The sequence below is a fragment of the Nocardia sp. CDC153 genome, assembly GCF_035818515.1.
Classification (GTDB): domain Bacteria; phylum Actinomycetota; class Actinomycetes; order Mycobacteriales; family Mycobacteriaceae; genus Nocardia.
This window is the reverse complement of sequence record NZ_JAYKYU010000003.1, coordinates 573,977-689,319: the sequence shown is the minus strand read 5'-3', so window position 1 is coordinate 689,319 and position 115,343 is coordinate 573,977. Positions and strand designations below refer to the sequence as shown.

Here is a 115,343-nt window from a genome sequence, read left to right as displayed (position 1 = left end):
CCCTGGCCTTCTCCGGGCTGCTGCTCGCCATGGGGCACCTCGGCGACCGGTACGGGCGACGGCGGTTCATGATCATCGGATTGAGCGGCGTGGCGGTCATGTCGGCGGCGGGCGCGCTGTCGAGCGGACTCGGCCAGGTCATCGCGGCACGGGCGGGCATGGGCGTGTTCGCGGCCGTGGTCTTCCCGGCCACGCTGGCGCTCATCACCAATATCTTCACCGCCAAACGCGAACGGGCTGCGGCCATCGCGCTGTGGACGGCCATGGCGGGCGTCGCGGTCGCCATCGGGCCGACCGTGGGCGGCTGGCTGCTGAAGTACTTTTCCTGGCATTCGGTGTTCTGGATCAATGTCCCGGTGGCGCTGGTGGCCATCGCGGCGGCGCTGCTGACGCTGCCGGAATCCCGTGCGGACCATGTGGATCGGCTCGACCGCGTCGGTGTCGTGCTCTCGTTGGCCGCGGTCACCGCGCTGGTCTGGTCCATCATCGAGGCGCCCAAGCACGGCTGGTTCGCCACCGAAAGCCTGGTGGGATACCTGGTTTCGATCATCCTGCTGGCCGCGTTCGTGGCCTGGGAACTGCGCACGCCCACCCCCGTGCTGAACATGCGGCTGTTCCGCAATCGCCGCTTCGCGCTGCCGTCGCTGGCGATCACGGTGTCCTACTTCTCCGCGTTCGGCTTCCTGTTCCTGATCACCCAGTACTTCCAGGGCGTGAAGGAGCTCTCGCCGCTCGAATTCGGCATCCACTCACTGCCTTTCGCGGTGGCGGTCGGCCTCGGCGCGCCCATCGCGACCCTGCTGGCGCAGCGGCTGGGTACCACGGCCATGGTGGTGTCCGGGCTGCTGATCCTGGCGGTGGCCATGTACATCGCGGGCCAGACCCGGGTCGAAACCCCTTATCTGGGACCGGTTGTGGTGTCCATGATCCTGATGGGCCTGGGATTCGCGGTGGTTCAGGGTCCGGCGACCGAATCCATCATGGGCGCGGTGCCTTTGGCGGAGGCGGGCGCGGGATCCGCGGTCAACGACACCACGCGTGAGGTGGGTGGCGCACTCGGCGTGGCACTGCTGGGCTCGGTCATGACCTCGGTCTACAGCACCAATATCGCGGGCAGGATCACCGCGATTCCGGATCAGATCATGAACCCGCATCAGAAGGAGCTGGCGAGCAATACGCCGATCAGTGTGCTGGAGATCGTGAAGGCCCCGGTGAATCCGCTACTGGCGCAGGCGAAGACGAACCTCATCGAGGCCATGAAGGTCGCGGCCATGCAGGGGGCCGAGGCCGCGTCCTATATCGCGGTCGGCACCCTGGTCGTATGCGCGGTCATCGTGGCCGCGACGCTTCCGTGGCGGGTGGAGCAGGGGAGTTCGGTGCTGATGGGCTGGCGCGAGTCCGACGAGGACTGACACGCGGTGAAACGAAGGGGTTTCCGGGCCTGCCGGAAACCCCTTCGGTCTCAGATGCTCTCTTTTTCCGAGTCCGGGTCCGGCGGCAGCACGCCGGTGACCAGGAACACGACCCGGCGGCCGATCTCCACGGCGTGGTCGGCGAACCGCTCGTAGTAGCGGCCCAGCAGCGCCACGTCGACGGCCGAGGCCACGCCGAACTGCCAGTCGCGGTCCATGATCAGCGTGAACAGGTGCTTGCGCAGATCGTCCATCGCCTCGTCGTCGTCGGTGAGCTTGGCGGCCCGCTCGGGATCGCGGGTCTCGAGCACCTCCTTGGCGGTGGCGCCCATCTTCACCGCGACCCGACCCATCTCGGCGAAGTAGCTGTTCACCGCTTCCGGCACGGCGTGGGCCGGGAAGCGGCGGCGCGTCATCTTGGCGACGTGCAGCGAGAGCACGCCCATGCGGTTCACATCGGCGACGATCTGGATCGCGCTGACGACCTGCCGCAAATCACCGGCGACCGGCGCCTGCAGGGCAAGCAGAGCGAAGGCCTTCTCCTCGGCCAGCTGAATCATCTCGGCAATGCGGTCGTACTCGCTGATCACCTGCTCCGCGAGCTCGAGATCGGCATTGAGCAGGGACTGGGTGGCCCGCTCCATCGCCGATCCGGCGAGCCCGGCCATGCCGCCGAGCAGATCGGCGAGCTCGGCCATTTGTTCGTTGTAGATGACACGCATAGGTCAAGACATTAGTGCGCACCGCTGACCAAGTCACCAACTGCGGGTTAACCGTGGGTGCCGGTCGGTCCCAGCAAAGTCACCGCAGTTCCGGTGAGTGGGACTGCCCCTTACTTGCAGAGGTCGTCGGCGGCGTTCACATGCTCCAGATCCGACGGAAGTGTGACCGGGGCCGCACTCGGGCCGCCGGCATCGCTCGGCGTGTCGGGCAGGGGCTGGCCGAATGCGGTCGGGGCCTTCACCGTGCCGGTGAAGTCGGAGCCGACCACCACCTCGACAATGCTGCCCAGTCCGCTCGCCGGCTCCAGGACCGCGCCCGGGATGGCGCTGGCCACGGTCCCGGCCTCGGCCTCGTGCCCGCCGGAGTAGCGGACCTTGGTCTTGGCGGAGACGCCGTCGGCGTAGTTGCCGGTGCTGTAGATCTGGAAGCCCTGATTGGCGAGCTTGGTCGCGGTGGTGCCCGCGATGCCCGCCTGGCCCGAACCATTGGACACCTGCAGCGAGACGGTGCTCGGATCCACCGCCGACAGTTTGGGTTTCGGGGCCGGGGCGGCGCTGGTGCTGGCCGGGGCGTCGGTCTTCTTCTCGCCGGGCAGCGGCTGATCGTCGATGACGGCTCGGAAGATCGCCTTGATATCGGATTCGCGCGGAATCTCGTTGCCGTAGGAGGTGGTGCCCGCGGTCGGCACGGTCAGGAAGGTGATGTTCCCGGCCTGCATCTTCTGCAGCGAACGGCCCAGTGTCAGCAGGTCTTTGGTGCTGACATTGTCCATGAAGGAGTGCTGGGCGAAGGCGTTGATGAACCCGTTGAGCTTGCCCGGATCGAAGAGCACCTTGCTCGACAGCGCGCTGCGCAGCAGCGAGGACAGGAAGCGCTGTTGCCGGTTGATGCGGTCGTAGTCGCTGCGCTCCTCACCGTAGACGTGGCGGGCGCGCACGTAATCCAGTGCGGTGGAACCGTTTACGATCTGCTTGCCCGGGGTGGTGAGCACGGTGCCGAGGATGTCGTCGACCAGCGGCTTGGTGGTGCACACCTCGACGCCGCCGACCACGTCGACCATGGATTCGAAGCCGGAGAAGTCGATGCCGACGAAGTGGTTGATCTTCAAGCCGGACAGTTTGGTGATCACCTTGGTCAGGCATTTGGGCCCGCCGAGGGCGTAGGTGGCGTTGAGCTTGTCGCCCGCCGCGCCCGGGAACTTCTGCCCCGTGTAGGCGGCCTTGCCGTTGTCCCAGCCCTCACAGTCGGGGCGGGTGACATCCAGGTCGCGCGGGAAGGACACGGCCACCACGCGGGCGCGGCTGGCGGGGATGTTGACCAGCATGACGGTGTCGGAGCGCGCGCCCTCGGCATCGTCCTCGGTACCCGCGCCGAGTTGGCCGTTCGCGCCCGCGCGGGTGTCGGTGCCGACGATGAGGAAGTTCTCGTCACCGGTCTGTCCGTCGGCGTCGACCACGTCGGGGGAGTTGTCGTCGAGCGCGGAAACCTGTTGGAAGTTGTTGTCTTTGGCCCGCAGATAGCTCCAGCCGCCACCGGTGACGATGAGCGCGATGACCGCGACAATGGCGAGGGTGACACGACCGGCCAGGGCCATGCGCCGGTTGCGGCGTCGACGGGCCGGCGAAACGCGTTTGGCCGGTTCGGTTCCCACCGCCGCGGGCAGGGCGGTGGTCGGATAGTCGGCGGGCGAGAAGATCTTTCGCGAGAGCAGCGCCTTGGCGCGCTCGGCGGGCGGGACCGGGGGCGGCGTGGCCGTCTGGACCGGGGGTAGTTCCTCGGTGACCGGATCCGCGACCGGATCGGCCGGACGCGGTACCGCCCGATTGCCGCCGGTGCCGGGCGCGTCGACCACGCGGCGCAGGTGACTGGTGTCGCGCACGGTCCGCTGCGCGCCGGTGGTCGGCGCGGACCCGTCGGCGGGCACGGACCCGTTGGCGGTCACCGGGTTCGGCGGACGCACAGGAGTCGAATCGGCGGGCTCGTTCGCCTCGGCGCGGCGGCGGGTCTGGCGCTCGCTGTCCACGCGATCCACGAGGTCCTGGACCGAGAGCGATCCGGAGGCGGCATCGGATTCGTCGGTGTGCCGGGAGCGACGGCCCGGGCGCGTCGACTCGTCGGCGTCCGCCGGGTAGCGCTCCCAGGGGGCGCGACCTCCGGGCCGTGGCGTACGCCCGTACCGATCGTCACCCACCAACGAACCTCATTTCGCTCTTGATACCGAGGGCCATGATAACGATTTCGCCACGGTGGGCCATTCGAACGCACGTCCACCGAGGTAGGTCCGATTTGGTGGCGCGTCAGGAAAGTGTGCCAGGGTGTCGGCGCTACACCCGGGAGCTGCGCCGGGTGTAATTCGATCGAGCCGAACTGGTGGCCGGTCAGCCGCCGGAGTGCATGACGTCGGCGGCGGTCGGGACGGTGGCGTCCTCCGGATCGTCGAGCCAGCCGTCGGGGAGGGCGACCTTCGCCTGCGGGGAACCCTGGCGGCCGCGCGGGCCCAGCGCGTCGTCCGGGAACGGCACGTCCGGGTCGAGCTGGGCGACCAGGTCGCCGATCTGGGCGAGGCTGGTGACGGTGGCGAACTTGCGGCGCAGGGCCGAGCCGACCGGGAAGCCCATCAGGTACCAGGCCATGTGCTTGCGAATATCGCGCATGGCCTTGTCCTCGCCGTCGTGCTCGGTGAGCAGCGCGGCGTGGCGGTAGAGGATCTCGCCGACCTTGCCGAGGGTGGGGCCCGCGGGAATCGGCTCACCGCGCAGGGCGGCGCTGAGTTCGGCGAACAGCCACGGGCGGCCCAGGCAGCCGCGGCCGACAACCACACCGTCGCAACCGGTTTCGGCCATCATGCGCAGGGCGTCGTCGGCGGTGAAGATATCGCCGTTGCCGAGCACCGGGATGGTGGTGACGGTTTCCTTGAGCCGCGCGATGTGGCTCCAGTCCGCCTCGCCGGAGTAGAGCTGGGCGGCGGTGCGGGCGTGCAGCGAAACCGCCGCCGCGCCTTCGGCTTCCGCGATGCGCCCGGTGTCGAGGTAGGTGTGGTGCTCGTCGTCGATGCCGATGCGGAACTTGAAGGTGACCGGCACATCGCCTGCGGCGGCGACCATTTCGCGCACGATCTCGCGGAACAGGCGGCGCTTGTAGGGCAGTGCGGACCCGCCGCCGAGGCGGGTCACCTTGCGCACCGGGCAGCCGAGGTTCATGTCGATGTGGTCGGCCCAGCCCTCGCCGACCACGATGCGCACGGCCTCGCCGAGGGTCTTGGGGTCCACGCCGTAGAGCTGCATGGAGCGCGGCGATTCGTCCGGCCCGAAGGCCATCATGTTCAGCGTCTTCTCATTGCGCTCGACAATGGCGCGCGCGGTGATCATCTCGCACACGTACAGCGAAGTGGCGCTGCCGAATTCCCGGCACAGGGTGCGGAACGCGACATTGGTGATGCCCGCCATCGGAGCCAGCACCACCGGCGGGTCGAGCGGGTAGGGCCCGATCCGCAACGCGGTCCCGGTGGCCCCGACCGGATCGGTCTCGGGGGCGGCTAGCGAGGCAGTCACGCCCTCCAGTCTCTCATCCGCGCCGACCGGGCCAGAGCCGCGTACCCCGCGCAGTGCCGCCGATCACAGCGGATCACCACACGCGCAGACCGCGGCGGCGCACCACGGCGCCCGCGAGCGCGGTGCCCAGCAGCCAGACCGCGAGCCCGACGCCGAGGTGGATCGCGCCGCGCAGCTCGCCCGGCATGGACCGGCCCAGATGGAAGCCGAGGATGGCGCGCTGCTCGCCGTCGATCGGCGCGACGAAGTAGTAGAGGCCGTAGGGCAGCACCAGGTGGGTCAGCCAGGGCAGGGTGCTGCGCCAGTCGCGGCGCTGCGCCCACCGCCGTCCGAGTGCGCGGGGCCGCACCGCGAGCAGCGCGGACACCAGATTTCCGATCCCGAGCCAGGCCAGGATCGGCAGGGCCACATCGGCCACCGAGACCCCGGTCCGCTGCACCGAGTGATGCGTGCTCGTCGTGGCGGCGAGTACGGCCGTGGCCAGCAGCGTCGGCGCGCCCACGATGACCAGCAGCGCGAGATTCTTGACCAGCAGAATTCGATGCACCCCCAGCCCGGCGGCCAGGCTCAGCCGGGTCCGGTCGGCGTCCACGCCGAGCACATTGGTGGTGGTGACGTCGGCGAGCACGAAGGTCGCGAAGTAGACGCCGACCAGCACCACCCAGCCGTGCCGGTGCAGGGTCAAGGGGGAGACGAGTAGGTACAGCCCGGACAGCACGACATTGGCGGCGACGCCCTCGAGCCACAGCGCGGGCGGGGTGAACGACCAGCGCACCTCATTGGCGGTCTGCCGCCACAGCGGCTGGCCGGGGGCGATCGGGCGCGGCGCGGGATGGCGGCGGTCGGTGTGGAACTGGGTCAGCGCGCGTTCGCGGACGGCGCTCAGGGGGCCGCGCATCGGTTCAGTCCAACGAGTCGACAAAGGCGCCTATCCGGGCGGCCACGACGCCGGGCAGCCGTCGCGGGAGATGGTGGCCACCCCCGCGGATCAGTTCGATTCGGGCACAGGGCAACTGCTCGCCCAGGGCGCGGGAGGTGGAGATCGGCACGACCCTATCGGCGGGGTCGGCGAGGATCAAGGCCGGAATCCGGATGTCCGCGAGTCGCGCGTTCCACCGGTCCAGTGTGTCGAGCAGCTCGCGCTGTTCGGTCAGGAAGCTGCGCCAGACCTGGCCGTGCCGGTGGTGCACCCCGGCCAGCAGGTGCAGGGCGCGCGGCGCGCCGGTGCGAGAAGGATTGTGGTCCAGGCCCTTCCGCGCCAGCCACGGCAGCACCGACCAGGCCGTCAGCGAGAGCGCCGGCCCGGCGAGCGGTGCGGCGAGCAACCCGTCCCACGCGGTGAGGCAGCCCGGCCCGACACTGGCGACCAGCACCAGCCCGCGCACCCGTTCCGGGGCCAGCGTCGCCGCCGCCAGCGCGACGGCCCCGCCGTACGAATGTCCGGTCAGCACGGCGCTTTCCAGCCCGGCTCGATCCAATTCCCCGAGCAGCCAGCGCGCGTTGTCCTCGATGGACCCGGCCGGATCCGGATTGTCCCCGTATCCCGGCCGATCCAGCGCCACGGCCGCGACCGATCCGGGCAGCCGGTCGATCACCGCGTCCCAATCGGTTCGGTCGCCCGGTTGCCCGTGCAGCAGCACCACTTTCGCGGCGCCGACCCGGGTCTCGAGACTCATGAACCTATGATCGGCCCGCCGTCCAGGCCCGGACTGGGGATTCTCCGGGAGGTTCCTGTGAGTCGTGCCCGCAGCCGAGTCGGCCCCCTCCGAACCGAGTCCGGAGGGGGCCGTGGGCAGTGGGAGGGCCGTCAGCTACCGGTGGCGGCCAATTCCTTCTCGCGCTTGGCGGCCTCGCGGGCCAGCATGCGGTCGCGCTGCTCCTCGAACTTCACCACGTCCTTGGACAGCTTCTCGAGGAAGTTGCCCAGGCGCTCGCGGGTCTCCTCGCCGCGGGCGGTGAAGTCGTTGCGCTCGAAGATCTTCCACTTCTTGAGCACCGGGTTCACCACCTCCTCGAGGTGCTGGCGCAGGTCGTAGATGCCGTGCTTGGCCATGAGCACGCCATTGCGGCGGAAGTTGGGCATCCCCGCGCCGGGCATCTGGAAGTTCTCCAGGATGAGGGTGATGGCCTCGAGGGTCTGGTCCGGCGAGAGGTCCAGGGCCGCACCGCACATGTTGCGGTAGAAGATCATGTGCAGGTTCTCGTCGGCCGCGATGCGCTGCAGCATGCGGTCGGCGATGGGATCGTCGCAGACCTTGCCGGTATTGCGGTGGCTGACGCGGGTGGCCAGTTCCTGGAAGGTCACGTACGCCACCGAGAACAGGAATCCGGCGCTGCCCGGGATCTTCTCGAGTTCCTCGGTGGGAGAGGCGAACCCGTTGGTCATGTGGACCATGCGGGCCTGCTCGAGGGCGACCGGGTCGACACCGCGGGTGACGACGAGGTAGTCGCGCATGACGATGCCGTGGCGGTTCTCCTCGGCGGTCCAGCGACCGACCCAGGTGCCCCAGGCGCCGTCCTGCGAGAAGTTCTCGGCGATCTCGCGGTGGTAGGAGGGCAGGTTGTCCTCGGTCAGCAGGTTGGTGATCATGGCCGCCTTGGCGACCTCGTTCAGCTTCGACTGCTCGGGATCCCAGTCCACACCACCCATGGCAGCGAAGTTGCGGCCTTCATCCCACGGCACGTAGTCGTGCGGGTGCCATTCCTTGGCCAGGGAGAGGTGGCGATTGACGTTCTCCGCGGCAACCGGCTCCAACTCCGTCAGCAGCTCGAGTTGAGTCAGATCCTTTGCCATACATGTGCCCTTCGTGTTCGTGCGTCGTGCTGTCGTACCCTCGCCGGCCTGCCGCCGCGCCCATACCTTACGTGACCGTAGGGTGATGTGAAACTCACATGCGCAGCATTGCGGTGCGGGTGAGGGATGTCATAAGACAACGGCCCACAGCGACGGGTGTATCGCCGTGGGCCGCAGTTCGTTAGCCGCGCATCGCCTTCCGATGCATCGTCACTTCTTGCCCAGCAAACCGCCCAGCACATTGCCGAGGACGTTGCCCGCGTTCTGACCCATGGCCTTGCCCAGGATGTCGCCCAGGCCGCCGCTGGAGTTACCTCCGGTCGCCCCACCCAGCAGGCTACCGAGGATGTCGCCGATACCGCCGCCGCCGGACTGCGCGGCCGCGCCGCCACCACCGCCGCCGAGGGCCTTCTTGCCCAGGTAGGCCAGCACGATCGGCGCGAGCATCGGCAGCAGCTTGCCCATCAGATCCTGGCTGATCGCACTGCCGCCGACATTGCCGAGCGCACTGATGACGGTGTTCTTCTCGGCTCCGAAGGTCTGATCGACGATCTGGTTGCCGTTGTTCACATCCACCTGATCGATGTCGACACCGCCGTCGAGTAGTGCGTGCGGCTGGTTGGCGACTTCGTTCTCCAGATTCAGACCGGACTCGGGATTGCCAGCCTGTGCCTGGAATCCCCCGAGGAGTACGGGGACGGCCGCGGTGATCGCGGTCTTCGCGGTGGCCTCGTCGACGCCGAGCTTCTCGGCGATCTGTGCGACGGGGACATTGGAGAGCAGGTCATCGAAGGAAGTCATGAACTCCGCCTGAGGTGATGGTGCCCGGGAAAAGCTCTGCTCACGTCACCGTAGGTGAAATCCGGACAGATTGCCACAGATTCGCGGATGTGGCGAGGGGCCCGGCGGTACGATTCCGGGCCCCTCCACATACCTGTGCCCCCACCAGGGCTCGAACCTGGGACCTGCGGATTAAAAGTCCGTAGCTCTACCAACTGAGCTATAGGGGCGTGCGGGACGTCAGTTTAATGGGCCGTCCCCGTAAGTGTTAAACGAGTATCCGATTGTGGTCTGGCAGATGGTGTTTGCGCAGGTCATGTTGGTTTCGTCGGGGCCCGCGGGGCGGAGTGCCGCGGTACCGGCGGGGTGGGGTGGTGCGCGGCGGTGGGGCGTGATGCGGGTGGGGTAGGGGATGACGCGATGTGCCTTTGGGGTGACCGGTCGTGCCGATCGAACGGGCTCGCTATCGAGAGGGGGCGCGTTGGGGGGACGATGTGGCTCTGTGAGGGTGCGGACCGGTCGGTGCGGCACCGCGAGACAGCGTCTGATTGCGCAGACGTGGACCCGGGGGTCTGGAGGGGTCGGCGCGGAGTGTGGGTGGGGCGGAGTGATGGTGCGGCCGAGCCGTGCCCGAATTCCGGTGGGTTTCCACGAGCCGATGGTGTCGGACTCTCGCGGTAAGCGCGCGCTGGCCATTGCCGCCCAGGCGTCCGGCAATCACCTTGCCACTCAATTTGTTTCGTGGCGCCGGAGTGTGAATATCATCCAATGGTGATGCGTGGCAAGCAATTTGGAGCAGGGGGTGGGGATCGGTCGGAGCGGCCGCGGGGATGTGGGCGGCGGCTCGGCGGCGATGCGGCGTCGGCGGGGACGGCGCGCGCCGGGGTGATCGGTGTGCCCAACAACGGTGGTATATGGGCGAATTCGTCGATTCGGACCAATCGTCCATACGATTGCTGGGAAATTGCGGCTTTCGATAGGGGGTGTGCTGGCTAACTGACTTTCCGGTACACCTCACGCTGGGTGCGCTTTCCGGGTACGGTGACCGACTGGTGAATTCCCGAAGAACCGGGATTGCCCCGGCGGCACGGGATTCGGCTTATCGTTGAAGTGCCCGAACGTGTCGCGACCGGTCTGGCCGATCGCGGCTCCAACAGATGAAGCTGCGGGGAGGCGGACCGAAACGACGTGATCGCCCGGGTGCGCACCCCTTGCGGTGCACCCGGGCGGGAAAAACTATACCAGTTGGTGTGTTTCAAGTTTTTCGCGCTTTTTCGTACCAAAGGTTTGGTAATTCGGGGCGAAGCCCCATTTGAAGTATTTGAAAGACACGTAACTTTGCGTCGGGGCCGGGTATCCGGTCGGCGACGGTTAGCTAGCTTCGGAGGCGTTTCGAGCATGGCACGGCAGCAAGAGCGGGCCCGCCGGACACGCGCGGCGATCATCAGGTCCGCCGCCGTTGAGTTCGGGAAGAGCGGCTATGCCGCTGCATCGCTCAACCGCATATTGGAAGGCTCCCGGGCGACCAAGGGGGCCATGTACTTTCACTTCGACTCCAAGGAGGATCTGGCACGCGCGGTGCTGGAGGCCGCGGTCGACCGCTATCGCGTATCGACCGAAAGGTGGCTTGCCAGAACCGATCTCGGTCCGCTCGACGTGCTGCACGGCATGATCGACGAGATCGCCTTACGGCTGGAGAACGACATCATCATCCAGGCCGAGTTCCGGCTCATCATCGAGCCGGAGTTCTATCGCGACATCCAGGCCGGCGGGGCCCGGATCCTCGGGCGTGCCATTCGGCAGCTCGCGGTGAAGGCCGCCGAGCACAAGCAGTTGCGACCGGACTCCGATCCGGACCGCTTCACCCGCACCTTGGCGGCGGCGCTGGCCGGTCAGCGCTACATCTCCGATGTGCTCTCGGGTCCGGTGGATCTGCGGGCGCGCTTCGCCGAGGCGCTCGAGGTGATCGTGGACGCCACCGCGACACCGGAGTGGACCGAGGAGTTCCGCCGCACCGGCTGGCGGGTGTCCGCAAAGCTCGAAGATCTCAACTTGGGACTCTGACCAGCTGATTTGGGAATAACGCGGAGCGTGTCATAAGCTATCTCCGCTCCCAACGGAAGCCGTTGAGCAAACGGTCCGGAGAGATCCGGCGGGCCCCCTTCGTCTAGCGGCCTAGGACGCCGCCCTTTCAAGGCGGTAGCGCGGGTTCGAATCCCGTAGGGGGTACAACCATGGAAACATGGTTGTCGGAGCAAGTAGCAAGGCCCTGTGGCGCAGTTGGTTAGCGCGCCGCCCTGTCACGGCGGAGGTCGCGGGTTCGAGTCCCGTCAGGGTCGCAAGACAACTAAAGCTCGGCATTCGAATCGGGTGCCTACGGCCAGGTAGCTCAGTTGGTACGAGCGTCCGCCTGAAAAGCGGAAGGTCGCCGGTTCGATCCCGGCCTTGGCCACTTCGATCGCAGGGAGCCCCTGCTCGCGGAAAACGCGAGCCGGGGCTCTCTTCGTATAACTTGTGGGGGCCAAGCCCCCACACCCCAGCCGGCGGGCTCCGCCCCCGGACCCCCGCTCCCGGCGTGATCAGTGCGAATCGTGTTCCTGGGCGTGTTTTCCTGCGTGCGGGTCTGATCTTGGTGCCATGCTGGGTTCATGGCTGACGATCAGTGGTATTACTGCCTAAAGCATCATCGGGCCGAGCAAGGTAAGCAGCATTGGTTCGCGGAGCGGATGGGTCCGTACCCGGACAAGGCGACAGCCGAGCGCGCGTTGGATATTGTGCGAGAACGGAATCGGCGGTCCGATCAAGAGGACGACTGACGCCGGAGTGATGGGGGTGGACGTACTGGTTGGTGCGCTCACGAGGCACTCAGGTGGACCAGGTACGGTTTCGTAGCCAGAAAACGACCCAAGCGGAGGGGCATACCTTGAAGGTCACCGTGGTGGTGCCGACCTACAACGAGCGGGAGAACCTGCCGGTGGCGGTGGAGCGGCTGACCGCGCTACCGGTGGCCGACCTGCACGTGCTGGTGGTGGACGACAACTCCCCCGACGGCACGGGCGAGGTGGCCGACAAGCTCGCCGCCGACCTGCCGAACGTGGTGAGCGTGCTGCACCGCACGGAGAAGGACGGCCTGGGCCGCGCGTACATCGCCGGTATCACCAAGGCGCTGGACGAGGGCGCGGACGTCGTCATCCAGATGGACGCCGACCTGTCGCATCCGGCCGAGGTCATTCCGGCCATGCTGGAGAAGCTGGAGTCCACCGACGCGGGCGTGGTGCTCGGGTCCCGTTATGTCCCCGGCGGTTCCACCGCGGCGGAGTGGAAGTGGTACCGCAAGGCGCTCTCGGCCTGGGCCAACTTCTACGTGAACACGATTCTGCGCCTGGGCGTCAAGGACGCCACCGCCGGTTTCAAGGCGTGGAAGGCGAGCACGCTGCGCGCCATCGACGTGGCCTCGATCAAGTCCAACGGCTACTCGTTCCAGGTGGAGATGAACTACCGGACGGTCAAGCAGGGCATCAGCATCGCCGAGGTGCCGATCCGCTTCGAGGAGCGCACCAAGGGCGCCTCCAAGATGAGCCTGAAGGTGCAGTTGGAGTCCGCGGCCATGCCGTGGAAGCTGCTTTTCGGGCGGGCCGTCTAGCTTTTGGGCCAGTGGAGCAGCGTGTCCACGAACAGCTGACGCACCTGCTCCACCTCGGTATCCATCTCGGCCGGATCCCAGCCGCCGACCTCGATCGGCGGTAGGACGGCCACGTCGACGACGCCTTTGCGCACGACGGCCGAATTGCGCCAGGCGATTTCGCCGGCATTGCGGATCACCACCGGAATGATCGGGACGCCCGCCTGCCGGGCGATGTGGAACGCGCCCTTCTTGAACGGGCCGACGCGCGGGGTGTGCGAGCGGGTGCCCTCGGGCGCGATCACCACCGACAGTCCGCCGCGCAGGGTTTCGACCACGGGTTCCAGGGCGGCCTTGGCGGCCACCGTGTTCGCGCGGTCGATGAAGGTCACCTCCACGAATCGCATGAGGGGTCCGAAGACCGGGTTCTTGGTGATCTCCTTCTTCGCGATGCCGGTGAAGCCGGTGCCGAGCACCTCCGCGAGCACCACGATGTCGAACTGGCTCTGGTGGTTGAAGATGAACACCGCCGGGCGCGGGGCACGCGTGTACTCCGCGCCGACCACCCGGACCTTCACGCCGGTGCCGCGCAGGGTCGAGTCCGCGGCGTGGGTCATCATCGAATCCGCCATCTGGCGGCGTTGTTTGGTGTGCGCCTTGGCGGCGATGCCGAACAGCGCGCCGCCCAGCAGCCCGGTGAATCCGGTGAGGGTACGCAGGTAGTCGGTGGCCCGGGGGGACCGCCGGGGCCGGAAATGCAGCACCGGCCAATCCTTTTCGGCCGCCTCCAGCACCACCCGCGGATCCGGGTTGACGGCCACCGGATGCCCCGCGGTCTGCAGCAGCGGCAGATCGGCCGCGCTGTCGGCGTAGGCGTAGCTGCGGGTCAGGTCGATGTCATGGGCGATGGCGAAGCGCCGGACGGCGTCGGCTTTGCCATTGCGCCACAGCGGTTTTCCCTCCACGTGCCCGGTGAGCACGCCGTCCTGCACGGCCATGGTGGTGGTCAGTACATTCTGTATCGAGAGCTCCTCGGCGACCGGTTCGACCTGGTAGCGGGTCACCGAGCTGACCAGGACCAACGTGTGCCCGGCCGCTTCGTGTTCGCGCACCAGCCGCCACGCCTCGGGGTAGATGTGCCCGTACACGCTGCGCGCGAAGAGCTGTCGGCCCAACTGCTCCAGTTCCGATTCTTCGACACCGGACCAGCCGTACATGGCCGATTGCAGGAACCGCTCGTATTCGCCTTCGCTGCGCGCGCCGCGAATATTGCCGAGCAGGTCGGCGCTGAGCGCGGCCTGGGTACTGCTGCGCCGGAACAGTCGTCGGGTCAGCGGCGGTGGATCGAAGCCACCCACCACGGTGCCGCCGAAATCGAAGATGGCGGCGACGCCGGGACCCTGCGGTCCGGTGCGCACGGCCTCGAGCGCCTCGTCGAGTTCCATTGCGCCGATGGGCCGTTGGGTGACGCCGACGCCGGGCCGCAGCGGCAGGGCGGACCGTCCCACCCGGACGCGGTGCGTCATAGTGCTTCCGCCCGATTGGACGGGTCGAGGGTGGCGGCGCGGGAGATGCGGCCGCCAATGGCGCGCAGTTCCCCGGCGAAGCGGACGCGACGGGCGGCCAGGTCGGCCGGATCCTCGGACACCGTGAGCAGGCCGTGATTGTCGGCGAGTTTGAGTGCGCTGCCGAACAATTCGGACGACACCGATTCGGGGCTGTGCAGCCGCTGTTGCAGCAGCATCTGCTTGCCCACGTGCAGGCATTCGTCGACGAAGGCCTTGCGGTCGACCGGCAGCAGCGGGTCGCGGGCGGCCAGCCGTTCGGCCACCACCAGTTGGGCGTCGAAGAAGGAGCGCAGCACGCGGTGCGCCATCATGAATCCGGATTCGGCAAGCCGCGCGAGGATTTCGGAGCCGACGGTGCCCGCGGCGGTGCGGCGGTGCCATTCCGGATCCACCAGCAGCATCTCCGCGGTGAGCTGACTGGTGAATTCGGCCCGCTCGGGGAAGAAGAACTCGAACTTGAGCAGATCCCGCAGCCGGTAGGCGGCCTCCCAACCGACCCGCAACTGATCGCCCTCGGGCGCTTCCACGGCGGTGAGGATGGCCAGTTCGAGAATGGCGCGATTGACGAACCAGTGCACCGCGCTGTTGCGATAGAACGCCGCCTCCAGATGCGCCCCGGCCTGAATCGAGTACACCGGTTCCAGCCCACCGCGATACACCGTCACCACCTTGGCGACGGCCAACTGCTCGAGCACCACGGCCAGGCCGTGATCGTCTCGGAGCGTGGCGAGTTCGCCGCCCGGTAGTCCCCGCTTCTCGACATAGCCGAGCACGGGCGCGATGGCGGCGCGCAGTTCGTGCCGGGTCAGGGCGCGCTCGTGCACGCCCAACAGCACCAGTGTGGTGAGGGCGTTGACGGTGATGGGCGTGACGTCGTTGATGCCGACCGCGACCTCGAAGGCCAGCCGCTGCACCGCCCGGTGCTCGAGTTCGAGGACCTCGTCGGGGGCCGGATTCGGGTGTGCCGCCAGCGGATCGCCGTGCACCGCCAGCCGGTCGCGCGCCGAGAGCGGCGTCCCGAAGCGGACGTACACGTGCCCGGCGGAGTGCTGTTGATTGCGCACGTAACGGGCCAGCCAGGCCAGGCCCTCGGCCTGCTTGCGGCCGCCGGTCTGCTCGTCGGCGATGGCCCCGATCTCGTTGAGCCGCTCGTAGGTGATCGAGACCGGCACCAGCATGACGTCGTCGATGCGTTTCGAACGCAGCGCCGCCGCAAGGTAATTCAGCAGACCGTAGCGGGGCGGGCGGAGCTTGCCGGTGCGGGTGCGCCCGCCCTCGAAGTACCACTCCAGATTGAAGCGCTTGGCCAGCAGGTAGGCGAAGTACTCCTCGACGACCGCCTTGTACACCTCGTCGTCGCCGAAACTGCGGCGGATGAACACGGTTCCGGTGCGCCGCGCGATCGGCCCGATCGGCCAGAACTTGAGATTGGCCCCGCCGACCACGTGATTGGGTGGAAAGTCGTTGCGCGCCAGGATGTCTCCGAGCACGAAGGCGTCCACGTAGGAGCGGTGCGAGGGCAGGAACACCAGCGGGTAGCGCCGGTTCAGGGCGCGCAGCCGATCCAGCCCGGACTCGTCGGAGTCGACCTTCCAGGTGGAGGCGTGCACGGGCCGCATGGCCTGGGTGAACAGGTCCGACACCAGCCGCGATTGCGCGGCCACGAGTTCGCGCAGCCCCTTCTCGGCCCGCCGGTACACCTCGCGCGCGGGCGCGCCGGACTCCTCGGCGATGGCGTCGAGCCGCCGCAGGAACTCCGGTGAGTCGAGGATCTCCTCGACCACCAGCCGCGGCACCTTGTACCGGTCGCCGATGACGGCGCGTTCCGCGCGTTCCAGCGCGACAATGCCCGCGCGCACGATGGCGCGCCCGAAAGCGTCGGGGACACCGGCGGTTCCAGGATTGTTGGCACGCAGCTCGCTGAGCCGGGCGGGCGCTCCGGTCAGCACCAGATGCCGGTCGGGGGCCTTGCTCAGCAGTCGCCGCTGCATGAGCCGGTGCGGTTTGCGCGGATTCGACAGGGTGATCAGATCGCTGAAGGTGGTGCGCCGCACGCCGTCTCGCTCCGGCGGCAGCCACAGCACGCGCACCGGCACCACCAGCGGATCGTCGCTGCGTCCGACCAGTCGATCGGTGACCGCGGCGGGATCGAGGTCCAATTGGGTGACGGGCGCGGCGGTGCCGAACTCCTGGGTGATGCCGCCCTCGGCGAGCCAGTGCCCGACGAGTTCGCGTTCCACCGGGGAGGCGGCATCGACCAGGGCGACCACGGAATGCGGGGCGGTGAGCGCGGCCTCGGGGAGCCGACTGTCGTGATCGAGCATCGTTGTTCCCTCCGCATGAGCCGCTGCGATCCATTGAAGCCCAATCGGGCGCGGCGGGTTGGAAGGTCGCGCAATTATCACCGTGACCGAGGTCGCGATCGAGCCCTCCCCGCTCTGGGGAAGGTAATGCTAACCTCAGCCGCAAAGTTAGGTAAGCATAACCTTGGAGGTCTGGTGTCGGTCGCTGACGAACGGGTACGGGTCGCGGGGGAGCAGCGGTGGGGCGAACACGTCACCGATCCGGTCGCGGCGGTCTCCGCGCTCGCGGCGGCGGATCGCTTCGGTGAGTACGTGGTCTACGAGCGACCCGGCGCGTGGGTGTTCGCCGCCGACCCGCTCGGCGGGGTCGAACTGGACGCGAACGAACTGCGGGTGAGCTGGGACGGGCACACCACCGCGGGCCCGTGGACGGGCAGTCCGGCGCAAGCCGTGGACCGCGCGCTGGCCGGGCTGCCGCTCGCGGGGCGCAATGCCTACGGTTGGATCGGATTCGAGTTCTGCGCCTGGTCGCTGGACGCCACCGAGCACGTGCACCCGCGGGCGACGCTGGCGCACTTGATGATTCCGCGCATCGAGGTGCGCATCGACGCGGGCGGGGTGCGGGTCTCCGGCGCGACGCCCGCCGAGACCGGGGACATTCACGAACTCATCGCGGACGCCCAGCACTCCGCCCCGCCGCGGGCTCATCCGGTCGACGTCACCGCGGATCCGACGGGCTACCGGGATCGGGTGGCGACCGGCGTCGCCGAGATCGGGGCGGGCAAGTACCAGAAGGTGATTCTGTCGCGGAAGGTGGAACTGCCCTTCGCGGTGAACATTCCGGCCACCTATCGGCTCGGTCGGCTGCACAACACGCCCGCGCGCTCGTTCCTGCTGCGGCTGGGCGGGCTGGAGGCGGCGGGCTTCAGCCCCGAACTGGTGGCGTCGGTGGACCGCGACCGGGTGGTCACCACCGAGCCGCTGGCCGGCACCCGGGCCTTCGGGCGCGGTGACGATATCGATCTCGCGGCCCGCGCCGAACTGGTGCGCGACCCCAAAGAGATTGTCGAGCACGCGATCTCGGTGCAGACCTCGTTCGCCGAGATCGCCGCCGTGGCCGAGCCCGACACCACGGCGGTCAGCGACTTCATGGCCGTGCGCGAACGCGGCAGCGTGCAGCATCTGGCCTCCACCGTGCGCGGGCGACTGGCCGCCGACCGCAGTCCGTGGGACGCCCTGGAGACGCTGTTCCCCTCCGTCACCGCGTCGGGCATCCCCAAGGCCGCGGGCGTGGACGCGGTCTTCCGCCTCGATCACGACCCACGCGGACTGTATTCCGGTGCGGTGGTGACGGTTTCGCCCGACGGCGAGCTGGAGGCCACCCTGGTGCTGCGTGCGGTCTACCAGACCGGCGCGGGCGCGTGGCTGCGCGCGGGCGCGGGTGTGGTCGGCCAGTCCCGGCCGGAGCGCGAGTTCGAGGAGACCTGCGAAAAGCTCGGCAGCGTCGCGCCCTACGTCGTGCGGGCGTGAAACCTGGGCAGGGCCTCCGACCGCATTACGGGAGTGCCCTCGGCATATCTCCGGAGTCTCCGCATATCGCAGACCCATTCGTCATTCCCGCGTGCATTCGGCCGGGATTCACCGCCGGAGTGAGTGCCTGCAAAGCGAGCCGGGATGACGAGGGGCGAATGCCGGGATGACGGGCATCCGGGGATATTGGGTGAGATCTCCGGCGTCGGGTCAGACGCGGAACTCGACGCCGGTCAACCGCTCGGACAGCTCCCAGAGTTGCCGGGCGGTTTTCTCGTCGTGGGAGGCCGCGTTGGAGCTCACCTTGGTCGGGTGGCCGCGCCAGTTGAACCAGTCGGGGCCGTAGTAGCCGCCGGGTTCGACTTCGGCGGTGGCGGCGTACAGGGTTGGCAGCGCGCCCATTTCGGCGCTCTGCGCCACCAGGCGGTTGCCGAGGCCGACGATCTGTTCGAGGAGGTTCTGGGTCTCGGAGCTGATCTCGGTGGCCGCGTAGCCGGGATGCGCGGCCACCGACAGCTTGGCGGAGCCGGTGAGCGTGAGCCGCCGCTGGAGTTCGTAGGTGAACAGCAGCAATGCCAGTTTGGATTGCGCGTACGCACCGAAGCGCGAGTAGGCGCGCCGCTCCCAGTTCAGGTCCTCCAGATCGATGCGGCCGATGAAATGGGTGATGCTGGAGGTGTTCACCACCCGCTCCGAAATCCGGTCCAGCAGTAGGCCGGTCAGGGCGAAGTGGCCGAGATAGTTGGTGCCGATCTGCAATTCGAAGCCGTTGGCGGTCGTGCGCTTGGGCACCGCCATCACGCCCGCGTTGTTGATGAGCACGTCGGCCCGCTCGACCGAATCGGCGAAGGCGCGCACCGAGGCCAGATCGGCCAGATCCAGCGGGCGGATCTGTACGTCCCCGGGCATGGTGTGGGCCACCGCCTGCGCCTTGATCTCATTGCGCACCGCCAGGATCACCCGCGCGCCGGCGGCGGCCAGGGCGCGGGCGGTGGCCTCGCCCAGGCCGCTGGTGGCGCCGGTGACGATGATGATTCGACCGGTCTGATCAGGAATATTCGAGGTGTTCCACGCGCCGCCCATAGATGAACTCTATGGCGGGTGGGTCAAATGTGCGCGGCGAGGGCCTTCTTGTCGATCTTGCCGACGGCGGTGATGGGCAGGGAATCGGTCTGCCGCAACACATCCGGGAGTTTGTAGGTGGCCAGGCCGCGGGCGGTGAGGAAGGTCTTGAGATCGCCGAGGGTGGGCGGCTCGGCGTCGGTGACGAGGACGACGCAGACCTTCTCGCCCAGGGCCGGATCGGGCAGGCCGACGGCGGCGGCGTGGCGGACGCCCGGATAGGCGAGCAGATGCTCCTCGAGCTCATCGCAGGAAATGTTCTCGCCGCCGCGGTTGATGACGTCCTTGATGCGGCCGGAGACGATGAGGTGGCCGGAGGGCAGCCGCCGGACCAGGTCACCGCTGCGGTAGAAGCCGTCGGGGGTGAAGGCGCGCGAATTGTGTTCGGGGGCACGGTAATAACCGCGTAGGGTGTAGGGGCCGCGGGTGAGGAGTTCGCCCTCCTCGCCGTCGGGGACGTCGCGGCCGTGCTCGTCCACCACGCGCACCTCGTCGGCGGGGGACAGGGGGCGGCCCTGGGTGGTGCAGACCAGATCGTCGGAGTCCTCGGCGCGGGTGTAGTTGAGCAGGCCCTCGGCCATGCCGAACACCTGCTGCAGCCGCACATTCAGGGCGGGCGCGACAGCGCGGGCGTTCACCTCGGCCAGTCGCGCGCCGCCGACCTGGAGCAGGCGCAGCGACGACAGGTCGGCGTCCTCCCATTCGACCGCGGCACACCACAGTTGGGCGAGCGGCGGGACCACGGCGGTGACGGTGACGCCGTGGCGTTCGATGGCGGCGAAGGCGCTCTCCGGGCTGGGGTCGGTCACGAAGGCCATGGCACCGCCGGTGGCGACGGTGCCCAGCACGCCCGGGCAGGCCAGCGGGAAGTTGTGGGCGACCGGGAGGGTCGCGAGATAGACGTCGTCCGGGCCGAGTCCGCAGACCTCGGCGCTGGCCCGCGCGTTGTAGGCGTAGTCGTCGTGGGTGCGGGCGATGAGCTTGGGCAGGCCGGTGGTGCCGCCCGAGACCAGCATGAGGGCGATATCGGAGGCGTCGACCTCGGGGAGGGAATCGCCGTCGGCGGGAACCGAATTCAGGTCGGTGAAGGGGCCGGGGTCGCCGAGCACCAGCACGTGGCGCAGGGTCGGCACGGCCGCGCTCACCTCGGCGGCGAGGGCGCGGTAGTCGAAGTCGCCGTGCCGGTCGGCCGTGAGGTAGGCGACCGCGCCGGAAAGCCTTGTCAGGTGCTCGATTTCGGCGCGGCGGTGGGCGGGCAGGGTGAGCACCGGGATGATTCCGGCGCGCAGGCATCCGAACAGGACCGGGAGGAATTCCGGAACATTGGGCAGCTGCAGCACGACCCGATCTCTCGGGCGGATGCCCATGGCCAAGAGGCCGTGCGCCATCCGATCCGCCGCGCGGTCGAGCTCCGCGTAGGCGGTGGTGTCCTCGCCCAGGATCGCGGGCCGCTCGGGCCACCGCCGGGCCGCGTCGCGCAGCAGTTCACCCAGGGGTTTGCCCTGCCAGTAGCCGGCCTGCCGGTATCGCTCGGCGAGGTCGGCGGGGAAGGGGACGAAGCCGTCGCGGTGGTCCGTGGGGGATGCGGTTGATGTCTCCGCTGATGCGGTCGATGTCACAGCTCTGACCTCTGGCTAGTTAGGGTGGCCTTGCATAAGTTAGGCAACCCTATCTCAATGAGTTACGCTGCTGTCGAACCACATCCGAATCGCCGGATCGGCAGCGCCCACCACCTCCCCTCGAACAAGGAGTACCAGCGGAAATGGAGTCATCACAGGGGTCGGCGAGCATCGCCCGGGACGAAATCCGCACCGCCATCGCCGACCACCTCGGCCTCGCCCCGTCCGCCATCGGCGACCACGACGACCTCATCCAGCTCGGCCTCGACTCCATCCGCACCATGAAACTCGCGGGCGCTTGGCGTAAACGCGGCCTGCCCGTGAACTTCGCCCAACTCGCCGCCGAACCCACCCTCGCCGCCTGGCACCGACTCCTCGGCGGCGAGGCACCCGGCCATGCGACCGAATCCGACGCTGCCGCTGTCGCCCCGGCGGCCGACTTGCCCGGCACCGGGATGGCCGATGACGGGAGTCCGTTCCGGCTCGCGCCGATGCAGCATGCGTACTGGGTGGGGCGGTCCGAGGGGCAGGAGCTGGGGGCGGTCGCGGCGCATCTCTATGTCGAATTCGACGGCGCGGGAGTCGATCCCGGGCGGTTGCGGGCGGCGGTCGAGGCGCTGGTGCGGCGGCATCCGATGCTGCGGACGCGGTTCCTGCCGGACGGGACGCAGCAGACCATGGTGCGGCCGGGGCGCGATGTCTGGAGTGTCACCGACCTTCGCACCACCGATGCGGCAACCGCCGAGGCCGAGCTGGAGAGGTTGCGGGAGCGGCGAACTCATCAACTGCTGGCGGTGGCGGACGGCCAGGTCATCGATATCGCGCTGACGCTGCTGCCGGAGGGTCGAACGCGGCTGCACGTGGATGTGGACATGCTCGCGGCCGATGCCATGAGCTATCGGATCCTGATGGCCGATCTGGCGCGGCTGTATCACGGTGCAGAGCTACCCCCGCAGACCTACACCTTCCGGGAGTACCTGGCCGAACACGCCGGTCCCGCACCGGAACACGCGGCCGATCGCGAGTGGTGGCACCGGCGACTCGCCGAATTGCCGGGTGCCCCCGAACTGCCGCGCGCCTCTGAACTGGGCGGTGACGGGCAGGGGGCGCGGACCGTGCGGTTGCATCGCTGGCTGTCGCCGGAGGCCAAGGGGCGCGTGTTCGCGGCGGCGCACGCTCGCGGAATCACCCCGGCCATGGCGTTGGCGTCGGTGTTCGCGGAGACCATTGGCGGGTGGTCGGCGCAGCGGCGGTTTCTGTTGAATCTGCCGCTGTTCCATCGGGAGCCGGTGCATCCGCAGGTCGACGGGGTGGTCGGGGACTTCACCTCCTCGGTGTTGCTGGAGGTGGATGTCACCGAGCCCGCTACCGTCACCGACCGCGCCCGCGCCCTGCAGCGCGAATTGCATGCTGCCGGAGCGCATTCCGCCTATACCGGCCTCGAGGTGCTGCGTGACCTGGGCCGCCTGCGCGGTGAGCCGGTACTGGCCCCGATCGTCTACACCAGCGCCATCAACCTCGGCGAACTCTTCGCCGATCAGGTGACCGAGACCTTCGGCGACCCGGTCTGGATCATTTCCCAAGGCCCCCAGGTTCTCCTGGACGCCCAGGTCACCGAGGTGCGCGGCGGCCTGCTCCTGAACTGGGACATTCGCGGCGACGCCTTCCCGCCGGATTTGGTCGAGACGATGTTCGCCCGCTACATCGACGCCGTCCTGCGCCTGGCGGGCAGCGAGGAGCCCGGCGGTGAGGTCGGAGTCGGGTGGGATGCGGAGGCCGCGGTGCGAATTCCGCTGGAGCAGGCGGTGGTTCGCGCTCGGGTGAATGCCACCGATGGGCCGGTGAGCGGGCGCGTGCTGCACAGTGGGCTGTTCGCCTTCGCCGCCGCGAATCCCGATGCGCCCGCGGTGATCTGGGAGACGGACGGTGCGGCCGTCGCCGACCGGGCGGGCGATGCCGGAGCGCAGGGGGCCGCGCAGACCCGAGTGCTCAGCTATCGCGAACTGGCCGACGCGGCGCTCGCCGTGGCGGGTGCGCTGCGGGCCGCGGGCGTCCGGCCCGGTGACGCGGTCGCGGTGCAGTTGCCGAAGGGGCCGGATCAGATCGTGGCTACCGTCGGTGTGCTCGCGGCGGGTGGCGTGTACGTGCCGATCGGGTTCGACCAGCCCGCGGCGCGGCGGGCCGAGATGCTGCGGACGGGTGGCGTCGTCGCCGCGCTCACGGCCGGTGCCGAGGTGCCCGAGGTGCGGACCCTGGTGCTGAGCGAGGCGCGGTCGTATCCGGAACCGTTGGTGGAGGCCGTTTTTCCGGATCCGGAGGCGATCGCCTATGTGCTGTTCACGTCGGGGTCGACGGGTAAGCCGAAGGGGGTGGAGGTGCCGCATCGGGCGGCCATGAACACCATCGACGATCTCGACGAGCGGTTCGGGATCGGTGCGGGTGATCGGGCGCTCGCCCTGTCGGCGTTGGAATTCGATCTATCGGTCTACGACATCTTCGGGCTGTTCGGTGCCGGGGGCGCGGTCGTCGCGCTGGATGAGGGACAGCGCGGCGAACCTCGCCGCTGGGTCGAAATGATTCGGCGGCACGGGATTTCGGTGCTGAACTGTGTGCCGAGTCTGCTGGACATGCTGTTGGAGGCCGCCGCCGGGCAGCCCGTGGACAGCTTGCGCACGGTGATTCTCGGTGGCGACTGGGTCGATGTGGCCTTGCCGGGTCGGCTCGCGGCGGTCGCCCCGGGGTGCCGGTTCGCGGGCCTGGGCGGCGCGACCGAGACGGCCATCCACTCCACGATCTGCGAGGTCGTGAATGCCGAAGTGCCGCAGGCGTGGTCGGCGGTTCCGTACGGGACGCCGCTGCGCAATGTGCGCTGCCGGGTGGTCGGCCCGTCGGGGCAGGACTGCCCGGACTGGGTGAGCGGCGAGCTGTGGATCGGCGGCGCGGGCGTGGCCGCCGGATACCGGGGCGACGCCGAGCGCACCGCGGACCGGTTCGTCACCCACGAGGGCCTGCGCTGGTACCGCACCGGTGACCTGGCGCGGTACCTGCCCGACGGCTGCCTCGAATTCCTGGGACGCGCCGACCACCAGGTCAAGATCCGCGGCTACCGCGTGGAGCTCGGCGAGGTCGAGAGCGCGCTGCGGGCCCTGCCGGGGGTCCGCCACGCCATCGCCGCCGTGATCGGTTCGGCCGCACCGAAACTCGCGGCCGTCGTGGTCGGTGCGGAAGGCGCCGTGCTCGAGGTTCCGGAACTGCTCGCGGCCGCCGCGCAGCTGCTGCCCGCCTACATGATTCCGAGCCGTGTCGAACTACTCGCCGAACTGCCCTTCACCTCGAACGGCAAACCCGATCGCAAGGCCATCCTCGCGCTGTTGGCCGAAGGCGAGTCGGACGGCGAAATCATCGCGCCCCGCACCGATGTCGAGCGCGCGGTGGCCGATATCGTGGCCACGGTGCTGGGCCGGGAGACGGTCGGCGTGACCGACGACTTCTTCGCGCTCGGAGGCGATTCCGTGCTCGCCACCGCCGTGGTCGCGCGCGTGCGGGAGTGGCTGGACGCCCCGGACACCGTCGTGGCCGACTTCTTCGCCGCCCGCACCGTGGAGGGGCTGAGTCGCCGATTGCTCGAACGCGAGCGACTGGCGGGAGACGTCGGTCGCCTCGACGCGGTGGCGCGCCTCTACCTGGAGGTCACGGCCATGACCGACGAGGAGATCCTCGCCCTGTCCTGAAGGCGCGATCCCCTGAAAAACACGATCCCCGTGCCCTTTTCACAGGGCACGGGGATCGGCGAACGCTTCTCAGTGCGAAGGCGGGAGCACGCAACCGCCGTCCAGGATGCCCAGATCGTGCAGCAGCTTGTAGCACGACGGGTCGTCCGGCAGCACCCAGTGGAAGCCCTCCAGGAAGAACGTCGCCACCAGGTTGATGACGATGACCAACGCCAGGAATCCGATCGCCAGCATGCCGATCGTGCGGTGCGGCCCGGTCGTCGGAATGGTCTCCGCCGCCGTCTCGTACGAAAACGCCAGCACCACACCGATGGTCGTGATGGCGGCCACGAACAGGATCCACGCCCACACGTACAGGTGCAGACCGAGCACCGCGCCGCCGTAACCCTTGTCGCCCGGCAGGATGTGCAGCATGGTCTGGCGCCAGCCGGTGAAACCGCCGCCGAAGCAGGCCACGATGGCCAGCCCCCAGCCGACCATGTAGTCGCGCCGCGCGATCTTTCCGGTCATGGCCTTGCGCACGATGTACGCGCCGCCGAGCGCGGTCAGCATCATGAAGTACCGCTGCAGCATGCACAGCGGGCACGGGTACTCCCAGTTGCCGAACTGGATGCCCAGGCCGCCGCAGACCACACCGGTCCAGCCGACGATGAAGATGACCGCCAGCCAGTACTGGATCTGCCCGACAAACCCACCGCCGCCGCCGGTTCCGGTGGTCTCGGCCTCGGTGGCGCTCACCATGTCAGCCCCAACCCGAGGCCGCTGGTGATGTGGTACTTCAGCAGGCCCGCGCACACCAGGGCCACCACCCACCAGGCCGCCAGGATGCGCGTGCGGGGCCCCTGTTTCCAGATCAGGAACACAATGCCCAGCAAACCCGCGAGTATCAGTGTGTCCATGGTCGCGGACGCTACCTGCTGCGCAGGTCAAAGGCGTTGAAGGCGAGTCGGACACGCCGCGCGCGGTCGCTGCGCCCGGCGACCGGCAAATGCCGCGATCGGAACCGGTTCCGGCCGAGACCAGACGGGGCCGCCTCCGCGCCCCTAGACTCGACCCCGTGAGCGAGCGAAGCGAGCGAGCCAGAGACACAGCGCGCTCCGCGCACGCCGGAGCCGAGCGCAGCGAGGTGGAGGCGTGAGCGGTTGGGACATCTCCGACATCCCCGATCAAGCGGGCCGTACCGTCATCGTGACCGGAGCCAATAGCGGGCTGGGGGCGGTCACCGCCCGAGCGCTCGCGGGCGCCGGGGCGCGCGTGATCATGGCGTGCCGCAATGAACTGAAGGCGCGGTCGGTGGCCGACGAGATCGGGCCCAATGCCGTGGTGCGGCGGCTGGATCTGGCCGACCTGTCCTCGATTCGCGAATTCGCCGATGCCATCGACGGTGTCGACGTGCTGATCAACAATGCGGGCGTGATGGCGGTGCCGCTCGCCCGCACCGCCGACGGCTTCGAAACGCAGGTCGGCACAAACCATCTCGGGCATTTCGCGCTGACCGGGTTGCTGCTGGACAAGATTCGCGATCGGGTGGTCACGCTGTCGAGCGGCATGCACGCCATCGGCCGCATCGATCTCGAGGATCTGAACTGGGAGCGGCGCTCGTATCAGCGCTGGGCCGCCTACGGACAGTCCAAGCTGGCCAACCTCATGTTCGCGCGAGAACTGCAGCGCCGCTTGAGCGCCGCCGGATCGGCCAAGCTCTCGGTGGCCGCCCATCCCGGCTACGCCGCGACCGGTCTGCAGGGCCATACCGAGTCCCTCTACGACACGCTCCTGTCGATCGGCAACAAGATCTTCGCGCAGAGCGCCGAAATGGGCGCGCTGCCAAGCCTTTTCGCGGCGACCGCGGAGGTGGAGCCGGGCGGGTTCTACGGGCCGACCGGGCTGCGCGGCATGCGCGGCTATCCCGGCCCGAGCACCTCGACCGCCGCCTCCAAGGACGAGGTGACGGCGCGGCGGCTGTGGGAGCTGTCCGAACAGCTCACCAAGATCAACTATCCGTTCGTTCGCAAATAACCGGGAGCCGGGAGACATGAGCATTCCATTCGACCGGCGCGATCAGTTCGACAAGATCCAGCAGGGTCTGCTCCCCGGGGAACAGATCCTGGCCGTCTATGACGCCATCGGGGTGGGCACCGGATTCCTCGGGCTGACCGACCGGCGGGTCGTCATCCAGGACAACTCGTTCGTCGGGAAGAAGATCGCCATCACGAGCATCCCGTACTCGCGGATCTCGAGCGTCAGCATCCTGACCAACAAGTCCTTCGCCGGTCAGTTCTTCTCCTCCGGGCACATCGCCATCAGCACCGGGCACCACACCTACGAGGTGGAGTTCCGCGGCGACGAGAAGACGCGCCACGTGCACGACGTGATCCTGCATTACATCCTGCGCTGACCGCGCGGAATCTCGCACGCTGACCGGGGTGCTCCCAGATAGTGGGAAGCCCATCCCATCCATGGTGTCCTACGCCACACGCACGATTCGCGATCTCTGGTACAGTGCCGGGCATGCAGCGTGTGTATTTCTGGTTTAGCCAGCCGGCCCCGGGTGGGTCGCGCGGCGTGAACCTGCGCTGACATCCTCCACCCCGAGCCGGACGAATTCAGACCGGCTCGAAGGGGTTTCGAACAACTCTCCGTGGGTCGGCCTGGGACAAGGAAACCCACAATGACTACCGCCGATCTCGACCGGCACGCCGATCTCGACGACCAGCGCACGCTCAGCGTGAGCCCGCTGAGCTCCCCGCGCGAGGTGCGTGCCGCCCATCCGATCGACGACACCCTCGCCGACACCGTGCGCGCCGGCCGCAAGGCCACCGTCGATGTCCTCAATGGCGATGACGACCGCCTCATGGTGATCGTCGGCCCGTGCTCGGTGCACGATCCCGAGGCCGCCATGGACTACGCGCGTCGGCTCGCCGCCAAGGCCGCCGAGGTCTCCGACCGGCTGCACGTGGTGATGCGCGTGTACTTCGAGAAGCCGCGCACCACGCTGGGCTGGAAGGGTCTGATCAACGACCCGCACCTGGACGGCACCTTCGACATCAATACCGGTCTGGACCTGGGCCGCCGCCTGCTGGTCGACATCACCGCGCTCGGGCTGCCGGTGGCGTGCGAGTTCCTCGACCCGATCACCCCGCAGTACATCGCCGACCTGGTCGCCTACGGCGCGATCGGCGCGCGCACCGCGGCCAGCCAGGTGCACCGGCAGCTGTCCTCGGCGCTGTCCATGCCGGTCGGCATCAAGAACGGCACCGACGGCGACGTGCAGGTCGCGGTCGACGGCGTGCGCGCCGCGGCCGCCTCGCACGTGTTCCCCGGCACCGATCTGGACGGGCGCTCGGCGCTCATCCGCACCGCGGGCAACCCGGACTGCCACGTCATCCTGCGCGGCGGCAGCAATGGCACCAACTACGACGCCGCCTCCTGCGCGGAAGCCCTGCTGCGCCTGGAGAAGTCGTCGCTGGCGCAGCGGCTGGTGGTGGACGCCTCGCACGGCAACTCCAACAAGGACCACAACCGCCAGGTCGATGTCGTCACCGATATCGCCGAGCGCATCGCGGGCGGCGAGGACACCGTGGTCGGGCTCATGATGGAGTCGTTCATCGTGGCGGGCCGCCAGGACCTCACCCTGGGCCACCCGGAGGACCTCACCTACGGGCAGTCCATCACCGACGCGTGCATCGACTGGGACACCACCGCCGCCCAGCTCGACCGGCTCGCCGACGCCGTCACCCGGCGTCGCGCGGCCCGCGCCTGACCGGCGCCTCCCGACCCGCACCCGCTCGGAGCGAGTTCGCCTCGCGTAGAACGAGATCGGCGTGCACACTGAGTTCGGCCCACACCCAGTCCGGCGGGTGTGGGCCGAACTTCTTTTCGGCTCAGACGCCCGCGGGCCAGTTGTGGCTCGGGGTGGGCGGATCGGTGCGCAGGCGACCCGCGACCCAGATGTCGCGGCGGGTGCCGCGCTGCAGGCCGCCGCCGCGCAGCAGGCCCTCGTAGTGGTAGCCATTGCGGCGGACCACGGCGGCGGAGGGGTGGTTGCCGACGAAGGCGCGCCATTCCAGGCGCTCGAAATTCAGCGTCGTGGGATCGAGGCCGACGCCGGAGACCAGGGCGGCGGCGCGGGTCATGAGGCCCTGCCCGCGGGCGGCGGGGGAGAGCCAGTAGCCGATCTCGGCGGTGTCGTCATCGCGGCGGGGATAGAGCGGGCTCAGCCCGATCATGCCCACGACCGGGCCGTTCTCGAACCGGCGCAGGGCCCAGGTGGGGCTGCGCCCGGCCCAGCCGGGGCCGACGATGTCGTAGACGAACTTCTCGGCGTCGGCGCGCTGATAGGGGACCGGCATGGTGGTCCACGCGCCGATGGACGGTTCCTGGCACAGGGCGGTGATGGCGTCGATATCGGAGACGGCGGGCGGCGACAGCCAGATCGTGCCGTCGGTGAGGAATTCCGCGTCCATGCGGTCATGCTGTCACGGAAACGGGCGCGGGCGCATGGTGTTTCCGGCCGGGTGCGGGCGCGTTCGCGGCCGGGTGCGGGTGCCGCGGGGTCGCCGGGTCGGGGCGGTGCGGGGTGTGTCGGATACCGACCGTAGGATCGATCCGGTGGTTGCCGCTCTTCTCGCCGACTTGTTCGAAACACATCGGCCGCATCTGCTCTCGGTGGCCTACCGGCTCACCGGCAGTGTCAGCGATGCCGAGGACGCGGTGCAGGAGAGCTGGCTGCGGCTCTCGGTGGCCCGTCAATCCGAGATCGAGGATCTGCGCGCCTGGCTCACCACCGTGGTCGGCCACATCTGCCTGGACCGGCTGCGCAGCGCGGCGGTGCGGCGGGAAAAGTATGTGGGGCAATGGCTCCCGGAGCCCGTGGTCACCGCGGTGACACCCTCCAGCACGCTCGATCCGCTCGCGGCGGTGGTGCGCAAACAGGAGTTCCGCTTCGCCGCCCTGGTGGTGTTGGACACCCTCACCCCGCCGCAGCGCGTGGCTTTCGTTCTGCACGACGGCTTCTCGATGCCGTTCAGTGAAATCGCCGACATCCTCGATGTTTCCGTGGACTCGGCGCGGCAGCTCGCCGCGCGAGCGCGCAAGGCGGTGGCGGCGGGCCCGGCGGCGGTCAGTGACGACGAACACAACGCGGCCGTGCAGCAGTTGCTGAAGGCGCTGTCCAGCGGAGACGTGGATGCCGTTGTGGCGGTGCTGCATCCGGAGGTGCGCACCGTGGGCGACGGCGGCGGGCAGGTGTCCACCGCCATCAATGTGGTTGCGGGCGTGGATCGCAATGTCAAGCTGTGGACGGGGCTGTTCCGCCGGTTCGGGCTCTTCGACCTCGACCGCATCGGGCCCGATCGCGAACTGGAGCCGGTGCTGGTCAACGGGCAGTTCGGGATTCTCGCCCACGAGCGCGCCCCGCACGACGGCATTCCGGGCAGCCCGCCGCGGGTGTACGCCTTCACCGTGCGCGACGGCAAGGTGTGGGGCGTCTACGACGTGGTCAACCCGGCCAAGCTCGGCGGCGTCCGGGTGCCGCACTAGGCTCCGATCATGCCGTCGCGTATTCCGACCGTCACCCGTCTGCAGCCGTTCGCCTCGACGATCTTCGCCGAGATGACCGAGCTGGCCGTGCGCCATGGCGCGGTCAACCTCGGCCAGGGCTTCCCGGACAGCGATGGACCGGCCGGAATGCTCGAGGTGGCGCGGCAGGCCATCGCCGACGGGTTCAACCAGTACCCGCCCGGGCGCGGTGTGCCGGCGCTGCGGCAGGCCATCGCCGCCGACCGGGCCCGGCGCTACGGCACCCACTACGACCCGGACAGCCAGGTGCTGGTCACCGTCGGGGCCACCGAGGCCATCGCGGCGACCGTGCTCGGGCTGGTCGAGCCCGGCGATGACGTGGTGCTCATCGAGCCCTACTACGACTCCTACGCCGCGGCCATCGCGCTGGCGGGCGCGAATCGGCGCACCGCGCGGCTGGTGCCCGACGGGGACGGCTTCGCGCTCGACCTGGACAGCCTGCGCGCCGCCATCACCCCGAAAACCCGCTTGCTGCTGGTGAATTCGCCGCACAACCCGACCGGGACGGTGCTGTCGCGCGCCGATCTCGCCGCCATCGCCGAGCTCGCCATCGAGCACGACCTCTACGTCATGGCCGACGAGGCGTACGAGCACCTGACCTTCGACGGGCACGAGCACATCAGCCTGGCCACCCTGCCCGGCATGTTCGAGCGCACCGTCGTGATCTCCAGTGCCGCCAAGACTTTCAGCGTCACCGGCTGGAAGATCGGCTGGGCCTGCGCGCCCGCGCCGCTGCTGGACGCGGTGCTGGCGGCCAAGCAGTTCCTCACCTTCGTCGGCGGCGGCCCCTTCCAGCCCGCCGTCGCCCACGCCCTCGAGCACGAGCAGCAGTGGGTCTCCGCGCTGCGAGACACCCTCTCGGAGAAGCGACTCCGCCTCTCCGCCGCCCTCGCCGACGCCGGCTTCGGCGTGAAGCGCAGCGACGGAACCTATTTCGTCTGCGCCGACATCACCCCCCTGGGCGCGACCGACGCCTACGCCTTCTGCCGCGAACTGCCCGAACGCCTCGGCGTCGCCGCGGTTCCGGTGAGCGCCTTCGCCGACGACAAGTCCGCCTGGAACCACCTGGTGCGCTTCACCTTCTGCAAGAAGGAGGAAACCATCGCCGAGGGCGTCCGCCGCCTGCGTGCGGGCCACTCCGCCGAGGCGGTCCGGTAGCGAATCGCCCCGGTGGCTCTTCGACGGCGGTCCAGCCGTTGGGAAGTGGACCGCGACATCGCGCGGTGTGGGGCGCGAGTATTGGTCGTGTGATTGAGACGACGGCGGTACTGGGAGTGGCTGCGGCGGCGTTGGGGCTGGTGCTGACGCCGGGGCCGAACATGATGTATCTGGTGTCACGGACCGTGTCGCAGGGGCGACGGGCCGGGCTGGTGTCGCTGGCCGGTGTCGCGGTGGGGTTCGGGGTGTACCTCGCGGCCGCGACGGCGGGGATCACGGCCGTGTTCGCCATGGTGCCCGCGCTGTATCTGAGCTTGAAGGTGGCGGGGGCGGTGTATCTGCTCTATCTGGCGTGGAAGACGTTGCGGCCGGGTGGGACCGGGCTGTTCACGCCGACCGAGCTGCCCGCGGATCCGGCGCGGCGGTTGTTCACGATGGGGCTGGTCACCAATCTGTTGAACCCGAAGATCGCCATCCTGTACATGGCGCTCATTCCGCAGTTCGTGGTGCCCGCGCACGGTGAGGTGTGGTTGCAGAGTCTGTGCCTGGGCGCGGTGCAGATCGCCATCGCCATCACGGTGAACGGGTTGATCGTGCTCAGCGCCGGGGCGATCTCGACCTTCCTGGCCGGGCGGCCGCTCTGGCTGCGCGCGCAGCGTTTCGTCACCGGCACGGTGCTCGGCGCCATGGCCGCCCTCGTTCTCAACGACCGGACCCGACCGCTCCCGGCCTGACCGGTATGCCCGCCGCGAACGACCGTGGCGGGCAACGCCTCACGGGCGCAGCGAACCCGGGTAGAGGAACTCGTCGGCGGGCCGGTCGGTGCGATCCAGCCACGCGGCGAAGAACCCGGACAGGTCGCGGCCCGTGCGGGACTGCATGAACTGGCGGAACTCCGGCATCGAGGCATTGCCGTACTTGTGGCCCATGACGAAATCGCGCACCGCGGGGAAGTAGGCGTCATCGCCCATGGTCCGCCGCAGGGCGTGCAGGAACAGCGGGCCGCGGTAGTAGACCGAGGTGAATTCGTCGCCCTTGCCGGGGTTCTGGAGCGCGATCTGCCAGAACTTCGGATCGTCATGGTATTTCGCGACGGTCTCGCGGTACATCGCGTCGACGTCCTTGCCGTCCTTGCGTTCCGGCCACAGGTAGTCGGCGGTGTAGCTGGCGAAGCACTCGTTCAGGCAGATATCGGACCACTGCCGCACCGACATGGAGTCGCCCCACCACTGATGGGTGATCTCGTGCACCACGGTGTCCAGATCGGTCCAGGGCGCGTAGATGGGCCGCGACTGGGTCTCCAACGAGAACTGCAGATCGGTGTCGACGTAGATGCCGCCCGCGGTGTCGAACGGGTAGGGGCCGTAGAGCTGCTCCTGGAAGTCCAGGATCTCCGGCAGCCGCGACTCCACCTCCTTGGCCTTCAACGCGTCCGGCGCGAACCCGCTCAGCAGCGGAGTTCCATTGGCGCGCCGCTGTTCCAGGAATTCGAACTTGTCGATGGCGATGGTGGTCAGATACCCCACGACCGGCTGGCGCATCTCCCAGGAGACGGTGCGGTTCGCGCCCGACACGGTGTCGGAGACCTTGTCGCCATTGGACATCACCTCCCACTCCTGCGGGACGGTGGCATGCAGCGTGAAAGTCGCCTTGTCCAAAGGCGTGTCGTTGAGCGGGTACCAGCTGCTGGCCGAATGCGGTTCGCCCGCAACGAAAGCCCCGCCGCTGGGCGAGAACACCCAGCCCTCGCCGTCGGTGCCGGTGACCGGGCCCGCGTATTCGACCTGCACGGTGAACGGCAGGCCCGGCAGCAGCGGGATCATGGGCGTGACGACGAGTTCGTGCTCATCGGTGCGATCGAACCAGGCGGGCAGATTGTCGACCGTCACCTTGGAGATCTGCGGGCCGCTGTAATCCAGGTCGAACGTCCGCAGCGCCTGGGTGGCCACCGCGTCGATGCGGGTGTTCCCCGTGAGCTGATGCGACGGCGGATCGTAGGAGACCGTGACGTCGTAATGGCTCGCGTGGTAGCCGCCATTGCCGTCCATCGGGTAGTACGGATCGCCGAGCCCGGGCGCACCCGTGAAGGGGTCACCCGAATCCGCCTGTGCTGGAGCGGCGTTCGCGCCCGCCAGCAGTACCGCCCCCACCGCCATGTACCGCCAGTTCCGTCTCATGCGCTCCCGCCGCCCCTTTCACGCCCGCTACCCCGACCAGCCCGATGCTAATCGGCGTCGATCTCAGTTGCCGCCGCCCGACACGGCTCAGTTGGACGTGCCGGACACGGCCACGCTGGCACCCAGCCCGATGATCATGACACCGCCCGCGCCGCCGACCGCCTCCAATCGCTTGGGCGAGCGCGCGAACCACTCCCGAGCGGTCCCGGCCAGCAGCGCGTACACCGAGTCGGAGAGCAGCGCGACCAGCAGGAAGATCGTGCCCAGAATGAGCATCTGCAGCGGCACCGCGCCCGCTTTGGGCGCCACGAACTGCGGGAGCACCGCGGAGAAGAAGATCAGGGCCTTCGGGTTGGTCAGCCCGACCAGCACCGCCTGGCGCAGCGCGCGCCCCTGGGCCACCGGTTCGGCCTTGGCCTCGAACGCCTCCCGCAGCGAGCGCCGCTGTCGGATGGCCTGGACGCCCAGGAAAATCAGGTACAGCGCACCGGCGAACTTCACGATCGTGAGCGCGATGGCCGAGGCGGCGACAATGGTGCCCAGCCCGGCGGCCACCAGGCCTAGGATCACCAGCACGCCGATGGAATGGCCCAGCACCGAGATCAGTGCGGCGCGACGGCCGTAGGACAGCGCCCGGCCGATCACGAAAAGCACACCGGGACCTGGAATTATGATGATGACAATGGATGCGACGAGGAACGCCAGCAGGTTTGCGGCGGGAATCATCGGATCATTCTATTTTCCGCCGTGTGTCGTGTCGCGTCGATTTCGCGACCGCGGCACGCGGGTTTTTATCGCCGCAGTTCCTCGGGCAGCTGCTGCGGGTCCAGCAGCAGCCGTTTGGCGTCCGCCCCGCGCACCTTGGCCGCCAGGTCCAGATTGTCGGTGAGCAGCTTCCACTCCACCTCGTGAATGGCCCCGCAGGCGCGCTCGATGGTGTTCGGGTCCCGGGTGCCCCAGGCGATCGGCATGGCGCTCACCGACTGCCAGAGGTCGCCGACCGAATTGGGCGCGGTGCCGGTGCGCACGGTCACCGCGGGGACGCGCTCCCCGGTCTGGGTCCGGTGGCCCGGTAGCGAGCGCACCGTGCGGGTGACCAACGCGTAGCGCGGGCCGTCGGTATCGGGCTTGGCCAGGTCGACCAGGGCCAGCAGGGTCGCGCCGTGGCGAGTGGTCTCCGAGACCACCGCGGGCACCAGTTCGCCCGCGGCGTACAGCTTGTCGACCCGGCCGCGATGCGGCTGCCAGTACCCGATGAACAGCGCGGTGACCGCGGCCAGCAGGAACGCCACCGCCAGCAGCCACGACCACGGATGGTTCACCCACACCAGGAACGCGACGCCCAGCCCGAGCACGACGGCCGCGGTGTACGACCAGATCCGGAGCCGGCGCAGGTACGCGACGACCTCATTGACCGCCCGGGCATGGTCGCGGTCCACCGCGAATTCGAAGCGCCGCACGTGCGTCCCTCCCGCCTTATGGAGGCTTCTCCTCCACTTATCCTATCGTCGGCCCCAGTAGGTCGTCTGCATCGGTGATGCGATAGGCATACCCCTGTTCGGCCAGGAAACGCTGCCGGTGCGCGGCATACTCGGCATCCAGCGTGTCACGTGCGACCACGGAATAGAAGTGAGCCTGGCCGCCATCGTGTTTGGGCCGCAGCAGCCGCCCGAGCCGCTGCGCCTCCTCCTGGCGGGAGCCGAAGGTGCCCGAAACCTGCACGGCCACAGACGCTTCGGGTAGATCGATGGAGAAGTTGGCCACCTTCGACACCACCAGCACCGGGATCTCGCCGCGGCGGAAGGCGTCGAAGAGCTCCTCGCGCTCCTTGGTGCGGGTGGAACCCTGGATGACCGGCGCGTTCAAATGCTCGCCCAGTTCGTCGAGCTGGTCCAGGTAGGCCCCGATCACCAGGCTCGGCGCGTCCTTGTGCCTGGCCAGAATCGATTCCACCACCGGCAGTTTCGTGCGCGCGGTGGAGCACAGCTTGTAGCGCTCCTCCGGCTCGGCGGTGGCGTAGGCCATGCGCTCGGCATCGGTCAGCGTCACCCGCACCTCGACGCAGTCGGCGGGCGCGATCCAACCCTGCGACTCGATGTCCTTCCAGGGCGCGTCGTAGCGCTTGGGGCCGATGAGGGAGAACACATCGCCCTCGCGGCCGTCCTCGCGCACCAGGGTCGCGGTCAGCCCGAGGCGGCGGCGCGACTGCAGATCCGCGGTCATGCGGAAGACCGGCGCGGGCAGCAGGTGCACCTCGTCGTAGATCACCAGGCCCCAGTCGCGACTGTCGAACAGCTCCAGATGCCGGTACTCGCCCTTGGTCTTTCGCGTGATCACCTGGTAGGTGGCGATGGTGACCGGCCGGATCTCCTTGCGCTCACCGGAGTATTCGCCGATCTCGTCCTCGGTGAGCGAGGTGCGGGCCAGCAGCTCGCGCCGCCACTGCCGACCGGCGACGGTATTGGTGACCAGGATCAGCGTGGTCGCCTTGGCCTTCGCCATGGCCGCCGCGCCCACCATGGTCTTGCCCGCGCCACAGGGCAGCACCACCACGCCCGAGCCGCCCGCCCAGAACGAGTCCGCCGCCAGCTCCTGATAGTCGCGCAGATGCCAGTCGCTGGACTCGTAGTCCAGATCGATCTGGTGCGCCTCGCCGTCCACGTAACCGGCGAGATCCTCGGCGGGCCAACCGATCTTGAGCAGCATCTGCTTGATGCGGCCGCGCTCGGAGGGGTGCACCACGACCGTGTCGTCATCGATGCGCGCGCCCAGCATGGGCTGAATCTTCTTGTGCCGCAGCACTTCCTCTAGTACAGCGCGATCGAGGCTGTTCAGGACCAGCCCGTGCGCCGGATGCTTCATCAGCTGCAGGCGTCCGTAGCGGGCCATGGTGTCGACGATGTCGACCAGCAGCGGCTGCGGCACCGCGTACCGGCTGAAGCTGACCAGCGCGTCCACCACCTGCTCGGCGTCGTGCCCGGCGGCCCGTGCGTTCCACAGGGCCAGGGGCGTCACCCGGTAGGTGTGCACGTGTTCGGGCGCGCGTTCCAGCTCCGCGAACGGCGCGATCGCCTGCCGCGCCGCATCGGCCGACTCATGATCGACCTCCAGCAGTAGCGTCTTGTCGCTCTGCACGATGAGTGGGCCGTCGCTCACGAACACCTCCTGGCTTGTCCCGGCTCGAATGAGCCTCGTCCATTCTCCAGGAAGCCACCGACAAGGCCACGTGACCTGCGTCCCCACTTTGCCGAAGGCGGGAACACCGTGCTGAGAGCGCAGGTCGTGAGCCCGTTGGGGCCGGGGCGACGGGCGGTGGATTCGGCGAAAACGGTCAAGACCAGAGTTTCTGTGGCTACGATCACTCGAAACTTGGACGCTTGTCCATTTGGACGTTAGACCTGATTTAACTGAACAGGGGTGCGGATGCGCGGCAGAACGGCTCGAAGACGGTGGCGGCGGGCACGGGGATGGATGGCGCGGGCCGCCCTCGCGGCCCTGGCGGGCGCGCTGCTCGTGCCCGCGGTGACCGCGTCCGGTGCGCCGGACCCGACGGTGACCGCCCGGATCCATGCCGACGGCCCGCGCTTCGTGGACGACAGCGGGCGAGTGGTCCTGCTGCACGGTGTCAACAATGTGGACAAGGAGCCGCCCTATATCGAACCCGGCGACGGGTTCACCCTCACCGCCGACGATGCGGCCTTGCTCGCGCGGCACGGATTCAACACGGTCCGGCTCGGGGTTTCGTTCGACGGACTCATGCCGACCCGCGGCGTGCTCGATACCGCGTACCTCGATCGGATCGCCGGGGTGGTGGACACGTTGGCGCGGTACGGGATTCACACCGTGCTCGACAATCACCAGGACGGGCTGTCGAAGGTGTGGGGCGGCAATGGATTTCCCGAGTGGGCGATTCACGCGCGGCCCGGGGCGGGCGAGCCGAATGTCGGCTTCCCGCTGTACTACCTGATGCCGAGCATGAATCAGGGCTGGGACGAGGTGTGGGACAACACCTATGGCGTCCTGGACTACCTGGGCGAGGCGCTCGGGGCGCTCGCGGCGCGGGTGAGCGGCCACCCGGGTGCGCTGGGCATCGAGCTGTTGAACGAGCCGTGGCCCGGATCGGCGTTCCTGTCCTGCTATCCCAACGGCTGCCCGGGCTTCGACGTGAAATACCAGGCGGCCATGCAGAAGCTGACCGATGCCGTGCGGGCACGCAATGGCGATCTCATGGTGCTGTGGGAACCGAACGTCACCTGGAACGAGACCATGCCCACCAACCTGGGCAAGAATCCGCCCATCGGCGCGCCCGATATCGCCTTCGCGCCGCACGACTACTGCATACCCAGCCAGTTGGCCATCTATATGGGACTGCCCGCGTTCCTGCGCGGCCTGTGCCCGGCGCAGCAGAACAAGACCTGGAGCAATATCGACTCCTTCACCGCCAGAACCGGACTGCCCACGCTGGTCACCGAATTCGGCGACGGTGACGCGAGCGTGCTGCGCAATACCCTCGTCAATGCCGACAATCGATTCGTGAGCTGGCAGTACTGGCACTACAGCTCGAGCTTCGGCCCCTCCGGCCCCAAGCCCGACCCCTTCGCCGGGGATGTCGGCAAGCAACTGGTGCGCACCTATCCGCAGGCCACCGCGGGAACGCCCGGCCGGATGACCTTCGATCCGGACTCCGGTGACTTCGCCTACCGCTACACCCCGCGGGCGGGCACCACCGAGATCTACGTGTCGGATGTGCACTACCCGTCCGGGTACGCGGTGCGGGTCGAGGGTGGGCATGTCACCTCGGCGACCGGGGCGCGGGTGGTGACGGTCGAGGCCGACGCGTCCACCCCGGTGACCGTCTATATCAACCGGCCCGGATCGAAGGGCGCGACCGTGCCCAGCGGTCCCGTCGGGACGGGCTCGGCGGACAGCGGTTCCGGGACCGGGTCGGCGCGGTGAGCGCGAAAGCCGTTGACGGGCTGGTGTAACGACGCCAGCGTGGGGAGCGACACAGAGCCCGGGGGTCACGTTGGACAACTGTTCAGATAGTTCCGATCGAGAGGCACGACCATGAACGCCCTGAGCCTGCAGTTCCTCAGCACGCTTCCCACGCTCCTCATCAATCTGTCGCTGCTGGGCATGCGCGGCATGATGGCCCTGCCGGTGCTGCGCTGACGGGTTCATACGCGATCGGCATAACCCGCACGTCGGATGCGGCTTCGGCCGCCGCACGGGTATTCTCACCGCGTTCACAGCCGTGAACTGTTCGGTGAGAAAGGTTTTCGCTAGTGAAGCTCGCAGGAACGAGGACGCTGGTGCGCCTCGTGCTCGCCCTCGTGGCGGTGGCCGTGGCCGTGCTGGCCGTATCCGGCTGTTCGATGCTGAAGGACGCCAGTAAGTCCGATACCGCCAAGTCCAAGGTGGGTGACTGCATCAACGTCATCGAGGGCTCCGCCACCGACTCCAAGACCGCGCCCGTCGCGTGCACGGATGAGAAGGCGGTCTACAAGGTGGCCGCGGTCTACGACAAGAAGACCGACTGCAAGGAGGAGCAGACCTCCTACGAGGAAACCCTCAATGGCGGCACCACCGCGTTCCTGTGCCTGAGCCCGAACTTCAAGGAAGGGGCCTGCTACAACGAGAGCAAGTCCACCGGCTACAAGTTCGTGGCGTGCACGGCTCCCGAGGCGTCGTTCAAGGTGCTCAAGCGTATCGACGGGCAGGCCGACGAATTCGCCTGCGACGCCAACACCGCGATCGGCTTCCGGATCGTGCCGGACCCCAAGACCACCTTCTGCCTAGGAAACCCCAAGGGATAAGCCAACTCTCGGCTATTCGACGAGGGCGACCGAGGCGATGCGGTGCAGGGTGAAGTGGCGGACCGCGCCGGTGACGGGGTCGAGGGCGTCGAGTTGTCCGCCACCGACCTTGAGCGGCTCCACCACTCGCTGCGTGGCGACACCCTGCGCGTCCACGTAACCGATGTGCACGGGCCGGCGGGTGCGGGCGGCGAGCTGGAGCAGGTTGAGGGTGGCGGCGGTGCTGGTGCGCGAGCCGTCCGCGCGAACCGCCTCGCCGGAACGGGCGTTGGCGGCCCGCTCGCCCGCGCGTAGTTCGGAGACCAGGGATCGCAGCTGTTCGGTGCTCGGCGGGTTGGGCCGCCAGGCCGACCGGTTCTGCTGACGCGCGGCCAGGCGGGCGCCGCGCGGACGCAGGTCGACGATAGCCCCGGAGGAGTCCTCGCCCGCCGGGCTGAAACCCGCCGCGCGCAACCGTTCCAGCACCTCGCCCAGGGAGGCCTGGGAGATCGCGACGGTCGGCGCGACCGCGCGCAAGGCCAGTTCCCCGGCGACGGGCGCGGCGAGCACCTCGGCCAACAGCGTCGGATCCTCGCTGCGCACGAAGCTCTGCGCCATGCCTGCGCGCAGGCGGCCGTGGCGGCGCGCCACATCGTCGATGAGGTAGGTCAGCGACTGCGGGACCGGCGTGCGGGAATGCGTGGTGAACAGGTTGTGCAGTTCCGCCGCCGTCGCGCCCGCGTCCAGGGCGCGGCGCACCGAGGTGTCGCTGAGTCGGTAAACCGTTGCGGCACCGGCCGATTCGACATCGGCGACCATGGCGATTCGGTTCTGCAGCTCGGGGGTGAGCGGTCCGGGCGCGATGATCGTCAGGTCGGCCTGCACCAGCACGTGGTCCACCGGCTCCGGCAGCGCGGTCGCCATCTCGGATTCGGCGTCCTCGGGGCTGCCGTGCAGCAGGGCCCGGCCCGCCGAGGTCACCGCGCCGCGCGCCACCAGACCCAGCGATTGTGCTTCCGCCAGTGTGCTTTCCACCGCTTCGAGGCGATAGTGCCGCCGCCGTCGCGGCTGCCGCCAGGCCAGGATGCGGCCCAGATCGGCGGCCGAAACCTCGGTGCCGGGCGGGAATTCGGCCAGCAGATCCAGGATGGCGCGGCGGTCGCGCAGCGCGTGCACGTTGCGCAGCTCCGCCGAAAGCGCCGCCAGCGGTTTGTCATTGGCGTCGCGCAGGCCGATCATCCACGGGAAGCGATCCAGCTCCAGCCAGGCCTGCGCCAGCACCACCCAGCGGCGCGGCGGCACCACCGCGAGCCAGGCGTCGGAGGTGGTGGTGGGCGTCCAGTAGTCCTCGGTGCCGTCGCCCTCGGGCGCGGGTTCGGGGGTGCCCTTGTCGAGCAGCCGTGCCGCGGTGAGGATTTCGACCAGCAGGCCGAGGCGGGTCTCGTCGACGCCGGTCTGCTTGGCGACCCGGCGCAGCTCGCGCACCCCGAGACCGCCGGACCGCAGCACCGGTGCGGGGGCCTGGCCCAGCACGTCGAGCACGGCGGCGCAGTGCCGCAACAGCTCTCCCACCTCGCCCGCGGCCACCGCGTTGATGTCGGCGGGGGCGTGCTTGGTGAGGTCCGGATGCGGGGCGGTGAGCGCGTGCGGATCGGTGACCGGTTCCCCGCGCAGCACCTGGCCGACCGCGATCGGCAGTTCGACGGTCTCCTCGTCGATCCAGTTCAGCAGTCGCTTCGACAGCAGCCGCTGCACCGGGCGGTCGCCGGCGGTGCCGGGCGCGGCATCGCGGGTGCGCCCGCGCGGTCCGGTGGTGGCCAGCTTGTCGAGCAGCGCGCGATCCTGCGGCGTGGATTCGGCCAGGGCCGCGACGATCTCGGGTTCGGTGAGCGCGTCCGGCAGTTCGGTGGTGCTGCCCAGCGGCCACGGCAGCGCGTCCTGCGCCGACGGCGTGAGCCGCAGCCCGGTGTCCGGACCCCAGACCAGGGCGCGGGCGCGCAGCTTCGCGACCGCGGCATTGACCGGCGCGGCCGGAACCCGATCCGAGAGCAGCTTGCGCAGCGTCTTGGCGGGCAGGGGTGCGCCGTGTCGCCCGTCCGCGGCCCCTTGCACGACAAGGGTTTCGATGATCGCGAAGTCGAGGGTGTCCAGCTCCTCGCCCGCGCGCAGCACCGAGGCGCGCTGCTCGGTGCGGGCGGCCAGGACCGCCATCGAGGCGGGCAGCGGGACGGCCAGATCCGGGCGCAGTTCCAGCAGCGTCACGAGTTCGTCGTCGGAGCGCTTGGAAAGCCATTCGGCCAGAGTCACATCCGCCCGCGCGGCGGCGGTGCGGGACTTCTTGGCGGGAGCGCCGGACGCGGCGGCGGGGGGCTCGCCGGGGACGGCGGCGTCAGCCCCGGTGCCGGTCGCGGCGGGGGAGGGCGTTTCGGTCACTTCACCCGATCCATCGGGCTGTCGACGAATCCGGCACGGCGCGGGCGACACTCGTGCGGGCGCGGGTCAGCGGCCGCCGCGGAGACCAGGCGGTGGGAGGGGCCTGGAGTCGTCTGCGCGGCGGCCGCTCGGGAACGAGCGCCGTCAACCGCATGAATGTCGGTCGTGCGTCGGATCAGCGGTTGACGATGGTGTGCGGGTGCACGTAGGGCAGCTGATCGACCGGGAGCGGGAACTCGGTGTCCTCGCCGTACGGGGACAGTCCGCCGGAGCGGGTCGACGAGAGTTCGGTGACCGCGTGATCGCCGTTGGCCAGGTCCGGCCAGCCATTGTCGACATAGGGCTTCTTCGATTTGTTCACCACGCCGCTCATTCTGGCATGAGCCTTACAAGACCGCCCCCTCCGGCACCCGGAAGTTTGCCCCCGGCACGGCGTCTCGCCAGCTATCGAGAACAACTCTCGTAACTCTCAGGGGTCGACACCCCTGAAACCCCAGCGGGAATGCGGTTCCGAACGCACGAATGCCCCCGTCATCGTTGACGGGGGCATTCGGGGGAGGGAGTTACTGGGGCAGCAGGCCCTTGTTCGCCTCGAAGAAGTTCACGACGTTCGGGTCCAGCTTGGTGCCGCTGGCCTTGGTGGCGTTGAGGAAGTCCAGGGCGGGCTGGGGGATGTTGATGCCCTGGGACTGCGCGACGGCGATCGCGCGGTCGACGGCCTGGAAGACTTCCTGGGTGCCGTCGGAGCCGGAGCCGGGGCCGGGCTGGGCCGGGTTCCACTGCGGGGTGTCCACGGCGGGCGCGGGGGAGGTGCGGGGGGTGGGGGCGCTGTGCAGGCCGAGGCTCGCGGAGCAGGAGGGCCAGGCGCTCCAGCCCTGGGTGGCGAGCACCTTCTCGGCGACCGCGATCTGCTGCTCACGGGTGGCCTGGTTGGCGGTGGGGGCGTATTCGCCGCCGCCGTGGGCGGTCCAGGTGCCGGGGGAGAACTGCAGCCCGCCCTGGAAACCGTTGCCGGTGTTGATACCCCAGTTACCGCCTGCCTCGCACTGGGCGAGACGGTCCCAGTCGGAGTCGGGTGCCGCGCTGGCGTTACCTGCCATGGCCACTCCCGCGCCGCCGAGCGCGATGCCCGTCAGGGCAACCTTGGCGACAGTGCGGCCGGTGTTGGTCGGCTTGCGATGGCGTCCACTCATTTTCGGGTCTTTCCTCTCGTACGCGCCTGCGAGGCCGACTACCGGGGTCGAACTGAGAGGTCGTCCGGCCCGGCGCACAAATCGTGCGCTGTTCCTCGTCTTCGCCCCTGATTCCAGTTGGGGGTCCGTACCCGCGGGGCGAAGTTCGGTGCGGCGGGCCGGTGGCGCCGGGCTGACCCGGCTGGTGGAGAACATTACGACGACCGCCGCGAAAAGTCTCCTTTTGGTAACCGTCGTGTCTGTCCGGGTCACTAACCGGCGCAAGGGGTTCCGCTTGGCTTCTGCGCAGGTGGTCACGGCGAGTCTCCGCCGATAGGGGTCTGTCACCGCTCCGTGACCTTCTCGTTATGTGACGAAGATCACAGGCATGCTCGGGTAACGAAAGGGGCAATCTCCGTGTCGCAGCGCGGGTCGCGTCGGGAGTCGCGGTGCGCGTCGCGTCAGCGCGATCGGCGACCCGACCAGAGCGCGAACACGAGCGCGAGCAGGAACCCCAACGGCGCGCACATGGCGAGCAGATACAGCCACAGCCCCGGCTCGGCATCGCTCAGTAGATGGACGCCGAAGATTGCGAAAACCGCCAGCAATCCAATCGTGAACAGGCCCAAGGCGATATAGAGCAGCACGCTCGACGAACCGCGGGGCGCCTGCTTGGAAGAGGTGTCGGACACCTCTCGACCGTAAAACTGATGTGCTCGCGCTATTCACACCGGGGTAGACTCGGTGTCTATCGCGTCCTGCATAGCTGTGTGGGGCGCGTTCTTTTCGCAAACGGAAAGGTTGCGGGAGCGCGAGCCCCCGTGACCGTGAGTGTGCCCGGCGCTGCCCGGGCTTTAGTGACGAACGGGTGAGCGCAGTGCCTACCGGCAAGGTGAAGTGGTACGACGTCGAAAAGGGCTTCGGCTTCCTTTCCCAGGATGAGGGTGAGGACGTCTATGTCCGCTCGTCGGCGCTGCCCGATGGGGTCGAGGCGCTCAAGCCGGGACAGCGTGTGGAATTCGGGATGGCCGCGGGTCGCCGTGGCCCGCAGGCGCTTTCGCTGAAGCTGCTGGAGACCCCCAATCTGCGCGAGGAGCGCGGCGGCCGCGGTGAGCGCGGCGACCGGCGCGGTGGCGGCCGGGGCGACGCCCCCGTCAACCGCAAGGAGCCCGACGAGCTGCACGGTCTGATCGAGGACATGATCACGCTGTTGGAGACCAAGGTGCAGCCGGATCTGCGGCGCGGCAAGTACCCGGATCGCAAGACCGCCCAGCGCATTGCCGAAGTGGTGCGCGGCGTGGCGCGCGAGCTCGACCACTAGGTCGCCGACCAGACCGGCTCGAGTCGGTCCCGAGAAGCCAACGGGCCCCGGTGATTCGATCACCGGGGCCCGTTTCGCGTCGGGGGCCTGCCTACCTCAGCTGAAGAGCGCGGGGTCGAAGGCGGGGGTCTGGATGGACCAGATGCCGCGCGAGATGACGCCCTCGTTGCCCGACTCGTCGCGGGCCGGAATGGGCAGGTGCAGCTCCATGATCGCCAGGCGCACATGCTCATTGGCGGGGGTCTTGATGGTGATGGCCAGCGGCTTGTCCGGGTAGTCCTGCGAGGTGATCAACACCGGCTCGGCGGTGTCGCCCTTGGGACCGGGGATGCGGTAGCCGAGCAGGATCTCCCACGGCGCGTCGGCGATCTCCTTGGGCAGCGACAGCTGCAGCGCGGAGCCCGGCGGGACGTCCAGGTCCGAGATGGCCTTGGCGGAGTCGCATTTGCCCACGGCCAGGCGCTCCTTGGAGACCTGCAGATCGCAGTACAGGTACGGGTTCACCGAGACGGCCTTGCCGTGCGAGTACGCGGTGATCTCCGGGTTCGGCTTGTCGGTATGGCGTACCGCGATCGTGACCACGGCGGCCACCGCCGCCACGAAAACCAGCAGCGCCGCTCCGGCCAGGGCGACGATCGTGCGGGTTTTGGATTGGCTCACGGGGTTGTCCTGTCCGTCATGGAGTGGGTTCCCCCGCGCCGTGCGCACCGGGGACCTCCTGCTTGGCGTGCTGAGGTCGGTTACCGCCCAAACCGGGCAGTAGCGAATGACCACGGTAGCTGACCACGGTTTGGATCAAGCCCAGCGCCATCACCGACGAGATCACAGTGAAGCCGATCCACCACTTCGTGGGCAGCAGCACGCCCAGCGCGCCGCCGAAGACCCACGCCAGCTGCAGCACGGTCTCCGAGCGGCCGAAACCGGAGGCGATGGACTCGATGGGCAGGTCGTCCTGGATCGATGCGTCCAGCGAGACCTTGGCCAGCGCGCTCGCGCCCGCGGCCACCAGGGTGGCGATCGCCGCGCCCAGCAGATTGCCCGTGACCGCCGCGACGACCGCGACGGCCACGCAGGCGATGGTGCAACTGAGCACGATCAACTGCGGGCGACCGAGTTTCATGCGCGCGCCGGTCGCGTTGCCCGCGAAATTGCCGATCGCCGCGGCCACCGCGATCACCGCCAGCATGGCGATCTGCTGGACCGGTCGGTGTTCGGTGCCCTTGGCGACGAAGGCGGGGTAGAAGAACAGGAAACCGGTCAGCAGCCGGACGGTGCCGTTGCCCCACAGGCCCGTCACCACCGAACGGCCCAGCGGCTGGCGGCGTTTGGACGGCTGCACCTCGTCGGCCCGGCTCGGGTCCAGAACCTCGGTGCGCGCGTCATCGCCGTGATAGCCGATGGTCGCCGGAACCTCACCCTCGGTGACCTCCACCCAGGACGGGATGCGCAGGCTCAGCACCGTGCCCGCGGCCGCCAGCGCCGCCGCCACCAGCAGCGCGCCGGTGGATCCCGCGATCTTGGCGGCCAGCGCCGCCACCCCGCCCGCGACCATGGTGCCGCCGACCAGGCCGAACACGGTGAGCCGGGAGTTGGTGCGCACCAGGTCGATTCCGGGTGGCAGCACGCGCGGCGTGACCGCGGATTTCAGCACCGAGAACGACTTGCTGAGGATCAGCATGCACAGGGCCAGGGGGTACAGCGCCCAGTTGTCGATATTGAAGATGAGCAGGCCCGCGATCAGCACGCGCAGCGCGAAAGAGCCTGCCAGCGCGACCCTTCGACCGCGTTGCAGTCGATCGAGCATGGGGCCGATGACCGGCGCGATCACCGCGAACGGCGCGATGGTGATCAAGAGGTACAGCGCCACTTTGGTTTTGGATTCCGCCGTGGCGCTGGCGAAGAACAGGGTGTTGGCCAGCGCCACCGCGATGGCCGCGTCGGTCGCGAAATTCGCCATGGTGGCGTAGATCAGCGCGGTGAGACCCGATTCCTCCGCGCCGTCGGCCTTGGCCGCGCGCTGGAAGGTCGCGAACCCGCTTTGCGTCAGTTCGATGCTGCGGCGCGCCGCGACCCGGGTGACGGTGAGCTTGCGCGGCGGCTTGTGCAGGCCGCCGCTGTCGTGCGAATCCGGCTGGTGCGCGACCGATCGCGGTTCGGTCGGGTCCGGGCGCGGCGGTTCGTGGGGATGCCGCCCGGCGTCCGGGCGTGTCGCGTAGCCCTCGTCTCGCCGTGCGGGCGGTCCGGACTCGGCTCCGTGGCGATGCGCGCGCCCGGCCTGCGCGTCGTGCGGGCCCTCGGAGTCGTACGGCCGCTTCGGGTTCGAGTCATACGGCCGGCTGGTGTCCGAACCGTACGGCCGCGAGCGCTTGGAGTCGTGGACGGGTCCGGCGTCCGGGTCGTAGCGGACTGGTCGGCTGGATCCGAAGTCGTGTGGCTGCCACGCGTCGGGCTCCGGCGGAGTGGCTGCGGGCGAGCGGGTTTCGTACGGGCGCGTCGGCGGGTTGTCCTGGGCCGACTTGTCGTGGCGGCGGCGCGCCCAGCGTGAGGTGCGGCCCTCCGATTCGCGGGGCGGCTCGTCGCCGCCACGGCGGGCCGCGTTGCTCGGTCCGCGCGGCGGTTCATCGCTCTTGCCGTAGGAAGGCTGATTGCCGGTGCCGTACGGACGTTCGCCGCGGGGGCCGGGCGGAAGGTCGGTGGGTGGGCCGGGGGCGCGGCGGGTGAGGAATTCCGGCACTTCGGACTCGCTCGGCGGTGGCGCGGGGCGGCGGCCCGCGCGGTTCGCGGGCGGATAGCGGTCGTACCCCGGGTGCCGTTCGATCATGGGGGAGTCCTCGTCGCCCCAGCGACCTGGGTCGGCACCGGGGTCACGGGGAGGAGTCACGCACCCAATTCTTGCAGTGCCGCAGGCCGGTGGCTGCACTACGGGCGGTGTGGGCCGCCACAAAGGGGACAAAAGCCCCCTCATGGCCGGTCGTCAGGCGGGTGAGAAGCGGACTTCGTAGGATGTCGGCCACTTTTTCCCAGTGAGGAGAAACCGGTCGGTACCAGGGATGCTCGCGATGCCGTTGAGGACATCGGTGTCGGGGGTGCGGGCCGAGCGCGGCAGCAGGCCGGAGGCATCGATGGTCGCCAGCACGTCACCGGTGTCGGGATCGATGCGCAGGATCGTGTCGCTGGGCCAGGTATTGGCGTAGACGGAACCGTCCGGGGCGCAATCGAGTTCATTGAGCCGCACGTTCCGGTGGCTGGTGAGGGTGACCGCGCCGGTGACGGCGAAGGTCCGCGGATCGCGGAAGGTGAGGGTCGCGCCGCCATTGCTCATGAGCACCCGATTGTCGCGGGTGCACAGCCCCCAACCCTCGCCGTCGAATCGCGTCCGGCGGATCTCGGTGAGGGTGGCCGGGTCTCGCGCGATGGCGATGCCGTCCTTGTAGGTGAGCTGCCAGAGCAGGTCCCCGGCCCGGGTGATGCCCTCGCCGAACAGGGGTGCGGGCAGGTCGGCGCGGGCCAGCTCGGCCCCGGTGCTCAGGTCGATCGCCTGAATATAGGAGTGACCGGAGAGCCCGGTGCTCTCGTAGAGCACCGAGCCATCGACCTCCAATCCCTCGGTGAACGCGCCCGGATCGTGCGGCCGCGTCGCGACCACTTCCAGGCGCAGCTTCGGCGTGTTGTCCCTGCTGGTGCAGCCGGTCACGGTCGCGGCCAGGGCCATGGCCGCGGACAGCATGATCGTGACGGCCGCTACCGGTGCACGGCGTTTGCGCTCCATACGGCAAAATGTAGGGCGTGAGCGCGGTTGGAGTTTCGGAGTCCGGTGTGCGGCCGATCCTGGCGGAGGCGGTCCAGCTGGCCCGCCGTGCGCTCCTGGATCTGGAGCCGATCGGTGTGGGCGCGCATCTGGGCGTGACCGCCGAGGACGAATCCTCGGCCACCCACCATTTCGAGGCCACCCTGCCCGGCTATCGCGGCTGGCAGTGGGCGGTCGTGGTGGCGGCCCCGCCGGAGGCGGACACGGTGACGGTGAGCGAGTCGGCGCTGCTGCCCGGCCCCGACGCCCTGGTGGCCCCCGACTTCATTCCATGGGAACAGCGCATCCGCCCCGGCGATCTCGCGCCCGGCGATCTGCTGGCCCCGCCGCCCGACGACCCGCGCCTGGTGCCCGGCTATGTGGCCACCGGCGATCCGGCCGTGGACGAGGTGGCCCTCGAGATCGGTCTCGGCCGCCCCCGCGTGCTCTCCCGCGAGGGGCGCGAGGAAGCCTCGGAGCGTTGGTACTCCGAATACGGTCCGGACACCGATATGGCCCGCGCCGCCCCGTCCACCTGCGGCCTGTGCGGCTTCTACGTTCCCCTCGCCGGTGCCATGCGGGCGGCCTTCGGCGTGTGCGCCAATGCCATGGGAGCCGACGGGCATGTCGTGCACGTCGCCTACGGCTGTGGCGCGCACTCGGATGTGGAGCTGCCGACCGGCGGCGGCTCGCCGCTCTACGAGGCCTACGACGACGCGGCCGTGGAACTCATCCCGACCGCCGACCTGCGCCCGGAAACCCCTGCCGCCGAAGCGGAATCCAGCGAGGCGGAATCCGCTGAAGGCGATAACTCGGGCGCGGTTGCGGAAGCTGTCGCCGGGGCCGCGGATTCGATCGAGGTGGCCCCGTCCGCCGCGCCCGAAACGGCGGTCGACGCGGGCGCGGATGACGATGCCGAGGCGGGTCCGGTCGGGCTGTTCGAGGTGGATCCGGATTCGGTGTACGACGATGCCTGGGCCGTGAACGCGGTGCGGGTGGAGCCAGACTCTGGGGCCGCGGAGTCGCGCTGAGGCACTCGGGGCCGTTAGCCTGTCGCCGCACCGGTGAAATCGGTGCGGCGGACCTGTTTCCCGGCGAAGTGCGCCGGAATTCTGTGAATTGACCGGATGCTTGGCTCCGACGTGCCGAAAAAGCGACATGCGGCGTGCCGGAAACCAGGTGCGGGCGTGCCATGAAACCGTTGTGCGGGAAGGGGTATAGGCCGTGATCGCGACCGATCTGGGGGATCCGTTCGGGACCGAGGAGCTGCGGGCCGGAGTCGTGGCCGCGTGGCGCGGGTCGCCCACGCGATTGCGCGAGGACGCCGCCACCGAGGCCGATCTGGTGCGATCGGGCTACCGGGATCGACTGCTGACCGAGCTGGCCCAGAACGCGGCCGACGCGGCGGTGAAGGCCGGGGTGCCGGGGCGCGTCGCGGTCTGGCTGGACGGGCGCACCCTGCATGTCGCGAACACCGGCGCGGCCCTGGACGTTTCGGGCGTACACGCGCTGACCGCGCTGCGCGCCTCCGGCAAGACCGACGGTGCGGCGGTCGGCAAGTTCGGCGTGGGCTTCACCGCGGTGCTGACGGTGTCCGACGAGATCGAGTTGCGCTCGACCAGCGGCTCGGTGCGGTTCTCCCGGGCCGAGACCTGGGCGCTGCTGGGCGCGCAGGGCATCGAGATCCCGGAGGTGCCGGGCGGTTTCGAGCCGCCCGCGCTGCGCCTGGCCTGGGCCCTCGAGCAGCGACCGGCCGACGGCTTCGACAGCGAGATCGTGCTGCGACTGCGCGACGATGTCGACACCGTCGCCCTGCTCGCCGAGATGCGCGCCGAGGCGGCCGACCTGCTGCTGGAACTGCCCGCGCTGCACCGCATCCGGATCAATGACGACGAGATCGCCCGCACCGAACGCGATCTCGACCACGGGCTCACCGAACTCCGTGTCACCGGCCCGAATTCCGATGAGAACCTGTGGTGGCAGTTCCGCACCGGGCGGGCCCGCTGGCTGCTCCCGGTGCGTGACGGCCGCCCGGTCGCCGCCCACCCGGACGTCCTGCGCGCGCCGACCCGCTCCGATGAGGAGCTGTCCATTCCGGCCCTGCTCATCGCCGACATCCCGATGCAGCCGGATCGCCGTCGCCTGCTGCCCGGTGCCCACCTGCCCGACTTGGCCACCGGCTACGCCGATTTCGCGCGCGCCCTGCCGCCCCGCGACCGCCTGGTCCTCGTGCCGCTGCCCGGCTTCGCCCGCAGCGAGGCCGACAGCGCGCTGCGCGAGGCCCTGGTGGCGGAATTGCGGGACAGCGAGTGGCTGCCGGTGCTCACCGCGCGCACCGAGACCGGCGGCGAATACGGCGCACCCCCTGAGGATCTCGACGCCGCGCTGGGACTCCCGGAGACCACGGCCGACGCGGAATCCGAGGCGGCGGGCAATCCCGCGGACGCTTCGGCCGCGACACCCGCACCCACCGCGCCGGGGCCTCGCCCGGTCAAGGCGTGGGAGCAGGAGATGCTGCCGCTGTGGGATCTCCCGCAGTCGGACGACGCAGCGTCCGACGCGGTCGAACCCCACGATGCGATCGGACCGCACGATGTGGTCGCGACCTTCGACACCGCCGAATCCGGTGACCGCGCCGATCTCGAAGCGGCCGCGGACCTTCCACCGCTGGGGATGGCTGTGGATGAATCCACGACCAAGGCCACGGGGACGGATTCTTGGGGCGCGGTGGCGGCTCCCCGCCGCGCCAGCGTATTCACCGGTGTGACAGCCGAATTGGCCGATCATCTGGCGGATATGGTTGGCCCGCTGGTGATTCCGGAACTGTCGGGCCGCATGTACGCCGACGCCCTGTCGGTGCTGGACGTCCACCGGGTCGGGCTGGCGCGGATCGCCGAGCTGTCGAGCAGCCTGGAACGCGAACCGCAATGGTGGTATTCGCTCTACGACGCCCTGGAGTCGTTCGCGGTGGATCCCCTCGCCGTGGAGGAATTGGGCGCGCTGGCGGTGCCCTTGACCGACGGCCGATTGGTGACCGGACCGCGCACCGTGGTGCTGGACGACCATCTGGAGTCGGCGATCCCGGTGCACTGGGCGCGGCTGGTGCATCCCGAGGCGGCCCATGAGCTGCTGGGGCGGCTCGGTGCGCGGCAGGCGTCACCGGAGGATCTGCTGAATGATCCCGGTCTGCAGGCGGTTCTGGAGGACGACCCGGGCGATCCCGACACCGTGGACGCGGTGCTGAAGCTGGCCGCGCACACCCTGGCCGCGCCCGGGACCCTGCCGTCCTGGCTGGGCCTGCTCGAATTGCCGGACGTCTCCGGCGAACCGACGCCCGCCGACGAACTGCTGCTCCCCGACGCGCCGCTGGGCCGGGTGCTGGTGGCGGATTCGCCCTTCGCCACCGTGGCCGCGGACGTGCTGGAGACCTACGGCCCGGAAGCCTTGCGCGCCATCGGCGTCGGCTGGGGCTTCACCCTGGTGGCCGAATCGGATCCGACCGGACCCGACCACCACCTCGACGACGAGGAGACCTGGTGGGAGGGCCTGGCCGAGGATCCCGCCGAGCTGATCGCCGTGCGCGACCTGGACCTGGTCGACGACGGCGAATGGCCGCAAGCCCTGCGGCTGTTGCTGTCCGACGCGACCACCCGCCCGCTGCTCGCCGACCGCGACGGCTACACCGCCTGGTGGCTGCGCCAGCACGCCCACATCGACGGCATTCCGCTCGGGCTCATGCGGCACCCGGACGACACCCTGTTCGCCGGTCTGCTCCCGCAGCTGCCCGGCTTCGACGCCGCCGATCTGACGGTGCTGCGCGGCGTGCTCGCCGATCCGGAGGTGTTGACCACCGCGCTGGCCGAGGAACTGCTGGACGCCCTCGCCGATCCGGCGAGAAGGCCCGGCCCCGAATCGATTTCGCAGACCTACCAGTTGCTGGCCGAGGCGCTCGAGGCCGGCCGCCTGGACACCGAGGAACTGGTGCTGCCCGGCCAGGTGCGCGCGCTCTCGGGCGAGGTGATCCCGGCCGCCGACGCGCTGGTCCTGGATCGCTCCTGGTTCGGCCCGGCGCTGCCGGTGGACCGCCTGGTGGTGGGTGACATCGCCTCGGCGAAATCCCTTGCGACCCTGCTGGATCTGCCGCTCGCCTCGGAGGCCGTCACCGCCGAGGTGGTGAGCGCCGGCCGCGAAACCAGCTGGGCGGCAGAGCCGCTCGGCGTGCTGCTGCGCCTGCAGTTCGACTTCACCACGCCCCCGGGCGAACTCGTGGTGCACGACGAACTGCGCGTCCGGCTCTCGGGCGCGTACGAGGCCACGGTGGCGGTGGCCTGGTGGCACGAGGACGGCGTGACGCACGTCGGGGCGCAGCCCCAGAACCTCGCACGGCGCTGAGACTCCTCGTCATCCCGGCGCGCCTGTGGCCGGGATCCACACTGCCGCGGTGGATCCCGGCCACAGCGTGCCGGAATGGGTGGGCCCGGATCAGGCCGCGTGGGCCGCCACGGTGGTGGCCAGCACGTCCAATTGCTCACGGACGGCGGCACTGTCGTTGTCGACCAGCCAGCGCAGCACGATGCCGTCGATGGTGGCGAGGATGAATCGCGACAGGGTGCCGACCGGAACGGTCCACTGGGTGCCGGTGGCCTCGCGCGCGTGCTCGCACACATCGGCGACGGTGGAGTCGTTGAACGTGTACTGCTCACGGGCGATCGCGAGTTTCGCGGGCGTCTGCTCACCTTCGCGTAGGGCGTAGGTGGTCGTTTCGTAGGTGAGTAGTTGACGTTCCGGAGTGGCTTCGATGTTGAGCCACATGAGTTCCAGGCCAGCGCGCACCAATTGTTGAAGCGCTTCTTTTCCGGATCCGACGTCTTGCCAAACCGCTTCGTTGGCATCGACGGAATCTCGCAATTCCATCGAGAGGGCCTTGACCAGCTCGGTCATCAGCTGATCTTTGTTTTCGAAACAGTAATGCACCACACCGAGGGAAACACCGGCTGCCTGGGCAACATCGCGCGTGGTAACTCCTGCCACGCCCTTTTTTTCGGCAAGGCCGATGGCTGCCTCGATAAGGTGGGCCCGTCGTTCTTCGACGCTCAATCGGGAGGACACTCCAGGGAGTTAAGCGTCCACGACGCGCGCAGTCAATTCGCACGCTCCGCAGGTTGGTTTTCACCCCGTGGTCCAGACCAACTGTCAGCGGGGCATTTCCGGCAGACCGGACGCGCGTTCAGTCCAAACCGAGTTGCGCGCCCTTGTCGCCGCGGCGCGCACCGCGCCGTTGGATGGCGAAAATCGTGTAGCCGAGCAGCCCGACCGCGAGACCCATCAGGCAGACCGGGCGCGCGGTGGCCCACGCGTCATTGGCCCACACCGCGATGGTGGCGATCAGGAATCCGATGGTGCCCACGGCCAGGACGGGACGCGGGTCGGTGAAGCGCGGGGGAATCTCCGGCACGGGCGGCGTGGTCACCCCACCAGACTAGAGGGATGTGCGCCGAACAGCGGAGAGCGAGCGCCGAACAGCCGACCCGTGTGCGGACGGTCCCGTATCGTTTGCCTCTGTGACAACGCCTTCCGATATTCGAGCGCTCGCCGGTGAACTCTCGCTGGCGGTGGTGCGCTTGACTCGGCATCTGCGGGGCAGGCGGGCCGATGCCCAGATTTCGCTGACCCAACTCTCCGCGCTCGCCACCCTGAATCGGGAGGGTGCCATGACGCCGGGCACGCTGGCCGCCAAGGAGCGGGTGCAGCCGCCGTCCATGACGCGGGTCATCGCGTCGCTGTCGGAATTGGATCTGGTGGAACGCAATCCGCATCCGACCGACGGGCGGCAGATCATCGTCTCGCTCTCACCGGCCGGGCGGGCGCTGGTCGCCGACGAGAATCAGGCGCGGGAAGCGTGGATGACCGATCAGCTCTCGGGCCTGAGTCCGGAGCAGCTGAAGGTCCTTGCCGAGGCCGTCGGCATCATGAAACAAATCGTGGACGAGTCCGAATAGTCACTGGTACCCGAAACGGCGGTCGCTGTCTACGATTTCGCGGCCCAGGGGGAACAGTGAGATCGGGATCAGCTTGAGATTGGCCCAGGCGAACGGGATTCCGATAATGGTGATGGCGAGGGCGATGCTGGTCATCAGGTGACCCAGGGCCAGCCACCACCCGGCCACGATGATCCAGATGATATTGCCGAGCATCGAGCCCACGCCCGCGCCCGGTTTCTGGACCGCCTCGCGGCCGAAGGGCCACAGCACGAAGTTGGCGATCCGGAAGGACGCGATGCCCCACGGGATCGTGACGATCAGGATGCAGCAGATCAACCCGGCCACCACGTAGCCGAGCGCCATCCAGAATCCGACCAGCACGAACCACAGGATGTTGAGTATCAACTGGATGGGTTTCACGATCCCCAGCATGCCAGTGCCCTGGATCGCCGACCACCAGGGAAAACCCTGATTTCCGGCGCGGGTCCGGGGTTCAGAAGAACCAGCCCAGCTCCGCGTCCCGCTCCGAGGTGAACGCCTCGTCGAAGGCGCGCAGCGTCGCCGGATCCTTGGCCTGGATGCGATTGGCGGCGGCGAAGGTCCGGGCCCGGTACGCGCCGAAGTAGAGGCTGCCGAGCACGTCGATGCCGAGTTCCAGATCCGGGGTGCGGTCGGTGGGCTCGCATTCGGCGATGCCGTCGCGCACCCGCAGGGCGAAGGCGCCGCCCGCATCGCGGAACGGATCGTCCACCGAGAGCACCACATCCAGATCACGCCGGTAGGTGCGCGCCGACAGTGCGGCCGGGACGTCCATGACCCGGGCCCACAGCGCGTCGTGGCGGCCGGTGACCTTGACCAGGCGCGGATTCGTCACCAGATAGGGGAGCGGGTCGTGGTCGGTGAGCTCGGCCTCGACGGTGTCGACCAGGTCCAGGCTCAGCAATACGCGCCACAGTGCGATGTGGGCTTCGGGCGTGATGGCCCGCAATTCGTGAATGCTCGCGATGTTCTTGCCGGCATCGTTCCAGGCCCGGCGGAAGATGGCGTATCCGTCCGGATGGACGAGGAAGAACAGCGGCGAGCCGCCTTCGCTCTGCACCCCGTCGGCGAAAATCCGCTGCTGCCAGCGAGCTTCGGGACGGATCTGGGCACCCGGCACGAGGCGCCGCCAGCGGTCGTAGATTTCGGGTAGCACGGTCTTCGCCTCGTCCAGGTCGGCAATTCGGACGCCGCCCGGATCCGCCGTGGTGGAACGGAATTCGGCGGTCCGGCCGCGAATCGAGACCTCGTTCGAGACGATGGCCGGACCGTAGCCGAAGCGTCCGTAGATGGTGCCCTCGCTGGCGGTGAAGATGGTGAGCGGCAGCCCCTCGGACTCGGAGCGCCGGTGCAGTTCGGTGTAGATCGACCGCAGAATGCCACGTCGCCGATGCGTGGGCGCGACCACGACACTGGTGACGCCGCTGGCCCGTACGGTGCGCTCGCCGGGCACGGTGACCGTCATGACGCGGTCGTTGGCGTGCCCGACAATGCGATCGCCGTCCACCGCCACCAGGGCCCGCTCGGTCGGAAAGACCTCGGTGCTGTATTCGATATCGGCCGGTGCGAACCGCACCCCGAAGCAGAGCTGCGACAGCCGGGCGATCTCCGCCCGCTCTTCCGCTCGCGCCGAACGCACGATTACGCCATTCGTCGATGCCATGGAACCGAACATCCCACGAATTTCGGCCCGCCGCATCCGATTTTCTCCGGGTGTCACCTGCCGCCCCCGCCGCGGCAGGTGACACCGGAGTTCGGATCCCCCATTCCCCCCCGGGTCTCGGTTACGGGTGCGTCAGCGCCCCGATGATGTTGATGATGTTCCCGATCGCGGCCGTGGCGTTCGCGGCGATCGACGACCCGAGATCCAGCAGTCCCAGCATGTTGTTCCCCTCCGGGTATTCGTATGTGCCTGTGGCACTTACTATTTCGTCTTCGGCGAGATCGTTTCTCGCTTACGGGAACAAGATTGCCTCCGGGTCCCAGCAAGATCCTTAACAAGTTCTTGTAAACGAAAGACCCCGCTCCCACGATGGGAGCGGGGTCTTTGGAAACCCTTCGGGCGCAGGCCCTTCGAGTCAGCGACCGGCGATCTCGATGTAGTCGCGCTCGCCGTAGCCGGTGTAGATCTGGCGCGGGCGACCGATCTTCAAAGGCTCCCGGTGCATTTCGCGCCAGTGGGCGATCCAGCCCGGCAGGCGGCCCATGGCGAAGAGCACGGTGAACATGCGGGTCGGGAAGCCCATGGCCCGGTAGATGACGCCGGTGTAGAAGTCGACGTTCGGGTACAGGCGACGCTCGATGAAGTAGTCATCGGTGAGCGCGGCCTCTTCCAGGGCCTTGGCGATGTCGAGCAGCTGGTCGTCGCCGCCGATCTTGGCCAGGATGTTGTCCGCGACCTGCTTGACCAGCGTCGCGCGCGGGTCGTAGTTGCGGTAGACGCGGTGCCCGAAGCCCATGAGCTTCACGCCGTCTTCCTTGTTCTTGACCTTGCGGACGAACTCCTTGACGTCGCCGCCGGAGGCCTTGATCTCGTCCAGCATCTCCAGCACGGCCTGGTTCGCGCCGCCGTGCAGCGGGCCCCAGAGCGCGTTGATGCCGCCGGAGACGGAGGTGAACAGGTTGGCGTCGGACGAACCCACCAGGCGCACGGTCGAAGTCGAGCAGTTCTGCTCGTGATCGGCGTGCAGGATGAGCAGCATGTCCAGTGCCGCGGCGATCTCCGGGTCGACCTCGTAGGGCTCGGCCGGGAAGCCGAAGGTCATCCGCAGGAAGTTCTCCACCAGCGACAGCGAGTTGTCCGGGTAGAGGAACGGCTGGCCGACCGACTTCTTGTAGGCGTAGGCCGCGATGGTCGGCAGCTTGGCCAGTAGTCGGATGGTGGACAGCTCGACCTGCTCGGGATCGCGCGGGTCCAGCGAGTCCTGGTAGTAGGCCGACAGTGCATTCACCGCGGACGACAGCACCGGCATCGGGTGCGCGTTGCGCGGGAAGCCGTCGAAGAACCGCTTCAGGTCCTCGTGCAGCAGGGTGTGGCGGCGAATCCGGTCGGTGAAATCGTCGAGCTGGGCCTGGGTCGGCAGCTCGCCGTAGATCAGCAGGTAGCTGACCTCGATGAAGGTCGACTTGCCCGCCAGCTGCTCGATCGGAATGCCGCGGTAGCGCAGGATGCCGGCCTCACCGTCGATGTAGGTGATGGCCGACTTGGTCGAGGCGGTGTTCATGAAGCCGGGGTCGTAGGTGACGTACCCGGTGCTGGCCAGCAGCTTGCCCAGGTCGATTCCGTCGTTGCCCTCGACAGCCTTGGCGACGGTCATCGGGTACTCGCCGCCCGGGTATTGCAGTACCGGCTTGGCGTCGTCGTCGACGTTGATGATGTTCTCAGCGGGCACGGAAGGATCCCTCTCAGGCTTGTAACCGTAGGCATCGGACGCGGTCGGCGCGCGATGCGCTCGAGTCAACGCTAGCCGCTGTCCACTACGCCCGAGTAATGAGGGTGTCTCTTATTACCTCACGGTCACCGTATTTGCGTGTGAGGACAGCGGCGAGCATGTGCTAATGGCGCGAACCGCGGGATTGCGCAGTTGAAACGCATCAGGCGAGCTGGACCTCGGAATGCGCCCGTGCCACCCGGTATCGCACGAATGCCGGGAAAATCACGGCCGAGATCATCATGCCGATCACGACCAGCGCACCGCCGCCCGCCGCTGCCACAGCAGTACCCACCGCGGCCGCCGCGAAACCGTGCGCAACATCACCGATGCGAGGTCCGCCCGCCACCACGACGATGAACACGCCCTGCAGGCGTCCGCGCATCTCGTCGGTCGCGACCGACTGCAGCATGGTGGTGCGCAGCGCGGCCGAGAACATGTCCACGGCACCGCCGAAGGCCAGGCAGCCCAGGGCGATCCAGAGCGCCGGCGTCATGCCCAGCCCGTGCCCGACCAGGCCCACGGCCAGGCCGAATCCGACCATGCCCGCACCCCACAGCACGATGCAGACCACCACCGCCAAGCCCTGTCGACGCACCCGCGACAGCCAGCCCGAGAACACCCCGCCCAGCACCGCGCCCACCGACATGGCCGCGAACAGCAGGCCCAAAGCCGTTCCGCCGGAAGCGGAATCGCCGAAACTGTCCTGCGCGATCTGCGGGAACAGGGCGCGCGGCATGCCGAACACCATGGCCACCACGTCCACCGCGAAGGAGGCCAGCAGAATCTTCTGGGTCGCCAGATAGGCGAAGCCGTCGAACACCTCGCGCAGGCCCGCCCGCCGGGTCTCGCCGTGCGGCGGGATGGGCGGCAGCTTCCAGGTGGCCCACAGGGTGGCCAGCAGGGCGATGGCGTCCAGCAGATACAGCGTCGACAGGCCCGCGAGCGGAATCAGCATGCCCGCCAGCACAGGTCCCGCGATCGCGCCGAACTGCATGACGGTCATGCTCAGCGAGTTGGCCGCCGGGAGTTGTTCGGGCGGCAGCAGGCGCGGGTAGATGGCGCTGCGGGCGGGCTGGTTCATGGCGAAGAACGCCTGCTGCACCGCGAACAGGACCAGCACCAGCCAGACATTGTTCAGCCCTGCCGCCGCCTGCGCCCAGAAGGCCAGCGCGGTCAGACCGGTGCCCGCGCTGGTGATGAGCAGCATCTTGCGGCGGTCCATGGCGTCGGCGAGCGCGCCGCCCCACAGGCCGAACACGATCAGGGGAATGAGGCCGAAGAGTCCGGCAAGGCCCACATACGAAGAGCTGTGGGTGATGTCGTAGAGCTGCTTGGGAACGGCTACCACGGACAGCTGCGCGCCGATGACGGTGACGATGCCGGTGGTCCACAACCGGCGGTAGTCGGGATTCCGCAGTGGAGTTATGTCGGCGAGCAGCTTCACCGATCAGACACTAGAGCGGCGAAACGGGGCTTGGCTACCAGTTTTGGGCCGATCATCCCATCATTCGGAAGTGAAATATCTCATCAGGGCTGGAGGCGTTCGACTTTCATGGCTGATACGTCGGTGTTGCCGGGTTCGAGGGTCACCTTGATGCGGTTGTGCATGCGGCTGCGTCGGCCCTGCCAGAACTCGACGGTCTCGGGCTGGATCTGGAAGCCGCCCCAGAACGGGGGCAGCGGGACCTCGTCCACCTCGGCGAAGCGGGCGGCCGTCGCGTCCATCTGTCGATCCAGATCGGCGCGCGAGGCGATGGGGCGCGACTGCTCCGAGGCCCACGCGCCCAGGCGGGAGCCGCGCGGGCGGGACTGCCAGTAGATCTCGGTGGTCTCGGCCGACACGCGGTGCACCGGGCCGCGCACCGTCACCTGGCGACCCAGCGGAGTCCACACGAAAGTGGCCGAGGCGTAGGGGGTTTGGGTGAGCTGACGGCCCTTGAAGGATTCGTAATTCGTGTAAAAAGTCACACCTTCGGGAGAAAGCCCCTTGCACAGCACCGTTCGCGAGGACGGCTTGGGACCGGTCTCGGTGATCTCGACGGTGCTCAACACCATGGCGTTGGGGTCGGTCAGGCCCGCGCCGGTGGCGTCCTCGATCCATCTGCGCAGCAAGGGCTCCCAGCCCTCGGCCAGCCAGGTCTCGTCCAAGTCGGTGTCGCGGGCGGGGTGGTTGTCGCCCTGATCGACTCCGTACTCGACCCGCAGGGCCGCCAGATCGAGCGCGGGGGTGGCGAATTTCTCCTGGTCAACCATGGGGCAGACGTTACTCCGGGGTAATCCGAGGGTTAAGCTCACGGTGATCGGCGTGGCTGCCCAGGGATCGGGCAGCCCGATTTGCAAGGAGAGTCACAACATGACTGCCAGCGCTGCGGTACCCAATTCCGTCGTCCCCGACGGATTCGTGAGCGGTCTCGAGGGCGTCGTCGCCTTCACGACCGATATCGCCGAACCGGACAAGGACGGCGGTGCGCTCCGGTATCGCGGCGTCGACATCGAGGATCTGGTCGGCAATCACGTCACCTTCGGCGATGTCTGGGCGCTCCTCGTGGACGGCGAATTCGGCCGTGGCCTACCGCCCGCCGAGCCGTTCCCGCTGCCGGTGCACACCGGCGACGTGCGGGTCGATGTGCAGGCCGGGCTGGCCATGCTGGCCCCGATCTGGGGCTACCAGCCGCTGCTGGACATCGACGACGACACCGCCCGTGAGAACCTCGCGCGCGCCTCGGTCATGGCGCTGTCGTATGTCGCCCAGTCGGCGCGCGGCATCTACCAGCCCGCCGTGCCGCAGAAGAAGATCGACGAGTGCACCACCATTACCGAGCGGTTCATGACCCGCTGGAAGGGTGACCCGGACCCGCGCCACATCGAGGCCATCGACGCCTACTGGGTGTCGGCCGCCGAGCACGGCATGAACGCCTCCACCTTCACCGCCCGCGTCATCGCCTCCACCGGCGCGGACGTGGCGGCCTCGCTCTCCGGTGCCATCGGCGCCATGTCCGGCCCGCTGCACGGCGGCGCCCCGGCCCGCGTGCTGCCCATGATCGAAGAGGTCGAAAAGACCGGTGACGCACGGGCTCTGGTCAAGGGCATCCTGGACCGCAAGGAAAAGCTGATGGGCTTCGGCCACCGCGTCTACCGCGCCCAGGACCCGCGCGCCAAGGTGCTGCGCGAGACCGCCAAGCGCCTGGCCGCCCCGCGCTACGAGGTCGCCGCCGCGCTCGAGCAGGCCGCCCTGGCCGAGCTGCGCGAGCGCCGCCCCGACCGCGCCATCGAGACCAATGTCGAGTTCTGGGCCGCCGTGATCCTGGACTTCGCCGAGGTGCCGGCGCACATGATGCCCGCCATGTTCACCTGCGGCCGCACCGCCGGCTGGTGCGCGCACATCCTCGAGCAGAAGAAGCTGGGCAAGCTGGTTCGCCCGGCCGCCATCTACACCGGCCCGGCCCCGCGCCAGCCGGAGACGGTGCCGGGCTGGAACCTGGTGTCGCACAAGTAGATCGACCCTGAGACGACGGTGGCCCGCAGCGAGATTCGCTGCGGGCCACCGCTTTTGCTACCGGTCCCGAGTCATCCCCCACGCCTCGGGTCGCGGGTCACGCCTTGACGACGATCGTGCCCACGATCTTGTCGGCGAAGGTCTGCTTCTTCGCGTCCCACGCGGGCCACAGCAGGCCGAGAGGGAACAGGCAGGGGAGCTGGTCGACGATGTGCAACAGCCGACGGCCGACGGCGAGGCCGAAACCGACAGGCTGACCGGAGGATTCACGAATAAGCCGGATGCCCACGACCTTCTTGCCCGGAGTCTGACCGGTGGTGCCTTCTTGGTGGCTGATGAACAGCAGGCCCGCGAGGCCGACCACGAAGGCGAGCAGCATGCAGATCAGGCCCACGGCGTTCAGCCCGCCGCCCGTGCAGGTCGTGTGGTAGGTGCCCGACGTGACGGTGCACTGCACCTTCGACGTTCCGGCCGTGACCGCGATGGTCCGCAGGATCACGCCCGGAAGGATCCAGATGGCCGCGTCGATCAGATACGCGCCGACGCGCGCGCCCCAGCTTGCGTACTGCGCCCCGTATCCCCCGAACGGAGCGTAGCCGGGCTGCGGTGCGCCGAATGCGGGTTGCGGTGCGCCGTAAGCGGGTTGAGGTGAGCCATAGGCGGCCTGCTGTGGCGCGCCGTAAGGCTGTTGGGCGTCATAGGCGGGCTGCGGAGCTCCGTACGCGGGCTGTTGCGGTGCGCCATACGCGGGTTGCGGTGCGCCGTAGCCGGGTTGGGGAGCGCCGTATGCGGGCTGCTGAGGTGCGCCGTAACCGGGCTGTGGTGCCCCGTAGCCCTGCTGGGGAGCGCCGTAGCCGCCGGGGGCGGGCTGGTCGGCGGGCGGGTAGCCGTATCCCGGCTGCTGCTGCGGGTACGGGTTGTTCGGGTAGGTCAATGTGCTTCCTTGCGAAACGGTTGATTCGATCGGGCAGGCTACAGTCTGGAGCAATTCGGCCTTCGGGATGAACTGGAAAACGATCACCACCGCGTCGGCGCGGTTGGTGACGGGAGTGGAGAGGGGCCGAGATGGCTTTGGAGATGCGGACACGCTGTGAGCGCTGCGAGGTTGCCGAATTGCTGCCCGACGGCCCGGCCTTCATCTGCTCCTACGAGTGCAGTTTCTGCGAATCCTGCGGTAGAACAATGGATTACGTATGCCCCAACTGCGGTGGCGAACTGGTTGCCAGACCGCGACGGTTGAAATAAACCTGATTCAGGTCCTGGAACCTGAGATCGGATTCACATAACCTGCACCGGTGCTCGATGCAGGACTGTCCAGGCGCGGCCTCTTCGCCGCGGGCGCGGCGCTCGCCGCGAGCTTCGCCACCGCCGGATGCGGTGTGGCGAACGGCAATTCGTCCGACCGCATCCTGGAGCCGCCCCGGGGCAGCGCCACCCCGGCGCGCTTACCGCTGTCGACGGTCAATCCCGACGCCGTGGCCGCCAAATACGCGGGTCAGGGCCCGAAGGCGTGGGGCACCGACATCGACGGCATCCTCACCGGATTCAATGCCGCCGGCAAGCAGTTCGCGATCACCTTCGACGCCTGCGGCGGCCCCGGCAACAACGACATCGACGAGAACCTGCTCGCCTTCCTGCAGGCCCAGCAGATTCCGGCCACCCTGTTCCTGAACAAGCGCTGGATCGACGCCAATCCGGCCCGCGCCGGGCAGTTGGCCGCGAACCCGCTGTTCGAGATCGGCAATCACGGCACCGCGCACTGCCCGCTTTCGGTCACCGGTCGGGCCGCCTACGAGATCAAGGGCACCGCCAACGCGGCGGCCGCCGTGGACGAGGTGTGGGGCAATCACCAGCGCATCACCGCCCTGACCGGTCACGCCCCGCGCTTCTTCCGCGCGGGCACCGCCCATTACGACGATGTGGCGGTCGCCATCGTCAAGGAGCTCGGCGAAACCCCGGTCGGCTACTCGGTGAACGCGGACTTCGGCGCGACGGCCTCGTCCAACCAGGTGCAGTCCAACATGATGGCCGCCAAGCCCGGCGGCATCTCCCTGGCCCACATGCACCGCCCCAAGTCCGGCACCGGCGCAGGCATGCTAGCCGCCCTCCCGGCCTTGAAGGCCAACGGCTTCCAGTTCGTCCACCTGCCGTAGCCGTCACACTTCCCGCGACGCGGCCCAGTCCACCGCGACCGATTCGCCGCGGTCGACGGTGAAGAAGGCGACCTCGAGGTGGCGGCCCAGATCGATCAATTCCATGGCCGACAACGGGACCGGCTGCACCACGCGGACTCGCCAAGGGGCGGGCTCGTCCCACGCGTGTAGCTCGAGGTCCAGGCGCAGCACCGGATCGTCGCGGCCGGTGTAGTCGGCGGCGACCGGGGCCGCGGCCAGGACCGTGGCGCGGGCGCGGCGGCCATCGGCCAGGATCTTGGCGATGTTGGTGCGCGAAGTCTCCTCGGGCGCGGGCAGATATAACACCACCCGGTCGTTGTCGCCGGGATCGACCCGGCAGCAGACGATATCGCCGGGCTGCATCCACTCGCGGTCGGAGGCGTTGACGCGCTGGCGGACCCGGGTCTCGAAGGCGTGTCGATCCTCGAGCTGGACGCGCACCCAAAACTCCCATCCCGCCTCGGCCGTATCCGCGTCCCGCGCCTTGGCCCGCCGCTCCGCCGTCGCGCGCGCATCCACTCGCTTCTCGGCCCGCGTGCGAATGTCGGCCCGCCGGTCACCGGCGGGGTTGTCCGGCGGCGGGGCCGATATCGAATCGGCGGGGGCAGCCTGGGTTTTCGCCGGGGTGCGGACGCTGAGGATGGTGGCGGTGCCCGCGACCCCGTGCAGGAGGAGTTCGCGGCGGGCGGCGTCGTCGAGGGCGGGGCCGCGGCGGGTGAGGCCGCGGGAGCCGAATTGGGAGGACAGGCGCGCCAGCAGGCCCAGGCGCGGGGCCGGCGCGGCGTACGGGTGGCGTTGTGGGCGGCCCGAATTCGCCGGGGCGGGGGATGCGGTGGGGGCGGAAGCGGATTCCGGGTCCGGGGTGGTGCTCGGTCGCTCGTGTGCGGCCATGTCCATGGCGGTAAACCGTAACGGTTGTGTGGGGCCCGCCACAGCGATACGCGCGGGTTCGCGAACAGGGGGAGTAGGAATGTTTTTGCGGGCGAGACCCACCTGTGAGCGCGGGTGATAGCACCTCTACCCTTGTCGCCATGACCTCTGCGTTCCCGACCATCCCCGACGATCTCAAGCCCGCCGACGGACGGTTCGGTTGCGGCCCCTCCAAGGTCCGCCCCGAGCAGCTGCAGTCCCTGGTGGATACCGGCGCCTCGGTGTTCGGCACCTCCCACCGGCAGAAGCCGGTCAAGGACGTGGTGGCCCGGGTGCGCTCCGGTCTGCGCGAATTGTTCTCCCTGCCCGAGGGTTACGAGGTCGTGCTGGGCAACGGTGGCACCACCGCGTTCTGGGACGCCGCCGCCTTCGGCCTGATCCGCGAGAAGTCGCTGCACCTGAGCAATGGCGAGTTCTCCTCCAAGTTCGCCTCGGTGGCCAAGGGCAACCCGTTCATCGGCGACCCGATCGTGGTGAAGTCGGAGCCGGGCGACGCCCCCGAGCCGACCTCGGACCCGTCGGTCGACCTCATCGGCTGGGCCCACAACGAGACCTCCACCGGTGTCGCCATTCCGGTGTCGCGTCCGGCCGGTTCCGAGCACGCCCTGATCGCCATCGACGCCACCTCCGGCGCGGGCGGCCTGCCGGTCAACATCACCGATTCGGACGTCTACTACTTCGCCCCGCAGAAGTGCTTCGCCTCCGACGGCGGCCTGTGGATCGCGCTCATGAGCCCCAAGGCCCTCGAGCGGGTGGAGGAGATCAAGAACTCGGGTCGCTGGACCCCCGAATTCCTCTCGCTGCCGATCGCGATCGACAACTCCACCAAGGACCAGACCTACAACACCCCGGCGCTTGCCACCCTGTTGCTGTTCGCCAACCAGATCGAATGGCTGAATGGCAATGGCGGTCTGGACTGGGCCGTGAAGCGCACGGCGGATTCTTCCTCGCGTCTCTACTCCTGGGCCGAGACCAGCGAATTCGCCACGCCTTTCGTGCAGAACCCGGCCCTGCGCTCGCAGGTTGTCGGCACCATCGACTTCGTTGATTCGGTGGACGCCGCTCAGGTTGCGAAGGTGCTGCGCGCCAACGGAATCGTGGACACCGAGCCCTACCGTAAGCTGGGTCGTAACCAGCTGCGCGTCGGTATGTTCCCGGCCATCGATCCCGAGGATGTTTCGCAGCTGACTCGCTGCATCGATTGGGTTGTGGGACAGCTCGGCTGAGATCGAAAACAGGTAAGACTATGCGGCGCGGGAGTCTGGCGACAGATTTCCGCGCCGCGTGTCTTGCCCCATGATTCTCAGAAGTGCACTACTGTTCCAGAACGTGGGCGGTGTCGCGAGCCTAGCTATAGCTGTGAGTTACGCAGCGAACAGGAGGTAACGGTGCGTGAACTTCGAGTGATCGGATTGACGCCCGATTCCACGCACATCGTGTGCATCGATACCGAGAGCGGCCAGAAGTACCGGCTCGCCGCCGATGACAAACTGCGCGCCGCTGCCCGCGGAGATCTTGCCCGATTCGGCCAAATCGAGATCGAAACGGAAGCCACGATGCGTCCTCGCGATATCCAGGCCCGTATCCGCGCGGGTGCTTCGGTGGAGCAGGTCACCGAAGAGTCGGGCATGCCGCTCTCGCGGGTCGAGCGTTTCGCGTATCCCGTTCTGCTGGAACGTGCCCGGGCCGCCGAGCTGGCGCAGAAGGCGCACCCGGTCCGCAATGACGGCCCCGCCGTGGAGACCCTGATCGAGATCGTGTCGGCCGCCTTCGCCGAGCGCGGCCACAATATCGAGGTCGCCGAATGGGACGCCTGGAAGGACGAGAAGGGCTACTGGGTGGCCCAATTGCAGTGGCAGGCCGGCCGTTCGGTGATCGCCGCGCACTGGCGCTACCAGCCCGACGCGCACGGCGGCTCGGTGGTGCCGCTCGACGATCCGGCCTCCGATCTCATCGATCCCGACTTCGGCCGGGCCCTGCGCGGCCTGGCGACCATCCTCCCGGACCAGACCGAGGCCGTGGTGGAGGCCGCCCCGGCCCCCGCACCCGCGCCCGCCCCGCGCGAGGAGCGCACGGCCGACTACGACGCCGCGCCCGCGCGCGTCGCCAAGCAGCAGAGCTCGGAGGACTACTTCGAGCAGCGTGCCGCGGTCGGTGACGGCACCGTGCCGGTAACGGCCGCCGCCCCGGCCCCCGCACCGGCCCCGGCGGCGAAAGAGCCGTCGGCTCCGACGCTTCCGGCGCCCGCCGCCCCGGCCGCGCCCGCCGCCGAGGTGACCCCGGAAGCGGCTCCCGCGCCCGCCCCGGCGCAGCCCGCCGCGAAGCAGAACGCGCAGAAGCCGAATCGCGCCAAGCGCGGCGGCAAGGCCCCGATGCCGTCCTGGGAGGACGTGCTCCTAGGGGTGCGCAGCTCGGGCCACTGAGGGCCGATCTGGAATTTTTCGGATGCTAGAGGGTTGCTAACCCCTCTGGCTCGTTGCCGTCCGGCACGCCGGGAAACAGGGTTGGCAACAGCGACATTTCGGCCGCCGCGAGGGTAGATTCATTATCTGTTGGCGGTCATTGCCGGGCCGATCAGCGTCGACGCCGACGTTCGGCCGCCGAGTATTGCTCATAATTAGCTATCTTGTGTGCAATGACTAGGGAGGTGACGTCGGGTGCCGTCAACGGTCTCATCCCTGTGGTACGTCGACGCCCCCGATGCGGTGGCCGTCCTGCGCGAACATCCCGGGCCCGATCCGGATGCCGCCTTCGCGCTCGCCAAACAGCTCAACCCCGACCGCGACGTGGTGCCCGCCGCGTCGGGCACCATGAAGGTCTGGGCCGGGCCCGATCCCGAATCCGTCTATATCGGTTGCTATCCCGGTGTCACCGTCGTCTGCTCGAATCAGGCCGCGCTGCCGCGCCCCACCAAACTGCCGGAGCTGCTGGTGCGCCCGCTCGCCTCCGAGCACACCTACCTCGTCTCCTATGACCTGTCGCTGGGCTGGGGCGCGTTCGCCGAATGGGAGCGCGGCGAATTCCGGCGCTCGTTCAGCGCCACCCGGGTCAATATTCTCGAGGACGAGGGCATGCCGCGGGTGTGGGAGCGGCCGTACTGGGCGGGCGAGTACCCCATCGAGCTGGTGCCCGGCGAAATGCCCGATCCGCAACTGCTGCCCTTCGATCCGCCCGATTTCGCCGATGCCGCCAATCAGGAGTGGCTCGGATTCCGCTACCGCGGCAAGGCTTCCGAGGACGAGTTGACCGCCGATCGGATCGAGGTGTGCGGTTTCTCGCTGTTCCCCAAGGGGGAAGCGCCCGCACTGGAGGCCCCGCCCGAACCGCGGGTCGAGTACGCCAACAAGCGCGGCCTGCTGCGTTGGCTGCGCGGCCGCGACCGGGTGTCCTGAATCAGAAGCGCAGCGGGGCTGAATCAGAAGCACAGCAGGGCGAACCAGGCCAGCAGCACGCCGATGCCCAGTCCGCCGATCACCCACCGGGTCACCGGCGCGTACCGCCACCGCCACGCGGTCGGCGCGGCCCCGCCCACCGCGATCAGATTGACCGCCACCGACAGCGTCCAGTGAATCTGGGCCAGCGCGGCCCCGAAGGCGTACACGCCCACCGTGGTCAGCGCGGCCACCAGCACCAGCACGGCGATACCGGCCGCCCACGGGGTGGGCTCGGAATATCCGTATCCATACGGTCCGTCGGGCGGATGGCTCACTGCGCTCGCACTCTCTCGTAGAAGGCCATGGCGGCCGCGGTGGCCACATTAAGCGAATCGGTGCCCGGCGTCATGGGGATGCGGGCGCGAATATCGCTGGCCCGCATGGCCTCCTCGGTGAGCCCGGGCCCCTCCGCGCCGAGCAGCAGGGCCACCCTATCGCCGGTCATGGCGTGGGCGAGGGTGTCGGCCTTGGGATTCGGGGTGAGTGCGATGATCTGGAAGCCCTTGTCGCGCAGCACGTCCAGGCCGTCCGGGAAGGGCGGCAGCTGCGCGAACGGCACCCGCAGCACATGGCCCATGGAGACGCGGACGGCACGCCGGTACAGCGGATCCGAGCAGCGGTCGCCGAACAGCACGGCGTCCGCGCCCAACCCGGCGGCATTGCGGAATATCGAGCCGATGTTCTCGTGATCGTTCACGCCCTCGAGCACGGCCACCGTGCGCGCGTCGGCGAGCACCTCGTCCACGGTGAGTTCGCGTGGCCGGTATGCGCCAGCCAGCACACCCCGATTCAAATGAAATCCGACGACCTGCGCCATCACCTCGGCGCTGGTCCGGTAGTAGGGAACATCCACTCCGGCCAGGTCCTCGGCGAGCTGCTCGTATCGGCGTTCGACCCCGAACAACCCGAAAGGGGTGAATCGCGAGGCCAGCATGCGCTGGACCACCACCACGCCCTCGGCGATCACCAAGCCCTTGCCGCCGGGCAGGTCGGGGCGTCGATCGGCATTATTGAGGTCGCGGAAATCGGCGACCCTGGGATCGCCGGGGTCGTCGATATCGATCACTTCGGCCACCGTGCCATTTTCGCCTCCGTTGCGGGCGTCGATTTCGGCGGGGATAGGGTGATCAAGACCGATCCCCCGATCCAATCGAAGAGGACAGCCCCATGAGCGACAAGCCGGAAATCGAGTTTCAGGACGGCCCCGCCCCCGCCGAGCTCGTGATCAAGGACCTCACCGTGGGCGATGGCGCGGAGGCCAAGCCGGGCGACAACGTCAAGGTGCACTACGTGGGCGTCGAGTACGACACCGGCGACCAGTTCGACGCCTCCTGGGACCGCGGCGAGGCCATCACCTTCCCGCTGCGCGGCCTGATCCAGGGCTGGCAGGACGGCATTCCCGGCATGAAGGTCGGCGGCCGCCGCCAGCTCACCATCCCGCCGCAGCTGGCCTACGGCTCGGCCGGTTCCGGCCACCCCCTCGGCGGCAAGACCCTGGTCTTCGTCATCGACCTGCTCGACGTCCTGAACTGACCGCTCAGCTGTCCGTCGTGACAACATGGCCGCCCGCGCTGAAAAGCGCGGGCGGCCAAGGTTTTTCGGGGGCAGAGCCCCCGGAGATCTCGAGGGGTTTCAGGGGCGGAGCCCCTGAGAGCACCCGAGAGTTGGGTCAAACTTTTACGACGATCGAGTTCATGATCTTGTCGGCGAAGGTCTGCCGCTTCGCATCCCACAGCGGCCACAGGAAGCCGATGTAGCACGGCAGCGCGTCGACTATGTGGGCGAGCCGCCGCACGAACGCCATGCCGAAGCCGAGCGGCTGCCCGTCGGCCTCGCGAACCAGCCTGATGCCCAACATCTTGCGGCCCGGGGTCTGCCCGGTCTTGCCCTCCATATAGATGAAGTAGAACCCGCCGATGACGGCGATCAGCCAGCCGACGGCGATCAGGGCCAGACCCGCGCCCGACAGTCCACCCGAGCACGAGGTGCTGTAGGAGGTGTCGGTCGAGTCGGTGGTGCAGTCCGCGTTCTTGAAGCCGATGGCGAATCCGATGCCGTAGAAGATGGCCGCGGGCACGCCGACGATCAGCGCGTCGATAAGGTACGCGCCGAAGCGCGCGCCCCAACTGGCATAGGGCGCTGGCGGATACGCGGCATAACCCGCGCCCGGGGGATAGCCGCCGGGCTGGCCCGGGTATCCGCCCATCGGGGGCTGCTGGCCGTATCCGGGCGGCTGCTGGCCGTATCCCGGTGGGGGTTGTTGCCCGTAGCCGGGCTGTTGCGGCTGTTGCGAGTAGGGATCGTTGCCGTACGTCATCGGATCCTCCCCAGGGGGATGCGGGGGTATTGCCCCCCGCATTGTCTCCCGAACCTACGAACCAATGACGGCATTCATGATGGTTCCGCCACTGGTGGCGACCGCACCGCCCATCATGGCGTTGGCGACCATCTTCGGCGAGGCCGAGCCGCCGCCCCATTTCTCCCACGCGAAGCGCCCGCCGCCGTAGGTGATGGCCGCGATGCCCGACATCTGGGCGAACCAGGTGAAGTAGCGGAACATCTTCATCATCTTGTCGGCCATGGGCGGGGTCTCCGCGCTGGGATTGCCGATCTGCGCGAGAACCGTGCCGTACATGTCGTGCGCGGCCATGAGCATGCTCACGATCGTTTCCTCTCCGGTACCGGGGCGCTGGGTGAAGCCAGGGAACGGATAGAGCGGACGAGCTTCCGAAACGGGTCGATTAGAGCAATTCGGGCACAGTCTAACCGGGCGCACCGCCGATTGTTGCTAACTGTTTGCGAACGTTATTTGCGAACGATGTCGACCGGGTCGGTGAGGGCGGCCGAAATGGTCGCCTGCTGCGGCACTCCCAGCTGGGGCAGCGAGCCGAGCGCCTGATTTGTCTGATTGCCCAGGGTTTTGGTGACGGCCTGGAGCTGGGTCACGCCACCGGTGAGGGCCTGCATGGCCGCGATCAGCTGGGTGCCCGCCTGGTCGGCGATGGCCGGAATCTGCTGCGCCAACGACGCGCCCTGATTCAACTGCGCGCTCGCGTCGTTCAGCTTGGCGGCCGCATCGCGCAGCAGCTGCCCGACCTTGGTGTCCGGAGTGACTTGCGTGCCGGTCAGATTCGCGAACCCGCTCAACTGGGCATCCGCCTGATTGGCGATGTTCTGCAGGGCCTGCAGCTGGGTGATGACGCTCGCCAGTTGCGGGTCGTTCGCGAAGGGCAGCCCCTGCAGCAGCGGCACGACCAGATTGAGCCCGCCCGCCAGCGTGTCCGCCGACTGGGTGACCTGCCCCATGGTGACGCCGGTCGAATCCAGCGCCGTGGCAAGCTGATTCGCCTGGGTGGTGGCGGCGCCCAGCGTGGAGTTCAGCGCGTCGATGCCCGAGGTCAGCTGTCCCGCACCGGCTTTCGCCTGATTCAGGAAGTCCATCATCTGGTCCGCGCCGCCGGAGAACTGGGCCGCGCCGTCGGCCGCCGCCCCCACGCCCGCGCTGAGCAGCTGCGAGGTGCCCGCGATCTGCGAGAGCTGCAGGCGCGCGGTGTTCATGGTCGCGAACATGGTGTCCAGTCCGGCCGCGCTGATCTTCTTGGTCACCTCGTTGACCGCGTCATTGACCAGATTCGCGTCGGCCCGATCGTGCGTGGTCACGGTGACCTGCGCCTTCACCGGCTTGTCGGTGGCCAGCGACTTGATGTCGGTGGTCAGGTCGGTGGGCAGGGTGATCACCGCCGCGTAGTCCTTGGTGCTGGCCTCGTCCACCACGTCCCAGTGCCGGTTCGGGCTGTCCTGCAGCTCTTTGGCGATGCGCGCGCCCAGCGGACCGCTGTCACCGTTGATGAGCGCGACCGCGGAGGGCGCGCCGCGCAGCCGCAGGACGCTGATCGTGCCCGCGGTGACCGCGGCGGCGAGCAGCAGGATGACCAGGACCCAGCGGGTGCGTTTTCCGAACACCAGCAAGACCGTAGCGGGAGCGTATGGGTCTACCTCTGATGAGAGTCTGAGGGTTCGGTAAAGACCGGTCGATCCGGAAGTTCCAGCACCAGCCGCGCGCCGCCCAGCATACTGTCCTCGAAATAGGCTCGGCCACCGTGCAATTGGGCCTGCTGCGCGACCAGCGCCAGCCCCAGCCCGGATCCGCCCTTGGCCGCCCGGCTGCCGCGGAAGAACCGCGCGAACACCGCCTCCCGCTCCTGCGGGGGCAGCCCGCGGCCATTGTCGTCGACGGCGATCACGATGAACCCGTTGGCATAGCGGTCCCCATTGGCATAGCGGTGCGCCGACACGACCGCCTCGGTGGCCCCGCCGTGCTTGACCGAATTGGTGAGGGCATTGTCGACGGCCAGCCGCAGGCCGGTGGGCAGGCCGCGGGTGACCAGCTCGGCGTCGGTGTCGATGCGCACCTTCAGCTGCGGGAAGTGCCGCATGGCGTCGTGGGCGGCGGCATCGCAGAGTTCGGCCACATCGGTGATCACGTGATCGCGCTCGTTGGTGAGATCGCCCGCGGCCAGCCGTTCCAGTGCCGCCAGCGTGGTCTCGACCCGGTTCTGTCCGCGCTGCAGGTCGGTGAGGATCTCCCGGCGCTGCTCCTCGCTCAGGTCGAGAGTGCTCAGTACCTCGAGGTCGGTGCGCATGGCGGTGAGCGGGGTGCGCAGCTCGTGGGCGGAGACGGCGGCGAAATCGCGGGCGGTCTCCAGGGCGGCGGCCGTCTCGGTCTGCGCCCGATCCACCCGTTCCAGCAGGGTATTGACCGCCTCGGCGAGCTTGTCGGCCTCCTTCACGCCCGAACCGTCCACCGACAGCGGGGCGCGGGATTCGCCATTGGGTCCGCGTTCGTCCAGGGCCCCGGTGAGTTTCACGATGGGCCGCACCGCGCGTCCGCCGAACAGCCAGCCCAGTCCGGCCGAGGCGGTGACCGCCAGCGCCGCCGCGAGATACACCCACTGCCGCTGGTCGTGAATCGTCTTCTCGGTTTGATTGGTCGGAATGCCCAGGGACACAACGCGTCCCGCGGGCTGCGCCTCGGTGGTGGTGAGCACCCGGTAGGTGTTGCCGTCCACGGTGACGGTGGCATTGCCGACCGGCAGCGCGGGCAGCCGCACCGGCGTGCTGGCCAGGGAACCGTCCGCATTGCGCACGGTCAGCGCCATTTCCTTGTTGGGCGCGAGCAGATCCACCACATTGACGGCGAAGACCGGCTGGATGAGCACCAGCCGCGACACCATCGACAGCTGCTCGTCGGCCTGGGCCATATTGCTGCGGCCGATGGCGTAGATGGTGATCCAGCTCAGAATCGCCACGATGATGGTCGCGCCCAGCGCCGCCGCGGCGGCGACGCGCACTCGCAGCGTGTAGGACCAGCGGCGGCGGCGCGGGGCCGCCACGGGCGCGATCCGGTGGGAATTCATTTGGGTGCGCGCAAGACGAATCCGACGCCGCGAATGGTGTGCAGCAGCCGCGGGGTGCCGTCGACCTCGAGCTTGCGGCGCAGGTAGCCGACGAACACGTCCACCACATTGGTGTCGGCGGCGAAGTCGTAGCCCCACACCAGTTCCAGCAGCCGTTCCCGGCTCAGCACCACCCCGGCGCTGCGGGCCAGTGTGGACAGCAGCTCGAATTCCCTTTTGGTGAGCTCGATTTCGGTGCCGTTGAGCAGGGCGCGATACCCGGCGACGTCGACTTCCAAGGGGCCCACCGTGATCGCGCCCGGAATGGCGGAGGCGGGTGCGTCGGTGCGCCGCCGCAGCAGCGCCTTGATGCGGGCCACCAGCTCGGCGAGCACGAACGGCTTCACCAGATAGTCGTCGGCCCCGGACTCCAGTCCCGCGATGCGGTCGTCGACCGAGCTGCGCGCCGACAGCACGCAGATCGGCACCTCGTTGCCCATGGCGCGCAGCGCGGTGACCACGCCCGCGCCGTCCAGCACGGGCATGTTCATATCGAGCACGACCGCGTCGGGGGCGGATTCATTGACACTGCGCAGTGCCGCCGCGCCGTCCCGGGCGATCACCACCCGGAAACCGGACAGCCGGAGCCCGCGCTCGACCGATGCGAGCACGTCTTCGTCGTCATCCACGACCAGGACCGTGGGTACCTCACCGCGTTCGACCACGGACTCCATTTTGGCAGCCGCTGCCTCAGTAGTTGTGGCAGGAGTCGGCGACCTGCTGGATGGCGGCGGCGATTCCGCCGGCGCGCGGGTCGCTGGCCGCCTGGTTGGCGGCGTCCGGGTTGTCCTTCAGATACTGGTCGAGCTCGGCCTGCCGCTCGGCGGGGGAGAGCGCGAACTTGGCCTTCAATTCGTCCTTGTAGCCGGGATTCTGGTCCAGGAAGGAGGCCAGCGCCGGGGCCTTGTCGTGCAGGGCGGCATCCACCTGATCGAAGGTGCAGGTCGACTCGAGCAGCGGCGCAACCAGATCCGCCGGGGAAGCCGAGGCGGTAGCGGGTGCGAGGGCGAGAGCCACGACGGCGGCCGCGCCGGCTCCGAGGAGCACACCGGCGCGGCGGGTACGAATGACGTTCATTCGCCCGACGCTAAACCATGCCCATGGGAGGCCGATGAGCCAATTCTGAGAAACCCTTGAGGGGCTTCAGCCTCGGGCGGTGGGATCGGTCGCGGTGTGATCCAGCAGGGCCGGGTCGATGCGGGTGATGGGCATGGTGGCGGCGGAGGCGGCCTCGGCGGCGGCGATGCGCTCCTTGTCCTCCATGAGGGTGACCGCGTCGCGGATCTGCTTCTCCAGGGTGGGCAGCATGGCGGCGTCGTCGATGGTGGGCGGCACCTCGTAGGAGCCGCCCGCGGCGATCTGACGCATGGTGCGGCGCAGGATCTTTCCGGAGCGGGTCTTGGGCAGGGCGGTCACCGCGACCACGTCGTAGAGGGTGGCGATGGCGCCGACGCGCTCGCGCACCCGGTCGATGATCTCCGCGCGCAGCCGCTCGGGCTCGAGGTCGACGCCGGTCTTCAACACCACGTAGCCGATGGGCCGCTGCCCCTTCAGCTCGTCCGGGATGCCGACCACCGCGGTCTCGGCCACGGCCGGATGCCCGGCGATGGCCGCCTCGATGCCGCCCGCCGAGAGCCGGTGCCCGGCCATATTGATGACGTCGTCGCTGCGGCCGAGGACATAGAGGTAGCCGTCCTCGTCGAAGAAGCCGGAGTCCCCGGTCAGATAGTGGCCGGGATAGGCGGAGAGATAGGAGCGTTCGTAGCGGTCGTCGTCGCGCCACAGGGTGGTCAGCGTCCCGGGCGGCAGCGGCAGCCCGATGACGATGTTGCCCTCGGTATTGGGCGCGACCGCATTGCCCTCGGAGTCCAGCACCCGCAGCCGGTAGCCGGGCACCGGCACCGAGGCCGAACCGGGCTTGATCGGAAGCTGCTGCAGCCCGAGCGGATTGGCGCAGATCGGCCAGCCGGTCTCGGTCTGCCACCAGTGGTCCACCACCGGGCAGTGCGGATGCGGCGCCAGCAGGGTCTCCACGGCCCACTCGTAGGTGGCCGGGTCCAGGCGCTCACCGGCGCAGAACAGGGCCTTCAACGAGGACAGATCGTGGCGGTGCGCGGCCGCGGCGTCCGGATCGGCGCGGCGGATGGCCCGCAAAGCCGTTGGTGCGGTGAACATCACGTCCACCTTGTACTCGTCCACCAATCGCCAGAACGTCCCCGCGTCCGGGGTCCCGATCGGCTTGCCCTCGTACAGCACCGTGGTCGCCCCGACCAGCAGCGGCGCGTACACGATGTAGGAATGCCCCACCACCCAACCGATATCGGAGGTGGTGAGCATGGTCTGCCCGGGCGCGACCTCGTAGATATTGCGCATCGACCAGGCCAGCGCGACCGCGTGCCCGCCGTTGTCGCGCACCACGCCCTTGGGCTTCCCGGTGGTTCCGGAGGTGTAGAGGATGTAGAGCGGATCGGTCGCGGCCAGCGAGACCGGATCGGCCGGTTCGGCCCCGATCTGCGCCTCGTCCCAATCGAGCCAGCGCGCCGCCACGGTCTCGGTGGAGGCGGGCAGATATTCGGTGGCCGCCTGTTCGGCGGGAAAACGAATGGTGGGGAAGCCTTCTCGCTGCTTGACCAGGACGGTGCGGGGCGCGGTGGTCTGGGCCAGGTCGAGGGCGGCCAGCACGATCGGCGGGTATTCGATGCGGCGGCCGGGTTCGAGTCCGCCGGAGGCAGTGAGAATCAGCACAGGTTCGGCGTCGTCGATGCGCGCCGCCAGCTCGTGCGCGGCGAACCCGCCGAAGACCACCGAGTGCACAGCCCCGATGCGGGCGCAGGCCAACATGGCCACCACGGCTTCCGGGATCATCGGCATATAGATGACGACGCGATCACCGGTCTTGACGCCCAATCGCAGCATGGATCCGGCAAATCGGGCGACTTCGTCCAGTAGCTCCCGATATGTGTAGATCCGCCTGGACCCGGTCATAGCGGAGTCGTATATTAGGGCCGGTTGATCGGCGCGACCCCCCTCCTGACCGCCGGAAGTGCCGTCTGGAGTTGTGATCTCGCGCACATGACGATCCAGTGCGTTGTAGGAGGTGTTGAGGCGAGCGTCGGGAAACCAGCGCGCCGTCGGACGAGCCGCGGTGTCGAGAATCTGGGTGGGAGGAACATCCCAGCTGATGGATTCGGCCGCGTCCCGCCAGAACTCCGAGGGATCGACCAGGCTCAGCTGATACGCCGGTCGGTACTCCTGCTTCGCGTTCAACCCGGTGACTCCCTAGCTCCGCCTTGTGTCCTTGAGATGCGCTGAGATGCCCGCCTCGATAGATCGACCTGATTGTGGCAGACTTCACGCGACGTCCGGGCGGACGCCGCGACCTTTGATTTTGCCTGCAAACGGCAGGTCAGGGACCGGTGGTTGCCAAGAGGTCACACAAGAAGTTATTGATCCGTTAGAATCGCATGTCACATATTTCGGCCGTCATGGACGCAATTTCTCGGCCAGCCGCAGTTCTCGGTCAGCTCTGCCTGACGAGCCCAGCGTGCGATCGCGGAGGCTCGCTGATGGCGCGTGGCTGGGGCCAGTTTGGAAAGTGAGTGGGAGATGCGTGACGCCGCTAGGTCCGGCAGCAATAAGCGCTGGGCGCTGAGCAACTGGGACCTGCGATGGAAGGTCACGGCGGTGCTCGCCGTGCCGCTATTGGTCGCGGTTGTGCTGGGAGCGTCCAGGATTTCGGCGGAGTTCGCGGACTCGAGCCGACTCTCGACGGCGACCGACCACGTCGGGGTGATCCCGGCGATCACCGGTCTGAGTGCGGACGCGGCCCAGGTCGCCTCCGGTCAGATGGTCATGCTGGGCCCGAACCAGTCGCTGACCTCGGACCCGGAACTCGCGCAGTTGGATACGGCGATCTCCTTCGCGGAGAAGGCGGCGGCACGGCTGAGTGACATGCCCGGCGCCCGGCAGGCGCTGGACGAGATGATCGTGGGCGCCAAGGCGATCCGGGCCCAGGGCCTGGCCCCGTCGAAGTCGATTCCCGACACCGTGACCCAGGTCGAGCGGATTCGTGGCGACAGCGTGCGCACGGTGGAGAACATCGTCGCCAGCGTCGCGGACAAGAACGTGGACCAGTCCAAGCTGCGCCTGGTCGACTCGCTGAACTCCCGGTGGATGCTGTTCAACGAGGTCGCCGGCATGGCCGAGGCCCTACGCAGCAACCCCAAGGATGGCCTCAAGGACATCCAGATCGGCGTCAACACCGAGCGGCAGATGCTGGCCGTGCTCGCCCACCGCTTCCCGGACGGCGACGCCACCATCGCGGAGCTGCAGCGCCAGGCCGACACTCGCGTCCAGCTGCTCAACGGCCCGCAGGCCCAGGCCGGTCAGCTGCCGGTCGCCGAACTGAAGGATTCGCTGGTCGCCAGCATCAACGGCTACCAGTCCATCGCCACCGCCTCGACCAAGGACATCGTGTCCCGAGTCGATGATCTGGCCGCCAGCGCCCGCTCCGGCGCCATCCGGTACTCGATCATCGTCATCGCCACCATCCTCGGCGCCATGGCGCTGGCCGTGCTGATCGCGCGCGCGATGATCGTCCCGCTGCGCCGTCTGCGCCTGGCCGCCCTGCGCGTCGCCGAATACGACCTCGGCCAGGAAGTTTCCGCGCTGCGCGACGGCGCGGACCCCGAAGACGTTCCGCTGGAACCGATGCCGGTGCACACCGACGAGGAGATCGGCCAGCTCGCGCGCGCCGTCGACGACATCCACGGGCAGGCGCTGCGCCTCGCGGCCGACCAGGCCGCCATGCGTACCCAGGTCAACGACATGTTCGAGACCCTGGCCCGGCGCTCCAAGTCCCTTGTCGACCATCAGCTCTCGCTCATCGAGGCGATGGAGTACGACGAGAAGGACCCGCGGCTGCTCGAGAATCTCTTCCGTCTCGACCACCTCGCCGCCCGTATGCGGCGCAATGGTGACAACCTGCTCATTCTGGCCGGTACCAAACAGCGCCGGACCAAGTCCGCGCCGGTCGAGATCGCCGACGTGCTGCGCGCCGCCATCTCCGAGGTCGAGGACTACGAACGCGTCAAACTGGGTGCCACGCCGCGTGGTTCGCTGGTCGAGCCCGCCGCCTCCGACCTCGCGCACCTGTTCGCCGAGCTCCTGGACAACGCGCTGCGCGCCTCTCCGCCGGAGACCGACGTCAAGTTCACCTTCGCCCAGGCCCACGATCAGGGTCTGCTGATCGAGGTCGCCGACCGCGGTATCGGTATGCCCCCGGCCGAAATGGCCGAGATCAACCGCCGACTCGAGGCCGTGGCCGAGGTCGGCCCGGACACCGCGCGGCACATGGGTCTGTTCGTGGTCGGCCGCCTGGCCGAGCGCCACGGCCTGACCGTGCGCCTGCGCCCGACCTTCGACACCGCCCGCGATCCGGGCGTGACGGTCACCGTGCACGTGCCCAAGCCGCTGATCGTGTCGGCGGGCGGACCGATCTCGGTGCCGCCGCAGCCGCAGGACGCGCCGCAGCGTCCGCAGCCCGCCCCCGCGGGCGCGGGCAACCAGGCCGGTGCGCCCTCCTCCATGCAGATGCGCGCGGTCACCCGCACGGCGACCGGCAATGTCATGGTCACCGTGGATCCCGGTGGGAGCGGGCCGATTCCGGCGGGCACGGCGGCCGGTGCCGCCCCGACCCCGGCCGCGGCCAGCGCCGCGACCGGTCTACCCACCCGCCAGCCCGGCGCCCAGGTGCCCGGCGGTCTGCCGGTGCGCCAGCCCGGCGTGAACGGGCCGACCGTCAAGCACACGGTGTCCGCCCCGGGCGGCTCGAGACCCACCGGCCTACCCCAGCGGGATCCGGGTGCGCACGGTCCGTCCGCGCCGGCGGCCCAGCCCGGTACGAGTCTTCCGCAGCGCGGCCAGGGCGAGGCCCCGGCCCAGCCGCGGGGCGGTCTGGCCGCCAATATGCTCAAGCGTCAGGGTGCTCCGGGCGGCATGCCGCCGCGACCGGGCGCACCGGGGGAGCCGGGGGCCGCGCCGCGCGGTCCGGGTCTGGGGGGAATGCCGCAGCCCGGTCAGTCGGGTGCGATGCCGCAGCGCAATCCCTCCGTCGGACTTCCGCCTCGCGACGGCGCGCCCGCGCCGCAGCGGGAGGCGGGCCCGAGCGGTCTGCCGACCCGTCAGCCGGGTGCCAATGGCGCGCCGGGCCGGGAAGCCGGTCTGGGCCAGCCGCCGCGTCCCGCGGCCGGTGGCCAGGCACCGGGCGGCCTGCCCACCCGTGAGCCGGGCGCCAATGGTGCTCCCGGTGCGCCGCAACGCGATTCGGGTCCGACCCGTCGTGAGCCCGCCGCCGGTGGTCTCCCGCAGCGGGATTCGGCCTCGGGCGGTCTTCCGCAGCGTGACTCCGCCGGTGGTCTGCCGACCCGTCAGCCGGGTGCCAATGGCGCTCCGGCGCAACGGGGTCCGGGCGGTCAAGCGCTGGGAGGTGGAGCGACGCAGCGCGGTGCCGCCGCGCAGCGGGACGGGGCCAATGGCGTCGCTCCGCAGCAGGATTCGGAGAAGCCGGGTCAGGCGCTCGGCGGTGGCGCGGGTCAGCGCGACGGGATCCCCCCGCGCGACGCCGGCCTGCCCAAGCGCGACCCCGCCGCCGGTGGCCTGCCCCAGCGCGGTGCCGCGTCCGGTGGTCTGCCCCAGCGGGATTCCGCCGGTGGTCTGCCGCAGCGCGGTGCCACCGGGGCGGATCCGTTGTCCGGCGGCCTGACTCAGCGTGACCCGCTGGCGGGTGGTCTGCCGCAACGGGAATCGACCGGTGGTCTGCCCCAGCGCGGCGCCAAGCCGGATCCGTTGTCGGATCCGCTGAGTGGTCCGCTCCCGCAGCGCGGTCCGAACGGTCTGCCCCAGCGGGATCCGGGTGCGGTCCTGCCGCAGCGCCCGACCCCGATTCCGGGTGTGGGTCTGCCGCAGAACGGCGCCGACGGTGTCAAGGAGCCAGGACGCCACAGCTTCAAATCGAATCCGACCAAGGCGGCCTCGTTCTTCCAGACCCGGTTGCAGCCGGCCGATTCCGGCGGCGACTCGGTCATGGGCGGCACGCCGATCTTCGCGGAGATGATGTCGGCGTGGCTGTCGGATCCGAATGCCGACCGGTCCCAAGTGGCCGCCTCCTTCGAATCACCCGGCGATGAGGGCTGGCAGGCCGCCCGGCGTGCCATCGAGACCACGCCGGACAAGCGAACCGCGGCGGGTCTGCCGCAGCGTGACCCGGGTAACCGACTTGTGCCCGGCGGTGTGAACGGAAACGCTGACAAGGCAGCCCATCGCGACCCAGAATCCATCAGGTCAAGCTTGAGTCGTCACCAGCAGGGCGTCCGGGATGGCCGCGCCATGAGAGCAATGAACCTAACCGGAGATAAAGGAGACCGATGAACCCCGATCTAGGTGGTACGAAGCGTCAGCTGGATTGGCTGGTTTCGAATTTCGCCAATGAGGTTCCCGGCGTTGCGCACGCGGTCCTGGTATCCGCTGACGGCCTTTTGATGGCCGCGAGTGCGCAGCTGCCCGTGGACCGTGCCGAACAGCTGTCCGCGGTGACCGCGGGGCTCGCGAGCCTCTCGGTGGGTGTGTCGAACTTGTTCGAGGGCGGCACCGTGTTGCAGTCGGTGGTCGAGATGGAACACGGCTACCTGCTGCTCATGGCGGTCGGTGACGGCTCGTACCTGGCGGTGCTGACGAACACGTCCTGCGACATCGGCCAGGTGGGATACGAGATGGCGTTGTTGGTCGAGCGAGTGGGCCAGACGGTTCAGGCCACACCTCGCGTCACGATGGGTTCCTGATGGCGGGATGGACATAGACAACGAACGCGTTGGGAGCGCCGAACCGAGCTTGGTTCGCCCCTATTCACTGACGGCCGGTCGCACCCGGCCGAAGGTGGAGCTCGCCCTGGAGGCGCTCGTCGCATCGCATCCGGTCGCCCTCGAGCGGCAGTTCGAACTCACCAATATCGAGACGTCAATCGTGGAGTTGTGCAGAGAATCGCCGTCGGTTGCCGAAGTGGCCGCGCGACTGGGCATTCCGCTCGGTGTCGCGCGGGTGCTGGTCGCCGACCTCATCGATGCCGGACACGTGCGGGTATCGGCGACATTGAAAGACGATTCCAGCGACGATGAACGTCGCGAGCTGATCGAAAGGGTTCTCAGTGGACTCCGGCGTATTTGATTCGACGACACAGGTCGACACGCGCACCAGCAAGCCCACGTCGGCCAAGATCGTCGTGGCCGGTGGTTTCGGTGTCGGCAAGACCACCCTGGTCGGTGCCGTGTCGGAGATCGTTCCGCTGCGCACCGAGGCTTTGGTGACCAATGCCAGTGTCGGCGTGGACTCCCTGACCGGGGTCCCGTCGAAGGCCACCACCACGGTGGCCATGGACTTCGGCCGCATCAGCCTGGCCGACGACCTGGTGCTGTACCTGTTCGGTACGCCCGGCCAGTACCGCTTCTGGTTCATGTGGGACGACCTCATCAAGGGCGCCATCGGCGCGGTGGTGCTGGTCGACACTCGCCGGTTGGAGGACAGTTTCGCCGCCGTCGACTACTTCGAGGCGCGCAACCTACCCTTCCTGGTGGCCATCAACGAATTCGACGATGCGCCACGGTATCCGGTCGAGGACATCCGCCAGGCCCTGGCGGTGCCCGCGGACGTGCCGATCCTCTCGATCGACGCGCGTCGTCGAGAGCCGGTGAAGCAGGCCCTGGTCGCGGTGACCGAATACGCGCTGCGCAAGGTCGTGCAGGGGTACTGATCATCCTCGTCATCCCGGCGGGTTCTTGGCCGGGATCTCCGCCGTCGGGTGGATTCCGGCTCGAAGCCTGCCGGAATGACGGGGCGTGGTCCATTACGCTCGCGCTGTGACGATCTCGGCGCGGGAGCTGCTAGGCGAGTTGCTGGATCCCGGTTCCTATGTGAGCTGGGATCATCCGCCTGTCAGGGTGGCCGCATCGCCGCAGTATGGCCGCGAGTTGCTGACTGCTGCGGCAACGGCGGGGACCGATGAAGCGGTGCTCACCGGGGAGGGGTTGCTGCGCGGACGGCGGGTCGCCGTGATCGCGTGCGAATTCGCTTTTCTCGCAGGGTCTGTCGGCGTCGCCGCGGCCGAACGCATTGTGACGGCGGTGGAACGGGCGACCGAGCTGGGTCTGCCGCTGCTCGCCTCGCCGACCTCCGGCGGCACCCGAATGCAGGAAGGCACAGTCGCTTTCGTGCAAATGGTGAAGGTGGCGGGGGCCATCGCCGTGCACAAGGCCGCGGGGCATCCCTATCTGGTGTATCTGCGCGACCCCACCATGGGCGGGGTGTTCGCCTCGTGGGGTTCGTTGGGGCACATGACATTCGCCGAGCCGGGCGCACTGGTCGGTTTCCTCGGGCCGCGGGTATACAAGGCGCTGTACGGGAAACGCTTCCCCGAAGGCGTGCAGGCGGCCGAAAACCTTTACCGCAACGGTGTTATCGACGGCGTGGTGCCGGTGTCGGTGTTCCGGCGCATCGCGCATCGCGCGCTCACCGTGCTCTGCGACGGACCGCTGCCGCTGCCCGAAAGCCGCAGCGAGGCAACGCCACCCACGTCCGGCCGGGGTTCGTTCCTGGCGGGGCCGCAGGAACGCGGCGGTCCGGCGGTACGGGACACCGTCGAGGTGCACGCCTGGCAGACGGTGCTGATCTCCCGGCGCGGGGACCGGCCCGGAATTCGCGAGCTGCTCCGTCATGTCACCGATCGAGTTCCGTTGTCCGGCACCGGACAAGGCGAACTGGACCGCACCGTCGTGCACGCGCTGGCCCGCTTCCGGGGGCAGCCGTGCGTGGTCTTCGGCCACGATCGCGCGGGTCAGTCGCCCGAGCACACCATGGGTCCGGCGGCGCTGCGGGAGGCGCGGCGCAGCATGCATCTGGCCGCCGAGTTGCGGGTTCCGCTGGTGCTGGTGATCGACACCGCGGGCGCGGCCCTCTCGCGCGAGGCGGAGGAACGCGGCCTGGCCCCCGAGATCGCCCGCTGTCTGGCCGATCTCGTCACGCTCGACACCCCGACGGTGTCGGTGCTGCTCGGTCAGGGCAGCGGGGGTGGCGCGCTGGCGCTGCTGCCCGCCGATCGGGTGCTGGCGGCCGCCAATGGCTGGCTGGCCCCGCTGCCGCCCGAGGGGGCCAGCGCCATCGTGTACCGCGACACCGGGCACGCCCCGTACATGGCCGCCGCCCAGCGCATTCGCGCGGTCGACCTGGAGGCCGACGGCATTGTCGACCGCATCGTGCACGAGTACCCGGACGCGGGCGAGGAGCCGGTGGACTTCGCACAGCGCATGGTCACCGCGATCGCCGAGGAGCTGGCGGGGCTGACCGGGCAGTCGATGGACAAGCTCGCGGCGGAGCGACACCGGCGCTACCGACGTCTCGGTCTCCCATCCTGATCGTGCCCGATTCGTGGCACGCTGAAAGTTAACTGACCTGTCCGGTTTGCTACGGTCGGAGTGGTGAACTACCGCAGTGAGACCAGCGCAATCCCGGCAATCGTCCTGGCCGACGGGCAGGTCATGCCGAAGCTCGGTTTCGGTGTGTACAAGGTTGCCGGGGAGCAGGCCACCGAGACCATCTCCACCGCCCTGGGGCTCGGTTACCGCAGCATCGACACCGCCTCCTTCTACGGCAACGAGGATGCGGTGGGCCGGGCCGTCCGCGAGTCGGGCCTGCCGCGCGACGAGGTGTTCATCACCACCAAACTGTGGAACGCCGACCACGGTTACGACGCCACCCTGCGCGCCTTCGACGCGAGCATGGAGCGGCTCGGGCTCGACACCCTCGACCTGTACCTGATCCACTGGCCGGTGCCGTCGGCCGATCTGTACGTCGACAGCTTCCGCGCGCTGCAGGCGCTCAAGCGGCAGGGGCGGGTGGTGTCGATCGGCGTCTCCAACTTCACCAAGCGGCAGCTCGAGCGGCTGATCGGGGAGACCGGGGAGGTGCCCGCGATCAATCAGGTTGAGCTGCACCCGTATTTCGCGCAGTCGGAGCTGCGGGCCTTCCATGCCGCGCACGGCATCGTGACCGAGGCGTGGAGTCCGCTGGGTCGCGGTGCGGAGTTCAATGATTCGGTCATCATCGCCTTGGCCGACAAGCTGGGGCGCACGCCCGCGCAGATCATTCTGCGCTGGCACATGCAGCTCGGGAACGTGGCCATTCCGAAGTCCATGACGCCCGCGCGCATGGCGGAGAACCTGGCGGTCTTCGATTTCGAGCTCACCGGCCGCGAGATGACGCAGATCGCCGGTATCGACAAGGACGGGCGGCAGGGCGCGGATCCGGACCTCATGGACCTGGACGCACCGGTTCGCGGCGCGTGATTCAGACCGCCGCGCGCGTGGGAATGCCCAGGTAGGAAGTCAATTCGACGGCGGCGGCGCGGCCCGCGCGGTTCGCCCCGATGGTGCTCGCGGAGGGTCCGTAGCCGATCAGGTGAATACGCGGATCGGCGTCGACCTGAGTCGCCAGGTGGCCGGACATGGTGATGCCGCCACCCGGCCCGCGTAGTCGCAGCGGGGCCAGATGGTCGAGGGCGCTGCGGAATCCGGTGGCCCACAGGATGACGTCGGCGCGCTGGAAAGTGCCGTCCGCCCAGCGGATTCCGTCGGGTTCGATGCGCTCGAACATGGGGTGGCGCTCGAGCGCGCCGCGCGCCTGCATGGCCTTCACCCGCGGGTCCTCGCGCAATCCGGTCACCGACACCACCGAGCCGGGCGGAAGTCCGCGCCGCACACGGTCTTCCACGATGGCCACGGCCGCGCGGCCGTCCTCGGGGGCGAAAGGCCCACGGCGGAAGACGGGTTCGCGCCGGGTCACCCAGGTGGTGTCGGTCACCTGCGATATCTCGTCGAGCAGCTGGATGGCGGTGATGCCGCCGCCCACCACGACCACGTGCTTGCCCTCGAATTCCGCTGCGGTGCGGTAGTCGTGGGCGTGCAGCTGTCGGCCCGCGAAGGTCTCCGCGCCCCGGTAGTAAGGAATGAAGGGCTTGTCCCAGGTGCCGGTGGCGTTCACCAGACCACGCACCTTGAGCGTCTCGGTGGGCTTGAGCTCCGCGTGCAGCAGCCCGTCGACCTCCTGGTTCGGGCAGGTGGCGGCGGTGGCGCGGTCGCACACCACGGTCACCGACACCGGCCGGTGCACCCGCAGGTCGAAACGTTCCTCGTAGAGCGCGAAATAGCGCGGCACGGCCGTGGCCGCCTGCGCGTTCTCCGAGCCCGCGGGCAGCGTCTCGGCGAAGGACATGCCCGGCAGATCATGGACCCGATTGACGGTGCTCAATGTCAGTGATGGCCAGCGGAACTGCCATGCCCCGCCCGGTGCGGGGGAGTGATCGACAATGAGGAAGTCGCGTTCCGGCCGCAGGCCCAGGCGGCGCAGGTGGAAGCCGACCGACAATCCGGCCTGCCCGGCACCGATCACGAGGATGTCGACATCGGGTGTTGCGGTCACCGACCCGACGGTACGCGCACTTAGAGTGAAAGCCGATCATGGGTAGGTAGGGCAGGTGAGTTGCACAGTGGGGAAGGGACAGATGCTCGGAGTCAGCCGCGATGGTGAGGTCGTCACCATCGAATTGCAGCGTCCGGAACGCCGGAACGCCCTGAACGAGGAGCTCATCGGCGGTCTGCGCGCGGCGCTCGAGGAGGCCGCGACCTCGGCGCGGGTGATCGTGCTGACCGGCCAGGGCCCGCTGTTCAGCGCGGGCGCGGATCTGGACGGGGTGTACTCGGACAGCTTCCTGGGCGGACTGCTCGCCATGCTGCGCACCATCGAGACGATTCCGGTGCCGGTGATCTCGGCGATCAACGGCGGCGCGCTCGGCGCGGGCGTGCAATTGGCCCTGGCCTCGGACCTTCGGGTCATGACGCCGGATTCGTTCATCGCCATTCCGGCGGCGAAACTCGGTATCTCCGTTGACCGTTGGACGGTGCGGCGGCTGTCGAACCTGATCGGTCCGGGCCCGGCGCGCACCATTCTGCTGGGGGCCGAGCGGATCTCCGCCGCCGACGCCTACGGTTTCGGCTTCGCCAACAAGATCGGCACCCTGGCCGACGCGCAGGCCTGGGCCAAGCAGATCGCCGAGCTCGCGCCGCTGTCGCTGCGGCACATGAAGCTGGTCTTCAACGACGACGACACCCGCGGCCCCGACACCGCCGAGCAGACCGCCGCCCTGGACGCGGCCTGGCGCAGCGACGACGCGCAGGAGGCGCGCGCGGCACGCCAGCAGAAGCGGGTCGCGAAGTTCGAGGGCCGATGAACGGGCAGCGCGGGACCGCGAATGCGCGGAAACTGGTGGGTATGGCTGCGGGTGCATTCGGTATTTCCTGGTTGGTCCGGGCGGCGTGGGGGATTCCCACCGCCATGGGCGCGTCCATCTCCGCGATCGCGCCGACGGCTCGGGGCGCGCGAAGCTATCGCAATCGACAGTTCCACAACACCGAGCCGAGTTCGCAGCTCACCGGGTCGCCGTTCGAGTTGATCTATCAGCTGGTCACTCAGCGCAACAATGGCCGCCCGCCGGGCGAGATCCCGCTGGTGACGCCGGAACTGCCCGCGCAGGCGGGGGATCTGGCGGTCACCTGGTACGGGCACGCCACCTGTCTGGTGGAGGTGGACGGGTATCGCGTGCTGACCGATCCGGTGTGGAGCGAACGGGTCTCGCCGTCGCCGCTGGTGGGTCCGGCCCGGCTGCATCCGGTGCCGTCGCCGCTGTCGGCGCTGCCGCCGCTGGACGCCGTGCTCATCTCGCACGACCACTACGACCATCTCGATCGCGAGACGGTGGCCGGGCTGGTGGAGAGCCAGGACTGCCCGTTCATCGTGCCGATCGGCATCGGCGCGCATCTGCGGCACTGGGACGTGCCCGAGCAGCGCATTGTCGAATTGGACTGGGCCGCTTCGGTTTCGCTGTCGGAGCTGGAACGGGCGCACGGGGACGGCACCGATCTGGTGATCACCTGTTCCGAGGCGCGGCACTTTTCCGGGCGCGGGCTGGTGCGCAACACCACGCTGTGGGCGTCCTGGTCGATCGCCGGTCCGACGCGGCGCGTCTACTTCGGCGGCGATACCGGCTACACCAAGGCCTTCGCCGAGGCGGGCGCGCGGCTGGGGCCGTTCGATCTGACGCTGCTGCCCATCGGGGCCTACGACCGGCACTGGCCGGACGTGCACATGAATCCCGAGGAGGCGGTGCGCGCCCACGCCGATCTGTGTGTCGGCGATCCGGGCTACGGGATGCTGGTGCCGATCCACTGGGCCACCTTCAATCTGGCCTTCCACGGCTGGTCGGAGCCGGTATCGCGGCTGGTCGAGGCGGCCCGGGCGGCGGTGACACGCATCGCCGTGCCGAAGCCGGGGGAGCGGATCGACCCGATTGCCGCGCCGCCACGGGATGCGTGGTGGGAAGATGTTCGCCAATAACGGACCGAGATTGAAGGAGCAGGGCTGTGGGTTTCATGGACACGCTCAAAGGCTTGGTCGGCAAGGGCAAAGAGGTGGCGGCCCAAAACGCCGAGAAGATTGAGCAGGCGGTCGACAAGGCCGGACATGTGATCGACGAGAAGACCGGGGGGAAGTTCTCCTCCCAGATCGACAAGGGCACGGAGGCGGTCAAGAACGCCATCCCGACCGAGGCCGCGACGCCGGCCGAGGCCCCCGCCGAGCCCGCACCCGCCGAGGCGGCGGCCGAACCCGCCCCGGAACCGGCCCCGGCTCCGGAACCCGCGCCGGAGGGCGAACAGCCTCCGGCTCCCTAAGCAGAGCCTCCGGCTCAGTAGTAACAACGCTCGTGTCACGGGCCGTTCGGGATCACCGCTGCTGACCCCGAACGGCCCGTTGGCTTTTCGCGGGTCTGCCAGCTTGCCTGGTTTTGTCGGTGGGCGGACCTAAACTGCTGTTATGGGATCCCGCAAGGATTTCGGGGGTATCGAGGTTGGGCTGACCAACCTCGACAAGGTCCTGTATCCGGCCACCGGGACCACCAAGGGGGAGGTCATCGACTATTTCACGGCCATCGCACCGGCCCTGCTGCCGCATATCGCGCAGCGGCCGGTGACCCGCAAGCGGTGGCCGAACGGGGTGCAGGAGCAGTCGTTCTTCGAGAAGAATCTGGCCGAGCACGCGCCGAAGTGGTTGGAGCGGAGGACGGTTCAACATTCCGACCGGCCGGTGACCTATCCACTCATCGACAATGTCGCCGGCATGGCCTGGCTGGGGCAGCAGGCCGCGCTGGAATTGCATGTGCCGCAATGGCGTTTCGACGGAGCCGAGGTCGGGGACATCACGCGGCTGGTGTTCGATCTGGATCCCGGGCCGGGGGCGGGCCTGGCACAGTGCGCGGAGGTGGCGCTGATCCTGCGGGATGTGGTGCGGGAGGTGGGCCTCGAGGCGTTTCCGGTGACCAGCGGGTCCAAGGGAATTCACGTCTACGTGCCGCTGGATCGCAAGCTGGGGCCGAACGGGGCCTCGGCGGTGGCCAAGCAGGTGGCCACCAATCTGCAACAGCTGCGGCCGGAGCTGGTGACGGCGAACATGGCCAAGGCCGCGCGGGACCGCAAGGTGTTCCTGGACTGGAGCCAGAACAATCCGGCCAAGACCACCATCGCGCCGTATTCGCTGCGCGGGCGGGCCGAGCCGTGGGTGGCCGCACCGCGCGCGTGGGAGGAGATCGAGAAGCCGAAGCGGTTGCGGCACTTGCGGTTCGAGGAAGTGCTGCGGCGGTGGGAGGAGCAGGGGGATCTGCTCGAGGGGTTGGACGAGCCGCTGCCGGAGGCGGTGGGCGAGGCCGAGTCGGTGGAAGAGCCGGAGACGGTTCCGGACCGGCTCGATACCTATCGGTCCATGCGCGATCCGACGCGCACGCCCGAGCCGGTGCCGTCGGGTCCGCCCGCGGCGGGGTCGGGGGATCGATTCGTGGTGCAGGAGCATCACGCTCGGCGATTGCACTGGGATCTGCGGCTGGAACGCGATGGCGTACTGGTGTCCTGGGCGGTGCCCAAGGGGCCGCCGACCGATACCGGCGAGAATCGGCTGGCCGTGCACACCGAGGATCATCCGATGGAGTACCTCACCTTCCACGGGTCGATTCCCAAGGGGGAGTACGGCGGCGGTGAGATGACCATCTGGGATACCGGCACCTACGAGACCGAGAAGTGGCGCGACGACGAGGTCATCGTGTGGCTGCGGGGTGAGCGGCTCGACGGGCGGTACGCGCTGATTCAGACCAATGGGAATCAGTGGCTGATGCACCTGATGAAGGATCAGACGCGTCCTGGTTCGGAAGGCAATGGGGGAGAGCGGGTTTCGGCGAAGCGCGCCCCCACGCCGCTGCCGCACGGATTGACGCCCATGCTGGCCACGCCGGGGGACGTGACCACTCTCGACGCCGAACATTGGGCATTCGAGACCAAGTGGGACGGCTTCCGGCTGATCGCTGAGATCGAGGACGGCGCGGTGACGCTGCGCAGTCGTGCCGGGCACGTGGTGACCGGGAAGTATCCGGGCGTGGCCGGGCTGGGTGCGGAATTGTCCGGGCACAGCGCGGTGCTCGACGGTGAGGCGGTCGTCTTCGACGATCACGGCGGCGCGAATCTCGGTCTGCTGCGCGAGAACAAGGCCAAGGCGGTGTTCCTGGCCTTCGACCTGCTCTATCTCGACGGCACCTCGCTGGTGCGCAAGCGCTACGAGGATCGGCGGCGGGTGCTGGAAGCCCTTGCCGGGCAGGCGCGTTCGCTGATCGTGCCGCCGCAGCTGCGGGGCTCGGGTGCGGAAGCGCTGCGCTACAGCCAGGATCACGGCATGGAAGGTGTGGTCGCCAAGCGTCGGGACTCGATCTACCTACCCGGGCGGCGCGGGCAGTCGTGGATCAAGACCCGGAACTGGCGGACGCTGTCGGTGGTGGTCGGCGGATATCGGCGTTCGGAGGTCAGGCAATTCGCCTCGCTGCTGGTGGGGGTGCCGCACGACGGGGAGCTGTACTACCTGGGTCGGGTCGGCACGGGGTTCAGCGAGCAGGAGATGAGCGATCTGGCCGATCGGCTGCGTCGCCTCGAGCGCAAGACCAGTCCGTTCGGCAATGAGCTCACCGCCGAGGAGCGCAAGGACGCGGTGTGGGTGAGCCCCAAGCTCACCGGGACGGTTCGCTTCCAGAACTGGACCGAGACCGGACGCTTGTGGCATCCGGCCTGGATTCCCAGCTCCGACTGAGCTGGTCAGCCGTGCTTCTCGAGCAGCGGCACGAGGGTGTCCACGTCGGTGACGATGGCGTGGCCCTGGAACGCGAATTCGTCCCAGGCGCGCTGCTTTCCGGCCGCGTCGCGCCCGCCGACGCCGTCGCGCACCACCACCGGCAGGAAACCGAGGTCGGTGGAGTGGGTGACGGTCGGCGCGATGCCGATCTCGAGGGCGACGCCGACGATCGCGTACGCGCCGATGCCGAGGTCACGCAGCGTGGCGGCCAGCGGTGTGCCCTCGAAGGCCGACATGGTGGTCTTGTCGAACACCACCTCGCCGTCCCGCGGCCGCAGCTCCGGGACCAGTTCGAAGCCGGGCGTGTCCCGCTGCAGGATGGGCACCACCTGCTCCACGGAATCCACGCCCTGCCAGCTCATCGCCATGCGCAGCGCGAAGGCACCCATGAGCCGCTTGGGCAGGAAGAAGTGCCGCAGGAATATCACCGGGAAGCCGCCGCGCCGCGCCGCCTCGACCACGGTGACGACCCGCTCGGTGATCCGCGGCCCGTCGTCCAGCTGCCCGAGCACCCCGACCTGCATGTCGTACACGATCAGCGCCATGCGCTCGGGCGAGCACACGTCCTCGAGCGTCTCCGGAATGTCCAGTCCGTTCCCGCGCCGCATAATCCCTCCGCAATCTCCCTGGGCCCCACCCGCTTTCGACCCACAGTACTCCGGGCGAGGGTGCGGCCCGGCGGGTCAGGCGGCGCGTGACTTCGGCGCGCCCGGGTCGGTGACCAGCCCGAATTCGATGAGGCTGGCGGCGGTGTCGAGCACGGAGTCCGCGACCGGGCGCATCCGCCAACCCAATTCGCGTTGCGCCTTCTCGGCGGTCAGGCGCTCCTCACGGCCGAGATAGCGGACGGCGGTGCGGGCGTCGGCATTGAAGCGGGCACTCAAGCGGACCAACCAGTCGGGCAGGACGCGAGTCGAGACGCGGTAGCGGCGGGCGAGGATGTTGGCCATGTCGGGGAAGGAGATCTCGTCGCCCGCGCAGATGTAGCGATTGCCCGCGGCCTCAGGGGTCTCCATGGCCAGGCGGTGCGCGACGGCCAGATCGCGGACGTCCACCGTCGCGAAGTTCAGGCGCGGCACGCCCGGCATGTCACCCGCCAGCAGGGTGCGGATGCCGCCGACCGAGGTGCCCGCCTCGGGCCGCAGGATCGGGCCGATGATCATGCCCGGATTGATCACGGCCACTTCGATTTCCGGGTGCTCGGCCGCGAAATCCCAGGCGGCGCGCTCGGCCAGGGTCTTGCTCTTCTCGTAGGCCTCGCACACGGCGGTGTCCGACCAGTCGGCCTCGGTGAGCAGCCGTCCACGATTGCCGACCTGGACCGCGGCCACCGAGGAGGTGATGACGACACGTTCGACGCCGCTCGCGGCGGCGGCGCGCAGCACGCGCAGGGTCCCGTCGACGGCGGGCCGAATCAGCTCGTCCTCGTGCCCGGGTTCGGTGGACGGGAACGGCGAGGCGGTGTGCACCACGTACCGGCAACCCGCGACCGCCGCGGCCCAGCCCGCGTCCGACCCCAGATCGGCCTCGACCAGTTCGACCCCGGGCAGTACCTCCGCGACCTCGGCGGCCCGCGTGACCGACCGCACGGTCCCGCGCACCCGATAGCCGCGACCGAGCAGTTCCTGAATGACATGGCCCGCGACGAAGCCGGACGCACCGGTGACGAGCACGAGATCGGACATGATGGACCCCAATCTGAGCAGTGTTTAGAATCTAAACAATGTATAGATTGCGAGTCCGTGAGCCGTCAACCCCTTACAGTCATCCCATGCCGCCGACCAAGGACCGCTATCACCACGGAGACCTCCGCGAGGAACTACTGCGCGCGTCCCTGCAGCTGATCGAGTCCGAGGGCCTGGCCGCCGTGAGCCTGCGCAAGGTCGCCCGCGAGGCGGGCGTCAGCCCCGGCGCGCCCTACCACCACTTCGCCGACCGTGCCGCCCTGATGTCGGCGCTCGCCGCCCGCGGCTTCGAAATCCTCGGCGCGGCAATGACATCCGCCCGCGAAACCGCCCCCGACCCGCGCGCCGCCCTGATCGCCATGGCCACCGGCTACGTCGATTTCGCCCGCGACCACGCCGCCTACTTCCGAATCATGTTCCGCCCCGAACTCTCCCAACCCGACAAACACCCCGACACCGAGGCCGCGGGCGACGCCGCCTTCGCCGTCCTGCAATCCGCCGTCACCGACGCCGTCACCTCCGGCTTCCTCCCCGCCGCCGACGCCGAAACGATGGCCCTGGCCTGGTGGTCCCTGGCCCACGGCATGGCCGCCCTCACCGTAGACGGCAAATTCGCCCTCCGAGCCACCCAATCCGGCACCACCCCCGAAGCCCTAACCACCCGCATCACCCGAATCTTCGCCGACCTCATAGACACTCACGGCCCGGCGTGACGGGCTGTCGCGTCAGAGTGTGTTGATCGGGAGGACCAGGCCGACGGAGTCGCCCAGGGTCAGGTGGCGAAGGAGATCAGGCCGGCGGTCCAGGCGGCGGAGAGGTCGGCGTCGGGGGGAAATCGGGCGTCGAGTTCGAGGCTGACCATGCCGTGGGCGAAGGCCCACAGGGCCCGGGCGCGAGCCTGATCGCCGCCGACAGCGTCCAGGAGGGGTTGTGCCGTGCGCTCTTCCAGGCCCGGTGGCAGGAGGTCGCGGCGAAGGGGGCGGTAGTTCATGAGGCGGTAGACGTGGGGGTGGGCGAGGGCGTAGGTGCGGTAGGCCTGGGCTACGGCTGGAAGGCCTTGTGGGACGGCGGATTCCATTGCTTCGGCCAACTCCGCGAAGCCTTCCGCCACCACCAGGGTCTCGAGTGCGGTCTTGTCGGGTACGTGTTTGTACAGGGACGGGGCCTTGATTCCCAAGGCGTCGGCCACATTTCGCATGGTGAGCGCGGTGGGCCCCTGGTCGTCCAACAGCGCGCGAGCGGCGGCGGCGATTTGCCGCTGCCGCTCGGTGAGCGTTCCCGTCTGGTCAGCCACGAATGAATCCGTCCGCGGTGCGCAGGCCGTAGCCGGCGGCGCGGTCGATGGCGATGTGCAGCAGCCAGGCCAGCAAGAAGGTGAACAGGGCCGGAAGTTGCAGGCTCGCAAGGGCATACGCGACGGCGAGGGTCAGCGGGATCCAGGTGCGGTGGGCGGCGTTGTAGAAGGGGACCGCCTGGCGGGGCAGTTGGCCCTGTCGCACCGGATCTTTCGCGCCGATGGCGGCGAAGAAGGTCAGATCCGGGGCGATGAGCCCGGCCACCAGCGCGAGCCAGGAGCCGGTGCCGTGATTGACGCCCTCGAGGATGGCGAAGGCGGCGAGGAACAGTGCCCAGGCGATCCAACCGGCCTTGCGGATCGTGGCCGGGAGGCGGTGGTCGGTGGTGGTCGACAGGGTGGCGGGGATGGTGGTCATCGGACCCTCCGGGGCGTCTAGCAGGGGCTAACGTTGTTAGCCATCAAGGTAGGCTAACGCCGTTAGCCTGTCAACCCCCCGAGGTGTTCAGGCCGCCATCGGCGCGGCCTCGGGGTCGGCGTCGACCGTGGCGTCCTGCTCGTGAAACCCCGGCAGGTACCGATCCACGTACGGGATCATGAGCTGGATCAGCGGACCGATGCCGAAGGCGTACACCACGGTGCCGACCCCGACGCTGCCGCCGAGAATCCAGCCGACTGACAACACCGTTGCCTCGATCCCGGTGCGAATCAGCCAGACCGGTTTGCCGGTTCGCCGAACCAGGCCAGTCATCAGGCCATCCCGCGGACCCGGACCCATGCCCGCGCCGATGTAGAGGACCGTCGCCACCGCGTTCAACAGCACCGCCGCGGCCATGGCCCCGATGCGCACCGGCAGCGCGTGCAGTTCGGGCAGCAGCCACAATCCCGCGTCCACCGAGACGCCGATGACGATGACATTGCTGACCGTGCCCAGGCCGGGCCACTGCCGCAAGGGAATCCAGGCCAGCAGTACCGTCGCGCCGACGATCGCCACGATCGTGCCGAAGCTGAGCGGCACGTGATCGGCCACGCCCTGATGGAACACGTCCCACGGGTCCAGGCCGAGCGCGGCGCGAATCATGACGGCCATGGAGAAGCCGTACAACCAGAGTCCGACGTAGAGGGCGATGAGGCGGCGCAACAACATTGACCGAGCATGGCGGCAACTGGCATGCAAACGGTAGATCCAGTTGCCAATTGCTGGACCTCTCTCTGGATACATTGTTTCGTACTAGAAACCGCGCAACGTCATGGTTACGACGCGCCGTGTGTCGTTGACCCGGCGACGCGCCCGCAGTTATTTTGATTCCCCGATGCGCCGGAGTTTCTTATCGGCGCGAAGTGCGAATCCGTGGTCTGGAGCGTCGGCAGAGAAGGCGCTGGAGGGCGTGATGCGGCGGGATGACGCATTGATCGGGGTACGCACGCGCGAAACGGCGGGGCGTTCGCGTGGATTTCGACTGTGGTGGCGGATCGGCCTGATCGGCGTCGTCACCCTGGTGGCGGCGGCGGTCGCCGTGCCGGGCACCCGGGCCGACATTCCCTACCCGGACGACGACCCGTTCTACGCGGCCCCAATCTCGTTGGGGGAGTTCGCCAATGGCGCGATCCTGAATTCGCGGCCCATCGCCGTACTCGGGCTGCCCCTCCCGTTGGCGGGCTGGCAGCTGCAATACCGCACCACCGATTCCGCCGACGAGGCCGCCGCCGATGTGGCGACCGTCCTGGAACCGCTCACCCCCTGGAACGGTCCCGGCGATCGACCGCTGCTCTCGTATCAGATCGCCGAGGACAGTCTCGGCACCCGGTGCGCGCCCTCGTTCGCGCTACGGGGCGGACGCGACTTCTCCATCGCGACAACGATATTGGACATTCCGTTCCTGGCCGAGGTGCTGCGTCGCGGCTGGGCGGTGGTGGTGTCGGACTATGAAGGCCCGCAGTCGCGCTTCTTCGACGGCGTGAACTCCGGCCGCGGGGTGCTGGACGGTGTCCGTGCCGCCAAATCCTTCGCACCCCTGGGTATTACCGATTCCAGTCCGCTGGGCGCGTGGGGCTATTCGGGTGGCGCGTTCGCGACCCTGTGGGCCATGCAGCTGCGCGCGGGCTACGCGCCCGAGCTCGCGTTCGCCGGGGTGACCTCCGGCGGTGTGCCGACCGATATCCCCGCCATCGCGCGCGGGGTGGACGGCAGCTATCAGGCCGGGCTCGCGGTACTGATCCTGATCGCCTTGGCGCGCAACGATTTCGGCTCGGGCCTGGCCGACACCCTGAACGACAGCGGCCACGCGCTCATGGCCCGGGAGGCCACCTCCTGCGGCGGCGATCTGGTGGCGCACCACTTCTTCCGGCACGTGGACGAATTCTCCACCGTCCCGGACCTGCTCGGCAGCGCCGCCTTCCGGGCGGCCGCCAACCATCAGGAACTCGGCGGCTGGGCCCCCGACGTGCCGCTGTACCTGTACCACAGCAACAACGACGACGTGATCCCGTCGGCGGGCTTCAGCGCCCTGGTCGACCGGTATTGCGCGCTGGGCGCGACCCTCACCGCCGTGCACAGCGCGATACCGGGCCACAATCCCACGGCGCTCGGGGAAGCATTGGGGGCCATGAACTTCCTGTCCGACCGGTTCGCGGGCACCCCGGTGGCTGCCGGGTGCACCGTGCGATGAGATCGGCACGGCGCACCCGACGTCTGGGGATCAGTTGTCGCCGGGCTGGGCCCACTTGGTGGTGCCGGGCGCGCCCGTCAGCGTGCTGATCAGGTCGATACCGGCGATGAGCAGCGCCGGGCCGCCGACCACCAGGGTGCCGATGATCGCGCCGATACCCGCTGCGACCGGTACCGTCGCCAAACCGAAGGCGCCGCCCAGGAATCCGATGGCCCCGACCGCCGCGCCGATGGCCAGGCCCACGAAACTGCCGATGGCGGTGGCGATTCCGAACTGGCTGCTGAAGGCATTCATGGCCCGCTGGTTCTCGTTCAGCGAGGCCACCGGGTGCAGTGCCGGGGTGGCGGCCGCGACGTCCTTGACCGCGGTCAGGCTCAGCGTCGCGCCATTGTCGCTGACGCTGGTGGGCAGCGGGTAATTCAAGCCGTCCTGTTCGAAGGACAGTGGCAGACTCAGGACCGTCTCGCCGACGGCGTCCTTGATGTTCACCGACGCGCCGGTGAGCTCGAAACTGCCATTGGTGAGGGTGGTGACGACCGTATTGCCTAGTAGCTGGGTCTGGTAACCGATATCCGGCACGACCGGATCGGCGTGTGCCACACCGGCTCCGGCAATGGCAACGGCGGTGACGACCGGAGCAGCGAACGCGGTGATTTTGCGCAGCATCATGGGAAGTCCAATCTCCATCAGGTTTTCTGACGGTAGCGCGCACCACCGACACTCCGAATAATTTTCGGCTCGAGTCGTACTAAAACAGCAGTTCGACAGCGACGCCCAGCCCGCACATCAAAGCCACCACCAGCAGCGCCACCGCGTCGGCGCGCCCGGGTGCGCCGGGGCGGGCGGTGAGCTCGCCGGTCCCGCCGCGGGTGGTGATGGCCTCGCCGAGTTCACCGGCGCGCCGGGTCGACACGGCCATGCTCGCGGTCAGAATGTCGACCAGCGGATTCTCGGCCGCGCGGTGCAGCAGCGAATCCTTGGGCCGCAGTTTGCGAGCCGCGCGCAGGATGCGCATCTCCTCGAGCAGCAGGGGCAGCCCGCGCAGGGTCAGGGCCACCACCACGGCCCACTCGTCGACCGGAACGGTGTGGCGGACGCCGTGGCGGGTCCAGCCGATCTTCTTCAGCGGCGCGCCGAGTTTGGCCAGCGCCGGGGCGATCTCACCCATCGGGGTGGTCCAGGCGACCAGGAACGAGGAGCCGAGCAACAGGAATCCGAACACGACGACCTGCGCGTATCGCAGCAGCGCCGAGGCGCCGACGGGCGCGTTGATGGCCGCGCCGATGGCGATGCCGATCCACACCATCCAGGGGAAGCGCGGCAGCGTGCCCAGGGGCAGCTTCGCGAGCAGAAAGACGCCGATGAGGAACACCGTGGCCAGGCCAAGCAGCCACCAGGACGGAACGAACATGAGCAGCAGGCTGAAGGCGAAGACGCCGATCATCTTGGTACCGGCCCAGAGTCGGTGCACCGGGCTGTCGACCGGGACCTCGCGCAGGACGACACTGCTCATCGGACGCCTCCGCGGACATCGTGGGTCGGGTATCGGGTTGCGGCGGAGTCGTTTTCGACCAGACGCCCGTCGCGTAGATGCACCGTGCGGTCGCACACCGCGGCCATGTCGGCGACATCATGGGAGATGACGATCAGGGTGAGACCCGAATCCCGTAGTCGGGCAAGCAGTTCCACCACCCCCGCGCGGCTCTCCGGATCGAGTCCGGCCAGCGGCTCGTCGAGCACCACCACCTGCGGGTGGCTGGCCACGATCGCCGCCAGCACCACCCGCTTGGCCTGGCCGCCGCTGAGCTCCTCGATGGACCGCGAGGCCAGCGCGCGATCCAGGCCCACCGCGTCGAGCGCCTTGGCGACCGCGTAGGTGCCGCGCCCGCCCCAGTCCTCGATCTCCTCGCCCACGGTCTGGCGCTGCAGCTGCAGGCGGGAATGCTGAAAGGCCAACTGCACGGCCCCGATTCGCTTGTGCACGGGCCGGGTGCGGGTGAACTCGCGCAGCTCGCAGGTGCCCGCCGTGGGTGTGGTGAGCCCGGCCATGATCCAGGCCAGGGTGGATTTCCCGGAACCGTTGCCGCCCACGACGAGCAGGGCCTCACCGCGCCGCACGCTCAGGTCGATGCCGTGCAGGGCCGGGGCCTCCCACGGGGTGCCGCGGTTGTATGTGTGTGCGACGCCGCGCAATTCGAGCACCGTGTCGCCCACGGGGCGGCGGCGCGGACCGCCGAGCGGGCGCGGCCAGGCGGGCAAATGCTCGACGGCGCGACCGCCCGCCAGGTGGACCACGCGGTCGGCGGCGGCCGCATCGGCCTCGTGATGGGTGACCAGCACGACCGCCATGGGGTGCCGTCGGGGCAGGGCCGCCAGCAGGGCGACCAGGTCGCGGCGGCCGTCCGGGTCGATCATCGAGGTGGCCTCGTCGGCGATGAGCAGGGTGGGCTGGCGGGCCAGGGCGGCGGCCACGGCCAGTCGCTGCTGCTGACCGCCGGACAGGGTGGAGGTCTCGCGACCGCCCATCCCGGCCAGGCCGACCTCCGCGAGCAGGCCCTCGATGTCCACTTCGGCGGCGTGGTCGGTGGGCAGGCCCCACACCACGTCATCGGCCACGAGCACGCCGAGGGTCTGGCTTTCGGGGCGCTGCAACACCATGGCGGTGCCGCCGCGCACGCCCAGGCCCGCCGCGCCCGGCCGGGTGACGGTGCCGGCGGTCGGCGGGCGGCCCGCGAGAATCCTGGTGAGCGTGGACTTTCCGGAGCCGTTGTGGCCGACGATCGCCACGAATTCGCCGATATCGACGGTCAGATCGATGCCGTGCAGGGCATCGGCGCGCGCCGTCGGATAGCGAAAGCCGACCTCCCGCAAGGTGACCGGCAGCGGCGCCACCGGCCGATCGTCGACGGGCGCGTCCAGCAGATCATTGCGGCCGGGCAGCCAGGTCAGCCGGTCCAGCACCGAACCCAGGACGAACCAGGAAAATACGCCGCTGGCCACCATCGCGGCAATGATGCCGCCGCCGACGAACGCCCACCACCAGTGCAGGACGGTATCGGTGAGGTCGGCGACCGCCCGGCCCAATGGCTCCAGCCAAGACTGCCGCGCGGCAAGGTTTTCCACGCCCTTGGCGGTATTGCGAATGGTGTCGAAGAGCAGATGCCGCGACCGGGCCAGCACCAGCAGCATGCCGACGGTCAAGGCGGCCATGATGGTTCCGGCCACCGCCGAGAGCGCCACCACCGCGGGCAGCCCGCCGCGCCTGCGCTTGACGGTCCCGATGATCCCCCCGATCACCGCGACCCCGACCAGGTTCTCCGCCGGGAGCAACCCGGCCGCCACGAAGGTGACCAGTGTTCCCGCGACGGTGGTCGCCAACTGCGTCCGGAATCGATAGCGATGCGCCAGCAACCCCATCGGCACCGCCGCCACCAACTGCAGCGCGGCCGCGAACGGCACCAGGGATCCGACGGTCACCAGCGCGACGGTCGCCCCGCCCAACACGGCCGCCGCCGCCAGCTCGATCGGCCGCAAAGCCCCCGTGGGCAACGCCACCCTGGAACTCCCGGCGCGGGACACGCCGACCTGTTCACTCAGGCCGCCGCGAATCCGGTACGAATCGGTCACGCCTACCAGTCTGCCGTGTCCGACCCCCTACCCACGGCGACCTCTCAACATCTCCACAGACTCGGGGCAGTATCGCCACGAGCCCGGATCGCCGACAGCCGAATGCCCGACCGCTCCGGCGATCTTCGTCAGTGCTGCTTCTGCTGCATGTAGGACGACCCCGTTTGGGCGACGTTGAAACCCTTGCTGAACAGGTTGAACAGGACGTTGATGATGTCGAGCATGATCGGTTCCTCACTGTCGATGTCTTGCGGATCATTTGTCGAAGGCGAGACCGCGGGGTGTGCGGGCTTGCCGCCCAGGCCGGTTATCGGTGCAGGTAGCAGTTGGTCTCGATAATCGCGCTGGGAGCCAGGTGTTCGGTCCAGCCGGTGGGGCCGACGAGGTGGACCGTGTCGGGCCAGGGGGAGTACGGGGTGCCCTGGGCGTCGTGGCCCGGGTAGGGGACGTAGGCCCAGTAGCAGGTGAGATTGCTCGCGGGCGGGGTGAAGACCCAGGTGTCGGCGGCGATGTCGGTGCCGACCGCCAGCTGGCGAATTTGCTGCTGCGCCAGGACATTCGGGTCGCCATTGCCGACATCCTCGACGGCCGCGTTCGCCACGCCCATCGTCACGACGGCGGCCGCCGCCCATGCCGACGCCACCCCGATCACACGCTTCATCCCCACCCGGTCCTCTGATCGAACGCCCACCGTCCCTGGACAAAGGGCGACGGCGAACTCTAGCAAGATCGCCGATCCCCACAGTAGGCCCACGAATAGGTCACCGAATCGGTCACCCGTTCAGACGGATCAGCCGCGGATTGGGGTGAAGGTGTAGTCGGGGAGGTGCAGTTTGCGGGTGCGGCGGCGGTAGCTGCGGGTGGTGCCGGGCCAGTTGTTGGTGATGCGGCCGGAGGCGGTGCGGTACCAGCTGGTGCAGAAGTTCCAGGGGGTGCGGGCCAGGCGTTGTTGGAGGGCGTCGTTGAAGGCGCGTTCGGGTTCGGGGCGGACCTCGAGGAAGGTGTGGGGGCGTTCGGCCAGCAGTTGGATGGCGTGGCGGATGTAGCGGGCCTGGGATTCGATCATGTAGATGATGGAGCCGACGCCCAAATTGGTGTTGGGGCCGTAGACCATGAAGAAATTGGGGAATTCGGGGACGGTGATGCCGAGGTAGGCGTGTGCGCCGCCCTCCCACACGTCGGACAGGTTGCGCCCGCCGCGGCCGCGAATCTTCATGGGCCACAGGAATTCCGTGCCCTTGAATCCGGTGCCGTAGATGATCACATCGGCCGGGTGCGTGACGCCGTCGGCGGTGCGGATGCCCTCGGGGACGATCTCGGTGATGGCGGTGGTCTCGACCTCCACATTGGGTTCGCACAGGGCGGGATAGAAGTCGTTGGAGAACAATCCGCGCTTGCAGCCGATGGGGTAGTCGGGTGTCAGCTTGGCGCGCAGCACCGGATCGGTGACCTGCTCCGCCAGATGCTTCTCGGCGATCCGCGAGACCATGCGCACGATGCCGGGAAACTCCACCAACCCCAGTGCGACGAATTCGGCGATGGCCCACCAGGAGAAGCGTTCGGCCACCGGCATTCCCGGAATCTCGACGAGAATCCGCTGATGCACCGGCTTGTAGTCGGTGTCGAACTTGGGCAGCACCCATGGCGCGGTGCGTTGGAAAACCGTCAAATGCGCGGCGCGCGGCTGGATTTCGGGTATGTACTGGATAGCGCTGGCCCCGGTGCCGATGCAGGCCACCCGCCTTCCGTCCAAGTCAACCGAGTGATCCCACTGCGCCGAATGGAACGACTCCCCGGCGAAGCGTTCGATCCCGGGTATGGCGGGCATGGCCGGTCGCGACAGCTGCCCGACCGCCGACACCAGGATGTCCGCGGTGCGGGTCACGCCGTCGGCGGTCGAGACCGTCCAGCGTCCGGTCGATTCGTCGAATTCCGCCTCGGTCACATCCGCCCCGAACACGATGGCGTCCAACAGCCCGTGCCGTTCGGCGACCCCGCGCATGTACGCCCAGATGTCCTCGCGGGTCGAATACCGCTGCCGCCACTTGGGTTTGGGCTCGCGGGAGAACGAGTACAGCGGGGACGGCACGTCGCAGGCCGCGCCCGGATAGGTGTTCTCCCGCCACACCCCGCCCAGGTCGGCGGCCTTCTCGAGGATGGTGAACTCACCGAAGCCATTGCGCTGCAACTCGATCGCCATGCCGAGTCCGCCGAATCCGGCGCCGATGATGATGACCGACGGCATTGTGGTGCTCCTCACATCGAAGGTCCCTTCTCACTGTAGGAGCGGGCGTCCGATTTAGTGGGCGAGAAGATCGAGAATTTCGGCCATAATCAGGCTATGAGCACTGTGCAGGAGGCGGGGATCAGGGACTGGGATTTCCCGCGCGGCGTGGCGAGTGTGGCGCTCATGGTGGGCTTCGCCCGCGAACACGGGGTGGCGACGGCGCGCATGCTGGCGGGCAGCGGCCTCACCGAGAAACAGCTGGCCGACCCGGACGCGCAGATCGACGCGCACACCGAACTCGCCGTCATTCGGAATCTTGTGCGCGAGTTGGGGCCGCGCCCGAACCTGGGCCTGGAGGTGGGGCGGCGGTATCGCATCTCCACCTTCGGCATCTTCGGATTCGCCTGCGTCAGCAGCCCCACCCTCGGCGAGGCCATCTCCTTCGCGCTGCGCTACCTGGAACTCAGCTTCACCTTCTGCATACCGGCGGCCCGCTGGCAGCCGGGCGAATTCGTCGCCCGCATCCACGATGAGCGGGTGCCCGCGGATGTGCGGCGCTTCCTGGTGGAACGCGATGTGACGGCCATGCACCAGGTGCTCTCGGATCTGCTCGGCCACCGCGTCGAACTGCTGCGCGCCGACTTCGACTTCCCGGCCCCGCCCAGCCTGGACCTCTACACCGAGATCTACGGCCTGCACCCGCATTTCGACCAGCCGCACACCACCTTCTCGCTCGACCCGGCCGTCCTGGAGCAGCCGCTGCCGCAGGCCAACGAGCACACCTGGGCCATGTGCCTGGCACAGTGCCGGGACCTGGTGTCGCGCCGGCGTTCCCGCACCGGCATCGCGGCCGAGGTGCGCGGTCGCCTGGTCCCGCGCGGCGGGGTGGACGGTTTCGCGGTGCCACCCGGAATCGACGCCGTGGCAAGGGATCTCAATATGAGCACCCGCACGCTGCGCCGCCACCTGGACGCCGCGGGCACCAGCTACCGGCAGCTGCTCGACGAGGTGCGGCGCGCGCTGGCGGAGGAAATGCTCACGGCCACACCGCTGTCGGTCAGCGATGTGGCGATCCGGCTGGGCTACGCGGAGGCGTCCACGTTCATTCACGCCTTCAAACGCTGGACCGGCACCACCCCGTCGGTCTACCGGCACGGCGCGTTCACTCCGCCGGTTCGCTGAGCCAGCCGCCCATGGCGACCGGCCGGAACATCGACAGCAGTCCGGCATCGGTGATCGAGTGGAACACCAGCGACGGGTCGGGTGCGAAGTCGATCGGCACGTGTCCCGGTGCGGCCGTTTCCCATTCGCAGCCGATGGTGGAGGAGACGCTGGGGGCCACGATCAGCGGCTTGCCCGCGAAGCTCGTCATGAGCCCGGCGTGCACGTGGCCGGTGAGGACGGCGGCGATGCGCGCGTCGCCCGCCACGATCTCGGCCAGGCGCTCGGGATTGGTGAGGCGAATCGGATCCACCACGGTGGACTGCACGGCGACCGGCGGATGGTGCATGGCCACCAGCACCACATCGTCGGCGGCGGTCCGCTCGAGCGCGTCCTCGAGGAACGCGTAGGTCACCTCGTCGAGATGGCCCTCGGGCTTGCCGGGAATGCTGGAGTCCAACAGGACCACGGTCACGCCGTCGCCGCGGTGCACGGCATTGATGGGTTCGTAGCCGGGATCCTGGCCGAAGAGCACCTGGCGCAGGTTGCCGCGGTCATCGTGATTGCCGGGGAGCACGAGGACCGGCACCTCGGAGGCGAGCGCCAGACGCGCCTGCTGATACTCCTCGACCTCACCCTCGTCGGCGATATCGCCGGTGACGATGATGAGGTCCGGTCGCTGCGGCAGCTCGGCGAGAAAGGCCATGACCCGTTCCACGCGTTCGACATTGCGTGCGCCCATATTGAAATGGGTGTCACTGAGCTGAGCCACCAGAACCATCGGCGTTCGCTTTCTCTGAAGGGCCGCGACATTGCGCCCGGCGGTGCCGCCGCACCGCGGTCACCCCCATGAGGCTAATTGACCTGCCCGGATGTGCGCCGGTGAGACCCGCCACCCAATATAGCGAAGCAATATCAATGCCCGGTCGGTGTGGCCCGCGCCATGAGTTCGCTTGCGCTGCTCAACAGTTGCCGCGGGTCCGCGGTGAGCGCCGCCGACACCGGTTGCCAGAAATCCGCTCCCGGCTCGGCCTCGAGTTCCAGCAGACCGTCCGGCCGCCACGACGCCGCCAGCGCCAGCCGCCACGAATGCAGATGGGTGCGCGCGTGCGCGCCGGATTTGTCGAAGAGCGGATCGCCGACGATGGGGTGACCGATCCAGGCCAGGTGCACGCGAATTTGATGCCGCCGACCGGTGATCGGGCGCAGCGCCAACACGGTGTGCGCATCCGTGCGGGCGACGGTGGTGAATTCGGTGACCGACGGATAGTTCTTGCCCGCGAGCACCTCCTGCTCGTCGACCAGCCAGGTGTCGCCCGCGCGGCGAATGCTCTCGCGGGGTGCGGCGATGCGGACCCGGTTCTTGCGGCCGACGCTCAAGGGCAGGTCGATGACGCCGTGCTCGGGCAGACCGGTGGATTCGGTGACGGCCAGATAGGCCTTCTCGGCCGTGCGCTTGGTGAACTGCCGGGTGAGCTCACCGTGCGCGGGCAACTGCTTGGCGAGCAGCACCAGACCCGAGGTGACCTTGTCGATGCGATGCACCGGGTACAGCGTCTCGCCCTGTGCCGCGGCCATTTCCACGATGTCGGTGTCGTGGCGCTCGCCGGTCACCGAGATGCCGGCGGGCTTGTTCAAGGCCAAGACCGCCGCATCCTCGAGAATCAGGCTCTGTTCCCGCAGTTTGGACCATTCCACCGGCCCAGCCTAATGAGCCCTCAGGCGGTACCCGATACGCCCTTCACGCGGTGGCCCTTTCCAGCTCGGCCAGACCGCTCTCCAAATGGTCGATCATGCGATCCAGATCCGGCACGGTCCGTCGGCAGCCGACCAGTCCGAAATCGAGATTGTCGCCATTGGTGGTCAGCGTGATGTTCATGGCCTGCGATTCGAACGGAATCGAGAGCGGGTAATTGGCGTCCAGCCGCGCGCCCTGCATATAGACAGGTTTCCGCGGTCCGGGCACATTCGAGATCACCAGATTGAACGGCATTCGCGGCAACGCCTCGAATCCGGGCAGCAGCGAGACCCCGAGCGGCGTCATCAGCGCGGCCGACAACGCCATGGCCTCCAGCTTCGGCAATTGCGTGAACACCTGTTTGGCCTCGCGCATGGACGTGCTGATGACCCGCAGCCGCTCGGCCGGATCGGCGATGTGGGTGCCCAGATTCGCCAGGCAGGCCGCGACCATATTGCCCTCGGCGGTATCGGATTCGGCGGCGCTGCGAATATTCACCGGCACCATGGCGATCAGCGGCTCGTCCGGCAGCGCGTCCCGCTCCAGCAGATACGACCGCAGCGCGGCGGCGCTCATGGCCAGCACCACGTCATTGACGGTGGCCCCGGTGGTCGACCGCACGGCATTGATCCGCTCCAACGGCCAGGACCGCACCGCGATGCGCCGGGCCCCGCCGATGGAGGTGTTGAACAGGGTGCGCGGCGCGGTCATCGGCAGGGTGAGGCGTCCGTCGAGCACGCCCCGCAACGGTGCGGCGATCGACCCGGTGGCCCGCAGCATGCGGGGGACGGCCCGGCGCAGTTGCGCCCAAGGGCTTTCGGGTTCGACGGTGTCGTCGCGGACCGGCGGCGGCGTGCCCCACGGGACGTTCAGCCGGGTGTCGAACGGATCGTCGGTGAGGGTGCGCTGCAGCAGCCGCATGGCCGAGACGCCGTCGATGAGGGCGTGATGCATTTTCATGTAGACCGCGAAGCGCCCGTCGTCCAGACCCTCGATGAGCCGGGCCTCCCACAGCGGGCGGTGCCGGTCCAGCAGGATGCCGTGCAGGCGCTCGGTGAGGTCCAGCAGATCCGCCAGCCCACCGGGTGCGGGCAGGGCCGATCTGCGCAGGTGGTAGCCCATGTCCACGGTGTCGGCATGCGACCACGCGAGGCTGGAGAACCCGCCCAGCAGGCGACTGGGTTGGCGGCGGAATCGAGGGCGCACCTCGGAGGCGGCGGACATGGCCGCGAAGAGTTCCCGGGTGTACTCGGGTCCGGCGTCCTCGGGCGGTTCGAACAGTTGCAGGCCGCCCACGTGCATGGGGTGTTCGCGGGATTCGATGGCCAGGAAGATCGCGTCGAGAGGATTGAGAAGGTCCATGGGGGTCGCCTAAAGCGGGAGGGCAGAACTGCCCGGAGCGGACACGGTGCGGCGACACTGCCCCCCGCTGTGTTAACGATGAATCAAGTTACCACTCTATATGATTCGCGTTACCCCTATCGGATGAGCGCAAACGCACAGCAGCGGCGACGCGCCCGGTCCGGGATCGTGCCGACCGCTTGCTACCGCGGTGCGAGTTCGGCCTCCCGCCGCGCCTGTTCGCGCTCGGCGTCGGTGCGCGAGGCGAAGGCGAGAGAGACCGTGGTGCGGCGGCCGTTCACGAACGGGTGCACCCGGTGCAGGGTGGTGTCGGCGCGCATCAGATACAGGTCGCCGGGATGCAGTTCCCACGAGTGAATCGGGTTGCGCGTCAAGGTCCGATACACATCGGCGTGGTCCCAGTCGCGGCGGGTGTGGGCCACCGTCTGCACGAAGCCGCCGTCGGACAGCGGCGGGCATTCCACCAGCAGGATGAGGGCGAAAGCGAAGTCGTCCCAATGCCATTGGCCGATCGCGTCGTCGTGGTGCAGGCGACTGACGGTGTAGCGGGTGGCGTCGGGGCAGGGCAGCACGGGCTCGGCCGTGATCACGGAGAGGCTGTGCCGCAAGGGTTCACAGTCGTAGAGCCCCGGAATGCAGGACGCGTGCGCCGCCACCTCCTGCTGGGTCAGATCGATGCGCTGGCGCGCGGTGCCCTCGCCCTCGGGCAGCAGTTCGCCCCACTGCCGGTGATGGTCGAGCAGGGCCAGCGCCTCGGCGGCCATCATGCGTTTGACCCGGTGCGGCAGCAGGAAGCCCAGGCGCGCTATTCCGGTCTCCGCCAACCGGTTCCGCGCGTGCCGCAGGGCCGATGGGTCGACCTTCCGCAGGTGTTTGTGCGCCATATCGATCGTGCTGTGAACCTGCACCCCGCACGTCCTTTCACCGGCCGCCTCGCGCGCGGCCCGAGTGCCGAAAAGACCGGGCCGCGCCCCCGTCGGCCCGCTCTCGATTGTAATTCGTTGGCGGGCAACGACTATGGATTCGGATTGCCGGTTGATCACGATCTGAAACGGAGATGGTCAACGGGACTCGCCGAGCCGACGCGGGATGGCCCGAACCGGTCGAACCCGGCGGGTAGCTTGATATTCGCTATGGCGGATTACGGGCATGAGCTCAGGTTCGGAATCTTCGTTCCGCCCGAGGCGGCACGCGGGCGTGCGCTGCTGCGCCTGGTTCGCCACGCCGACGACGCCGCGCTGGAAGTGCTGGCGGTACAGGATCATCCGTATCAACCGGCCTTCCTGGACACCTGGACCCTGCTGTCCTACCTGGCCGCCGTCACCCGGAACCTGACCCTCATGCCCGCGGTCGCGAATCTGCCGCTGCGCCCGCCCGCCGTGCTGGCCCGCAGCGCCGCCAGCCTGGATCTGCTCAGCGGGGGTCGCGTCGAGCTCGGGTTGGGCGCGGGCGCGTTCTGGGACGCCATCGAGGCGATGGGCGGCACCCGGCGCGGCCCGGGGCAGGCGTTGGCCGCCCTGCGCGAGGCCATCGGCATGCTGCGCGCCCTCTGGGGCGAGGGGGAACGCTCGCAGCTGGCGGGCGAGTTCTACCCCCTGCGCGGCGCGAAACCTGGTCCGCCCCCGGCGCATTCGATCGGCATCTGGCTCGGCGTCTACGGCCCGCGCGCCCTCCGCCTCACCGGTGAGCTCGCCGACGGCTGGCTCGGTAGCTACAGCTACGCCCCACCCGGCCGCCTCCCCGACCTGATGTCCGCCATCGACACCGGCGCTCGCGAAGCGGGCCGAGTACCCGCCTTGATCCGCCGCGCCTACGTCATCGACCCCACCATGACCCCCGCCCAACTCACCGAAGTGGCCCTGTCCCAGGGCATCAGCGAATTCCTGCTCCCGGTCGACCCGGACGGCGAAGAACCCGTCCACCACTTCGCCACCGAAACCGTCCCAGCCGTCCGCGCCGCGGTGGCCGCCGCCCGCGCCGGACACTGAGGGGTTTCGGAGGGCAGCGCCCTGAGAAGGTTCGGGGCAGCGCCCCGAGATTCACGGGGGTTCGGGGGCGAAGCCCCTGAGAGTCACGAGAGTTGTTATCGAGTCCCGAAGAAGCGGTTGTGCATGATCTGGCGGATGGGGGAGAGGATGCCGTCGAAGGTGACGCGATCGGACCGGACGGTGTGCAGGCTGGTGTCGCCGCGCTTGGGATCCTCGCAGATCACGCGGAGTTTCTTCCCGCTGTCCTGGCCACGGCCAAGGGTCAGCGCGACCGTCCCGTCGGCGCCGACGGTGCCCCACGGCCCGCTGACGTCGGCGGCCGCGATCTGGCAGCGGTTGCCCGGCTTCTCGCCGGTGACGCGCGCGGTCACCTCGGCGCGGCCGTGGATGACGGCCTTGGGTTCGTCGGTGGCGGTGGCGGCGCCCGCGGCGAGCAGGGTGCCGAGGGTGCCGACCACGGCGACGGTGGCAATGCGGGCGCGGAGCGAGCGAGACATGGTGGTGATAATGAAGCCTGACCTATGAGGTTTTCGTGACGTCAGCGGATGAACTGCCGTTGAACAACGCACCAAAACTGGTTCCAGCCGGTCGGTTTCGCTGGATGTCGAGCTGACCCCCACGGCCAGGACCCTACTCGATGCGCGCCCCGATGCCAGGATTGCACGCCGGGTGCGTCGAACCCGCGCGCCGCCCGCCCGCGGCCGACCGGAAGGCCGCCGACATCCCGGCGATAGCCCTGCAGTATCTTGCAGTTCGATCCCGATTCGCTCCACCCGGAGTGTTTTCGGCGAAGATCTATTTGCTGTAGGTACGCTGTGCGCCGTTCTATGTGCCCCGATTGGTAGAGCTGGACGGAACCCCTCCCGAGGAGGACGTGGTGACAGCAGTTGCTCCAAAGCCCGAACAGAATGTGGACTGGGCGCGCCCGTTTCCCGCGCGACGCGGTCTGAAGGGCTCGTTCATCTACAAGGCGATCACCACGACCGACCCGAAGATGCTCGGGATGATGTACCTGACCACCGCCATCACCTTCTTCCTGATCGGCGGGATCATGGCGCTGCTCATGCGCGCCGAGCTGGCGCGCCCGGGCTTGCAGTTCCTCTCGACCGAGCAGTTCAACCAGCTGTTCACCATGCACGGCACGATCATGCTGCTGTTCTACGCGACCGCCATCGTCTTCGGTTTCGCGAATGTGGTGCTGCCGTTGCAGATCGGCGCGCCCGACGTCGCCTTCCCGCGCTTGAACGCGCTGAGCTACTGGCTGTATCTGTTCGGCGCGAGCATGGCCACCGCCGGATTCCTCACCCCGAACGGCGCGGCCGACTTCGGCTGGACCGCGTACACCCCGCTGTCGGACATCGTGCACTCGCCCGGCGTCGGCGGTGACCTGTGGATTCTGGGTCTGGCGGTCTCCGGTCTGGGCACCATCCTCGGCGGCGTCAATATGATCACCACGGTGGTCTGCCTGCGCTGCCCGGGCATGACGCTGTTCCGCATGCCGGTGTTCACCTGGACCATCTTCGTGACGAGTTTCCTTATCCTGGTGGCCTTCCCGATCCTGACCGCCGCGCTGTTCGGCCTGGCCTACGACCGCCACCTCGGTGGGCACATCTACGACGCCGCCAATGGCGGGGCGATCCTGTACCAGCACCTGTTCTGGTACTTCGGCCACCCGGAGGTGTACATCATCGCGCTGCCGTTCTTCGGCATCGTGTCCGAGGTCTTCCCGGTCTTCAGCCGCAAGCCGATCTTCGGCTACACCACCCTGGTCTACGCGACCTTCGCCATCGCGGCGCTGTCCATCGCGGTGTGGGCGCACCACATGTACGCCACCGGTGCCGTTCTGCTGCCGTACTTCTCGTTCATGACCTTCCTCATCGCGGTCCCGACCGGTGTGAAGTTCTTCAACTGGATCGGCACCATGTGGCGCGGTCAGCTCACCTTCGAGACGCCCATGCTGTTCGCGTGCGGGTTCATCGTGACGTTCCTCTTCGGCGGGCTCACCGGCGTGCTGCTGGCCTCGCCGCCGCTGGACTTCCACGTCTCGGACTCGTATTTCGTGGTGGCGCACTTCCATTACGTGCTCTTCGGCACCATCGCCTTCGCGACCTACTCGGGCATCTACTTCTGGTTCCCCAAGATGACGGGCCGCATGCTCGACGAGCGGCTCGGCAAGTGGCACTTCTGGACCACCTTCGTCGGCTTCCACACCACCTTCCTGGTGCAGCATTGGCTGGGTAACCAGGGCATGCCGCGCCGCTACGCCGACTACCTGCCCAGCGACGGATTCACCTCGCTGAACACCATTTCCACCATCGGATCGTTCATCCTCGGCGCGTCGGTGCTGCCGTTCGTGTGGAACGTCTTCAAGTCCTACCGCTACGGCGAACCGGTCACCGTGGACGATCCGTGGGGCTACGGCAACTCGCTGGAGTGGGCGACCTCCTGCCCGCCGCCGCGGCACAACTTCTACGAGCTGCCGCGCGTCCGCTCCGAGCGCCCGGCGTTCGAGTTGCACTACCCGCACATGGTCGAGCGCATGCGCGCCGAGGCCCACGTCGGTTGGGGCTCGAAGCATCACGCGGTCGTCGAGCACGAGAAGGTCGACAGCTAGCCCACCCCGCACGCCAGCGCGGCGGTCGTCTCCGGACGACCGCCGCGCTTTTTTATGCCCCTACCAGCGTGTTCCGGGTGGGGTGAAATTTAGGTTTGACACACGAAACCGTATAGGCCTAAATTTAGGTCCAACATAAGAAATGAGGAAAGGCAGTACCGATGCGCAAGATTCAGTTCTCCGGCCGCCGCGCCGACCTGGTCACCGCCGCGGAGCTCACGCCCGGTCCGGGGCAACTGTTGGTGCGCACCGAGTTGGCGGGTGTGAGCGTCGGGCTGGTGCGAATGCTGGAACGCGGCGCGGGCGGACCCGATGGCGGCGAGATCGTCGGGACGGTCGTGGCGGCCGCGCCGGAGCTGGCCGAATGGGTCGGAAAGCGGGTCGGGGGAGTGGTTTTCGAGGGTGCGTATGCCGAATACGCCCTCGCCGCACCGCCATTGATGACCGAGATTCCGGACGGGGTCGAGGCCGCCGACGCGTTGGCGATGGTTCGCGGCGGTGTCATCGCGTTCGGGCTGTTGCGGACCGCCCGCTTTGCCGCGGGGGAGTCGGTGCTGGTCACGGGCGCGGCCAGCGGCGTCGGTCACCTGGCCGTGCAGTTGGCGAAGGCGCTCGGCGCGGGACGGGTGATCGCGGCGGTCGGGTCCGCGGACAAGGCCGAGTTCCTGCGCGACTGCGGTGCGGACGAGGTGCTCACCTACGTGCGGGACTGGACCGAGAAGGTCGATATCGTCCTCGACGGCGTCGGCGGTGACATGGTGCAGCGCGGCGTGGAAACCCTTGCCCCGCACGGCCGTCTGATCGCCTTCAGCGCCTACGGCGGCAGCGTCGATGCCAATACGCTGCTCGCCGAGTTGAAGACCGTCACCGGTTTCTCGATGGGTCTGCTGAGCCGCACCCTGCCCGGCCTGCTCGACGAATGGCGCGCCGAACTGTGGACGCTCTTGGCCGAGGGGCGAATCCGCCCGCGCCACACCGTGCTTCCGCTGGCGCGAATCGACGCCGCGGTCGAACTCGTCGAAACCCGCCGCAACCTGGGGCGAGTCGCGGTGTATACGGCATGAGAGCCGCACCGTGCGCGCCCCAGCTGCCGCAGCGTCCCAGAAGTTAGGACAAGTAACCGATACCGCTCGGGGAATGGCTTGGCTACCGTAGGTTTTCGGGGTCGGATCCCTCTCCGACCCCGATCCCGGCACACCTGCCCCGGGAACCGTCCGGCCACTGCCCGGTCCGGCGGACAGAATCGGCCCGATGCGACCCCGTATCGGGCCGATCTCGTGGGTGCCGCGCGGGTTTGATCGCATGTCCACATAACGCCTGATCATCGACTCTTCGCGGCGCGCGGGAATAGCGCCGGACTTGCTGCTCCGGTGCTGTACTGTCCGCAGTCGGAGCGCGAAACCGCCGCGCTCCGGCGCAATCCGCAGGTCTCGACCCTCGGGAGGGACAATGCTCGCCGATTCTCCGGATGTTTGCGAAAACGCACCGGCATTCGACGGCCGCACCACCGAGTCCGCCCGCTCCGGCGACTCCACGTTCGATTGGCAGCGAAAGCTACGCCAATGGAACGACACCAGCACGGCCGTCGCGCTGACGCTACCCCAGCTGCTCAGCCGCGCCGCGTCCTACGATCCGGAGGCCCCGGCCGTGGTCTGCGGGTACCTCACCCTCACCTACCGCGAGCTGTCCGAGCACGCGAACAGCTTGGCGCGCAGACTGATCGGCGCGGGCATCGGCCCCGAGGATGTGGTCGCCGTGGCGCTGCCGCGCTCCCCGGCCTGGGTGGTGGCGGTGTGCGCGGTCGCGCACGCCGGGGCCGCCTTCCTCTCGGTGGACCCGGACACGCCGCCTGCCCGCATCGCGCCGATCCTCGCGGATTCCGGTGCGGTCGCCGGGATTACGACCGACTACCGGCGCGACCAACTGCCGGTATTGGGCGGTTTGGGCTGGATGGCCGTGGATCCGGTGGTACCCCGGGACGGCGACGATCCGGCAGTGCTCGACGCGCGAGCCCGCGCGCTGGTGGCCGGGGGCGCGCACGCGCCGCTCGCCCGGACCAGCGGTGAGAGCGCCCCGGGGACGGGCGGGGTGTTCTCGGCCCCGCTGGCGGCGCCGGTCGCCGATGCCGAGCGGGTGCGGCCACTGCGGCTGCAGCATCCGGCGTATGTCGTCTACCCGCAGGCGTCGAGCGGAATCGTGCGCGGCGCGACCATCACCCACGCCGGGCTCGCCAATCTCGTGGTCACCCAGGCGCAACGCTGCGATACCGATCCGGACGCCCGGGTGTTGGCCGCGGCCGCGCCGGGCCGCGACACCGCGGTGTGGGAACTGTTGCTGGCCTTGGCTTCCGGGGCGGCCCTGGTGCTGGCCCCGGCCGGACCCTACGCGGGCGCGGATCTCTACGAGCTCATGGCCGACGCCGAGGTCACCCACGCGGTCTTGACCCCGCACATTCTCGCCACCCTGCCCGGTGCCGAGCCGCTGCCGCAGCTGCGGCTGCTCGCTACCACGGGCGCGCCCTGCCCGCCCAAGCTGACCGGAATCTGGTCGGCCGGACGGTCGTTCGTGACCGGGTACGGCTGGGCCGAGGCGGGCATGTGCGCCACCATGAGCCGACCCCTGGGCGCGGCGGCGCAGCATGCCGCGGTGTCCATCGGCGGACCGGTGGTCGGCGGGCGCTGCTATGTGCTGGACGAGAAGATGAATCTGCTGCCGCCCGGCGTGGTCGGTGAGATCTATGTGGCCGGAGCGGGATTGGCGCGCGGCTACCACCACCGTTCCGGACTCACCGGCGGCCGATTCGTGGCCGATCCCTACGGCCGCCCCGGCGAGCGGATGTTCCGCACCGGCGAACTGGGCTGCTGGCGCGGCGACGGTGAGCTGGACCATCATGGGCGGCTCGGGTCGGTGCCGATCGGTCAGCTCGTCGGTTACGGCAGTGCGAGCGTGCTGAATACGGCCGCCTCACTGTCCTGACGGTAGTAGTGGTCGTCGGGCAGTTTCGGCAGTGCGTCCAGGTGGGAGTCCGGTAGCCAGGAGTAGTCGGCCAGCCGCAGCGTGCGCGGACCGGCCGGGGCCACCAGCTCCACCTCGATGCCCTCGGCCGGGACGGCGTAGCAGTGAAAACCCGTGGCGGGCACCGGCGTGATCGCACGTCCCGCGACCCGCAGCGAGGTGAGGTCGGCGTCCCAGCGCAGATCGACGCGGGGTGCGCCGCGCGGTGAAGTCAGCCGCAGGCGCAGGGTTCGCTGACCGGAATCGGTGGTGTCGGAGAGTATCTCGGCCTTCGGCGCGGAGAGTTGTTGCACCGGAGCCGGTCCGCTCGACACCACGCGGTCGGACAGGCCGGTGTACTTGGGGTCCGGGTCGGCGGCGGTGACGAAGGCGCGGGTCCAGTCGTCGGGTGCGAGCGCCGAGATCCACTGTGCTTGCCCCTTGTCCGCATCGAGCGCGTAGTCCAATTGGGTTCGGCGCGGATGCTGGGCGTCGAAGGTGTCGACGGCCAGCCCGGCGGCGGTGAGCGCGCAGACGATCGCGACCGCGGTGAGCGGAATCGGCCAGGCGCGGCGCGGCGGCCAGGAGTGCGCCGGTGCCAGCAACAGCAATCCGCCCAGCAGCACGATGACGGGCGCGGTCAGATACGGCGCGGTGGCCAGCCCGGATTGCAGGCCGGACCAGGCGGACAGACCCAGGAAAACGGCTGCGGGCAGCAGGAATACGGTGATCAGCGGCAGTCGCCAACGCTCCGGCACCACGAACGCGAGCGCCACGCCCACGGCCGCGGCGCAGGCCGGTACGACCAGGAGCGCGGCGGCGGCGGGAGCGGCGGCCGCGAACACCGCGCCGATCACCGCCACGCCCGTCAGCAGTCCGACCGGTGCCGCGGTGGATCCGAAAACCCTGCGCGCGAACACATACCAGGCCAGCAGCAGCGTGACGGACACGAAAAGCACGGCGGCTTGGAAGAATCCGGAACGATAGGGGTCGACCGGCCCGGTCGCGTAGTCCGGTCGAATCGCCTGCATCAGCGCCCACCACCCGAACGTGACGACCATGGCGAATGGCACCGTCAGCATCGCGGTGAGGGCCGCGAGTGCGATGCGCGGCAGACTCGCCTCGCCGGTGCGCCGCACCTGCCGAATCGTCCACGCCACCGCGAGCACCAGCAGCACCGCCAGCGCGATGATCACCCAGACCGGCACCACGACCAGCACACCGAACGGGAGCGGGAAGAACGCCGGATTCGAACCGTCCGCGGTGTCCCGCAGATCCGCGTTCCCGAACTCGTGTATCTGGGACAGGGTGTTCTGGCCGAGCTGTTGCAGCGTGGGCAGATGCACGTGGGACGGATCGTCGAGCCGGTTGTGGTAGTACGCGCTCGAGCCGGTGTACGCCCAGTCCAGCACCCGCAGCCCACCGGGTCGGAAGGCCGTGAAATCGGAGTTGCTGGAGGTCGCGTCGCCCGCCATGGCGGTGGTGAGCGAATCGGTGTTCGGATTCGGAACCGCCTGCGCCACCGCCTCGATCAGGCCACCCTCGG

Annotated in this window: 101 protein-coding genes, 4 tRNA genes and 1 pseudogene (2 of these 106 running past the window's edge); 45 read left to right on the top strand and 61 right to left on the bottom strand. The window is 68.7% G+C overall.

What is annotated here, in order from left to right; genetic code table 11:
• Positions 1-1,412 carry the 3' portion of an MFS transporter gene (locus VMT65_RS19745; RefSeq protein ID WP_442790287.1) on the top strand. Its footprint begins 193 nt before the window's first position, so the window shows 1,412 of its 1,605 coding nt (coding positions 194-1,605); its start codon lies off the left edge, out of view; it ends in the stop codon at positions 1,410-1,412.
• A 50-nt stretch (positions 1,413-1,462) separates the two neighbouring features.
• On the opposite strand, the gene phoU is transcribed toward VMT65_RS19745, so the two are convergent.
• The 8 genes from phoU to VMT65_RS19705 form a co-directional block, all read right to left on the bottom strand.
• Positions 1,463-2,134 carry a phosphate signaling complex protein PhoU gene (gene phoU, locus VMT65_RS19740; protein WP_326309781.1) on the bottom strand — a complete coding sequence of 224 codons (672 nt, stop codon included), beginning with the start codon at positions 2,132-2,134 and terminating at the stop codon, positions 1,463-1,465.
• Between the two features lie 110 nt (positions 2,135-2,244).
• Positions 2,245-4,326, bottom strand: a complete 2,082-nt coding sequence (locus VMT65_RS19735) for an LCP family glycopolymer transferase (RefSeq protein WP_326309780.1) — start codon at positions 4,324-4,326, stop codon at positions 2,245-2,247.
• A gap of 187 nt (positions 4,327-4,513) precedes the next feature.
• Positions 4,514-5,629: a tRNA dihydrouridine synthase DusB gene (dusB, locus tag VMT65_RS19730; protein WP_326310307.1), complete on the bottom strand. Its 1,116-nt coding sequence runs from the start codon at positions 5,627-5,629 to the stop codon at positions 4,514-4,516.
• A 130-nt stretch (positions 5,630-5,759) separates the two neighbouring features.
• Positions 5,760-6,584 (bottom strand): hypothetical protein, encoded by an 825-nt coding sequence (locus VMT65_RS19725; protein ID WP_326309779.1) that lies wholly within the window; start codon positions 6,582-6,584, stop codon positions 5,760-5,762.
• 4 nt (positions 6,585-6,588) lie between these two features.
• Positions 6,589-7,362 (bottom strand): alpha/beta fold hydrolase, encoded by a 774-nt coding sequence (locus tag VMT65_RS19720; RefSeq protein ID WP_326309778.1) that lies wholly within the window; start codon positions 7,360-7,362, stop codon positions 6,589-6,591.
• A 131-nt stretch (positions 7,363-7,493) separates the two neighbouring features.
• The gene (locus VMT65_RS19715; protein WP_326309777.1) at positions 7,494-8,480 is read right to left on the bottom strand and encodes an acyl-ACP desaturase; all 987 of its coding nucleotides are present in this window, start codon (positions 8,478-8,480) and stop codon (positions 7,494-7,496) included.
• A gap of 210 nt (positions 8,481-8,690) precedes the next feature.
• On the bottom strand, positions 8,691-9,281 hold the full coding sequence (locus VMT65_RS19710; RefSeq protein ID WP_326309776.1) for a DUF937 domain-containing protein: 591 nt from the start codon (positions 9,279-9,281) through the stop codon (positions 8,691-8,693).
• 136 nt (positions 9,282-9,417) lie between these two features.
• Positions 9,418-9,490, bottom strand: a tRNA-Lys gene (locus VMT65_RS19705).
• A 1,168-nt stretch (positions 9,491-10,658) separates the two neighbouring features.
• Here VMT65_RS19705 and VMT65_RS19700 point away from each other — a divergent pair.
• From VMT65_RS19700 to VMT65_RS19675, 6 genes are all read left to right on the top strand, one after another.
• Complete coding sequence (locus tag VMT65_RS19700; RefSeq protein WP_326309775.1) at positions 10,659-11,324, top strand: TetR/AcrR family transcriptional regulator; 666 nt, start codon at positions 10,659-10,661, stop codon at positions 11,322-11,324.
• A 92-nt stretch (positions 11,325-11,416) separates the two neighbouring features.
• Positions 11,417-11,489, top strand: a tRNA-Glu gene (locus VMT65_RS19695).
• Positions 11,490-11,525: 36 nt separating this feature from the next.
• Positions 11,526-11,599: transfer RNA gene (locus VMT65_RS19690), tRNA-Asp, on the top strand.
• Between the two features lie 39 nt (positions 11,600-11,638).
• Positions 11,639-11,712, top strand: a tRNA-Phe gene (locus tag VMT65_RS19685).
• 196 nt (positions 11,713-11,908) lie between these two features.
• Positions 11,909-12,076, top strand: coding sequence for a hypothetical protein (locus VMT65_RS19680; RefSeq protein WP_326309774.1), 168 nt, complete (start codon positions 11,909-11,911; stop codon positions 12,074-12,076).
• Between the two features lie 125 nt (positions 12,077-12,201).
• Entirely contained in the window at positions 12,202-12,903 is a 702-nt protein-coding gene (locus VMT65_RS19675) for a polyprenol monophosphomannose synthase (protein ID WP_326310306.1), read from the top strand.
• Here the strand turns inward: VMT65_RS19675 and VMT65_RS19670 are convergent.
• Together VMT65_RS19670 and VMT65_RS19665 are read right to left on the bottom strand one after the other, a co-directional pair.
• Positions 12,900-14,408, bottom strand: coding sequence for an HAD-IB family hydrolase (locus VMT65_RS19670; protein ID WP_326309773.1), 1,509 nt, complete (start codon positions 14,406-14,408; stop codon positions 12,900-12,902). The two genes, VMT65_RS19675 and VMT65_RS19670, sit on opposite strands and share 4 nt — an antisense overlap.
• A complete protein-coding gene (locus tag VMT65_RS19665; protein WP_326309772.1) occupies positions 14,405-16,774 on the bottom strand; it encodes a glycerol-3-phosphate 1-O-acyltransferase in 2,370 nt (789 codons plus the stop codon). Before VMT65_RS19665 ends, VMT65_RS19670 begins: the two co-directional genes overlap by 4 nt.
• A gap of 126 nt (positions 16,775-16,900) precedes the next feature.
• On the opposite strand from VMT65_RS19665, the gene VMT65_RS19660 reads away from it, so the two are divergent.
• Positions 16,901-18,283, top strand: coding sequence for a salicylate synthase (locus VMT65_RS19660; RefSeq protein ID WP_442790267.1), 1,383 nt, complete (start codon positions 16,901-16,903; stop codon positions 18,281-18,283).
• A 210-nt stretch (positions 18,284-18,493) separates the two neighbouring features.
• Here VMT65_RS19660 and VMT65_RS19655 read toward each other — a convergent pair whose 3' ends face one another.
• Together VMT65_RS19655 and VMT65_RS19650 are read right to left on the bottom strand one after the other, a co-directional pair.
• Positions 18,494-19,366, bottom strand: coding sequence for an oxidoreductase (locus tag VMT65_RS19655; RefSeq protein WP_326309770.1), 873 nt, complete (start codon positions 19,364-19,366; stop codon positions 18,494-18,496).
• Positions 19,367-19,389: 23 nt separating this feature from the next.
• On the bottom strand, positions 19,390-21,024 hold the full coding sequence (locus VMT65_RS19650) for a (2,3-dihydroxybenzoyl)adenylate synthase (RefSeq protein WP_326309769.1): 1,635 nt from the start codon (positions 21,022-21,024) through the stop codon (positions 19,390-19,392).
• A 143-nt stretch (positions 21,025-21,167) separates the two neighbouring features.
• On the opposite strand from VMT65_RS19650, the gene VMT65_RS19645 reads away from it, so the two are divergent.
• On the top strand, positions 21,168-24,755 hold the full coding sequence (locus tag VMT65_RS19645; protein WP_326309768.1) for a non-ribosomal peptide synthetase: 3,588 nt from the start codon (positions 21,168-21,170) through the stop codon (positions 24,753-24,755).
• 69 nt (positions 24,756-24,824) lie between these two features.
• Here VMT65_RS19645 and VMT65_RS19640 read toward each other — a convergent pair whose 3' ends face one another.
• Positions 24,825-25,493, bottom strand: a complete 669-nt coding sequence (locus VMT65_RS19640) for a disulfide bond formation protein B (RefSeq protein WP_326309767.1) — start codon at positions 25,491-25,493, stop codon at positions 24,825-24,827.
• Entirely contained in the window at positions 25,490-25,654 is a 165-nt protein-coding gene (locus tag VMT65_RS19635; protein ID WP_326309766.1) for a DUF5993 family protein, read from the bottom strand. The genes VMT65_RS19640 and VMT65_RS19635 overlap by 4 nt, the downstream gene beginning before the upstream one ends.
• A 235-nt stretch (positions 25,655-25,889) precedes the next feature.
• On the opposite strand from VMT65_RS19635, the gene VMT65_RS19630 reads away from it, so the two are divergent.
• From VMT65_RS19630 to VMT65_RS19620, 3 genes are all read left to right on the top strand, one after another.
• Positions 25,890-26,771 (top strand): oxidoreductase, encoded by an 882-nt coding sequence (locus VMT65_RS19630; protein ID WP_326309765.1) that lies wholly within the window; start codon positions 25,890-25,892, stop codon positions 26,769-26,771.
• Positions 26,772-26,787: 16 nt separating this feature from the next.
• Positions 26,788-27,150 (top strand): PH domain-containing protein, encoded by a 363-nt coding sequence (locus VMT65_RS19625; RefSeq protein WP_326309764.1) that lies wholly within the window; start codon positions 26,788-26,790, stop codon positions 27,148-27,150.
• A gap of 273 nt (positions 27,151-27,423) precedes the next feature.
• A complete protein-coding gene (locus tag VMT65_RS19620) occupies positions 27,424-28,515 on the top strand; it encodes a 3-deoxy-7-phosphoheptulonate synthase (RefSeq protein WP_326309763.1) in 1,092 nt (363 codons plus the stop codon).
• 121 nt (positions 28,516-28,636) lie between these two features.
• Here the strand turns inward: VMT65_RS19620 and VMT65_RS19615 are convergent, their stop codons facing one another.
• Positions 28,637-29,218 (bottom strand): GNAT family N-acetyltransferase, encoded by a 582-nt coding sequence (locus VMT65_RS19615; RefSeq protein WP_326309762.1) that lies wholly within the window; start codon positions 29,216-29,218, stop codon positions 28,637-28,639.
• 145 nt (positions 29,219-29,363) lie between these two features.
• Between VMT65_RS19615 and sigJ the strand changes: the two genes are divergently transcribed.
• The 3 genes from sigJ to VMT65_RS19600 all read left to right on the top strand — a co-directional run bounded on the left by sigJ (position 29,364) and on the right by VMT65_RS19600 (position 32,224).
• Positions 29,364-30,293 carry an RNA polymerase sigma factor SigJ gene (gene sigJ, locus VMT65_RS19610; RefSeq protein ID WP_326309761.1) on the top strand — a complete coding sequence of 310 codons (930 nt, stop codon included), beginning with the start codon at positions 29,364-29,366 and terminating at the stop codon, positions 30,291-30,293.
• 9 nt (positions 30,294-30,302) lie between these two features.
• Complete coding sequence (locus VMT65_RS19605; protein ID WP_326309760.1) at positions 30,303-31,490, top strand: pyridoxal phosphate-dependent aminotransferase; 1,188 nt, start codon at positions 30,303-30,305, stop codon at positions 31,488-31,490.
• 89 nt (positions 31,491-31,579) lie between these two features.
• The gene (locus VMT65_RS19600) at positions 31,580-32,224 is read left to right on the top strand and encodes a LysE family translocator (RefSeq protein ID WP_326309759.1); all 645 of its coding nucleotides are present in this window, start codon (positions 31,580-31,582) and stop codon (positions 32,222-32,224) included.
• A 39-nt stretch (positions 32,225-32,263) separates the two neighbouring features.
• Here the strand turns inward: VMT65_RS19600 and VMT65_RS19595 are convergent, their stop codons facing one another.
• The 4 genes from VMT65_RS19595 to VMT65_RS19580 form a co-directional block, all read right to left on the bottom strand.
• A complete protein-coding gene (locus tag VMT65_RS19595; protein WP_326309758.1) occupies positions 32,264-33,667 on the bottom strand; it encodes a M1 family metallopeptidase in 1,404 nt (467 codons plus the stop codon).
• A gap of 87 nt (positions 33,668-33,754) precedes the next feature.
• Positions 33,755-34,393, bottom strand: a complete 639-nt coding sequence (locus tag VMT65_RS19590; RefSeq protein WP_326309757.1) for a LysE family translocator — start codon at positions 34,391-34,393, stop codon at positions 33,755-33,757.
• Between the two features lie 65 nt (positions 34,394-34,458).
• Positions 34,459-35,127 (bottom strand): DUF3239 domain-containing protein, encoded by a 669-nt coding sequence (locus VMT65_RS19585; protein WP_326309756.1) that lies wholly within the window; start codon positions 35,125-35,127, stop codon positions 34,459-34,461.
• A 37-nt stretch (positions 35,128-35,164) separates the two neighbouring features.
• Positions 35,165-36,823: a DNA repair helicase XPB gene (locus VMT65_RS19580; RefSeq protein WP_326309755.1), complete on the bottom strand. Its 1,659-nt coding sequence runs from the start codon at positions 36,821-36,823 to the stop codon at positions 35,165-35,167.
• A gap of 315 nt (positions 36,824-37,138) precedes the next feature.
• Between VMT65_RS19580 and VMT65_RS19575 the strand changes: the two genes are divergently transcribed.
• Together VMT65_RS19575 and VMT65_RS19570 are read left to right on the top strand one after the other, a co-directional pair.
• Positions 37,139-38,623: an endoglycoceramidase I gene (locus VMT65_RS19575; RefSeq protein WP_326309754.1), complete on the top strand. Its 1,485-nt coding sequence runs from the start codon at positions 37,139-37,141 to the stop codon at positions 38,621-38,623.
• A gap of 329 nt (positions 38,624-38,952) precedes the next feature.
• Positions 38,953-39,483: an LppU/SCO3897 family protein gene (locus tag VMT65_RS19570; RefSeq protein WP_326309753.1), complete on the top strand. Its 531-nt coding sequence runs from the start codon at positions 38,953-38,955 to the stop codon at positions 39,481-39,483.
• 12 nt (positions 39,484-39,495) lie between these two features.
• On the opposite strand, the gene VMT65_RS19565 is transcribed toward VMT65_RS19570, so the two are convergent.
• From VMT65_RS19565 to VMT65_RS19550, 4 genes are all read right to left on the bottom strand, one after another.
• The gene (locus tag VMT65_RS19565; protein WP_326310305.1) at positions 39,496-41,769 is read right to left on the bottom strand and encodes a helicase-associated domain-containing protein; all 2,274 of its coding nucleotides are present in this window, start codon (positions 41,767-41,769) and stop codon (positions 39,496-39,498) included.
• A gap of 301 nt (positions 41,770-42,070) precedes the next feature.
• Positions 42,071-42,259 carry a hypothetical protein gene (locus VMT65_RS19560; protein ID WP_326309752.1) on the bottom strand — a complete coding sequence of 63 codons (189 nt, stop codon included), beginning with the start codon at positions 42,257-42,259 and terminating at the stop codon, positions 42,071-42,073.
• Positions 42,260-42,458: 199 nt separating this feature from the next.
• On the bottom strand, positions 42,459-43,088 hold the full coding sequence (locus VMT65_RS19555; RefSeq protein ID WP_326309751.1) for a resuscitation-promoting factor Rpf1 domain-containing protein: 630 nt from the start codon (positions 43,086-43,088) through the stop codon (positions 42,459-42,461).
• A gap of 440 nt (positions 43,089-43,528) precedes the next feature.
• Positions 43,529-43,759 carry a hypothetical protein gene (locus VMT65_RS19550; RefSeq protein WP_326309750.1) on the bottom strand — a complete coding sequence of 77 codons (231 nt, stop codon included), beginning with the start codon at positions 43,757-43,759 and terminating at the stop codon, positions 43,529-43,531.
• 185 nt (positions 43,760-43,944) lie between these two features.
• Between VMT65_RS19550 and VMT65_RS19545 the strand changes: the two genes are divergently transcribed.
• On the top strand, positions 43,945-44,388 hold the full coding sequence (locus VMT65_RS19545; protein WP_326310304.1) for a cold-shock protein: 444 nt from the start codon (positions 43,945-43,947) through the stop codon (positions 44,386-44,388).
• Positions 44,389-44,484: 96 nt separating this feature from the next.
• On the opposite strand, the gene VMT65_RS19540 is transcribed toward VMT65_RS19545, so the two are convergent.
• From VMT65_RS19540 to VMT65_RS19530, 3 genes and pseudogenes are all read right to left on the bottom strand, one after another.
• The gene (locus tag VMT65_RS19540) at positions 44,485-45,048 is read right to left on the bottom strand and encodes a DUF2771 family protein (protein ID WP_326309749.1); all 564 of its coding nucleotides are present in this window, start codon (positions 45,046-45,048) and stop codon (positions 44,485-44,487) included.
• Positions 45,049-45,064: 16 nt separating this feature from the next.
• Positions 45,065-46,714 (bottom strand): annotated as a pseudogene (locus VMT65_RS19535) (MFS transporter); the annotation flags it as partial.
• A 648-nt stretch (positions 46,715-47,362) separates the two neighbouring features.
• Entirely contained in the window at positions 47,363-48,157 is a 795-nt protein-coding gene (locus tag VMT65_RS19530) for a glutaminyl-peptide cyclotransferase (protein WP_326309747.1), read from the bottom strand.
• 17 nt (positions 48,158-48,174) lie between these two features.
• On the opposite strand from VMT65_RS19530, the gene VMT65_RS19525 reads away from it, so the two are divergent.
• Both VMT65_RS19525 and VMT65_RS19520 read left to right on the top strand, forming a co-directional pair.
• On the top strand, positions 48,175-49,206 hold the full coding sequence (locus VMT65_RS19525; protein WP_326309746.1) for a DUF3027 domain-containing protein: 1,032 nt from the start codon (positions 48,175-48,177) through the stop codon (positions 49,204-49,206).
• Between the two features lie 196 nt (positions 49,207-49,402).
• Positions 49,403-52,567: a sacsin N-terminal ATP-binding-like domain-containing protein gene (locus VMT65_RS19520; protein WP_442790286.1), complete on the top strand. Its 3,165-nt coding sequence runs from the start codon at positions 49,403-49,405 to the stop codon at positions 52,565-52,567.
• A gap of 90 nt (positions 52,568-52,657) precedes the next feature.
• On the opposite strand, the gene VMT65_RS19515 is transcribed toward VMT65_RS19520, so the two are convergent.
• A complete protein-coding gene (locus VMT65_RS19515) occupies positions 52,658-53,272 on the bottom strand; it encodes a TetR/AcrR family transcriptional regulator (RefSeq protein ID WP_326309745.1) in 615 nt (204 codons plus the stop codon).
• Positions 53,273-53,402: 130 nt separating this feature from the next.
• Entirely contained in the window at positions 53,403-53,645 is a 243-nt protein-coding gene (locus tag VMT65_RS19510; protein ID WP_326309744.1) for a DUF2530 domain-containing protein, read from the bottom strand.
• 91 nt (positions 53,646-53,736) lie between these two features.
• On the opposite strand from VMT65_RS19510, the gene VMT65_RS19505 reads away from it, so the two are divergent.
• A complete protein-coding gene (locus VMT65_RS19505) occupies positions 53,737-54,174 on the top strand; it encodes a MarR family winged helix-turn-helix transcriptional regulator (protein WP_326309743.1) in 438 nt (145 codons plus the stop codon).
• Here the strand turns inward: VMT65_RS19505 and VMT65_RS19500 are convergent, their stop codons facing one another.
• The 5 genes from VMT65_RS19500 to pdxH form a co-directional block, all read right to left on the bottom strand.
• Entirely contained in the window at positions 54,175-54,567 is a 393-nt protein-coding gene (locus VMT65_RS19500) for a YccF domain-containing protein (RefSeq protein ID WP_326310302.1), read from the bottom strand.
• Between the two features lie 82 nt (positions 54,568-54,649).
• A complete protein-coding gene (locus VMT65_RS19495; RefSeq protein ID WP_326309742.1) occupies positions 54,650-55,858 on the bottom strand; it encodes a GNAT family N-acetyltransferase in 1,209 nt (402 codons plus the stop codon).
• A gap of 415 nt (positions 55,859-56,273) precedes the next feature.
• Positions 56,274-57,587 carry a citrate synthase gene (locus tag VMT65_RS19490; RefSeq protein WP_326309741.1) on the bottom strand — a complete coding sequence of 438 codons (1,314 nt, stop codon included), beginning with the start codon at positions 57,585-57,587 and terminating at the stop codon, positions 56,274-56,276.
• A gap of 202 nt (positions 57,588-57,789) precedes the next feature.
• A complete protein-coding gene (locus VMT65_RS19485; RefSeq protein WP_326309740.1) occupies positions 57,790-59,073 on the bottom strand; it encodes an MFS transporter in 1,284 nt (427 codons plus the stop codon).
• A gap of 83 nt (positions 59,074-59,156) precedes the next feature.
• The gene (pdxH, locus tag VMT65_RS19480) at positions 59,157-59,882 is read right to left on the bottom strand and encodes a pyridoxamine 5'-phosphate oxidase (RefSeq protein ID WP_326309739.1); all 726 of its coding nucleotides are present in this window, start codon (positions 59,880-59,882) and stop codon (positions 59,157-59,159) included.
• 100 nt (positions 59,883-59,982) lie between these two features.
• Here pdxH and VMT65_RS19475 point away from each other — a divergent pair, with 100 nt between their 5' ends.
• Complete coding sequence (locus VMT65_RS19475; RefSeq protein WP_326309738.1) at positions 59,983-61,125, top strand: citrate synthase 2; 1,143 nt, start codon at positions 59,983-59,985, stop codon at positions 61,123-61,125.
• Between the two features lie 97 nt (positions 61,126-61,222).
• On the opposite strand, the gene VMT65_RS19470 is transcribed toward VMT65_RS19475, so the two are convergent.
• A complete protein-coding gene (locus tag VMT65_RS19470) occupies positions 61,223-62,059 on the bottom strand; it encodes an RDD family protein (protein ID WP_326309737.1) in 837 nt (278 codons plus the stop codon).
• A 131-nt stretch (positions 62,060-62,190) separates the two neighbouring features.
• Between VMT65_RS19470 and VMT65_RS19465 the strand changes: the two genes are divergently transcribed.
• Both VMT65_RS19465 and VMT65_RS19460 read left to right on the top strand, forming a co-directional pair.
• Complete coding sequence (locus tag VMT65_RS19465; protein WP_326309736.1) at positions 62,191-62,370, top strand: DUF1272 domain-containing protein; 180 nt, start codon at positions 62,191-62,193, stop codon at positions 62,368-62,370.
• A 50-nt stretch (positions 62,371-62,420) separates the two neighbouring features.
• Positions 62,421-63,278: a polysaccharide deacetylase family protein gene (locus VMT65_RS19460; RefSeq protein WP_326309735.1), complete on the top strand. Its 858-nt coding sequence runs from the start codon at positions 62,421-62,423 to the stop codon at positions 63,276-63,278.
• A gap of 3 nt (positions 63,279-63,281) precedes the next feature.
• On the opposite strand, the gene VMT65_RS19455 is transcribed toward VMT65_RS19460, so the two are convergent.
• Positions 63,282-64,196 (bottom strand): hypothetical protein, encoded by a 915-nt coding sequence (locus VMT65_RS19455; RefSeq protein ID WP_326309734.1) that lies wholly within the window; start codon positions 64,194-64,196, stop codon positions 63,282-63,284.
• A 134-nt stretch (positions 64,197-64,330) separates the two neighbouring features.
• Between VMT65_RS19455 and serC the strand changes: the two genes are divergently transcribed.
• The 3 genes from serC to VMT65_RS19440 all read left to right on the top strand — a co-directional run bounded on the left by serC (position 64,331) and on the right by VMT65_RS19440 (position 67,621).
• Positions 64,331-65,455, top strand: coding sequence for a phosphoserine transaminase (gene serC / locus VMT65_RS19450; RefSeq protein WP_326309733.1), 1,125 nt, complete (start codon positions 64,331-64,333; stop codon positions 65,453-65,455).
• Positions 65,456-65,617: 162 nt separating this feature from the next.
• Positions 65,618-66,652, top strand: coding sequence for a septation protein SepH (sepH, locus tag VMT65_RS19445; protein WP_326309732.1), 1,035 nt, complete (start codon positions 65,618-65,620; stop codon positions 66,650-66,652).
• Positions 66,653-66,886: 234 nt separating this feature from the next.
• Positions 66,887-67,621 (top strand): DUF6928 family protein, encoded by a 735-nt coding sequence (locus tag VMT65_RS19440; protein WP_326309731.1) that lies wholly within the window; start codon positions 66,887-66,889, stop codon positions 67,619-67,621.
• Between the two features lie 23 nt (positions 67,622-67,644).
• Here the strand turns inward: VMT65_RS19440 and VMT65_RS19435 are convergent, their stop codons facing one another.
• Positions 67,645-67,938 carry a DUF2537 domain-containing protein gene (locus tag VMT65_RS19435; RefSeq protein WP_326309730.1) on the bottom strand — a complete coding sequence of 98 codons (294 nt, stop codon included), beginning with the start codon at positions 67,936-67,938 and terminating at the stop codon, positions 67,645-67,647.
• Positions 67,935-68,738 (bottom strand): TrmH family RNA methyltransferase, encoded by an 804-nt coding sequence (locus tag VMT65_RS19430; protein WP_326309729.1) that lies wholly within the window; start codon positions 68,736-68,738, stop codon positions 67,935-67,937. The genes VMT65_RS19435 and VMT65_RS19430 overlap by 4 nt, the downstream gene beginning before the upstream one ends.
• 92 nt (positions 68,739-68,830) lie before the next feature.
• Between VMT65_RS19430 and VMT65_RS19425 the strand changes: the two genes are divergently transcribed.
• The gene (locus VMT65_RS19425) at positions 68,831-69,196 is read left to right on the top strand and encodes an FKBP-type peptidyl-prolyl cis-trans isomerase (protein ID WP_326309728.1); all 366 of its coding nucleotides are present in this window, start codon (positions 68,831-68,833) and stop codon (positions 69,194-69,196) included.
• Between the two features lie 136 nt (positions 69,197-69,332).
• Here VMT65_RS19425 and VMT65_RS19420 read toward each other — a convergent pair whose 3' ends face one another.
• From VMT65_RS19420 to VMT65_RS19390, 7 genes are all read right to left on the bottom strand, one after another.
• Positions 69,333-69,980 (bottom strand): RDD family protein, encoded by a 648-nt coding sequence (locus tag VMT65_RS19420; protein ID WP_326309727.1) that lies wholly within the window; start codon positions 69,978-69,980, stop codon positions 69,333-69,335.
• Between the two features lie 54 nt (positions 69,981-70,034).
• Entirely contained in the window at positions 70,035-70,319 is a 285-nt protein-coding gene (locus VMT65_RS19415; protein ID WP_326310301.1) for a hypothetical protein, read from the bottom strand.
• 149 nt (positions 70,320-70,468) lie between these two features.
• The gene (locus tag VMT65_RS19410; protein WP_326309726.1) at positions 70,469-71,626 is read right to left on the bottom strand and encodes a hypothetical protein; all 1,158 of its coding nucleotides are present in this window, start codon (positions 71,624-71,626) and stop codon (positions 70,469-70,471) included.
• Positions 71,627-71,655: 29 nt separating this feature from the next.
• A complete protein-coding gene (locus VMT65_RS19405) occupies positions 71,656-73,080 on the bottom strand; it encodes a sensor histidine kinase (RefSeq protein WP_326309725.1) in 1,425 nt (474 codons plus the stop codon).
• On the bottom strand, positions 73,077-73,784 hold the full coding sequence (locus VMT65_RS19400) for a response regulator transcription factor (RefSeq protein WP_326309724.1): 708 nt from the start codon (positions 73,782-73,784) through the stop codon (positions 73,077-73,079). Before VMT65_RS19400 ends, VMT65_RS19405 begins: the two co-directional genes overlap by 4 nt.
• Positions 73,785-73,809: 25 nt before the next feature.
• Positions 73,810-74,196: a hemophore-related protein gene (locus tag VMT65_RS19395; protein WP_326309723.1), complete on the bottom strand. Its 387-nt coding sequence runs from the start codon at positions 74,194-74,196 to the stop codon at positions 73,810-73,812.
• Between the two features lie 66 nt (positions 74,197-74,262).
• Positions 74,263-76,386 (bottom strand): AMP-binding protein, encoded by a 2,124-nt coding sequence (locus tag VMT65_RS19390; RefSeq protein ID WP_326309722.1) that lies wholly within the window; start codon positions 76,384-76,386, stop codon positions 74,263-74,265.
• A 339-nt stretch (positions 76,387-76,725) separates the two neighbouring features.
• Here VMT65_RS19390 and VMT65_RS19385 point away from each other — a divergent pair, with 339 nt between their 5' ends.
• From VMT65_RS19385 to VMT65_RS19360, 6 genes are all read left to right on the top strand, one after another.
• Complete coding sequence (locus VMT65_RS19385; protein WP_326309721.1) at positions 76,726-80,547, top strand: ATP-binding protein; 3,822 nt, start codon at positions 76,726-76,728, stop codon at positions 80,545-80,547.
• Entirely contained in the window at positions 80,544-80,957 is a 414-nt protein-coding gene (locus tag VMT65_RS19380) for a roadblock/LC7 domain-containing protein (RefSeq protein WP_029930951.1), read from the top strand. Before VMT65_RS19385 ends, VMT65_RS19380 begins: the two co-directional genes overlap by 4 nt.
• Positions 80,958-80,964: 7 nt before the next feature.
• The gene (locus VMT65_RS19375) at positions 80,965-81,339 is read left to right on the top strand and encodes a DUF742 domain-containing protein (RefSeq protein WP_033085504.1); all 375 of its coding nucleotides are present in this window, start codon (positions 80,965-80,967) and stop codon (positions 81,337-81,339) included.
• Entirely contained in the window at positions 81,320-81,922 is a 603-nt protein-coding gene (locus VMT65_RS19370) for a GTP-binding protein (RefSeq protein WP_174391578.1), read from the top strand. Before VMT65_RS19375 ends, VMT65_RS19370 begins: the two co-directional genes overlap by 20 nt.
• Before the next feature lie 106 nt (positions 81,923-82,028).
• Entirely contained in the window at positions 82,029-83,579 is a 1,551-nt protein-coding gene (locus VMT65_RS19365; RefSeq protein WP_326309720.1) for a carboxyl transferase domain-containing protein, read from the top strand.
• 63 nt (positions 83,580-83,642) lie between these two features.
• Entirely contained in the window at positions 83,643-84,509 is an 867-nt protein-coding gene (locus VMT65_RS19360) for an aldo/keto reductase (RefSeq protein ID WP_326309719.1), read from the top strand.
• A 1-nt stretch (position 84,510) separates the two neighbouring features.
• Here VMT65_RS19360 and VMT65_RS19355 read toward each other — a convergent pair whose 3' ends face one another.
• Positions 84,511-85,641, bottom strand: coding sequence for an NAD(P)-binding domain-containing protein (locus VMT65_RS19355; RefSeq protein WP_326309718.1), 1,131 nt, complete (start codon positions 85,639-85,641; stop codon positions 84,511-84,513).
• Between the two features lie 82 nt (positions 85,642-85,723).
• Between VMT65_RS19355 and VMT65_RS19350 the strand changes: the two genes are divergently transcribed.
• From VMT65_RS19350 to VMT65_RS19335, 4 genes are all read left to right on the top strand, one after another.
• Positions 85,724-86,449, top strand: coding sequence for an enoyl-CoA hydratase (locus VMT65_RS19350; protein WP_326309717.1), 726 nt, complete (start codon positions 85,724-85,726; stop codon positions 86,447-86,449).
• 41 nt (positions 86,450-86,490) lie between these two features.
• Positions 86,491-87,612 (top strand): MBL fold metallo-hydrolase, encoded by a 1,122-nt coding sequence (locus VMT65_RS19345; RefSeq protein WP_326309716.1) that lies wholly within the window; start codon positions 86,491-86,493, stop codon positions 87,610-87,612.
• Positions 87,613-87,647: 35 nt separating this feature from the next.
• Positions 87,648-87,947 carry an antitoxin gene (locus VMT65_RS19340; RefSeq protein WP_326310300.1) on the top strand — a complete coding sequence of 100 codons (300 nt, stop codon included), beginning with the start codon at positions 87,648-87,650 and terminating at the stop codon, positions 87,945-87,947.
• A 142-nt stretch (positions 87,948-88,089) separates the two neighbouring features.
• Positions 88,090-90,396 (top strand): ATP-dependent DNA ligase, encoded by a 2,307-nt coding sequence (locus tag VMT65_RS19335; RefSeq protein WP_326309715.1) that lies wholly within the window; start codon positions 88,090-88,092, stop codon positions 90,394-90,396.
• A gap of 5 nt (positions 90,397-90,401) precedes the next feature.
• On the opposite strand, the gene VMT65_RS19330 is transcribed toward VMT65_RS19335, so the two are convergent.
• Together VMT65_RS19330 and VMT65_RS19325 are read right to left on the bottom strand one after the other, a co-directional pair.
• On the bottom strand, positions 90,402-91,046 hold the full coding sequence (locus VMT65_RS19330; RefSeq protein ID WP_326309714.1) for a cysteine hydrolase family protein: 645 nt from the start codon (positions 91,044-91,046) through the stop codon (positions 90,402-90,404).
• Positions 91,047-91,121: 75 nt separating this feature from the next.
• Positions 91,122-92,123 carry an SDR family oxidoreductase gene (locus VMT65_RS19325; protein ID WP_326309713.1) on the bottom strand — a complete coding sequence of 334 codons (1,002 nt, stop codon included), beginning with the start codon at positions 92,121-92,123 and terminating at the stop codon, positions 91,122-91,124.
• Between the two features lie 86 nt (positions 92,124-92,209).
• Here VMT65_RS19325 and VMT65_RS19320 point away from each other — a divergent pair, with 86 nt between their 5' ends.
• A complete protein-coding gene (locus VMT65_RS19320) occupies positions 92,210-92,836 on the top strand; it encodes a TetR/AcrR family transcriptional regulator (protein ID WP_326309712.1) in 627 nt (208 codons plus the stop codon).
• A gap of 59 nt (positions 92,837-92,895) precedes the next feature.
• Here VMT65_RS19320 and VMT65_RS19315 read toward each other — a convergent pair whose 3' ends face one another.
• The 3 genes from VMT65_RS19315 to yczE all read right to left on the bottom strand — a co-directional run bounded on the left by VMT65_RS19315 (position 92,896) and on the right by yczE (position 94,564).
• Positions 92,896-93,417 (bottom strand): TetR/AcrR family transcriptional regulator, encoded by a 522-nt coding sequence (locus VMT65_RS19315; RefSeq protein WP_326309711.1) that lies wholly within the window; start codon positions 93,415-93,417, stop codon positions 92,896-92,898.
• Entirely contained in the window at positions 93,410-93,835 is a 426-nt protein-coding gene (locus VMT65_RS19310; RefSeq protein ID WP_326309710.1) for a DUF4260 family protein, read from the bottom strand. Before VMT65_RS19310 ends, VMT65_RS19315 begins: the two co-directional genes overlap by 8 nt.
• 87 nt (positions 93,836-93,922) lie before the next feature.
• Positions 93,923-94,564: a membrane protein YczE gene (gene yczE / locus VMT65_RS19305; protein ID WP_326309709.1), complete on the bottom strand. Its 642-nt coding sequence runs from the start codon at positions 94,562-94,564 to the stop codon at positions 93,923-93,925.
• 244 nt (positions 94,565-94,808) lie between these two features.
• Between yczE and VMT65_RS19300 the strand changes: the two genes are divergently transcribed.
• Positions 94,809-96,086, top strand: a complete 1,278-nt coding sequence (locus tag VMT65_RS19300) for a lipase family protein (protein WP_326309708.1) — start codon at positions 94,809-94,811, stop codon at positions 96,084-96,086.
• Between the two features lie 30 nt (positions 96,087-96,116).
• Here the strand turns inward: VMT65_RS19300 and VMT65_RS19295 are convergent, their stop codons facing one another.
• From VMT65_RS19295 to VMT65_RS19275, 5 genes are all read right to left on the bottom strand, one after another.
• A complete protein-coding gene (locus tag VMT65_RS19295) occupies positions 96,117-96,755 on the bottom strand; it encodes an ammonium transporter (RefSeq protein ID WP_326309707.1) in 639 nt (212 codons plus the stop codon).
• Positions 96,756-96,834: 79 nt separating this feature from the next.
• Complete coding sequence (locus tag VMT65_RS19290; RefSeq protein ID WP_326309706.1) at positions 96,835-97,599, bottom strand: energy-coupling factor transporter transmembrane component T family protein; 765 nt, start codon at positions 97,597-97,599, stop codon at positions 96,835-96,837.
• The gene (locus VMT65_RS19285) at positions 97,596-99,665 is read right to left on the bottom strand and encodes an ABC transporter ATP-binding protein (protein WP_326310299.1); all 2,070 of its coding nucleotides are present in this window, start codon (positions 99,663-99,665) and stop codon (positions 97,596-97,598) included. Before VMT65_RS19285 ends, VMT65_RS19290 begins: the two co-directional genes overlap by 4 nt.
• A 355-nt stretch (positions 99,666-100,020) precedes the next feature.
• Positions 100,021-100,374: a hypothetical protein gene (locus VMT65_RS19280; protein WP_326309705.1), complete on the bottom strand. Its 354-nt coding sequence runs from the start codon at positions 100,372-100,374 to the stop codon at positions 100,021-100,023.
• A gap of 129 nt (positions 100,375-100,503) precedes the next feature.
• Positions 100,504-101,958 carry a flavin-containing monooxygenase gene (locus tag VMT65_RS19275; protein WP_326309704.1) on the bottom strand — a complete coding sequence of 485 codons (1,455 nt, stop codon included), beginning with the start codon at positions 101,956-101,958 and terminating at the stop codon, positions 100,504-100,506.
• A gap of 96 nt (positions 101,959-102,054) precedes the next feature.
• On the opposite strand from VMT65_RS19275, the gene VMT65_RS19270 reads away from it, so the two are divergent.
• Positions 102,055-103,122: an AraC family transcriptional regulator gene (locus VMT65_RS19270; RefSeq protein WP_326309703.1), complete on the top strand. Its 1,068-nt coding sequence runs from the start codon at positions 102,055-102,057 to the stop codon at positions 103,120-103,122.
• On the opposite strand, the gene VMT65_RS19265 is transcribed toward VMT65_RS19270, so the two are convergent.
• From VMT65_RS19265 to VMT65_RS19250, 4 genes are all read right to left on the bottom strand, one after another.
• Positions 103,103-103,882: a metallophosphoesterase gene (locus VMT65_RS19265; protein WP_326309702.1), complete on the bottom strand. Its 780-nt coding sequence runs from the start codon at positions 103,880-103,882 to the stop codon at positions 103,103-103,105. The two genes, VMT65_RS19270 and VMT65_RS19265, sit on opposite strands and share 20 nt — an antisense overlap.
• Before the next feature lie 134 nt (positions 103,883-104,016).
• Positions 104,017-104,799 carry an RluA family pseudouridine synthase gene (locus VMT65_RS19260; RefSeq protein WP_326309701.1) on the bottom strand — a complete coding sequence of 261 codons (783 nt, stop codon included), beginning with the start codon at positions 104,797-104,799 and terminating at the stop codon, positions 104,017-104,019.
• 43 nt (positions 104,800-104,842) lie between these two features.
• Positions 104,843-106,201, bottom strand: a complete 1,359-nt coding sequence (locus tag VMT65_RS19255; RefSeq protein WP_326309700.1) for a WS/DGAT/MGAT family O-acyltransferase — start codon at positions 106,199-106,201, stop codon at positions 104,843-104,845.
• A gap of 182 nt (positions 106,202-106,383) precedes the next feature.
• Positions 106,384-107,109 (bottom strand): HalD/BesD family halogenase, encoded by a 726-nt coding sequence (locus VMT65_RS19250; protein ID WP_326309699.1) that lies wholly within the window; start codon positions 107,107-107,109, stop codon positions 106,384-106,386.
• Between the two features lie 225 nt (positions 107,110-107,334).
• Between VMT65_RS19250 and VMT65_RS19245 the strand changes: the two genes are divergently transcribed.
• The gene (locus tag VMT65_RS19245) at positions 107,335-108,189 is read left to right on the top strand and encodes an LLM class flavin-dependent oxidoreductase (protein ID WP_326309698.1); all 855 of its coding nucleotides are present in this window, start codon (positions 107,335-107,337) and stop codon (positions 108,187-108,189) included.
• A gap of 95 nt (positions 108,190-108,284) precedes the next feature.
• Here VMT65_RS19245 and VMT65_RS19240 read toward each other — a convergent pair whose 3' ends face one another.
• Positions 108,285-108,686 (bottom strand): hypothetical protein, encoded by a 402-nt coding sequence (locus VMT65_RS19240; RefSeq protein ID WP_326309697.1) that lies wholly within the window; start codon positions 108,684-108,686, stop codon positions 108,285-108,287.
• Between the two features lie 380 nt (positions 108,687-109,066).
• On the opposite strand from VMT65_RS19240, the gene ctaD reads away from it, so the two are divergent.
• From ctaD to VMT65_RS19225, 3 genes are all read left to right on the top strand, one after another.
• Positions 109,067-110,803 (top strand): aa3-type cytochrome oxidase subunit I, encoded by a 1,737-nt coding sequence (gene ctaD, locus VMT65_RS19235; RefSeq protein ID WP_326309696.1) that lies wholly within the window; start codon positions 109,067-109,069, stop codon positions 110,801-110,803.
• 161 nt (positions 110,804-110,964) lie between these two features.
• Positions 110,965-111,867 (top strand): quinone oxidoreductase family protein, encoded by a 903-nt coding sequence (locus VMT65_RS19230; RefSeq protein WP_326309695.1) that lies wholly within the window; start codon positions 110,965-110,967, stop codon positions 111,865-111,867.
• 385 nt (positions 111,868-112,252) lie between these two features.
• The gene (locus tag VMT65_RS19225) at positions 112,253-113,779 is read left to right on the top strand and encodes an AMP-binding protein (RefSeq protein WP_326309694.1); all 1,527 of its coding nucleotides are present in this window, start codon (positions 112,253-112,255) and stop codon (positions 113,777-113,779) included.
• Here VMT65_RS19225 and VMT65_RS19220 read toward each other — a convergent pair.
• A protein-coding gene (locus tag VMT65_RS19220) for a M28 family peptidase (protein ID WP_326309693.1) crosses the window boundary here: on the bottom strand, positions 113,734-115,343 show its 3' portion. The gene runs 652 nt beyond the window's last position; the window shows 1,610 of its 2,262 coding nt (coding positions 653-2,262); its start codon lies beyond the right edge, outside the window — the gene reads right to left on this strand; it ends in the stop codon at positions 113,734-113,736. The two genes, VMT65_RS19225 and VMT65_RS19220, sit on opposite strands and share 46 nt — an antisense overlap.

Coding starts and splice junctions, on each gene's coding strand:
- VMT65_RS19575 (WP_326309754.1), top strand. CDS start 37,139: ATGGCGCGGGCCGCCCTCGCGGCCCTGGCGGGCGCGCTGCTCGTGCCC.
- VMT65_RS19420 (WP_326309727.1), bottom strand. CDS start 69,980: ATGACGTACGGCAACGATCCCTACTCGCAACAGCCGCAACAGCCCGGC.
- VMT65_RS19275 (WP_326309704.1), bottom strand. CDS start 101,958: ATGCCGTCGGTCATCATCATCGGCGCCGGATTCGGCGGACTCGGCATG.
- VMT65_RS19645 (WP_326309768.1), top strand. CDS start 21,168: ATGGAGTCATCACAGGGGTCGGCGAGCATCGCCCGGGACGAAATCCGC.
- VMT65_RS19295 (WP_326309707.1), bottom strand. CDS start 96,755: ATGATGCTGCGCAAAATCACCGCGTTCGCTGCTCCGGTCGTCACCGCC.
- VMT65_RS19405 (WP_326309725.1), bottom strand. CDS start 73,080: ATGAATTCCCACCGGATCGCGCCCGTGGCGGCCCCGCGCCGCCGCCGC.
- VMT65_RS19655 (WP_326309770.1), bottom strand. CDS start 19,366: ATGGGCGGCGCGTGGAACACCTCGAATATTCCTGATCAGACCGGTCGA.
- VMT65_RS19625 (WP_326309764.1), top strand. CDS start 26,788: ATGAGCATTCCATTCGACCGGCGCGATCAGTTCGACAAGATCCAGCAG.
- VMT65_RS19350 (WP_326309717.1), top strand. CDS start 85,724: ATGCTCGGAGTCAGCCGCGATGGTGAGGTCGTCACCATCGAATTGCAG.
- VMT65_RS19335 (WP_326309715.1), top strand. CDS start 88,090: ATGGGATCCCGCAAGGATTTCGGGGGTATCGAGGTTGGGCTGACCAAC.
- VMT65_RS19310 (WP_326309710.1), bottom strand. CDS start 93,835: ATGACCACCATCCCCGCCACCCTGTCGACCACCACCGACCACCGCCTC.
- VMT65_RS19380 (WP_029930951.1), top strand. CDS start 80,544: ATGAACCCCGATCTAGGTGGTACGAAGCGTCAGCTGGATTGGCTGGTT.
- VMT65_RS19455 (WP_326309734.1), bottom strand. CDS start 64,196: ATGGACATGGCCGCACACGAGCGACCGAGCACCACCCCGGACCCGGAA.
- VMT65_RS19715 (WP_326309777.1), bottom strand. CDS start 8,480: ATGGCAAAGGATCTGACTCAACTCGAGCTGCTGACGGAGTTGGAGCCG.
- VMT65_RS19415 (WP_326310301.1), bottom strand. CDS start 70,319: ATGCTCATGGCCGCGCACGACATGTACGGCACGGTTCTCGCGCAGATC.
- yczE (WP_326309709.1), bottom strand. CDS start 94,564: ATGTTGTTGCGCCGCCTCATCGCCCTCTACGTCGGACTCTGGTTGTAC.
- VMT65_RS19680 (WP_326309774.1), top strand. CDS start 11,909: ATGGCTGACGATCAGTGGTATTACTGCCTAAAGCATCATCGGGCCGAG.
- VMT65_RS19710 (WP_326309776.1), bottom strand. CDS start 9,281: ATGACTTCCTTCGATGACCTGCTCTCCAATGTCCCCGTCGCACAGATC.
- VMT65_RS19475 (WP_326309738.1), top strand. CDS start 59,983: ATGACTGCCAGCGCTGCGGTACCCAATTCCGTCGTCCCCGACGGATTC.
- VMT65_RS19375 (WP_033085504.1), top strand. CDS start 80,965: ATGGACATAGACAACGAACGCGTTGGGAGCGCCGAACCGAGCTTGGTT.
- VMT65_RS19290 (WP_326309706.1), bottom strand. CDS start 97,599: ATGAGCAGTGTCGTCCTGCGCGAGGTCCCGGTCGACAGCCCGGTGCAC.
- VMT65_RS19340 (WP_326310300.1), top strand. CDS start 87,648: ATGGACACGCTCAAAGGCTTGGTCGGCAAGGGCAAAGAGGTGGCGGCC.
- VMT65_RS19325 (WP_326309713.1), bottom strand. CDS start 92,123: ATGTCCGATCTCGTGCTCGTCACCGGTGCGTCCGGCTTCGTCGCGGGC.
- VMT65_RS19495 (WP_326309742.1), bottom strand. CDS start 55,858: ATGGCATCGACGAATGGCGTAATCGTGCGTTCGGCGCGAGCGGAAGAG.
- VMT65_RS19395 (WP_326309723.1), bottom strand. CDS start 74,196: ATGAACGTCATTCGTACCCGCCGCGCCGGTGTGCTCCTCGGAGCCGGC.
- VMT65_RS19320 (WP_326309712.1), top strand. CDS start 92,210: ATGCCGCCGACCAAGGACCGCTATCACCACGGAGACCTCCGCGAGGAA.
- VMT65_RS19635 (WP_326309766.1), bottom strand. CDS start 25,654: ATGGACACACTGATACTCGCGGGTTTGCTGGGCATTGTGTTCCTGATC.
- pdxH (WP_326309739.1), bottom strand. CDS start 59,882: ATGGTTGACCAGGAGAAATTCGCCACCCCCGCGCTCGATCTGGCGGCC.
- VMT65_RS19265 (WP_326309702.1), bottom strand. CDS start 103,882: ATGGTTCTGGTGGCTCAGCTCAGTGACACCCATTTCAATATGGGCGCA.
- VMT65_RS19465 (WP_326309736.1), top strand. CDS start 62,191: ATGGCTTTGGAGATGCGGACACGCTGTGAGCGCTGCGAGGTTGCCGAA.
- VMT65_RS19660 (WP_442790267.1), top strand. CDS start 16,901: ATGCTAACCTCAGCCGCAAAGTTAGGTAAGCATAACCTTGGAGGTCTG.
- VMT65_RS19720 (WP_326309778.1), bottom strand. CDS start 7,362: ATGAGTCTCGAGACCCGGGTCGGCGCCGCGAAAGTGGTGCTGCTGCAC.
- VMT65_RS19230 (WP_326309695.1), top strand. CDS start 110,965: ATGCGCAAGATTCAGTTCTCCGGCCGCCGCGCCGACCTGGTCACCGCC.
- VMT65_RS19270 (WP_326309703.1), top strand. CDS start 102,055: ATGAGCACTGTGCAGGAGGCGGGGATCAGGGACTGGGATTTCCCGCGC.
- VMT65_RS19530 (WP_326309747.1), bottom strand. CDS start 48,157: ATGGAGCGCAAACGCCGTGCACCGGTAGCGGCCGTCACGATCATGCTG.
- VMT65_RS19725 (WP_326309779.1), bottom strand. CDS start 6,584: ATGCGCGGCCCCCTGAGCGCCGTCCGCGAACGCGCGCTGACCCAGTTC.
- VMT65_RS19255 (WP_326309700.1), bottom strand. CDS start 106,201: ATGGACCTTCTCAATCCTCTCGACGCGATCTTCCTGGCCATCGAATCC.
- VMT65_RS19385 (WP_326309721.1), top strand. CDS start 76,726: ATGCGTGACGCCGCTAGGTCCGGCAGCAATAAGCGCTGGGCGCTGAGC.
- VMT65_RS19300 (WP_326309708.1), top strand. CDS start 94,809: ATGCGGCGGGATGACGCATTGATCGGGGTACGCACGCGCGAAACGGCG.
- VMT65_RS19620 (WP_326309763.1), top strand. CDS start 27,424: ATGACTACCGCCGATCTCGACCGGCACGCCGATCTCGACGACCAGCGC.
- VMT65_RS19280 (WP_326309705.1), bottom strand. CDS start 100,374: ATGAAGCGTGTGATCGGGGTGGCGTCGGCATGGGCGGCGGCCGCCGTC.
- VMT65_RS19700 (WP_326309775.1), top strand. CDS start 10,659: ATGGCACGGCAGCAAGAGCGGGCCCGCCGGACACGCGCGGCGATCATC.
- VMT65_RS19605 (WP_326309760.1), top strand. CDS start 30,303: ATGCCGTCGCGTATTCCGACCGTCACCCGTCTGCAGCCGTTCGCCTCG.
- VMT65_RS19595 (WP_326309758.1), bottom strand. CDS start 33,667: ATGAGACGGAACTGGCGGTACATGGCGGTGGGGGCGGTACTGCTGGCG.
- serC (WP_326309733.1), top strand. CDS start 64,331: ATGACCTCTGCGTTCCCGACCATCCCCGACGATCTCAAGCCCGCCGAC.
- VMT65_RS19665 (WP_326309772.1), bottom strand. CDS start 16,774: ATGCTCGATCACGACAGTCGGCTCCCCGAGGCCGCGCTCACCGCCCCG.
- VMT65_RS19555 (WP_326309751.1), bottom strand. CDS start 43,088: ATGAGTGGACGCCATCGCAAGCCGACCAACACCGGCCGCACTGTCGCC.
- phoU (WP_326309781.1), bottom strand. CDS start 2,134: ATGCGTGTCATCTACAACGAACAAATGGCCGAGCTCGCCGATCTGCTC.
- VMT65_RS19245 (WP_326309698.1), top strand. CDS start 107,335: ATGGCGGATTACGGGCATGAGCTCAGGTTCGGAATCTTCGTTCCGCCC.
- VMT65_RS19345 (WP_326309716.1), top strand. CDS start 86,491: ATGGCTGCGGGTGCATTCGGTATTTCCTGGTTGGTCCGGGCGGCGTGG.
- VMT65_RS19240 (WP_326309697.1), bottom strand. CDS start 108,686: ATGTCTCGCTCGCTCCGCGCCCGCATTGCCACCGTCGCCGTGGTCGGC.
- VMT65_RS19225 (WP_326309694.1), top strand. CDS start 112,253: ATGCTCGCCGATTCTCCGGATGTTTGCGAAAACGCACCGGCATTCGAC.
- VMT65_RS19425 (WP_326309728.1), top strand. CDS start 68,831: ATGAGCGACAAGCCGGAAATCGAGTTTCAGGACGGCCCCGCCCCCGCC.
- VMT65_RS19670 (WP_326309773.1), bottom strand. CDS start 14,408: ATGACGCACCGCGTCCGGGTGGGACGGTCCGCCCTGCCGCTGCGGCCC.
- VMT65_RS19590 (WP_326309757.1), bottom strand. CDS start 34,393: ATGATTCCCGCCGCAAACCTGCTGGCGTTCCTCGTCGCATCCATTGTC.
- VMT65_RS19330 (WP_326309714.1), bottom strand. CDS start 91,046: ATGCGGCGCGGGAACGGACTGGACATTCCGGAGACGCTCGAGGACGTG.
- VMT65_RS19615 (WP_326309762.1), bottom strand. CDS start 29,218: ATGGACGCGGAATTCCTCACCGACGGCACGATCTGGCTGTCGCCGCCC.